The organism is Puia sp. (assembly GCF_035546395.1).
GTDB lineage: Bacteria > Bacteroidota > Bacteroidia > Chitinophagales > Chitinophagaceae > Puia.
Map to the genome: position 1 here is coordinate 57672 of NZ_DASZXR010000010.1, position 91530 is coordinate 149201.

81 protein-coding genes, 1 tRNA gene, 1 other RNA gene and 1 pseudogene (1 of these 84 cut by a window edge) are annotated in these 91530 nt (G+C 53.8%); 34 read left to right on the forward strand and 50 right to left on the reverse strand.

The window, feature by feature from the left end; all coding sequences use genetic code 11:
- From VHE34_RS10210 to rnpB, 3 genes are all read right to left on the reverse strand, one after another.
- Window positions 1-197 carry the 5' portion of an ABC transporter permease gene (locus VHE34_RS10210; protein WP_325587402.1) on the reverse strand. Its footprint begins 340 nt before the window's first position, so the window shows 197 of its 537 coding nt (coding positions 1-197); it begins with the start codon at window positions 195-197; its stop codon lies beyond the left edge, outside the window.
- Window positions 198-262: 65 nt separating this feature from the next.
- Window positions 263-733: an ABC transporter permease gene (locus VHE34_RS10215; RefSeq protein ID WP_325587405.1), complete on the reverse strand. Its 471-nt coding sequence runs from the start codon at window positions 731-733 to the stop codon at window positions 263-265.
- A gap of 16 nt (window positions 734-749) precedes the next feature.
- Window positions 750-1153, reverse strand: an RNA gene (gene rnpB, locus VHE34_RS10220) — RNase P RNA component class A.
- Window positions 1154-1226: 73 nt separating this feature from the next.
- On the opposite strand from rnpB, the gene VHE34_RS10225 reads away from it, so the two are divergent.
- Window positions 1227-2108: a hypothetical protein gene (locus VHE34_RS10225; RefSeq protein WP_325587407.1), complete on the forward strand. Its 882-nt coding sequence runs from the start codon at window positions 1227-1229 to the stop codon at window positions 2106-2108.
- A 72-nt stretch (window positions 2109-2180) separates the two neighbouring features.
- On the opposite strand, the gene VHE34_RS10230 is transcribed toward VHE34_RS10225, so the two are convergent.
- The 4 genes from VHE34_RS10230 to VHE34_RS10245 all read right to left on the reverse strand — a co-directional run bounded on the left by VHE34_RS10230 (window position 2181) and on the right by VHE34_RS10245 (window position 6533).
- Complete coding sequence (locus VHE34_RS10230; RefSeq protein WP_325587409.1) at window positions 2181-3413, reverse strand: hypothetical protein; 1233 nt, start codon at window positions 3411-3413, stop codon at window positions 2181-2183.
- Window positions 3414-4520 (reverse strand): Smr/MutS family protein, encoded by a 1107-nt coding sequence (locus VHE34_RS10235; protein ID WP_325587411.1) that lies wholly within the window; start codon window positions 4518-4520, stop codon window positions 3414-3416.
- 9 nt (window positions 4521-4529) lie between these two features.
- Window positions 4530-6266 (reverse strand): amino acid permease, encoded by a 1737-nt coding sequence (locus tag VHE34_RS10240; protein ID WP_325587413.1) that lies wholly within the window; start codon window positions 6264-6266, stop codon window positions 4530-4532.
- A gap of 105 nt (window positions 6267-6371) precedes the next feature.
- The gene (locus VHE34_RS10245) at window positions 6372-6533 is read right to left on the reverse strand and encodes a hypothetical protein (protein WP_325587415.1); all 162 of its coding nucleotides are present in this window, start codon (window positions 6531-6533) and stop codon (window positions 6372-6374) included.
- Between the two features lie 169 nt (window positions 6534-6702).
- Between VHE34_RS10245 and VHE34_RS10250 the strand changes: the two genes are divergently transcribed.
- Window positions 6703-7815 (forward strand): DUF695 domain-containing protein, encoded by a 1113-nt coding sequence (locus VHE34_RS10250; RefSeq protein WP_325587417.1) that lies wholly within the window; start codon window positions 6703-6705, stop codon window positions 7813-7815.
- Here the strand turns inward: VHE34_RS10250 and VHE34_RS10255 are convergent.
- The 6 genes from VHE34_RS10255 to VHE34_RS10280 are packed head-to-tail and all read right to left on the reverse strand — an operon-like array spanning window position 7812 to window position 13975.
- On the reverse strand, window positions 7812-8777 hold the full coding sequence (locus VHE34_RS10255) for a polyprenyl synthetase family protein (RefSeq protein ID WP_325587419.1): 966 nt from the start codon (window positions 8775-8777) through the stop codon (window positions 7812-7814). The two genes, VHE34_RS10250 and VHE34_RS10255, sit on opposite strands and share 4 nt — an antisense overlap.
- A gap of 4 nt (window positions 8778-8781) precedes the next feature.
- Window positions 8782-10878: a ribonuclease R gene (gene rnr / locus VHE34_RS10260; protein ID WP_325587422.1), complete on the reverse strand. Its 2097-nt coding sequence runs from the start codon at window positions 10876-10878 to the stop codon at window positions 8782-8784.
- Window positions 10875-11942: a tetraacyldisaccharide 4'-kinase gene (lpxK, locus tag VHE34_RS10265; protein WP_325587424.1), complete on the reverse strand. Its 1068-nt coding sequence runs from the start codon at window positions 11940-11942 to the stop codon at window positions 10875-10877. The genes rnr and lpxK overlap by 4 nt, the downstream gene beginning before the upstream one ends.
- Window positions 11942-12580, reverse strand: coding sequence for a dethiobiotin synthase (gene bioD / locus VHE34_RS10270; RefSeq protein ID WP_325587426.1), 639 nt, complete (start codon window positions 12578-12580; stop codon window positions 11942-11944). The genes lpxK and bioD overlap by 1 nt, the downstream gene beginning before the upstream one ends.
- Before the next feature lies 1 nt (window position 12581).
- Complete coding sequence (locus VHE34_RS10275; protein ID WP_325587431.1) at window positions 12582-13130, reverse strand: RsmD family RNA methyltransferase; 549 nt, start codon at window positions 13128-13130, stop codon at window positions 12582-12584.
- Complete coding sequence (locus tag VHE34_RS10280) at window positions 13121-13975, reverse strand: DUF3822 family protein (RefSeq protein WP_325587433.1); 855 nt, start codon at window positions 13973-13975, stop codon at window positions 13121-13123. The genes VHE34_RS10275 and VHE34_RS10280 overlap by 10 nt, the downstream gene beginning before the upstream one ends.
- Before the next feature lie 55 nt (window positions 13976-14030).
- Here VHE34_RS10280 and VHE34_RS10285 point away from each other — a divergent pair, with 55 nt between their 5' ends.
- Window positions 14031-15395, forward strand: coding sequence for an MATE family efflux transporter (locus VHE34_RS10285; protein ID WP_325587435.1), 1365 nt, complete (start codon window positions 14031-14033; stop codon window positions 15393-15395).
- Here the strand turns inward: VHE34_RS10285 and VHE34_RS10290 are convergent.
- The 5 genes from VHE34_RS10290 to VHE34_RS10310 form a co-directional block, all read right to left on the reverse strand.
- Window positions 15388-16140: a hypothetical protein gene (locus VHE34_RS10290; RefSeq protein ID WP_325587438.1), complete on the reverse strand. Its 753-nt coding sequence runs from the start codon at window positions 16138-16140 to the stop codon at window positions 15388-15390. The two genes, VHE34_RS10285 and VHE34_RS10290, sit on opposite strands and share 8 nt — an antisense overlap.
- Window positions 16137-16496, reverse strand: a complete 360-nt coding sequence (locus VHE34_RS10295) for a dihydroneopterin aldolase (protein WP_325587440.1) — start codon at window positions 16494-16496, stop codon at window positions 16137-16139. The genes VHE34_RS10290 and VHE34_RS10295 overlap by 4 nt, the downstream gene beginning before the upstream one ends.
- 6 nt (window positions 16497-16502) lie before the next feature.
- Entirely contained in the window at window positions 16503-17450 is a 948-nt protein-coding gene (trxB, locus tag VHE34_RS10300) for a thioredoxin-disulfide reductase (RefSeq protein ID WP_325587442.1), read from the reverse strand.
- A 166-nt stretch (window positions 17451-17616) separates the two neighbouring features.
- Window positions 17617-18474, reverse strand: coding sequence for a sigma-70 family RNA polymerase sigma factor (locus VHE34_RS10305; RefSeq protein ID WP_188927610.1), 858 nt, complete (start codon window positions 18472-18474; stop codon window positions 17617-17619).
- 345 nt (window positions 18475-18819) lie between these two features.
- Window positions 18820-20016: an AIR synthase related protein gene (locus VHE34_RS10310; protein WP_325587446.1), complete on the reverse strand. Its 1197-nt coding sequence runs from the start codon at window positions 20014-20016 to the stop codon at window positions 18820-18822.
- 42 nt (window positions 20017-20058) lie between these two features.
- Here VHE34_RS10310 and VHE34_RS10315 point away from each other — a divergent pair, with 42 nt between their 5' ends.
- Window positions 20059-21009 (forward strand): bifunctional riboflavin kinase/FAD synthetase, encoded by a 951-nt coding sequence (locus tag VHE34_RS10315; RefSeq protein ID WP_325587572.1) that lies wholly within the window; start codon window positions 20059-20061, stop codon window positions 21007-21009.
- Here the strand turns inward: VHE34_RS10315 and holA are convergent.
- Entirely contained in the window at window positions 20999-21997 is a 999-nt protein-coding gene (gene holA, locus VHE34_RS10320; protein WP_325587449.1) for a DNA polymerase III subunit delta, read from the reverse strand. The genes VHE34_RS10315 and holA overlap by 11 nt on opposite strands.
- Window positions 21998-22159: 162 nt before the next feature.
- Here holA and VHE34_RS10325 point away from each other — a divergent pair, with 162 nt between their 5' ends.
- Entirely contained in the window at window positions 22160-23140 is a 981-nt protein-coding gene (locus tag VHE34_RS10325) for a hypothetical protein (RefSeq protein WP_325587451.1), read from the forward strand.
- 53 nt (window positions 23141-23193) lie between these two features.
- On the opposite strand, the gene VHE34_RS10330 is transcribed toward VHE34_RS10325, so the two are convergent.
- Window positions 23194-27000 (reverse strand): hypothetical protein, encoded by a 3807-nt coding sequence (locus tag VHE34_RS10330; protein ID WP_325587453.1) that lies wholly within the window; start codon window positions 26998-27000, stop codon window positions 23194-23196.
- A gap of 118 nt (window positions 27001-27118) precedes the next feature.
- Between VHE34_RS10330 and VHE34_RS10335 the strand changes: the two genes are divergently transcribed.
- Window positions 27119-27976, forward strand: coding sequence for a hypothetical protein (locus VHE34_RS10335; protein ID WP_325587455.1), 858 nt, complete (start codon window positions 27119-27121; stop codon window positions 27974-27976).
- Between the two features lie 39 nt (window positions 27977-28015).
- Here the strand turns inward: VHE34_RS10335 and VHE34_RS10340 are convergent, their stop codons facing one another.
- The 6 genes from VHE34_RS10340 to VHE34_RS10365 form a co-directional block, all read right to left on the reverse strand.
- Window positions 28016-29668 (reverse strand): ABC-F family ATP-binding cassette domain-containing protein, encoded by a 1653-nt coding sequence (locus VHE34_RS10340; RefSeq protein WP_325587457.1) that lies wholly within the window; start codon window positions 29666-29668, stop codon window positions 28016-28018.
- A gap of 100 nt (window positions 29669-29768) precedes the next feature.
- On the reverse strand, window positions 29769-30533 hold the full coding sequence (locus VHE34_RS10345; protein ID WP_325587459.1) for a succinate dehydrogenase/fumarate reductase iron-sulfur subunit: 765 nt from the start codon (window positions 30531-30533) through the stop codon (window positions 29769-29771).
- Window positions 30534-30544: 11 nt separating this feature from the next.
- The gene (locus VHE34_RS10350) at window positions 30545-30934 is read right to left on the reverse strand and encodes a gamma-glutamylcyclotransferase family protein (RefSeq protein ID WP_325587461.1); all 390 of its coding nucleotides are present in this window, start codon (window positions 30932-30934) and stop codon (window positions 30545-30547) included.
- Window positions 30931-31368, reverse strand: a complete 438-nt coding sequence (locus tag VHE34_RS10355; RefSeq protein WP_325587463.1) for a hypothetical protein — start codon at window positions 31366-31368, stop codon at window positions 30931-30933. Before VHE34_RS10355 ends, VHE34_RS10350 begins: the two co-directional genes overlap by 4 nt.
- Window positions 31369-31378: 10 nt before the next feature.
- Window positions 31379-33352: a fumarate reductase/succinate dehydrogenase flavoprotein subunit gene (locus tag VHE34_RS10360; protein WP_325587465.1), complete on the reverse strand. Its 1974-nt coding sequence runs from the start codon at window positions 33350-33352 to the stop codon at window positions 31379-31381.
- 52 nt (window positions 33353-33404) lie between these two features.
- Window positions 33405-34088 carry a succinate dehydrogenase cytochrome b subunit gene (locus tag VHE34_RS10365; RefSeq protein WP_325587467.1) on the reverse strand — a complete coding sequence of 228 codons (684 nt, stop codon included), beginning with the start codon at window positions 34086-34088 and terminating at the stop codon, window positions 33405-33407.
- 156 nt (window positions 34089-34244) lie between these two features.
- Here VHE34_RS10365 and accD point away from each other — a divergent pair, with 156 nt between their 5' ends.
- From accD to VHE34_RS10380, 3 genes are all read left to right on the forward strand, one after another.
- Window positions 34245-35156, forward strand: a complete 912-nt coding sequence (gene accD, locus VHE34_RS10370) for an acetyl-CoA carboxylase, carboxyltransferase subunit beta (RefSeq protein WP_325587469.1) — start codon at window positions 34245-34247, stop codon at window positions 35154-35156.
- Window positions 35157-35176: 20 nt separating this feature from the next.
- A complete protein-coding gene (gene smpB / locus VHE34_RS10375) occupies window positions 35177-35623 on the forward strand; it encodes an SsrA-binding protein SmpB (protein ID WP_325587471.1) in 447 nt (148 codons plus the stop codon).
- Window positions 35624-35696: 73 nt separating this feature from the next.
- Window positions 35697-36797, forward strand: coding sequence for a hypothetical protein (locus tag VHE34_RS10380; protein WP_325587473.1), 1101 nt, complete (start codon window positions 35697-35699; stop codon window positions 36795-36797).
- Between the two features lies 1 nt (window position 36798).
- On the opposite strand, the gene VHE34_RS10385 is transcribed toward VHE34_RS10380, so the two are convergent.
- From VHE34_RS10385 to VHE34_RS10400, 4 genes are read right to left on the reverse strand one after another with little or no spacing between them, the layout of a single operon-like run.
- Complete coding sequence (locus VHE34_RS10385) at window positions 36799-39321, reverse strand: DNA gyrase/topoisomerase IV subunit A (protein ID WP_325587475.1); 2523 nt, start codon at window positions 39319-39321, stop codon at window positions 36799-36801.
- 2 nt (window positions 39322-39323) lie between these two features.
- The gene (locus VHE34_RS10390; RefSeq protein WP_325587477.1) at window positions 39324-39689 is read right to left on the reverse strand and encodes a DUF4260 domain-containing protein; all 366 of its coding nucleotides are present in this window, start codon (window positions 39687-39689) and stop codon (window positions 39324-39326) included.
- 23 nt (window positions 39690-39712) lie between these two features.
- Complete coding sequence (locus tag VHE34_RS10395) at window positions 39713-40567, reverse strand: DUF1835 domain-containing protein (RefSeq protein WP_325587479.1); 855 nt, start codon at window positions 40565-40567, stop codon at window positions 39713-39715.
- A gap of 3 nt (window positions 40568-40570) precedes the next feature.
- Entirely contained in the window at window positions 40571-42460 is a 1890-nt protein-coding gene (locus VHE34_RS10400) for a DNA topoisomerase IV subunit B (protein ID WP_325587481.1), read from the reverse strand.
- Between the two features lie 303 nt (window positions 42461-42763).
- On the opposite strand from VHE34_RS10400, the gene VHE34_RS10405 reads away from it, so the two are divergent.
- The 3 genes from VHE34_RS10405 to VHE34_RS10415 all read left to right on the forward strand — a co-directional run bounded on the left by VHE34_RS10405 (window position 42764) and on the right by VHE34_RS10415 (window position 45210).
- Window positions 42764-44197 (forward strand): ATP-binding cassette domain-containing protein, encoded by a 1434-nt coding sequence (locus VHE34_RS10405; protein ID WP_325587483.1) that lies wholly within the window; start codon window positions 42764-42766, stop codon window positions 44195-44197.
- A gap of 136 nt (window positions 44198-44333) precedes the next feature.
- Window positions 44334-44651: a carboxypeptidase-like regulatory domain-containing protein gene (locus VHE34_RS10410; RefSeq protein ID WP_325587485.1), complete on the forward strand. Its 318-nt coding sequence runs from the start codon at window positions 44334-44336 to the stop codon at window positions 44649-44651.
- A 289-nt stretch (window positions 44652-44940) separates the two neighbouring features.
- Window positions 44941-45210 carry a hypothetical protein gene (locus VHE34_RS10415; RefSeq protein ID WP_325587487.1) on the forward strand — a complete coding sequence of 90 codons (270 nt, stop codon included), beginning with the start codon at window positions 44941-44943 and terminating at the stop codon, window positions 45208-45210.
- Here the strand turns inward: VHE34_RS10415 and VHE34_RS10420 are convergent.
- On the reverse strand, window positions 45189-45908 hold the full coding sequence (locus VHE34_RS10420) for a hypothetical protein (RefSeq protein ID WP_325587489.1): 720 nt from the start codon (window positions 45906-45908) through the stop codon (window positions 45189-45191). The genes VHE34_RS10415 and VHE34_RS10420 overlap by 22 nt on opposite strands.
- A gap of 133 nt (window positions 45909-46041) precedes the next feature.
- Here VHE34_RS10420 and dnaG point away from each other — a divergent pair, with 133 nt between their 5' ends.
- Entirely contained in the window at window positions 46042-47988 is a 1947-nt protein-coding gene (gene dnaG / locus VHE34_RS10425) for a DNA primase (RefSeq protein ID WP_325587491.1), read from the forward strand.
- Between the two features lie 40 nt (window positions 47989-48028).
- On the opposite strand, the gene VHE34_RS10430 is transcribed toward dnaG, so the two are convergent.
- The 6 genes from VHE34_RS10430 to rpsO all read right to left on the reverse strand — a co-directional run bounded on the left by VHE34_RS10430 (window position 48029) and on the right by rpsO (window position 53660).
- A complete protein-coding gene (locus VHE34_RS10430) occupies window positions 48029-48592 on the reverse strand; it encodes a DinB family protein (protein ID WP_325587493.1) in 564 nt (187 codons plus the stop codon).
- A gap of 169 nt (window positions 48593-48761) precedes the next feature.
- Window positions 48762-49256 (reverse strand): hypothetical protein, encoded by a 495-nt coding sequence (locus tag VHE34_RS10435; protein WP_325587495.1) that lies wholly within the window; start codon window positions 49254-49256, stop codon window positions 48762-48764.
- 117 nt (window positions 49257-49373) lie between these two features.
- On the reverse strand, window positions 49374-50039 hold the full coding sequence (gene plsY, locus VHE34_RS10440) for a glycerol-3-phosphate 1-O-acyltransferase PlsY (protein ID WP_325587497.1): 666 nt from the start codon (window positions 50037-50039) through the stop codon (window positions 49374-49376).
- A 187-nt stretch (window positions 50040-50226) separates the two neighbouring features.
- On the reverse strand, window positions 50227-51039 hold the full coding sequence (gene prmA / locus VHE34_RS10445; protein WP_325587499.1) for a 50S ribosomal protein L11 methyltransferase: 813 nt from the start codon (window positions 51037-51039) through the stop codon (window positions 50227-50229).
- A gap of 52 nt (window positions 51040-51091) precedes the next feature.
- Window positions 51092-53269, reverse strand: a complete 2178-nt coding sequence (pnp, locus tag VHE34_RS10450; protein WP_325587501.1) for a polyribonucleotide nucleotidyltransferase — start codon at window positions 53267-53269, stop codon at window positions 51092-51094.
- Between the two features lie 118 nt (window positions 53270-53387).
- The gene (gene rpsO / locus VHE34_RS10455) at window positions 53388-53660 is read right to left on the reverse strand and encodes a 30S ribosomal protein S15 (RefSeq protein WP_325587503.1); all 273 of its coding nucleotides are present in this window, start codon (window positions 53658-53660) and stop codon (window positions 53388-53390) included.
- 170 nt (window positions 53661-53830) lie between these two features.
- On the opposite strand from rpsO, the gene VHE34_RS10460 reads away from it, so the two are divergent.
- Both VHE34_RS10460 and VHE34_RS10465 read left to right on the forward strand, forming a co-directional pair.
- Window positions 53831-54943: a glycosyltransferase gene (locus tag VHE34_RS10460; RefSeq protein ID WP_325587506.1), complete on the forward strand. Its 1113-nt coding sequence runs from the start codon at window positions 53831-53833 to the stop codon at window positions 54941-54943.
- Between the two features lie 3 nt (window positions 54944-54946).
- Complete coding sequence (locus VHE34_RS10465; protein ID WP_325587508.1) at window positions 54947-56077, forward strand: glycosyltransferase; 1131 nt, start codon at window positions 54947-54949, stop codon at window positions 56075-56077.
- Here the strand turns inward: VHE34_RS10465 and VHE34_RS10470 are convergent.
- The 3 genes from VHE34_RS10470 to VHE34_RS10480 all read right to left on the reverse strand — a co-directional run bounded on the left by VHE34_RS10470 (window position 56064) and on the right by VHE34_RS10480 (window position 58639).
- Window positions 56064-56753: a cell division ATP-binding protein FtsE gene (locus VHE34_RS10470; RefSeq protein WP_325587510.1), complete on the reverse strand. Its 690-nt coding sequence runs from the start codon at window positions 56751-56753 to the stop codon at window positions 56064-56066. The two genes, VHE34_RS10465 and VHE34_RS10470, sit on opposite strands and share 14 nt — an antisense overlap.
- 101 nt (window positions 56754-56854) lie before the next feature.
- Window positions 56855-58186 carry an NAD(P)/FAD-dependent oxidoreductase gene (locus VHE34_RS10475; RefSeq protein WP_325587512.1) on the reverse strand — a complete coding sequence of 444 codons (1332 nt, stop codon included), beginning with the start codon at window positions 58184-58186 and terminating at the stop codon, window positions 56855-56857.
- Window positions 58187-58276: 90 nt separating this feature from the next.
- Window positions 58277-58639 carry a hypothetical protein gene (locus tag VHE34_RS10480; protein ID WP_325587514.1) on the reverse strand — a complete coding sequence of 121 codons (363 nt, stop codon included), beginning with the start codon at window positions 58637-58639 and terminating at the stop codon, window positions 58277-58279.
- A gap of 114 nt (window positions 58640-58753) precedes the next feature.
- On the opposite strand from VHE34_RS10480, the gene VHE34_RS10485 reads away from it, so the two are divergent.
- The 4 genes from VHE34_RS10485 (at window position 58754) to VHE34_RS10500 (ending at window position 61218) form a co-directional block, all read left to right on the forward strand.
- Window positions 58754-59317 (forward strand): cyclic nucleotide-binding domain-containing protein, encoded by a 564-nt coding sequence (locus VHE34_RS10485; RefSeq protein ID WP_325587516.1) that lies wholly within the window; start codon window positions 58754-58756, stop codon window positions 59315-59317.
- Between the two features lie 158 nt (window positions 59318-59475).
- Window positions 59476-59949, forward strand: coding sequence for a DUF4138 domain-containing protein (locus VHE34_RS10490; protein ID WP_325587518.1), 474 nt, complete (start codon window positions 59476-59478; stop codon window positions 59947-59949).
- Between the two features lie 39 nt (window positions 59950-59988).
- A complete protein-coding gene (locus tag VHE34_RS10495) occupies window positions 59989-60657 on the forward strand; it encodes a hypothetical protein (RefSeq protein ID WP_325587520.1) in 669 nt (222 codons plus the stop codon).
- 27 nt (window positions 60658-60684) lie between these two features.
- Window positions 60685-61218 (forward strand): DUF6934 family protein, encoded by a 534-nt coding sequence (locus VHE34_RS10500; protein WP_325587521.1) that lies wholly within the window; start codon window positions 60685-60687, stop codon window positions 61216-61218.
- Between the two features lie 56 nt (window positions 61219-61274).
- Here VHE34_RS10500 and VHE34_RS10505 read toward each other — a convergent pair whose 3' ends face one another.
- The 5 genes from VHE34_RS10505 to VHE34_RS10525 form a co-directional block, all read right to left on the reverse strand.
- Window positions 61275-61871 carry a carboxymuconolactone decarboxylase family protein gene (locus VHE34_RS10505; protein ID WP_325587522.1) on the reverse strand — a complete coding sequence of 199 codons (597 nt, stop codon included), beginning with the start codon at window positions 61869-61871 and terminating at the stop codon, window positions 61275-61277.
- An 80-nt stretch (window positions 61872-61951) separates the two neighbouring features.
- Window positions 61952-62509: a peroxiredoxin gene (locus tag VHE34_RS10510; RefSeq protein WP_414709871.1), complete on the reverse strand. Its 558-nt coding sequence runs from the start codon at window positions 62507-62509 to the stop codon at window positions 61952-61954.
- Between the two features lie 138 nt (window positions 62510-62647).
- Window positions 62648-63856 carry an MFS transporter gene (locus tag VHE34_RS10515; protein WP_325587526.1) on the reverse strand — a complete coding sequence of 403 codons (1209 nt, stop codon included), beginning with the start codon at window positions 63854-63856 and terminating at the stop codon, window positions 62648-62650.
- Window positions 63857-63905: 49 nt separating this feature from the next.
- Complete coding sequence (locus VHE34_RS10520) at window positions 63906-66602, reverse strand: M56 family metallopeptidase (protein WP_325587528.1); 2697 nt, start codon at window positions 66600-66602, stop codon at window positions 63906-63908.
- Complete coding sequence (locus tag VHE34_RS10525) at window positions 66599-66961, reverse strand: BlaI/MecI/CopY family transcriptional regulator (RefSeq protein ID WP_325587531.1); 363 nt, start codon at window positions 66959-66961, stop codon at window positions 66599-66601. The genes VHE34_RS10520 and VHE34_RS10525 overlap by 4 nt, the downstream gene beginning before the upstream one ends.
- 139 nt (window positions 66962-67100) lie before the next feature.
- Between VHE34_RS10525 and VHE34_RS10530 the strand changes: the two genes are divergently transcribed.
- From VHE34_RS10530 to VHE34_RS10550, 5 genes are all read left to right on the forward strand, one after another.
- Window positions 67101-67733 carry an RNA polymerase sigma-70 factor gene (locus tag VHE34_RS10530; RefSeq protein WP_325587533.1) on the forward strand — a complete coding sequence of 211 codons (633 nt, stop codon included), beginning with the start codon at window positions 67101-67103 and terminating at the stop codon, window positions 67731-67733.
- 115 nt (window positions 67734-67848) lie between these two features.
- Window positions 67849-68892 (forward strand): FecR family protein, encoded by a 1044-nt coding sequence (locus VHE34_RS10535; RefSeq protein ID WP_325587535.1) that lies wholly within the window; start codon window positions 67849-67851, stop codon window positions 68890-68892.
- A gap of 201 nt (window positions 68893-69093) precedes the next feature.
- A complete protein-coding gene (locus tag VHE34_RS10540) occupies window positions 69094-72504 on the forward strand; it encodes a TonB-dependent receptor (RefSeq protein ID WP_325587538.1) in 3411 nt (1136 codons plus the stop codon).
- A 26-nt stretch (window positions 72505-72530) separates the two neighbouring features.
- Complete coding sequence (locus VHE34_RS10545; RefSeq protein ID WP_325587540.1) at window positions 72531-74039, forward strand: RagB/SusD family nutrient uptake outer membrane protein; 1509 nt, start codon at window positions 72531-72533, stop codon at window positions 74037-74039.
- A 415-nt stretch (window positions 74040-74454) separates the two neighbouring features.
- Window positions 74455-74527: transfer RNA gene (locus VHE34_RS10550), tRNA-Lys, on the forward strand.
- A gap of 583 nt (window positions 74528-75110) precedes the next feature.
- Here the strand turns inward: VHE34_RS10550 and VHE34_RS31120 are convergent.
- Window positions 75111-76040: pseudogene (locus tag VHE34_RS31120) on the reverse strand (recombinase family protein); the annotation flags it as partial.
- 54 nt (window positions 76041-76094) lie between these two features.
- Between VHE34_RS31120 and VHE34_RS10560 the strand changes: the two are divergent.
- Window positions 76095-76292: a hypothetical protein gene (locus VHE34_RS10560; protein WP_325587544.1), complete on the forward strand. Its 198-nt coding sequence runs from the start codon at window positions 76095-76097 to the stop codon at window positions 76290-76292.
- Window positions 76293-76893: 601 nt separating this feature from the next.
- On the opposite strand, the gene VHE34_RS10565 is transcribed toward VHE34_RS10560, so the two are convergent.
- Window positions 76894-77703, reverse strand: a complete 810-nt coding sequence (locus VHE34_RS10565) for a hypothetical protein (RefSeq protein ID WP_325587546.1) — start codon at window positions 77701-77703, stop codon at window positions 76894-76896.
- Between the two features lie 287 nt (window positions 77704-77990).
- Here VHE34_RS10565 and VHE34_RS10570 point away from each other — a divergent pair, with 287 nt between their 5' ends.
- The 5 genes from VHE34_RS10570 to VHE34_RS10590 all read left to right on the forward strand — a co-directional run bounded on the left by VHE34_RS10570 (window position 77991) and on the right by VHE34_RS10590 (window position 82330).
- Entirely contained in the window at window positions 77991-78323 is a 333-nt protein-coding gene (locus VHE34_RS10570) for a hypothetical protein (RefSeq protein WP_325587548.1), read from the forward strand.
- Window positions 78324-78813: 490 nt separating this feature from the next.
- Window positions 78814-79080: a DUF433 domain-containing protein gene (locus VHE34_RS10575; protein ID WP_325587550.1), complete on the forward strand. Its 267-nt coding sequence runs from the start codon at window positions 78814-78816 to the stop codon at window positions 79078-79080.
- Window positions 79077-79430, forward strand: coding sequence for a DUF5615 family PIN-like protein (locus VHE34_RS10580; protein WP_325587552.1), 354 nt, complete (start codon window positions 79077-79079; stop codon window positions 79428-79430). The genes VHE34_RS10575 and VHE34_RS10580 overlap by 4 nt, the downstream gene beginning before the upstream one ends.
- 65 nt (window positions 79431-79495) lie before the next feature.
- Window positions 79496-80488 (forward strand): DUF4062 domain-containing protein, encoded by a 993-nt coding sequence (locus tag VHE34_RS10585; RefSeq protein WP_325587554.1) that lies wholly within the window; start codon window positions 79496-79498, stop codon window positions 80486-80488.
- 315 nt (window positions 80489-80803) lie between these two features.
- Window positions 80804-82330: a site-specific integrase gene (locus tag VHE34_RS10590; protein WP_325587556.1), complete on the forward strand. Its 1527-nt coding sequence runs from the start codon at window positions 80804-80806 to the stop codon at window positions 82328-82330.
- A gap of 35 nt (window positions 82331-82365) precedes the next feature.
- On the opposite strand, the gene VHE34_RS10595 is transcribed toward VHE34_RS10590, so the two are convergent.
- Both VHE34_RS10595 and VHE34_RS10600 read right to left on the reverse strand, forming a co-directional pair.
- On the reverse strand, window positions 82366-82632 hold the full coding sequence (locus VHE34_RS10595; protein ID WP_325587558.1) for a helix-turn-helix domain-containing protein: 267 nt from the start codon (window positions 82630-82632) through the stop codon (window positions 82366-82368).
- A gap of 458 nt (window positions 82633-83090) precedes the next feature.
- Window positions 83091-83576, reverse strand: a complete 486-nt coding sequence (locus VHE34_RS10600) for an SMI1/KNR4 family protein (protein WP_325587560.1) — start codon at window positions 83574-83576, stop codon at window positions 83091-83093.
- 544 nt (window positions 83577-84120) lie between these two features.
- Between VHE34_RS10600 and VHE34_RS10605 the strand changes: the two genes are divergently transcribed.
- Both VHE34_RS10605 and VHE34_RS10610 read left to right on the forward strand, forming a co-directional pair.
- Window positions 84121-84381 (forward strand): permease prefix domain 2-containing transporter, encoded by a 261-nt coding sequence (locus VHE34_RS10605; protein ID WP_325587562.1) that lies wholly within the window; start codon window positions 84121-84123, stop codon window positions 84379-84381.
- Window positions 84382-84591: 210 nt separating this feature from the next.
- On the forward strand, window positions 84592-85983 hold the full coding sequence (locus tag VHE34_RS10610; protein ID WP_325587564.1) for a hypothetical protein: 1392 nt from the start codon (window positions 84592-84594) through the stop codon (window positions 85981-85983).
- 1111 nt (window positions 85984-87094) lie between these two features.
- On the opposite strand, the gene VHE34_RS10615 is transcribed toward VHE34_RS10610, so the two are convergent.
- Window positions 87095-87562, reverse strand: coding sequence for a hypothetical protein (locus VHE34_RS10615; RefSeq protein ID WP_325587566.1), 468 nt, complete (start codon window positions 87560-87562; stop codon window positions 87095-87097).
- Window positions 87563-87880: 318 nt separating this feature from the next.
- Here VHE34_RS10615 and VHE34_RS10620 point away from each other — a divergent pair, with 318 nt between their 5' ends.
- Both VHE34_RS10620 and VHE34_RS10625 read left to right on the forward strand, forming a co-directional pair.
- Window positions 87881-89731, forward strand: a complete 1851-nt coding sequence (locus VHE34_RS10620) for a hypothetical protein (RefSeq protein ID WP_325587568.1) — start codon at window positions 87881-87883, stop codon at window positions 89729-89731.
- 1304 nt (window positions 89732-91035) lie between these two features.
- Window positions 91036-91530 (forward strand): helix-turn-helix domain-containing protein (locus VHE34_RS10625; RefSeq protein ID WP_325587570.1); only part of this gene is annotated, 495 nt, incomplete at its 3' end.

Sequence of the window (91530 nt, forward strand, 5' to 3'; positions counted from 1 at the left end):
ATGACAATGGCCAATACCGTGGACGCCGACGCGGCCTTCCGTAATCGCAGCTCCCCGGCATACACTTCGCGCAGGCTCTCATCCATAAACCGGAATTCGAAAGGCGCCCCGGGCATCAGCTTCGCCCACTCCTTCCCCAATTGACCCGGGGTGACTCCTGGTTCCAGTTTAAATGAAAGAAACCGGTATATTCCCATGAATTTCACTGGACAAATTACTATAGGCTGTATCGCCGCTCCCATCCCATCGAAATGAAAATCCTTCACCACGCCGCTGATGACGACCGGGTTGTTGCGCGGACATTGCCGGGCTCGCTCAGCGCTGTGGCCGCATCCCCCTGGATCAGGGAGAACCCATACATCGGCAACAAACTGCTGTCACCGATCTGCAAGCCTTCCCGGAAATGCTTCTCGCCGGCCGAGACCACGGCCCAGACGCCATCGAACCGGTAAAAGTTCGCGACGAGCCCGGGGTAGTTCTCCCGCAAGGCCTTCGGCAGCGGCCCCAGGGTCGCCAGCGGATAGCCCATATTGGGGTCCTTCCAATCACTGCTGAGGATATATTGGCGGTCCGCCCGCCGCAACTGCCGGTTCACACGCAATTCGCTCCAGCAAAAGATCCCGATCAGAAGCGCGAAAGCAATCCCCAGGGACAAGCCGGCGATGTTCAGAATAGCATAAATGGGATGACGGGCCAGGCTTCGCAAGGCGGTCTTGAAATAATTCGAAAGCATGGCTAAATGTAAGGAAAAAAGCTACCAACCTGTAAGCCGGATCCTGTTCCGCGTTGCCGCGGCGGCCATCATTTATCTGGCCCCTGCATTACTGCAGGAGTCTAGCTGCCTACCCTCCGGCGCGCACCTCTCGCGAGGCGCATCGGGCGAGCCGCCCTCGATCGCCGGTATACGTGGCATTTCAGCATGCAAGGTTTACCCGCGCCGGCGGTTACCCGCCGGCGCCGTGGGCTCTTACCCCACGTTTTCATCCTCACCCCCTTCCAGCCAACGCAGCGCATCGGCCCGAAGGGGGCAGTTATTTTCTGTGGCACTATCTGTGAACGCTTTCGCGCCCCCCGGCTCTTAACCGGTGCATTGCCCTGTGCTGTCCGGACTTTCCTCCCCCCGCAAGCGGAGAGCGATGACCCGGTTGGTAGCGTTGCAAAGATAACGCAAAAAATTTGCGCGGCCGGACCGAAACTCCCTATCTTGCGTCCACCCATTTCACCATATGAGCTACGACCTGTACTTCTACAAACAAAAAGGCCCCCAGCTTACCGAAGAACAATTTGCCGCCTGGCTTACCGAGCACCTCACGCAACCAAATGAAAGTGAGACTCAATGGTTCTTTGAGAACGAAGACACCGAAGTCTACTTTTCCATGGACAAAAACGAACCGGAAGCCGACCCGGACAGCATAGAATCCTTCGAAAGTTTTGCCGCTTTTGATTATACGCATTTCTCCTTCAACCTGAACTTTTTGCGGCCGGAATTCTTCGGTATTGAAGCATTCCAATTTGTCACGCAGCTCGTCGAGGCTCTGGGCCTGTTCGTGCTCGATCCGCAATCTGCCAATGACAATCCTTTTCGCCCCACCTTCGATGAGCTGTTTGACAATTGGAACAGAACCAATCTCGGCGCCAGCAAAGATCATTTCAAGAAGAAGGAACACACCTATTTCGATCCGCAAAAGTCAAATGACAGCTGGGAATTTAATTTCCACCGGAAGCGATGGCAGGAGGAACTGGGCGAAGGCTACTACGTTCCAAAACTATACTTTTTCCGGACCCGGAAAGATGGCAGGGCATTTACGCTCACCATATGGTCCTCACATATTCCGATGATCATCCCGCCGGCCGATTATTTTCTGCTCACAAAAGAACATCTAAAAAAAGGGAAGACTGTAAAAGAGACCGCTATGGTATCGCGGGACACCGTGCTATCGCGATTTGGAGCCAGCTTCGAGCCCTTTGATCATAAGGATTGTCTCATCATTCACCCGGAAAAAGCCAATTCAGTGCAGGATGCGTTCAACGCAACCGAGTTGGAATATGTTCTTGACGATTTTGCCGACAGAGTGGCCATGGAAATGCTTTTCAACGCCAAACCGTAGCCTAATTTGATGCGCCCTCCGCCTCGGCCAGTTGATCATCTGTCGCCCCATAAAAGGTCCCCATACCACTTATCACAGATTGGATTTCAATCTGCGTTCGGCCTCCCCGAGAGGGTCATCAACAAACTGCACCCTCGCATCCAGAGACCTGGCTTTGAGAAAATGCTCTTTTGCCTCTTCATTCCGATCCTTTTCCAGAGCATAAAGACCGAGATTGCGATATCCGTCCGCCAGAGTATTATCCAGCTCTAGGGCATGGTTTGTGTCCGCTATTCCTTCTTCCCATTGACCAAGCAGCATTCGCGCCCATCCACGGTTACTGTGTAAATGGGCAAAACGGGGAGCCACCGCGAGCCCTTTGTCCAGATACAGTACCGCCTTTTCAGGTTCTCCGGCTGCGACCAGGGCATAACCCATGTTATTCAAGATGAGAAAATGATTGTAATGGAGCTGTAGCAGCTCGGCATGGATTGCTATGGCTTCTCTGAAACGCCCTGCCAGAATTTTATGGCAACCATTATTGATTTTGTCCTCCAGTGAAAAACGATATCTGTCCCGGATATACCCTAACACTATTTCGGCGCGATCATACCTACCCGATTGCAGATGCGCCGCCACCGCAAGACGCAACAGAACCACACCCGGATTGCCTCTGTCAATGGCTTCATCCAGCAACTCCGAAGCCTGCAAATACTCCTTTTCCCTGAACTTGTTCCATGCCTCCCAATATTCCTCGGGAACGTTCCTCATTTTCCATAAGTGCACGATCTGTGCCGCATCGTTCTTCATACCATTACCTGAATAGGTACCATGCAATTTATTCCTCGGAATTGCCGAGCTCAGGACACATAAACCGCCAATTACCATGATTGTTACGAGCACCACGGTCTCACGGCTGTCCGGTCCCATCGTTTTTAGGATAAGCAGACAAATGCCGGTTATCAATAAAGAGACCACGGGTCCCATCGCGATATAAAAGATCATTTTGTTGACCGACATGCGCTCTTCAGGCCTGCACATGCCCTTGAACCATAAAAATGGGTTATATTTCAAGTATACGTTCAGCCGGCCTGCAGGCAATCGGAAAGACCGGTTTGGGTCACCAAATGACCCTATGTAAATAGCTACCTTCTTTTTCGACCAGAACAGCATCGGGATCGCATGACCCAGCTCATGCAGGAATACATTCAAAAAAAAGCCGCCGATCCCGAGGGCAAGGATGATCGCAAGACTCGTTAGGAGTTCAAATAGGGGTATCATAGCCGCAAAATAAAAAAAACCGAACGGCGGAACAACCTTAGACATCTATTTCTTCCCGTAATCGAAGAAGATCTCCGTCGCCCCATAACCAAAACGGGGGTCATACCGGTTGATAAAGGACTTGACATTGCGCTTGGTCCGCAATTCCTCATGGATCTCGTCCCGCAGCTTCCCCGTCCCTACCCCATGGATGACGATCATCGACGGCAGATGATGCGCCACGGCCAGGTCGAAGTATTTCTCAAAGGTCTGTAACTGTAAGGTCAATATCTCGAAGGCATCGAGCGAACCGGGCTTGTCGATCAGCTTCTCGGCATGCAGGTCCAGCTCCGACCGGGCCGGCTCGAGATGCTGGCGCGCCCGCGAAGCCTCATAGACCCGGAAGCCCGAACCCGCCAGCAGACCGCGCGTGTCCACCGACTCTTCCGCAGGGCGGAAAGGATAGCTGTCGAAAAGCTTGAAAGAAAAGGTCGCTTCCCCCTTCTTCCTGATCTCCTCGATCCGGCTAAACACCTGTTTGGCCCTCAGTTTCAACGAGGTCTCATAATGCTCGGCCCGGGTCTTGTCGGCCTTCAGCAGCGTATACTCGCACTCGAAAACGGGGTTGTCGTTCAGGTTGGCGAATGGGATGTCGTGCAGGTAGAAATCTTCCCCGGCCCCGATCTGGTTGTCCAGGTCGAACTCACTCTTGCCGAAATAGTTCAGATGATAAGAAAAACCATACCCGAGGGAGGTATTGTTGACCATATGGATCTTCAGGCTCTCCACCACATCGTCCCCGAACTCATCGGTGTCGAACACCGGCAGAAAGGTGAGCCAGACCCCCTCGGCGAGCTGGGCGATCCGTTCCTTCTTCTTACCCGGCGCGGGCTTTTCCGGCGGCAGCTGATCGATATATTTCTTTGGCTTCTTCTCCGCCGGGAAGAGCTTCTTTTCCGTAAACCGCTTGAAATAAGGGAAATCCAACTGATCGGTGTAGGCCGGGAACCGGACCCCGCGGACATCCACGAGCACCATCTTGTCGTTGATGATCTCCACTACCTCCCCTTCATCATTGGAATGCTGAATAACTACCTTGTCGCCTACTTCGAATTTCATCCGGAGTTGTTTGATTTTCAATGGCCGGATGCAGTCGCCTCCGGCTCGTGCCATTATGCAAATTTAGCACTTTGGCTGATTCTCCGTCGCGGCGGCGATACCCTTATGGGCTCCAGGCGTCAGATGGCTCCGGCGATACCCATACAAGAAGTACACCAGCAGCCCGATCGCCATCCACCCGAAGAACCACTCCCAGGCAATAGCCGGGATCTCGATCAGCAGGTAGGCGCAAAACAGGACCCCCAGTATGGGGATCACCGAATATTTTCTCACAACGGTAGCCACCGTCAGTCCCGTCGCCAGCAGCGTATACACCAGGAACAGCATCTCCTGCAATCCGACCCTGTCCAGGTGCCGCAGGGCCTCACCGATCCGATCCCGGAAGAGAACGATAAACGCGGCATAACAGATCGGAACAATATACCGCCCGCTGACATAGGGCAGCTTGAACCCCCTGCCGCCCGATCCGTTGTTCCGCGGCAACATCAGCACCCCGCCTGAAACCAGGACAAAAGCGAACAGCGTGCCGATGCTGGTAAGCTGCTCCATCAGATCCTTGCGCATAAACAGCGAGGGTACCGCAACGATGATCCCGGTGATGATCGTGGAGAACCACGGCGTGTGGAATTTCGGGTGTATCCATCCGAACGGCCGTGGAAGAAGGCCGTCCCGGCTCATACTCATCCAAATGCGCGGTTGCCCGAGTTGGAACACCAGCAGCACGCTGGTCGTTGCAACCACCGCACTGGCGGATATGAAATAGAATATCCATTTCTGGTTCACCTGGGCGAATACAAAAGCGAGGGGGTCGGCCACATTGAGTTTTGAATAAGGGACCATACCGGTCAGGACGATGGCGACCAGGATATACAGGACCGTGCAGATCAATAGGGAATAGAGCATGCCCTTCGGCAGATCGCGTTGAGCATCCCTGCATTCCTCCGCGGTCGTCGAGATCGCATCGAATCCGATATAGGCATAGAACACGGCCGATACACCCTTCAGCACTCCCGCAAACCCGTTCGGCAGAAAAGGACTCCAGTTGGCCGGTTTGACAAAGAAGAAACCCATCAGGATCACCAGGATCACCACGGCGATCTTGAAGATGACCATCAAATTCGTTGTTTTCTTGCTTTCCCTGATACCGATATAGGTGACCCATGCAATGATACAGACGATGACAAAGGCCGGGATATTCAAGATGATATGGTGACCGGCGATCTGCGGCGCCTCATTCCAGGCGCGGAGCGCGGCCTGGCCTGCGGCGTCGGGCACCGCGCCACTGTTAACGGTCGCCTGCGCCGCAAGGAAAGAATCTTTAGCCGTTCCGGGATCGGTGATCAACCAGCCGGGCAGGTGCAGCCCGAATCCCAACAACAGGTTGTTGAAATACTTGCTCCAGGCAATGGCTACGACGATGTTCCCGATGGCATATTCCAATATCAATGCCCAGCCGATGATCCAGGCAATGACCTCGCCAAAGGCGACATAGGCGTACGTATAGGCGCTCCCTGCGATGGGCACCCGGCTGGCGAACTCCGCGTAACAAAGTGCGGAGAAACCACAGGTCACGGCTGTAAGGACGAACAAAAGGGAGATACCCGGACCTCCGTCAGCGGCGGCCGCCCCGATCGTCGAAAAGATGCCCGCTCCCACTACGGCCGCAATGCCCATAAAAGTGAGGTCGCGAACCGTCAGGACCTTGCTCAGGCCGCCACCCCCATGTCCGTCCGAATGCCCTTCTGCCGAATCCCGTACAATTCTTTCAAGCGATTTCTTTCGGAAAAGCGAGTTGGCCATCTACGATTGGTTTATTTTAAGGGGGTAAATTAGGTAATTTCCGGTAAAACCGGGAAAAGATACCGCGCAATCCCTTTTACCATATCGACCGGCGCTTATTTGCCTTTATCCCGAAATATCACTGTAACATTGCAGGACGGTCGTTACCGGCAAATGCAAAAAGCCTTGCACAACCTGGATCAAAACGGTAAGACAGCAAACGATCTTGAGGATCTGTATCAACAGCCTGACCACTTCCCATAATGACGGGCGCTTTTTATTGTTCATATTATTGATTTTGGGGATTCAACAAGTATGAACAGCAGGACAACAAAAATGGGTGGAAAGCAGAAATAGCCGAAAGAAGCGTTATCGGCCCGACAAATCTAGCCAAAAAAAGCCAATCACCAACCGTTTCACAACTATTTCCCGTAGTTTGCCGCCATTACCTGGCGCTATGAATTTCTTCAAAAGGTTATTGGGCAAAACACCTGCCCCTTCCTCCGTCGACGAATTTTGGAAATGGTTCCTTCCGAATGCATCCGCTTTTTATGAGACCATCAAAAAGAAGGAGGGAGTGCTTATTCACAGCCGTTTCCTGGACAAGATCGTTCCCCGGCTGCAGGCGCTCAACCCCGAATTCTATTGCGAGACCGGCATGATCGACGATGTGACCGCCGAATTGGTGATCAGCGCCGAAGGGGATATCAAGAGCTTTGTCTTTGTTGAAGACCTGATCGCCGCCGCGCCCGCCCTCCCCAATTGGAAGTTCACGGCGCTGAAGCCCTCCACCGGAACAGGAATGAGCATCGAAATGAACGGAACCAGTTTCGACAACGAGAACATCCGGTTTTTCTATGAGGACGAATCCGGATATCCCGATGAGATCAACCTGGTCATGGTCCACCCCGATTATTCGGAGGACAACAGGAAGACCATCACCCAGGGTTGCCTGCTCTACCTGGACGCCTTGCTCGGTGAATTGAACGCCGCCACCCTGATCGACAACGTCGTCGTAAAGGCCCCCGACCCGGCGACCGACCTGCCGCTGATCCCGATGGACAAGCTCAATGAATTCCTTAACTGGAAGGAAAAGGAATTCGTCGAAAAATACGAGGGCACCCGCCACGACACGGCCAGCGACGAATATGCGGCCCTGGAGGGAGAGGACGAAGAAGGGCTTCCCTCTATCGCGGTCGTCAACACCCATCTCCTGAACTGGGACGCCAAGGCATCCCATCCCTGGATGGCGGTGATCACCGTCGATTATTCCAAACAGAAGGAGACGGGCGACAATGGAATGCCGGGTGAATCCCAGTTCGAGGCCCTCAACCACCTGCAGGACGACCTGGACCGGCAATTGACGGATGTCGCAGGCTATCTTCACCTGGGAAGGGAAACCTATAAAGGAGAGAGCAATATCTATTATGCCTGCCGGGAGTTTCGACAGGTCTCGAAGGTCATCGACCAGGCGATCCGGGCGGACTGGAAAGACGGGCTGGTTTGCAGCTATGAAATCTACAAGGACAAATATTGGCGGACCATGGATAAATTCATGGGAGCGTTTTAATGGTCCCGTGTCAGCAGCACATCCACCAGTTGTCGCAACGGCTCTTTCCGTTTGGACAACACGGCGATCTCCTCCAGGCTCCGGTACGCCTCTTTCCGGTAGTGCTCTTTGAGCTCCCGTACCCAGCTGTCGACGCCGCACTGCTGGTACATCCGTAGCATCCCCGCCACTTTCTCCTCCGCCGGCGCGGTTTCCAGTGCCTTCATTTCCCGCCGTTGCGCCTCGCTGGCCACCTCCAGGGTCTTGATCAGCAGAAAGGTCTTCTTACCGGCGACGATATCTCCCCCCACCTGCTTGCCGAATTTCGAAGCATCGCCGTAACAGTCCAGGTAATCGTCCTGGATCTGGAAGGCCAGCCCCAGGTTCTTGCCGAACTGGTAGATCATCTGCTGGTTGCCCAGCCCCGCGCCCCCCAGGATCGACCCGATCTGCAGGCTGGCCGCCAGCAGCACGGAGGTCTTCAACTCGATCATCTGCAGGTATTCATCCATCGTCACCACTTCCCGGCTTTCAAAATCCATGTCCAGTTGCTGCCCTTCGCAAACTTTTACAGCGGTTTGATTATAAAGTTGCAGTATCCGGCGGATATGCGGCGACGAGATCCGGCTGATATAGTCGTACCCTACCACCAGCATGACATCCCCGCTCAGGATGGCCGTGGCCGGCCCGTATTTGGCATGCACCGTCGGCATCCCGCGTCTCAGCGGAGCCCGGTCCATGATATCGTCGTGGATGAGTGTGAAATTGTGAAACAACTCCAGCGCAATGGCCAGCAGCCAGGCATCTTCTTCGATGGGGCCGAACAGCTCGTTGCCCATCAGGCAAAGCACCGGCCGGATCCGCTTTCCCCCCAGCCCGAGAAAATAGACGGAAGGGTCATAAAGGCTGGCGGGATGATCGGGGAAGTGCCGGTCGGTAAACCGTTTCGCAAAGGCAACGGATAATTCTTCAAAACTGTGCATGATATTATTTCTTTTTCTTTCTTCCTGTTTTCGGCGCACTTTGTTTCTTCCCGGCCGGTTTATGCCTGGCGGGCGCCTTCTCCGCGCGACCGCCGGTATCGGCGGCCAGCTCTTCCCGAGTGGCGTTCTTCTCCGCCGCCGTGATCACCCACTCATAGTCCAGCTGCCGCTTGCCGAGATTGGCGGATATCACCTTGATGGTCACCTTATCCCCCATCCGGAACCGCCGCCCGCTGCGGCGGCCCACCAGCGCATAGTCCGATTCAATGTGACGGAAATCATCGAATTCCATCAGGCTATTAAGGCTGACAAGCCCTTCACACTTATGCTCCACCGTCTCCACCCAGAACCCAAACGAGGCCACGCCGCTGATCACCCCCTCGAACTCCTCGCCAAGAAAACCCTGCATGTATTCCACCTGCTTGTATTTGTTGGCCGCCCGCTCGCTCTCCATCGCGGCCCGCTCCCGCTCGCTCGACTGCCGGCACTTGGCCTCCATCTTCTTGTCCGGCTCGATCTTTCCTTCCAATATCTCTTGTAACACTCTGTGAACCATCACATCCGGATAGCGGCGGATCGGCGAGGTAAAGTGACAGTAATGTTCGAAACCCAGTCCATAGTGACCGATATTCTCGGTGCTATAGATGGCCTTCGCCATAGTCCTGATACCCAGGGTCTCGAGCACATGCTGCTCAGGCCGTCCCTTCACATCCAGCAACATCTGGTTAAAGGACTTCGCGATGGCCTGTGGCGTAGACACGTCGAAGACATGCCCGTATTTCTTGGCGAACTCGATAAAGGGCAGCAGCTTCTCCTTGTCGGGGGTATCATGCACCCGGTACGGGAACGGCAGCGGCTTTTGCTTGATCTTGATCTTCCCGACATATTCCGCCACGGCCCGGTTCGCCAGCAGCATGAACTCCTCCACCAACTGATGCGACTCCTTGCTTTCTTTTACCATGATGCCGATCGGCTTGCCCTTTTCATCCAGCTTGAACCGCACTTCCGTGGATGAGAAATTGATCGCCCCCTTGCGGAAACGCTGTTTTCTCAGCTGCTGGGCGATGTCGTTCAGCAGCTCGATCTCCAGCTGATGAAGCCCGGTCTTCTGTTCGATCATCTCCTGCACCTCCTCATAGGTGAACCGATGATCGGAATGGATCACGGTCCTTCCCAGCCAGCTGCTCTTGACCTTCCCATCAGGTGTCATCCGGAAAACGGCCGAAAAGGTCAGCTTGTCCTCATGCGGCCGCAGCGAGCACAGCTCATTGGAGATCCGTTCCGGGAGCATCGGGTTCACCCGGTCCGGCAGGTAGACCGAGGTCGCCCGGGTATAGGCCTCCTTGTCGAGGGCCGTCTCCGGCTCCACATAGTAGCTTACATCTGCAATATGTACGCCGATCTCCAGCTCGCCCTTGTCCACGCGGCGCAATGAAATGGCGTCGTCGAAGTCTTTGGCGTCCACCGGGTCGATAGTAAAGGTCAATATGCTTCGCATATCCTTCCGCTTCGCAATCTCGGCCGCAGGGATCAGGTCCGGCAAACGCTCCGACTCTTCCAGCACGTTCTCGGGGAAGAAGATGGGAAATCCGCTCTCCAGCAGGATATCCTTCATCGCCAGGTCGTTCTCATCGCTCTTGTCCATCACCTGCACGACCTCGCCCTGGGGCTTCTTGTTCTTCTCCCACTGGGTGATCCTGACGATGACCTTGTCATTGTTGACCGCTCCGTTCAGGTTGGTCAGTGGCACATAGATATCGGGCATCGGCTTATCGCTCTCGGCGATAAAGAAGGCAAAGGATGCGCTGATCTCGAGGCGGCCGAGGAATTCCAACTGTTTGCGTTCCACCACGTCCACTACTTCGCCCTGTGCCCGCCCGCTGCGGCCGCCGGTGTTCCCCAACCGGACCCGGACGGTATCGCCGTGCAGCGCCGTATTGAAGTCCGCGGGCCGTACAAGGATATCCTGTTCCCGCCCTTCGACGATGACAAAACCCATCCCGCTGCGGGTGACGTCGAGTCTCCCGGTAAGCAGGCCGGCATCGGGCGCCGAAGCTTTTTTCTTATGTTTATGCTGTTTCTGTTTTTTCTTGTCCTTCATTTGAATTCATTAATAAATTGTGTAATCATGTCGGCAAACCGCTCCTCTTCCCCAAACAGGAACCGGGGAGTGATCGGCAACACGTAAAAAGGCCAGCCTTCCAGCTCCTGCCTGAATTTGATCAACCGCACCGCATCTTTTTCGGTGGTCAGGATCAGCTTTTTCGCGGCAGTGATGCCGGTGAACCGGCGTGTGATCGTCTGCAGGTCATCGATCGTAAAGATATGATGATCGCTGAAGGCGATCTCGAAATAGGTCCGGGAATGGTCATTCAGCCATCGTTTCAGCGGCGCAGGATTGGCGATGCCGGTCACCAGCAGCACCTCCACCTCGTCATCGATCACCCCCTCGTCCAGCCGGGTGATATGATAAGGCGTCCCGTAATCGATCGTCGAAAAGAACAGCTGCTGCCCCGGCCGCGGACCGATCTCGATCGCGATCGCCCGCCGCTGTTCCTCGTCCAACTGGTCCGGGCATTTCGTGACGACGATGGCCTGCGCCCGGCGATAGCTCGATGGCGCATCCCGCAGATCCCCGCTCGGCAACCACCAGTCCCGGGTAAAAAGATTGGAGTAATCCGTCAGCAGGATATTCAGTCCCGCCTTCACCGCCCGGTGCTGGAAGGCGTCGTCCAGCAGGATCGCCCGGGTCTCCGGCCGGTCATGCAACAACTGCGGGATGGCTACGATCCGCTCCTCCCCTACCGCCACGGCCACCTCGGGGAACTTGCTGTGGAACTGCATCGGCTCATCCCCGATGTCCAGCGCCGTCGTCGAGGCATTCGCCAGCGCATACCCCCTCGTCTTACGCTTATACCCCCGGCTCAGCACGGCAATGGGATACCGGTCCTTCAGGGATCGGATCAGCCACTCGACCATCGGCGACTTCCCCGTCCCCCCGGCGGCCAGGTTTCCCACACAGATCACGGGCAGGTTGAACGAGGTCGAAGGAAGGATCTTCTTGTCAAAACACCAGTTCCGGATGGTGACGATGAAAGCGTAGATGAGGGAAAAAGGAAATAAAAGGATTCGTATCGGCCTTAACAATGGGAAGTTAAAATTCATTATTCCGGTTTGCCTTGCATAAAGGTACGTAAATTCGGCCGTATCCCTTCCGCCTGGCGCCGCACAAACTCCCCATCCGCCGGCTTTCCAAAGGGTATAGCCCCCAGCCGGGGATATCCGCTCCACCCAACAATCTCCTCCTCATAATCCAAATATTGGTCGTTGAAGATCCACCCTGCCACCCGTAGCCCCCTCGCCCGGCACACCTCGGCCGTCAGCAGCGAATGATTGATACTCCCCAAATAGTTCCGGCTCACCAGGATCACCGTCGCATCCAGGGCCAACGCCAAATCGGCCATGAATTCCGCATCGTTCAGCGGCACCAGTAATCCGCCTGCTCCTTCGACCACTAACGGGCGTTTGTCCGGTAACCGTGCCGCCAGGTCATGCACTCCGATCCTGATACCCTCTTCCCGCGCGGCGATATGCGGCGAAGCCGGCATATGCAGTTTGTATGCCTCGGACAAGATCCGTCCCGGCCGGCTCAGCCGCTCACCCACCCACTCCGCGTCCGTCCCCTCGTCAAAACCAGCCTGCACCGGCTTCCAGTACCAGCCGCCGATGGCTTCCGTCACAATCGCCGAGACCAGCGTCTTTCCGACACCGGTACCGATACCCGTAATAAAAATAGGTTGCATCTTAGCTCTTCTTATTCACAAAAATGGAGAAGATCGTAGTCCCATAACTCCGCTGCGTCGCGTACAGCGGATACCCTTCGTAGTTATTCCGTGGGGTATGTTCCAGGATGAACCAGCCGTTATCATGAAGGAGTCCGCGGCTCACGATCTGCCTGGGCAACTCGTCGATAGTATCCAGCGCATACGGCGGACCGGCAAAGATCAGGTCGAAACGCCCGGGACACTGCGAAATGAACTTGAACACATCCATCCGCACTACCTTGTAGATGGATTCCAGCCCCAGCTCCCTGGCCGTCTTCTGGATAAAGGCGAACATCGCCGGGTCCTTCTCCACCACCGTCAGGTCTTTGACCCCGCGCGAGGCCAGCTCATAGCTGATACTGCCCGTTCCCCCAAAAAGGTCGAGCGTTCGCAGCTCCGAAAGATCGAGATTATTCTCCAGGATGTTGAAAAGACCTTCCTTGGCAATATCGGTGGTGGGCCGTGTGTGCGGCATTTTTGCGGGTGGATTCACCCGCCTGCCCCCCAGCTCGCCCCCGATTATGCGCATACCGCCATTTTCAAAATAGAAGAAAAATAATGCAAAGGAAGTTCCTTCAATTCGTCCGTCACCTTGATGCTCTCGTCGATCTCCTCGAAGTCGATCCTCAAAAAATATTTATGCAGTTCGGTACTCAGGGAAGACTGTTTGTCTATCAGGCCGCCCACCAGCAGCCGAACCTTCTCCTGTTCCAGTCCCAGCAACTGGCAGCAGCTCAGCAGGTGATAGGCCACATCCTTCGTGTCGTGATACAGGAAGGTCTGCACCAGCTGTACTTTCCCCTCCCGGATCACCAGCGCGACCATCTTATCGGAATAAAAGATCACCTTGATGCAATCGTCCGGGTCCGTCGAATCGAACATTTTAAAGCTCTTCAGCATCAGGCTGTAATAATGCCAGTACTTGCCGGCCGAAAAGCTCTGCTGCAACAGATGATGCAGGTCAACCGAAATGCGGTAGACATTGAACAACTCCCACCAGGGGATCTTCTCGGTCAGGATCAGCCCCTTTTGCAGATTACCATGCAGGGTGTCGATGATCTCCCGGTTAGTGTCCATCGTAAAGACGGCCTCCGGCACGAGGCTGCTTTCCGGGAAGTTGTACACCAGCAGCGTCTCCTTGACGGGTCTGCCCAGCAGGTGATCCCCCTGCATGATCTCCCGCAGCGTCTCCACCAGCGAAACGTCCTTGCTGGGCTCCAGCTGAAAATACTTGACCACCAACGGACTCATGTTGCGCTGGTTGAGCAGCACATAGGTAAAAGCGTTGGGATTCACCTCCACCAGCAGGCGGCACTGTAGCAGCTCCTCATCCGAAATATCCGATACTTCTATCTGGAATGCAGGTTTCATCATATTTTGCGAAAATCGGGAAAAAAACCCGTAAATTGCCGTCCTTTTTTTGTAGAGAATGGACCTTGCGAACAACACCAAAGCGTATAAAGTCGGCATCAGCAACCGGGATATCCTGAAAATGGCGCTCCCGATCAGCCTCGCCATTCTCGTTCCCCAGATCAATTTTGTCACCAACAACATTTTTTTAGGTCATCTCGACGAGGTCGGCAATGCCCTTTCAACTGCCGGCATCACGGGGGTCTATTATCTTTTATTCGCCGTCGTCGGCCAGGGGCTTAACAACGGGCTTCAGGCCCTTATTGCGAGGCGCGCGGGCGAAGGTCGCGTGGAAGAGATCGGCAAACTGTTTTCCCAGGGTATGTTCATCGCCCTCGCACTGGCCTTTATGGGTATTGCGGCGACCTGGCTCTTCGCCCCCGCGGTCCTCTCCTGGTCGCTGCATTCGGCCCCGCTCCGTGAGCAGGCCATCTCCTTCCTGCGCATCCGCATCTGGGGCCTCCCCTGTCTGTACGTCTACCAGATGCGCAACGCTTTGCTGGTGGGCACGAACCAAAGCAAGTTCCTGGTTTACGGAACGCTCGCAGAGACCATCGTCAACATCACTCTCGATTATGGGCTCATCTTCGGTAATCTCGGGCTGCCTGCCCTGGGGTTCAACGGCGCCGCCTGGTCCTCCATAATCGCGGAGGCCTCGGGCATGCTGGTCGTTTTTGCGGTTATCCACGCAAAGGGAATCAGTAAAGAATTGCAGCTGTACAAACACTGGATCATCGACAAGCCAAACGCCCGTCTTATCCTGATCCAATCCTCGCCGCTGGTCTTCCAGTACATCGTCAGCATCGTGGCCTGGGTCTTCTTCTATATCCTGGTGGAGCACCATGGCCGCCAGGCGCTGGCGATCAGCAATGCTATGCGGAATATTTTCGGTCTCTTTGGCGTCTTCACGTGGGCCTTCGCCTCGACGACCAATGCAATGGTGAGCAATATCATCGGCCAGGGAATGGAAAACAGGGTTGTCGAGCTGATCAATAACATCTGCAAACTAAGCCTGATCATCACCTTTGGTATCTTCGCGCTGGTGAATCTGTTCCCTCGCGTTCTGCTTTCCATCTATGGCCAGGACGCCGCCTTTATATCCGCTGGCATCCCGGTCCTCCGCGTTGTCTCCTTCGCGATCATCCTCATGTCCTTCTCCGTCGTCTGGCTCAGTGCGGTCACCGGCACGGGCAATACCCGGATCAACCTCCTCATCGAGGCGGTCACCATCTTCATCTACTGTTTTTATGTGTATTTCACCCTGGAGAAATGGCAGATGTCCATCGTTGTCGGCTGGATCTCGGAATGGGTGTACTGGCTGTCGATCTTCATCCAGGCCTTCTTCTACATCCGCAGCGGCCGCTGGAAAGGCAAGATCATCTGAGCTCCTTCAGCAACTTCGCCCCCTGCATCCTCACCGTCCTGTCGTCGTACATTTCATCGGGCAACTTTTCCATCTGCGTCAGCAACGCGACCGCCCGGTCGTTCTGTCCCTCCCGGTGATACGCCCTGGCCAGCTCGAAATAATTGAGCATAAAATCCGGTCGCAGGGCCTTGCTCTTCTCCAGGTTGTCGATGCACTCCGAAAGCGAAGACTCCGGCATGGAGCCAAAGAACCAACGCGCCAGCGTCCGCTCGAGAAAATTGAGGTTGCTTACCTCGTAGTGCCAACGCCCCAGGATATGATAGGCTTTGAAGTTGCGGGGATCGTTACGGATGGCCTGCTCGGCATATCTCCGGATCTCAGTGGCCGAAACCACCCGTTCCCTGCCGTTCTGATCCAGCGCCAGCCGCGCCAGCGAGAATGCCATCACGACATTGGCGTCGCTATTGGTCGAATCGACCCGGTAAGCGCGCTGAGCGTAGGTATAAGCACTGTGAAAGTAGGCGATCATCTTATCGCGGTCTTTCAACCGGTGCCCCACCCGGCACAGCAGATCGCTGCAATGGATCAGCGCCACGATATTGCGGGGTTGGAGCGCAGCGGCATTCTCATACAAGGGCAACGCCTCTTCTTCCCGGAACGCGGCTTCCAGCTGCGCTCCGCGGTTTAGCAAAAGGTTGACGTCCTGCGCCATCGACCGAAAAGAAAGGGAAAGGAACAAAACAAAAGCGATCCAGCGAGTCATACATCGAATTTTTTACGCAATGTCATGCCCGCCTTCCCCTGGAAATTGCCGATCGGCGCCTGCATTTTGTATATTGAAAGAACGACCTCGGTGATAAAGGGATATTGTTCGCGGATACGGTAAATCATCTCCTCAGCGATCTTCTCCAGCAAGGGCGACGGCTGATGCATCCGTTCCTTAATGATATCGAACAGGATGACATAATTGATGATCGAATCCAGCCCCGTAAAGGGCCGCCCGCTCTCATCATAAGAGACATCCAGGTTGACCTCGAAGGTATTACCCGTGGCCAGCTCTTCCTTGAAGACGCCATGGCGGCCGGAAAAGATCAGATTATGCAGTTGTACCGTGACCATGAAGTCTTAATGTATTCCCTTTGCCGAAAGATAACGCTCGGCGTCCAGCGCCGCCATGCACCCGCTACCCGCAGCCGTCACTGCCTGCCGGTAGATCTTATCCTGTACGTCCCCCGCGGCAAAGACCCCTTCCACATTGGTCTTGCTCGTTCCGGGAATCGTCTTGATGTATCCCGCTTCGTCCATGTCCAGGAAATCCGCAAAGATGGCCGAATTCGGCTGATGACCGATCGCGACGAAAAAACCGCTGATTGGAATTTCCTTCTTCTCGCCACTCTTGTTGTTCCGGACGCGCAATGCTTCGACCTTGCTCTCGCCAAGGATCTCGTCGGTCTCGGAGTTCCAGTACATCTTGATGTTGGGCTGCTGCTGCACCCGCTCCTGCATGACCTTGGAGGCGCGCATCTTATCGCTACGCACGAGCATGTGCACATTCGTCGCCAGCTTGGACAGGTAAAGCGCCTCCTCGGCCGCCGTATCGCCGGCCCCGATGATCGCCACCTCCTTGCCCCGGAAGAAGAACCCGTCACAAACGGCGCAGGCGCTGACACCATAGCCGTTCAGCCGCTGCTCGGATTCCAATCCCAGCCATTTGGCGGAGGCGCCGGTGGCAATGATCACCGCATCGGCTTCGATCAGCTTCTCATCGTCGATCCACACCCTATGAGGATGGCCCGAAAAATCCACTTTGGTCGCCAGCCCATACCGGATGTCGGCGCCCATCCGCTTGGCCTGCTTCTCGAAATGCACCATCATTTCCGGTCCCTGCACTCCGTCGGGATAGCCGGGATAATTCTCTACTTCCGTGGTGATCGTCAGCTGTCCACCCGGCTGGATGCCCTGGTACAACACGGGCCGGAGATTCGCACGCGCAGCATAAACCGCGGCGGTATAGCCCGCCGGCCCTGAACCGATGATCAGACAATGTACTTTTTCACTGGGGGTTTGCTCCATTCTGGGTTTATTTTTAAGCGGTCAAAAATAAGGCGAAAATGGCTATCCCGGTGTCATTTACCGGACATAAAAAAGACCGGGGTCTGATGACCCCGGTTCGTGTATTCATCTTTTGAGTGATATTTGGCGCTAATGTCTGCCCTTCGGACAAATCACCTCCGGCGATTTAGCCAAGGTACGCTTTCAGCGCATTGCTGTAGCGGGCCTTCTGAAGGCGTTTGATCGCCCTTTCCTTGATCTGGCGGATTCGCTCCTTGGTCAGGTCGTACTTCTGGCCGATCTGCTCGATGGTTACCCCATTTTCGCCGTCCAGGCCGAAATACGCGTTTACGATCTCTGCTTCGCGGGGGCTCAGCGATTTGAGTACACGCCGAATTTCCGCACGCAAAGAGTCCTTCATGACGTCATCGTCCGTTTCGTCACCACCTTCCAATAAATCACCCATGGCAACGTCCTCTGCCTCGTGAACCGGGGCATCCAGACTGCTGTGACGGGTATTGCTTTGGAAAATGTTGTTGATCTCCGTCTCACTCATCTCCAGCAACTCGGCCAGCTCTTCCGTACTCGGCTCCCGCTCATGTTCCTGCTCGAAAGCCATGTAGGCCTTATTAGCCTTGTTGTATGTGCCAATTTTGTTTTGAGGCAGGCGGACTAATCTGCCCTGCTCTGCCAACGCCTGTAAAATGGACTGGCGGATCCACCATACCGCGTATGAAATGAACTTGAAACCTTTGGTTTCATCAAAGCGTTGAGCCGCTTTTATTAAGCCGAGGTTGCCCTCGTTGATCAGATCACTCAGCGATAACCCCTGGTGCTGGTACTGCTTGGCTACGGAAACGACAAAGCGAAGATTGGCCTGGACCAGCTTGTCCAACGCCTTCTGATCGCCCATCTTGATCCGCTGCGCGAGGACCGTCTCCTCTTCGGGAGTGATCATCGGGATCTTGGAGATCTCCTGCAAATACTTCTCAACCGCTTGGGAATCACGGTTCGTAATCTGTGTAGCAATCTTAAGTTGCCTCATATCGAAAAATAAAAAAAGATGACAGAATCATTTATCTCGGGATCTCGCCCAAGATAAGCCGCGACAGGCGACTTCTTCAATTGCGGGTACTACTAACAAACAAAAAACGAGCCGGGAGAGTTCACGGAGGGGCAAAAAAGATATAAAAATAAATTAATGTCAATCCGTCCAGAACCGTTTGCGAAAGTAACCATCAAAAACGGAAATTCATAGCCCTGTGGATTAAAATGACAGCTTTTTAATCAATTTTTTGCGAAATGTGGAGAAAGCATCGCTCAATTTGTCGCCTTGCAATTCTCGGATACCCTTTGCAGATATCGAGCCGGAAAGATTTTTAGGATTATCTTAACCCTCGTATACAATTTCTTCACCCCCCGCCTTCAGCACCAGGCTCTTCTTTTCAGCAGCCTCGACGCGCCCAACCACTTTCCCGGTGATCCCAAGCTCCTTGCCTACCCGCAAAAGCGCATCCGCGGACCCTTCGTCCGTGAAAATCTCCAGCCGATGGCCCATGTTGAACACCTGGTACATCTCCCGGTTGTCCGACCCCGAAGCCCTCGCGATCAGCCGGAAGATGGTCGGGGGCTCGAAAAGGTTGTCTTTCACGATCCGGAAGGCTCCCGGCAGGTATTTCAGGCACTTCGTCTGCCCCCCGCCGCTGCAGTGGATCAGCCCATGAATGGCTCCGAACCGTTCGGTCAGCAGCCGTTTCAGCAACGGGGCATAGGTCCGGGTCGGACTCAACAGCAGGTGCCCGATATCGGTCGACACCCCCTCCGCGCCGGCCTCTACTGCAGGAATATCCACCCCGTCGGTCATCTGATGCCCCCCGATATAGACGACGTGCTCGTCCAGGCTGGTATCGTAGGATTCATGAAAACGAGCCCCATAGGTCTTTCCCAGGACGTCATGACGTGCACTCGTCAGCCCGTTGCTGCCGATCCCGCTGTTATAGGCCGATTCGTAGGCCGCCCGGCCAAAACTGGCAAACCCGACGATCACATCCCCCGGCCGGATGCCGTCATTGGTGATCAACCGGTCCTTCGGCCAGCGGGCCGTCATCGTCCCATTGACGGCGATGGTCCGCACCACATCTCCGACATCCGCCGTTTCTCCGCCCAGGTATTGGATACCAACCCCGTAGCCCTTTAACTCGTCGAAGAACTCCTGCGACCCGTTGATGATCGCCGATAGCACCTCCCCGGGGATGTTCCGCTTGTTCCGGTCGATCGTTGAGGAGAACAACAGGTTGTCGTAAATACCCACGCAAAGCAGGTCATCCAGGTTCATCGCAATGGCGTCCCTGGCAATGCCCTTCCAAACGTCCAGGTCCCCGGTCTCCTTCCAGTACAGGTAGGCTAAAATGCTCTTGGTCCCCGCGCCATCGGCATGCATCAGGTTGACCCAACCGGCATCACCCCCCAGGTAGTCGGGATAGATCTTGCAAAAAGCATTCGGGTAGAGGCCCTTATCCAGCCGCTCCACGGCCTGGTGAACTTCTTCCTTCTGGGCGGAGACCCCGCGCTGGGCATACAGTGACATAGGCGGCAAAGGTAACGGATAAATCGTGTAGATTTGCAACGCATGGATATCTATCGTCACCTCGATCAATTACCTCAGTTTCAGCGTTCAGTAGTCACAATCGGCACTTTCGACGGGGTTCATACCGGGCATGCCCGGATTCTTGCCCAGCTGCGGGAAGAGGCCATGCGGATCGACGGGGAGACCGTCATCATTACGTTTTACCCCCACCCCCGCAAAGTCGTCAAAGGCGGCGCCGAAGAGATCCGGCTCATCAATACCCTCGAAGAAAAGATCCAGCTCCTGTCCTGGCAGCACATCGATCACCTCGTCATCGTCCCCTTTACCGAAGCCTTCTCCCAAATGACGGCCGAACAGTACATCACCGACTTCCTGCTCGCGCGCTTCCATCCTCATACCGTGATCATCGGCTATGACCACCGCTTTGGCAAAGGCCGCCAGGGGGATTACCACCTGCTGGAACAGTTCAGCGGCAGCGAAGGGTTCGTCCTGCAGGAGATTCCGGTCCACCTGCTAGACGAGGTGTCCGTCAGCTCCACCCGTATCCGCGAAGCCGTCCGGCGCGCCGACATCGACACCGCCAACCAGCTCCTCGGCTATCCCTTTTTCTTCTCGGGCCGGGTAGTAAAAGGCAACCAGCTGGGGCGCACCCTCGGTTATCCCACCGCCAACCTTGAAATGGAAAATCCGGAAAAGCTGACTCCCGCCAATGGCATTTATGCCGTCGAGGCCCAGCTGCTTCCCACCGCCGGTCTGTTCTCCTCCCCACGGCTGCAGGGGATGATGAGCATCGGCACACGACCCACCATCGATGGCGCCAACCGGACCATCGAGGTCAACCTCTTTGATTTCGATGAGGACATTTATGGCCGGGAATTACGGGTCTTCGTCCGGAAATGGCTCCGGCCCGAACTAAAATTCAACGGTCTCGAAGAGCTCAAGACCGCCATCGCCAAAGACAAGATCGACACGCTTGCGGCGCTCAACCCATGATCTTTACCACCAGCTCCTTCAACAGCGAAGCATCCCCGGCGCCGACGCTGCCCACGCCCACACTCTTGAGGTTGTAGGTGTGCAGCAACAGCAACCCCTGCTCGATGCCCGCATAATCATAATTGCGCAACGCCGCCAGGTAGTCCTTGGCAAAATAGGGATTGACGCCGATGGCCGCTGCAACCCCCTTCTCGTCGCGCGCCGGCTGGCCAAAGATCATATAGACCTTGGAAAAGAAATTATAGATCGACGGAAGGATCAACTGGATCGGTCCCGCCTTGGGGTTGCCTTCAAAATATTGGATGATCCGGATGGCCTTGGCCCGGTCCTTCTTTGCAAACGCGTCCTGCAATTCAAAGACATTGTATTCCTTGCTCACCCCCACATACCGCTCGATATCGTCCTCGTTGATCTCCTTGCGCCCCGCCAGGTTCACCAGCAGCTTCTCCACCTCGTTATTGATCCGGCTCAGGTCATTGCCGATATGGTCGACCAATAACAACAACGCCTTCTGCGTGATGCTGAATCCCTTCTGGCGGATCAGCTCAGCCGTCCACTCGGGAAGCTGGTTGTCATACAACTTTTTGGTAGTATACAGTTCGGCCTTTTCCTTCAGCAGCCTGGCCAGCTTGCTGCGCCCGTCCACCTTCTTCTCTTTATACGCTACGACAAATACCGTCGAGACCAGCGGCTTGTCGATATAAGCTTCCAGCTTCTCGATGTCCCGCATCTGCTGCGCTTCTTTCAGGAGCACCACCTGCCGCTCGGCAAACATCGGGTAACGGCGACAGGCATTGATCACCGCCGTCCAGTCGGCATCCTTACCATAGAACACGGTCAGATTGAACCCCGCCTCGGCCTCCGAAAGGATCTTGTGCTCGGCATAGTTCACCAGCACGTCGATGTGATATTCTTCTTCTCCCTCCAACCAATAAACGGGTTTGAACTTCCCTTTTTTCCAGTCGCCCAGGATCTTCTCTACTGACATTCATCATGTTTTTTGCAAAGCAATATTACATAAATCTTTATAAATCAGGTATAAAAGCCAATAAAAAGGTTTTTGGCACGGTTTTAGAATTGACCCATGTGTTGCCGCAAAAACGGACAACTGGATTTGGAAAACCATTTTATTATAGAAAAACAATAAGCTATGAGTACGACAACCAACTATCCCTCAGCTACACCGCAAAATCAACCTCCGAAAAAGGATTACAAGAACCTGGTGATCGGCCTGCTTGCCGCCGGTTTCCTCGGAACCTGGGGTTATCTGCTCTGGAACAACAACAAACAGGAGCAGGTTCAAACCCAGCAGCAAGCTCAGATCTCCAAAGTAACCGATGAAAAAGGCCAGCTCCAGAAGAACTTCGACGATGCTCTCGTCAGACTGGATAGCCTCACCGGCACCAACAATAAGCTCTCCGCCACCGTTAACGAACGCGACGGCCAGGTAGCCAACCTCAAGAAACAGATCCGCGGCCTGCTTTCCAAGCAGCACCTCACGGAAGCTGAAAAGAAAAAGGCCGAAGACCTGATCAAGGAACTGAACGACAAGGTCAGCAACCTCGAACAGCAGGTGGCCCAGCTCACCCAGGACAACCAGCAGCTGACGGCTGACAAAACCCAGCTGACGGCTGACAAGGAAAAGCTCACCAACGATCTGAGCAGCACGACCACCGCCAAGCAAGACCTCGAAAAGAAAGTGGACATCGCTTCTACGCTCAATGCTTCGAACATCTCTATCACACCGATGCACGAAAAGAGCAATGGTCAGGACAAGGAAACTACCACGGCTAAGCGCGTAAACAAGCTGGTTATCGGCTTCGACGTCGCCAACCGTATCGCTCAGACCGGCCAGACTGATGTATATGTATGCATCACCGGCCCCGACGGCAAGCCCATCTCCGTTCCTGCACTGGGTAGCGGTACCTTCACTACCCGCGATGAAGGCGACAAGGTATACACCGCAAAGGTTCCCGTCGACTTCGAATCCGGCAAGACAAAGGCCGTTCAATTCGCCTGGAAACAAAACAGCCAGTTCTCGAAGGGTAACTACAAGATCGAGATCTACCACAATGGTTTCAAGATCGGCGAAGGCACCCGCGAACTGAAGAAAGGCGGTCTGTTCAGCTAGGAAAAACCTCTGCATAAAAAAATGCCCTCCATCCGGAGGGTATTTTTTTTGCCCTATAGCAACGCGCGAAGCGCCGCCCGCCCTGTGTGAACGATCCCCGTCGTCCCCGCCTTTCGCCCCTCGTATTGCAGCGATAGCTCAAGATTATTCCCGAGCTTCTTGATCAGATCCATACTCCAGAGATAGTTCTTTCCCGGCTGCAACCCTTCAAGAATCGTATAGGCCACCGCTGAGGTCGTACTCGGCGTCTTCCCGCCGGCCGCGGAATAAACGATCGAGCTCATCGTGAACTTCCCCTGGATGGACGTACTCTGGAGGATATTGTACTTCCAATCGGTGTTCCAGGACTCCGCGGTATAAGTCTGCCCCCCCCACTGTTCGGAATTGACCTTCGAGGTCAGCCGGCAGCTGACGCCGACCCGAAGATTGCTCCGCCGCGTAAAGGTCACCCCCGGCTCCGCCGACCATTGTTTCAGGTTATAATTGGCGCTGTCGAAATTCGTGCTCGAGTTGTTATACCGGTTGGTGCCATTCCGGAAGACCCCGGTCAGCGCGATCGACTTGCTCATGTTCAGCCGGGTCCGCAGCGACCATTCATCGGTCTGCCGGGTCTCGTACCCATACGTCAGCAGGGTTTTGCCACCGTTTCGGGTGTTGCTCAGGTCAAAGCCCCAGCGCGGATCGGTGCGGTTGAACGAAAAGGTGTTGACCAGTATCAGCGTCCTCGAGATCAGGGCCGTATCGCTGAACGGGGCCTTGAAGGGGTTGTATTCGATCAGCCCATGGGCCTCTTCCTTCTGGTTCAGCTGCATCGAGGATTGCAACAGCGTCCGGCCGAGGAAATGCAGGAAGCTCCCGCTCTGCGTCGTGACGACCGCCTTGGGGTTTATCGAAACGCTATAGTTGAACGTGTTGTAATTGGCCTTGATATAGTTGTTGGTTGGAGTATAGACCCGGATATACTGGGCCTGGTCGGGGAATTGCGCCAGCACGAACTCGCTCAGCTGCTGGAGACCATCCTTGTTGTAGTCGATCCACGCATATTGCCCGGTTCCTGCCGGCACCTGCAGATAGGTATAGTTCAGCCGTTGCTGTTGACCGCTCCCGATCTCATAAAGGACATTACCCCGCACCAGCCCCTTCCACTCGTTGATCACATACTCCACCCGCCCCAGCAGGGTCTTGTCGCCTCGCTGCGCCAGCGTGCTGCTATCCACGGTGCGCGAAGCCAGCGTGCTGTCCCTGATCCGCATCTCCCGGTAGCTGGCCGTGATATGGAACTGGTGATGGGAGTTCTTCAGGAAGTCGGCGAAAACGCTGTAGGTGTGGCTCTGGTCGCCTACTCCCAGGCTACGGCCCGAAGGATAGGAGTTGGTGCGCGTCACATAGCTCATTCCCCATTTGTTCGGCGCTTTCTCGGGGCTCTTGAGGTAAGCCGTCCAGGTATGAAAGGCATAACTGGTGGCTGTCACCGTATCGGCCCATTTGTCCTTGTTCTCGTTCCGCTCCAGCGAATACCCGCCGCCGATGACATATCCCTTTAAAAAGGGCAGCGTCTTCGAAAGATCGACGGACGGGCGCAGAAAAGTGCCGGAGAACCGGTGGCTGCTGTCGCTGGTGGTAAGGCTCAGCCGGCTGCTGAGGGTCCAGCCCTTCCAGCTCTGTCGCTGGGTGATCATGTTGCGCGTTCCCGTAAACCCATCGCTACGCTCATAGCGGGCGGCATCATATTTTATCGCATTCAGCTTCTTGTCACTCAGCTGGAGCCCCGCGGAATAGATCCGCTCGTCGGCCGGGGTGACATACAAAGAAAGCCCCCAGTCACGCGTGAACTCGGGACTCCTGAGTCGCTCGATCGGCGTGAAATTCCTGTTCACATATTCGAAACCTGCGGTGGAAATCAGACTCAACCCGCGGGCGGCCGATCCAATGGCTTTAACATTCTTAAAGGTGAACTTCATGGCATTGCCGTTATCACTCCCCTTATCAATGGTGGAAAGGGTATTGATATCATAATGGCTATGCGCCAGTTCCGCCGTCATCGTGCTGTGCTTGTCAAGAGCATAGTCCACCCCTACCGTCGCCACCTGCTGGGTCTTGGGCGTAACCAGGAACTGCGCCGCCTCATAAGAACCTTGCATCACGCCGTTCACCGGCGGTACATAGTAGAACACGCTCCCGTTGATGCCGTTCAGATCAGGCACATAGTTGCCATAGCCTGGCCCGACATTCGCAAACGAAAGGCTATAGAGGGTCTGCGTGGCGTCGGTGGAGAAGACATACACCGAGTCGTGCACCAACACCCCGGCTGCGTTCTTGTACGTGGTATCGACCTTCTTGTACAGGATCTTTCCCGCAGCAAACGTATCCACCGTCGCTACGGGATAAAAAGCCCGTTGGATGCTATCCCCCAGTTTGTTCAGGAATTTGTTCTGGTCGGGCGTCAGCGTCTGGTTGATCGGCGAATTCCGGGAATCACTGTTGCTGAACAGGCCCACCTTCAGTTTTAGTTTGTTGTTGATGTTCGCCTCGTCGAACAGGTATAGGTTGACATTGAGATAGTTTCGGTCGGCGTACTCGAATTCCACTTGAATTCTCGCATCCTGTGTGATAAGGCGGTTAGGGGTAAAGGTTACCTCGCCGGTGTTGTAGTTAATGATATAGTCCTGGTCCTCGCCCCGCTGCATGAGTTGTCCGTCGATGAAGACCTTCTCCGTTCCCGCCAGCACGATAAAATACAACTCCCCGTTGGCGCCCTGCAGCTTGTAGGGCCCCTGGTTGCCTTCCTGTCCCTTGAAGATATTCCGGTTGAATTTCCCTTTGGCGATCGCCGCGCTGACCAGGGTCCGGTTGGTCACTCCCGGTCCCAGCTGCTCCGTGCTTTCAAAGGAAGCGCCCTGCAACCGCTTGTAGAAGTTCAGGAAATACAGGTTGTTTTGCCGCAGGTCGATATCTCCCATCGTGAGGGCCCAGTTCTTTTTCTTGAATTGCAGGAGCACCTTGTCGAACTCGTTCAGGTTGGCCGTCGTGCCGTCCGGCTGGATTGGGATATTGTTGTCGGTGATGGCCGCGACAATCTCGATGCTATCGGCCAAAAAGCCGCTTAGCTGGAGGTTGAGGTTGGAGGTGACGACGGCGTCCTGGCTGTTCCCAAAGGTGATGCTCCGGCCAAAGCTGCCGTTGTAGGTGATATTCCCGAAATTGAAGAAATTGTCGGTGCTGCTCCGGCCATCCCTGTCCTTCTCATAGGGACGGAATAGGAAATAGTTCTCGATGCTGTCGAAATTGAGCCGTTTGGCGACGGAGTTCAGCCGGAAGGGGAAAGTCCGGTAGACCACCCATACGCTGTCCGCTCCGGCCGGCGGATGAACCCATACCAGGCTGCCGTTCACCGGGTCCAGCCGGTAGGCGGAGTCGGGGACGTCTTTGACAAAAAAGGCCCCTGGGATAAGGCTGGACGAATCGATCGGGATCCGCCCACCCCGGACGGGGATATATTTCCGGTGGAGATTGGACAGGTCCGCGGGCTTCCGCACGAGTGTCCGTTTGCTGGGGGGCGGCATCGGCGACCCCATATTCACCGGGGGCCTGCCCTGTCCTGCACGGGCAGCCCTCATTTGAGCTTCCAACTTAAGTCTCAGGGAATCAACCGGGTCTGAAGCAGCGCGGTTCATCGAATCGACGTGCCGCAGCATCGCCGCGGCATTGAGTAAAGTATCGGACCTGGCTTTACGGATAGAATCCGCCTTCCGCAGGCTATCGGCCCGAACGGCCGAATCCGCACCCGCCGTCTGACCCCTCGCAGCCAAAACGCCGCCAAACACACACAACAACACCCATATAAGCAGCCTTTTGATCAACAACGAGGTTTTTTGTAAAAATGCAGAAAAAGGGATATTTATTGTATCATCACATTCATATCCTGCAACGCTGGCCCCATGCGCGCTTGTCAAGCCTAAAACCCTTACCACACCACCTATGCAAAAGATGGCCGGCCGACCCCTCGTCTCCCTATCCCTGGCGCTCGCCGCCACCCTCCTACCCGGCTGCGCCTATCAATACTACGCGCAAGCCATCTACGTCAGCCCCTTCAACGGCAACTCCGGTGAATGCCATCCGCTCCCGTTGCTGGCCGACAGCCAGAAGACAGCCTTCTATGCCCAGGCAGCCATCTTCTGGGGCGCCGGAAATGTCAATCGACAGGATGCGCTCGCCGGGGGCGACGCCTCGATCTATTGGGCCCATCAATTCGGCCGGTTTCAATGCTTCTCCGGCCTTGGCCTGTCCCTCGGCAACTACAACGCCCGCGCATGGGATAGCAATACCAACTGGCTCCCCCCGATCAATCAGCCTGCCCACGCCGCCGAGCTGAACGCCTACTGCGGCCGTCACCTCTTCGGTGGAACGGGTTTCAGCGGCGGCATCGACTACGTCATCCCGCTCGGCGGCGGCTGCGAATGGCGCATAGTCGGGGTGGAGACCAATCTCCAGCGCGAATTCGGGGGCTATCGCCGTTTCCGCGCCAAACTACCGGATAGCCTGGCGACCCTGGATATCCGCGACCGCTTCTTCGGCTCCGCAGGCATCAGCACGGAATGGGTGATAAAAGGAAGGAAAGAAATAGTAGGTCTGCGCATCTCACGTGGCTGGATCCTCGGCGCCCCTTACCGCGATCCGAAGGTCTATGACTCGATCCGGCTCGGGCGCCTGCAATATCACTATGCGAATGTAGCAGCAGAGTATACCCGCAGAAGATACACGTTCTATTTCCAGGTGGATGGCGGCACGAAGTTCAATACAGGTCACTTCGGCATCGTCTACCGGTTGACACCGTAAGCATTCCGCGCCCTCCGTTCCCGCCGGCCGCTGAAGGTCCTAAGCCTTCACCAGGTCCTCCCGGGGATACAGCTCCTCGCGCATCTGCTTCACCCGCGCATCCTCCAGGTATTCGTCAAAGGACATCAGCCGGTCGATGATCCCGACCGGCGTCAGCTCGATGACCCGGTTGGCCACCGTCTGCATGAACGTATGGTCATGGGACGTCAGCAGGACGATCCCCTTGAAGTTGCTCATGGATTCGTTGAAGGACTGGATGGACTCCAGGTCGAGATGGTTCGTCGGCTCGTCGAGGATCACTACATTCGGGTCTTGCAACATCATCCGGCTCAACATACACCGTACCTTCTCCCCTCCCGACAACACATGTGTGTTCTTCAGCACCTCATCGCCGCTGAACAGCATCTTCCCGAGAAATCCCCGCAGGAACGGCTCATCGACATCCGTCACGTGTGGCGGAACGAACTGCCGCAGCCAGTCCATCAGGTTGATCTGTTCCCCTTCGAAATATTCGCTGTTATCATTGGGCAGATAGGCCTTGGTCACCGTCGTCCCCCATTCATACTTCCCGCTATCCGCCGCCATCTCTCCATTGATGATCTTGAAGAATGTAGTCAGCGCCAGGTGATCCTTACTGACAAAAGCGATCTTGTCGCCCTTGTTGACACTGAAGTTGACATTGGAGAAAAGATACCGGCCGTTCTCGGCCTTCTTGGCGAGCTTTTCGATATTAAGGATCTGGTTGCCCACTTCCCGCAGCTGTTTGAAGATAATGCCCGGATAACGGCGATTGGACGGTTCGATCTCCTCGATCGTCAGTTTCTCCAACGCCTTTTTCCGCGACGTAGCCTGCTTGGACTTGCTGGCATTGGCGGAGAACCGCGCGATGAACTCCAGCAAAGCAGCGCGTTTGTCTTCATTTTTCTTGTTCCGGTCCGACAATTGCCGCGCCATCAGCTGCGAGGATTCGTACCAGAAGGTATAGTTACCCGTAAAGATCTTTATTTTCGCCCGGTCCACATCCGCGACATGCGTACAGACGGCGTCGAGAAAGTGACGGTCGTGGGAAACGACAATGACGATGTTCTCATAGTCGGCCAGGAAGTTCTCCAGCCAGTTGATCGTCTCGACGTCAAGGTCGTTGGTAGGTTCGTCCAGGATCAGGATGTCCGGGTTGCCGAACAGGGCCTGCGCGAGCAGCACCCGTACTTTCAGGGCGCCGGGCAGCTCCTTCATCAGGCTGCTATGCGCCGACTCCTTCACGCCCAGGTCGCTGAGCAGGGCCGCCGCATCGCTTTCGGCGGTGTAACCGCCCATCTCGCCAAACTCGCCTTCGAGCTCGCCCGCGCGGATCCCGTCCTCTTCGGAAAAATCGGCCTTGGCATAGATCGCGTCACGCTCCTGCATCACGCTCCACATCTTCTGGTGCCCTTTCAGCACGGTATTCAGCACGGTGTCTTCGTCAAAGGCAAAGTGGTTCTGGTTCAGCACGGCCATCCGCTGACCCGGGGCGATCTCCACCGATCCCTTCGAAGGCTCGATGTCGCCGGCCAGGATCTTCAGGAATGTGGACTTCCCGGCCCCGTTGGCGCCGATGACCCCATAGCAATTCCCTTTTGTAAAACTAAGATTGACTTCGTCGAATAGAACCCTTTTCCCAAAGGACAGGGTGACATTGTTCACTCTGATCATGGGCGCAAAGGTACGAAAAAACGAGGCCTTTCCGGGAAAAATAAGGCCTCGTTTTTTCCAATGATGTCCTGGAAAAGGCTCCGCCTTTTCTGGGTTTTAACTATTTATCAGTCGTAAGACCGCTATGCGCATACTCCGCATTCAGCCGCGCAATGTTCTGAATAGAAATCTCTTTCGGACAGACGGCCTCGCAGGCTCCGGTCGCCGTACAGCTCCCAAAACCCTCCTTATCCATCTGCGCGATCATATCGTGCACCCGCGTCTTCCGCTCGGGGCCACCCTGGGGCAGCAAAGCCAGGTGGGACACCTTCGCCGACACAAAAAGCAGGGCCGAGCTGTTCTTACAGGCCGCTACACAGGCGCCGCAGCCGATACAGGCCGCAGCGGCAAAAGCCGTGTCCGCCTTATCCTTTTCGATAGGGATCGCATTGGCATCCACCGCGTTCCCGGTATTTACCGAGATATACCCGCCGGCCTGGATGATCCGGTCGAAGGAGCTCCGGTCGACCACCAGGTCCTTGACGACGGGAAACGCATTGGCCCGCCAGGGCTCCACGACAATGGTGTCTCCGTCCTTAAAAGCCCGCATGTGCAGCTGGCAGGTGGTCGTTCCCTCCCAGGGCCCGTGCGGCCGGCCGTTGATGTACATGGAACACATGCCGCAGATCCCCTCCCGGCAATCGTGGTCGAAAGCAATCGGGTCCTTCCCCTCCACCACCAGACGCTCGTTCAGCACGTCGAACATCTCCAAAAAGGACATCTCCGAAGAAATGCCGCTGACGGAATAGGTCTCAAAGCCGCCTTTGTCTTTCTTGTTCTTCTGCCTCCATACCTTGAGGGTGAGATTCATCGTATAATGTTCCATAACAAAATCGCTTAGTGGATACTTTTATTTTTCAAATAGTTCAAATAGTCTTTATGTCTTATCGGGGTCTTATCAGACACATCGGGATCATACCAGTAGATCCAGGCATTCAGCTCCCCGCCCTTCCTCATCCGCACTTTTCCCTTCCGGCGGACAAACTCCTCTCCTTCGTATTTATCCAGCACCTTGAAAACCGCCCCGGGGTCGTTCACCTGGAACACATCCCCGATCACTTCCCTACCCGACCGGTCCTTCACCGCCCCCGGGTATCGGCCGATATCGTACAGCGTCGCCCCGATCTTCGCCTGACCTACATACTCGAGCTCATTGGCGACCCTGTTCTTCAGCTTCAGATCGAAATTCTTCCGCAAAGTGCCATATACGAATAAAAAGGTTGTCATGCTCTTGCCAAAAGGCCTTTCAGCCGTTCAAAACCATATTTTTCGATCCATTCCCTGCAATCCGCATCGGTACTCATCTTACTCAGATAGTAGTCGAATACATCCCAGACCTGGTCCAGCGGAAGATGCCCCCTCGAATGCAAAACCCCGACGAACTCGAAGAAGTTGAGGAAGTCCGTGAACTTCTCTTCATTTTGCTGCCTGAGCACCGCATCTCCCACCGTCAGCCGTTCGTGCAATACACCGTAATCCAACCAGGACCGCACGTCCTTATAAGTCGAATTTTCAAAGAATTTCTCGAACAGCGATTTCAACCACTCTGCCTGCCGGATCCGCACCTGCTGACGATAGCTGAAGGCCGCTATAAAGAAACCCAATCCCCCCAAACCAGCCAGCAGTTTCGCGCCAAGGTCGACCCAGTCTCTTATGGTCATAGAAAAGGTTTTACTTATAACTCCGCTGCGTGGGATGGGCAACCTCGAAGGTCAGCGCTTCCTTATGAAGTTCCCAGTTGCTTTCGCCTTTGTATTCCCAGGCTGCTACAAAGCTGAAATTCTCATCGTCCCGCTTGGCTTCCCCTTCCTCGGTCTGCATCTCCTCGCGAAAATGACCGCCGCAGCTCTCGCGTCGCTGCAAAGCGTCCAGGCACATCAGCTCACCCAGCTCGATAAAGTCGGCCACGCGGCCCGCCTTATCCAGCTCGGGGTTGAATTCGGCGATATCGCCGGTCACCCGCAGATCCTTCCAGAACTCCGCCTTCAACGCCCGGATCTCTTCGATCGCCTCCTTCAGGCCGGCCTCGTTCCGGGCCATTCCACACTTATCCCACATGATCTTACCCAACCGCTTGTGAAAGCTCTCGGGACTTTGGGTCCCGTTGATATTCTTGAGCCGGCTCAGCCGGTCTGCAACTTCTTTTTCCGCTGCGACGAAAGCCTCGTGCGTGGTGGGGATCGGCTTGGTCCGGATCTCGCCCGCCAGGTAATTTCCGACCGTGTACGGGATGACGAAATATCCATCCGCCAATCCCTGCATCAGCGCCGAGGCGCCCAGCCGGTTGGCGCCGTGATCGCTGAAATTGGCCTCGCCCAGCGCATACAGCCCCGGAACGGAGGTCATCAGCTCATAATCCACCCAAAGGCCGCCCATGGTGTAGTGCACCGCCGGGTAGATGCGCATCGGCGTGCTGTACGGATCTTCCCCGGTGATCTTCGCATACATATCGAAGAGGTTGCCATATTTTTCTTTTACGACCTCTACGCCATGGCGGCGGACATCCTCGGCCGTGGGATTGTCGATCCCGTGCTTTCGGCACTCCGTCTTGCCATACCGCTCGATGGCCGAAGCAAAATCAAGGTACACGGCCTGCCTGGACGTTCCCACTCCGTAGCCCGCATCGCACCGCTCTTTGGCCGCACGCGAGGCCACATCCCGGGGTACCAGGTTGCCAAAGGCCGGGTACCGGCGCTCCAGGTAATAATCCCGTTCCTCATGAGGTATCTCGTTGGCCTTCCGCGGATCGTTCTTTTGTTTCGGCACCCAGATCCGCCCGTCATTACGCAGCGACTCCGACATCAGCGTCAGCTTCGACTGATGATCCCCCGTCACCGGGATACAGGTCGGGTGAATCTGCGTAAAGCAGGGATTGCCGAAATACGCGCCTTTCTTATGCGCCTTCCAGGCCGCCGTGACATTGCTGCCCATGGCGTTGGTCGAGAGATAAAAGACATTGCCATAGCCACCACTGGCCAACAGCACCGCATGACCGAAATGCCGCTCCAGCTCGCCTGTAATAAGATTGCGGGCGATGATCCCCCGGGTCTTGCCGTCAATCACCACGATGTCCAGCATCTCGTGCCGGGTGTACATCTCCACGTTCCCGAGCGCCACCTGGCGCTCCAGGGCCTGGTAGGCGCCGATCAGCAATTGCTGTCCCGTCTGCCCGGCCGCATAGAAGGTCCGCTGAACCTGCACCCCGCCGAACGAGCGGTTGCTCAGCAACCCACCATATTCCCGCGCAAAGGGCACCCCCTGCGCGACGCACTGGTCGATGATATTGGCGCTTACCTCCGCCAGCCGGTATACATTGGCCTCGCGCGAACGGTAGTCGCCCCCTTTGATGGTGTCGTAAAAAAGCCGGAACGTGCTGTCCCCGTCATTCTGATAGTTCTTGGCGGCGTTGATCCCCCCCTGCGCAGCGATGCTATGCGCCCGGCGCGGCGAATCCTGGAAGCAAAACGCCTTGACCTTATAACCCATTTCCCCCAGCGAAGCCGCGGCGGACGCCCCGGCCAGCCCTGTTCCGATGATGATGATCTCGATACTGCGTTTATTGGCCGGGTTCACCAGCTTCACATGACCTTTATAATCTTCCCATTTCTTATCCAAAGAACCTTCGGGGACATTTGATTGGAACATGACGAATCGTATGATTTGATGAGAAAACGAACCAGTTTAAAATTCAGGCGATCTATACCCAGTTAAAATACATGGAGATCGGCATCATGGCAAAGGCCAGCGGCACAATGATCGCAAAGCCGACCCCGACGCCGTTGATCAGCTTCAGATATCGGCTATTGGACACACCCAGCGACCGGAACGCACTTTGGAAGCCATGCATCAGGTGATAGGCCAGGGCCAAACAACCGATCAGGTAGATAACCACCAGCCAGATATTGGTGAAGGTATCCTTCATCAGGCTGAACAGATCGTGAACCTCTACTCCGGGCGGATAGCTCACCTCGGGCATCTCCAGGAATCGGGAAGGGATCCAGAAATTCTTGATATGGATCACCAGGAACAGCAGGACAAAAGTACCCAGCCAGCCCATATACCTCGAATACCATTTGCTCCCTTTGTTGCCCATCGGCACCTGGTAGCCGACGCTCCGCTTCTTCCGGTTCTGCTGCTCCAGGACATACGCCTGTACGATATGCAGGATAAAACCCGCAAAGAGCCCGATCTCCAGGGTCCGCATAACCACGGTCGTGCCGAGGAAATGCGCCGCCAGATTGAACATCTGCCCCCCATCCATCGCCCAGATACAGGCGTTCACACAGACATGCACGATAAGAAAAAGGATCAGGAATATTCCCGTAAGGCCCATAACGAATTTCTTGCCCACGGAAGAAGTAAAGAGTTCAGACCATTTCATACTTAAAGCTTTTAAGCCAACCGCGCAAATTTAGCACAGGAACCGTTCAAAAATACCTTTCATTTACTTTTTTTGTCGCCGGAAAGACAGTAAGACGGGAAATGCCGGTTGTTTAGTATCTTAGCCGCCAATTTCTACGTCGCAAAATAACCACAAATGAAGAACGAAGAAGATTTTGAAGCGAACCTGGCGGGGGACGAAGGACAGAGCGAGGAGACCAAGAGCGGTTGGTTCAGGCGCATCAAAAAGGGTATTCTGACCACCACGGCAGAAAAGAAGGAGACGCCCGAAGGTCTCTGGACAAAATGTCCCAACTGCAATTTCATCTGTACCGTTACGGAATTGCGGGAAAACCTGTTTGTCTGCCCCAAATGCGGCCATCATCACCGCATCGGCAGCACCGAATATTTCGAGATCCTTTTCAACGATAATCAATACGAAGTACTCTTCGAGAATATCCGCGCCAAGGACTTCCTCCATTTTACCGATCTGAAATCCTACCAGCGGCGGCTGGACGAGACCTGGGCAAAGACCGAGATCACCGACTCCATCCGCGTCGCTGCCGGCGATCTGAAGGACCATCATATCGTTGTCGGTTGCATGGACTTCGAATTCATCGGCGGCTCACTCGGCAGTGTCATGGGCGAACGCATCTCCAGGGCGGTGGACTACTGCCTGGCCCATCGGGCGCCCCTGCTGATCATCTGCAAATCCGGCGGCGCCCGCATGATGGAAAGCGCCTTCTCCCTGATGCAGATGGCCAAAGTCACCGGTAAATTGTCACAGCTCACCGATGCAAAGCTGCCTTACATCTCCCTGCTGACCGACCCCTCTTTTGGCGGCATCTCGGCCTCCTTCGGGATGCTCGGCGACCTCAACATCGCCGAACCCGGCGCCCTCATCGGCTTCGCCGGCCCCCGCGTCATCAAGGAGACGATCAAAAAAGAGTTGCCCGAAGGCTTCCAACGCAGCGAATTCCTGCTCGAACACGGTTTCCTCGACTTTATCGTCAACCGGAAAGAGCTGAAAGATCGCCTCGCTACCCTGTTTACCCTGTTCAAGGGATAGCAGCCCGAACATAGAAACGTATGAGCACGGAGATAAAGAACAGATCGGCCTATCATGATTATTTCATCGAGGACAAATACGATGCAGGTATGGTATTGGCCGGAACGGAAGTCAAATCCATCCGCGACGGCAAGGTCAACTTCGTCGACAGCTTTTGCATCTTCTTCCAGGGCGAACTCTGGGTCCGCAACATGCACATTGCCGAATACCGCTTCGGCACCACCAACAACCACATAGCGGTACACGACCGCAAGCTCCTCCTTACCAAAAGAGAGCTCCGCAAGCTCGGGAACAAGATAAAGGAGAAAGGCTACACCATCGTCCCCCTCCGCATCTATTTCAACGAAAAGGGCTACGCAAAGCTGGAGATCGGCCTCGGTAAAGGCAAGAAGCAGTATGACAAACGGGAGACCATCAAGCAGCGCGACACCCAAAAAGAGATAAAACGATATCTCAACCGGCAATAAAACGGTCCTTCAAAACAATAATGGCACGAAAATTTCTGTTTTACCCCCGTAAGGGGTAAAACCCCGCCACCCGATGCAAAAAGTATTACTGATAGGTGCCCTCCTCGCCACGCACAGCGTCCTGTCCGCCCAAACCGTATCCGGATCCTGGTATGGCCATGCCGACGTCGACATGGCGGGCGTCCATAACAACTACCTCACCGAGCTCGTCATAAAGCAAAAAGGCAACCGCGTCGAGGGAATCTTCGGCTACTACTTCCGCGATAAATACCAAAGCTTCTTCATCCACGGACGCTATGACCCCAAGACCCGGGAGATCACGATCAAGGACGTCCCGGTCACCTTCTACGGGTCCACGTCCACGCTCAACAGCGTGGATTGCAACACCCAGTTCGTTGGCCTCCTGATCCACTCCCGCGCCGGCAGCACTGTCAAAGGCGCCCTTTACGCCGATCCAAAATACAAATACACCTGCCCGAGCATAAAAGTCAACTATATCTTGGACAAGTCTGATAATCAGACGGATAGCACCATCGAGGCCGGCGTCGCCAGCGCCCGCATCTGGAAGCCGCAGCCCGACGACGTCGTCGTCAATGCCATTACTGCGAACACGCCGGCGGCTACCACCCCGGTCACGGCGCCCGCTGTATCCGAGCCGGCTCCGGTTGCGCCACCACCCGCCCCCGACAGCGCCAGGGCTGCGACCCAGCCCGTCGCCGCACAAGCCAATGCCGGCCCGGTAGCCACACCGGCCCCACCCCCCGTCGATCCCGTAAAAGAAGAGAAAAAGAAGATAGAAGAGTCCTTTGCCAAACGCAAACCCGTCGTCAACCGCGTCCTCGAGGTCGAATCCGATTCCCTTCGCCTGAGCTTCTATGATAATGGAGAGATCGACGGCGACAGTATCTCCGTCTTCGTCAACAAGCAGATCGCGCTTTCCCACCAGGGACTCGACGCAAGGGCTTTCAACCTCTTCCTCCACCTCGACAGCACCCGCGACATCAACGAGATCAGCATGTTCGCCGAGAACCTCGGCCGCATTCCCCCCAACACCGCTCTGATGGTGCTCACCGACGGCAGGAACCGCTACGAGGTATTTATGAGCAGCAGTCTCACCGAGAACGCCACCATCCAGATCAAGCGCAAGAAGGCGAAGGCTATTGCGCAGCAATAGTCTAGAACAGCTCCTGCTGCGGCGGCGTCTCCTTCGCTTCTTCCTTATGCCCCCATTCAAACTCCACGCTCTTGCTGAAGTCGAATAACTTGCTGCCTACAGCCTTCCATCCCATCACCTCGACAAAACCCGCGATCTTGATCTTCTGGGTCTTGGCCTGCGCCCCCCTGCCCGACTTGATCACCACGACCGGCTCCGGATGCAGCGTCACCAGGTCCAACCGGTTCCCGTCCCCTTCCTTAATGAAGAGGAATTTGCTCCGTAACGTCGTCGTCTCGATCTTGAACCGTTTTACATTGTACTGCAGCTTCTCGTTATCGAGGTAGATCGCCGTAATGATCCTTTCCGGATCGAACTTGCGCATCTCGATGATCTTATCGGCATCGAAACGCTGGGTTAGCTCGGTATCGGTGAGTTCATAATTCCCGTCGCTATAGATCACCAGCAGCCGTTCGTCCCCTTCGAACATCCCGAGATATTCGCCCTTGCCCTCTTCGTTCAACCGTCCAAAGGTCGGATCGAACCAAAGCTTCCTTCCGCTCAGCGTCGACTTACCCGCCTCCTTGAACTTCACGCTCCGGATCGGGTACTTCGTCACCTGGTTGCCCAACGAGCTCCGGTTCTTGATCTCCAGCTCCTCGAAATAAAAGTCGAATTCCTTGTTTCGCGCCGTGGACGATGGACTCAGCACCACTTTCACCACCTCTGCCTCGCCATTCGGGTTGGCCGAGAGGTAATGCACCTTGCTCTTCGGATCGTCCTTGGCAATATCGTATTCCTTGTCACGGGTCACCCCCGTGACGTTGAACCGCTTCGCATAGCTGACCCCGCTCTTGCCGTCGACATAGATCATATTGTAGGTGGTCCGCTCGTCATTCTTCCGGAAGACCGCCACATGAAGGATGTCTTTCCCGATAAAGGTCTTGTCGGCCACCTTCACCACTTTCATCTTGCCCCCCTTGGTAAAGGCGATGATATCGTCGAGATCGGAACAATCCGTTACGAATTCATCCTTCTTCAACCCCGTGCCGATAAAGCCCTCGGCCCGGTTCACATACAGCTTCGCGTTGGCGATGGCCACCTGCTGGGCCTGGATCGCCTCGAAGGGCCGCATCTCCGTCTTCCGCTCGCGGCCCTTGCCGTATTTCTTCAGCAAATTTTCGTAATACGCTACCGCAAAGTCGACGAGGTTGTTGAGATCGTGCTTCACCTGCCTGATCTCGGCCTCCAGGCCCTTGATCTGGGCATTCAGCTCTTCGATATCCAGCCGGTAGATGCGCCTGACCGGCTTTTCGGTCAGCTTCACGATGTCTTCGCGGGTGATATCGCGCTTCAGCTGCTTGCGGAACGGCTCGAAAGCCTTGGCGATCGCCAGCAGCACCTTCTCCCAGGTCTCGTGTCTCTTCTCCAGCTCCTTATAGATCTTTTCCTCGAAGAAGATCTTTTCGAGCGAGGTATAATGCCATTTCTCCTGCAGCTCGCTTAGCTTGATCTCCAGTTCGCGCTTCAGCAGGTCCTTGGTATGATCCACCGACGCACTCAGCAATTCCCGGGCGCCAAGGAACGTGGGTTTCTTATCGATGATGACACAGGCGTTGGGCGAGATGCTCACCTCGCAATCCGTAAAGGCATACAACGCATCGATCGTTATATCCGGCGAAATACCCGGCGCCAGATCGATCTGTATCTCCACTTCGGCGGCGGTGTTGTCCGTCACCTTCTTCACCTTGATCTTGCCCTGTTCGTTGGCCTTGAGGATCGAGTCGATCAGCTGCGTCGTCGTCACGCCATAGGGAACGTCCTTTACGAGCAGCGTCTTTTTATCCAGCTCCTCGATATGCGTCCGGACGCGCACCTTACCTCCCCGCTTCCCATCATTGTAGTTGGAAGTGTCGATCATTCCGCCCGTCAGGAAATCCGGGTAGAGCTCGAATTTTTTGCCTTTCAGGTATTTCATCGCGGCCTCACACAGCTCGCAGAAATTATGCGGAAGGATCTTGGTCGCCAGACCTACGGCGATGCCCTCCGCCCCCTGCGCCAGCAGGAGCGGGAATTTCATCGGCAGCGTGACGGGCTCGTTCTTCCGGCCATCATAGCTTAACTGCCACTCCGTGGTCTTGGCGTTAAAGGCCACTTCCAGCGCAAATTTGCTCAGGCGCGCCTCGATATACCGCGACGCCGCGGCGTCATCCCCCGTCCGGACATCACCCCAGTTGCCCTGGGTGTCGATCAACAGGTCTTTCTGACCCATGTTCACCAGCGCCTCACCGATACTTGCGTCGCCGTGGGGATGGTATTGCATGCTTTGTCCGATGATATTAGCCACCTTGTTGAACCGGCCGTCATCCATCTCCTTCATCGCATGCAGGATCCGACGTTGCACCGGCTTCAGCCCGTCCTCGACGGCCGGCACGGCCCGCTCGAGGATCACGTAGGAGGCGTAATCCAGGAACCAGTTCTTATACTGACCGGTCACCCCCGAGTCATTGTTGTGAAAATCATCCGATATTTTGCTCTTCGCCATAATTATTTGTTGTTTCTGTCCTTTCCGATCTTCCCCAAATGCGTGTCGGAAAACCCGCTGAAATATTTCAACCCGTATCCCATTGCGCGATCCATGCAACTGTGACCCAACAGGATCATCCCGGCCCCCTCGACCATCCGGTCTGCCCAATACCATCCCAAGAGGTAAACGCCGATCGCAACGCCCTTATGATGGACCAGGTTGTAGCCGATCGCCCCGATGCGGTTGCCGCCCAGGTAGGCCAGCATCGACAGGTCGGGCGCCAGTATCCATACCAGCCACCAGTACCAGGCAAAATGCAACTGCGACCAAAGAAGAATGCTCAGCAGCAGCATCGCCGCTTCTTCCGCTTTTATGAGTTTGTTCATGATGTCCATCCGTGCGCCACCCGTCAGCCGGCCGCCTCTTCAACCGTCGGCGGCATCGCCGCTGCCGCGGCCTTCGACCGCACCTCAAAATCCTTCATCCCTTTCAACTCGCCTTGCACATCCAGCTCCCCGGCCGCCGCCAGCTGCTTGATCCGCCACAACAGGTACATATCGCCCGTGGTCTGCTTCGCCTTGCCCAGGAACTGACCGATCAGCTTACTCGCCTTGATCCAGTCCCCGGTAATCAACTTCCGCAGCTCCTCATCATAATAGGTGTAATCCTGCATCGACAGTTTCTTGCCCCCTTCCAGCAACCGCACTCCCCTCCCCTCCTGGCATTGCTTGTTCCATTCGTCAGGATCGATCTCGAACTCGCTCAGCGTGATCGGCCTGGCCAGCCTCCGCGCCTTCAGGAACTCCCGCGGCGGAATGGACGACAGGTGCTCCGGGTAGAAAATCTGCCCCTTCTCATTGATAAAAGGCAGATTGTTCAGGTATAGGATGAAGATCCGTCCCTGGAACTCCTTCAGCTGGCTCATCAGCCAGTAATAGCCGCTCACGTCGTGCTTGTTCTGCGCGGCCCAGATCCAGACGATCTCCTTTGGCTCTTCGATCAGCCGCTGTTTCAGCGCCGCAACCTTGGCCAGGTCGTCCCCCACGCTCCCGTTATCCACCTTGCCGTCGCCGTCTCCGCCGGCCAGCACTTCCCGCCACCATTGCTTTCTTGCCTCCCAGCCTTCCGCGGTATAGATATCCACCAGCGGACCCACGGCAAAATCGTCCTGGATCTCCAGCACCTCGCCGGAAAACGAAGGCTCCAGCTCAAAGGCCTTCTTCAGCACCTCGATGTCATTGAATTGAAAAACGATGTGGATCATAACTTAGGCTTTTTCCTCCTCCACCAGGTCGAGCTCCACCTTTAGGTTCTTGATAATAAAATCCTGGCGCTCAGGAGTATTCTTACCCATATAATATTCCAATATCTGCTGAATGTGGGTATCCTGCATCACCATCACCGGCTGCTTGCGCATATCGGGACCGATAAACCGCGCAAACTCATCCGGCGAGATCTCACCCAACCCCTTGAACCGGGTGATCTCCGGCTTGCCTCCCAGCTTCTTCACAGCCGCCTGCTTCTCGGTCTCGTCATAACAATAATGCGTCTCCTGCTTGTTCCGCACCCGGAACAACGGCGTCTCGAGGATATAGACGTGGCCGTTCTTGACCAGGTCGGGGAAGAATTGCAGGAAGAAGGTCATCAGCAACAGACGGATATGCATGCCGTCGACATCGGCATCGGTGGCGATCACGATATTGTTGTATCGCAGGCCCTCGATCCCTTCTTCAATATTCAACGCGTGTTGCAAAAGATTGAATTCCTCGTTCTCGTAAACCACCTTCTTCGTCAACCCGAAACAGTTCAGCGGTTTGCCCCGCAGGCTGAAAACGGCCTGGGTCTCCACTTCACGCGCCTTGGTGATGCTGCCGCTCGCCGAATCCCCTTCGGTAATGAAGATCGTGCTCTCCTTCTGCTTCTCGAGCATGGCTTCCTTATCCTTCCCGGTCGCCTCATCATTATAATGGAAGCGGCAATCCCGCAGCTTCTTATTATGCAGGTTAGCCTTCTTCGCCCGCTCGTTGGCCAGCTTCTTGATCCCCGCCAGCTCCTTCCGTTCGCGCTCGCTCTGCTCGATCCGCTTCTTCAGCGAGTCGGCCGTAGTGGGATTTTTATGGAGATAGTTATCGAGCTCTTTGGTCAGGAAGTCGTTGATAAAGTTCTTCATCGTGACCCCCTCGGAAACATTCAGACTCCCCAGCTTGGTCTTCGTCTGCGACTCGAACACGGGCTCGACCACACGGACGCTGATCGCCGCTGCAATACTTTGCCGGATGTCGGCGGCATCATAGTCCTTCTTGTAAAAATCCCGGATCACCTTGACAAAGGCCTCCCGGAAAGCCTGCTGGTGCGTACCGCCCTGGGTCGTGTACTGGCCGTTGACGAAGCTGAAGATCTCCTCCCCGTAGTCATTGTTGTGGGTGATGGCTACCTCGATATCCTCCCCCTTCAGGTGGATAATGGGGTACCGCAACTCGTCCTCATTCGTCCGCCGCTGCAACAGGTCCAGCAACCCATTCTTCGAGATGTACTTCTTCCCATTGAAATTTATCGCCAGTCCCGCATTGAGATAGCAATAATTCCACAGCTGGTTATCGACATATTCATTGAGGAAGTGAAAATTCTTAAAGACGCTGTCATCGGGGATGAAGCTCACCAGGGTACCGTTGGATTCGCTGGTCTTCGTCTCTTTGAACTCTTTGGTCAATTCCCCCTTCGAGAACTCCGCGGTTTTCTCCTTCCCGTCCCGGAAGGCGGAGACCTTGAAATACTTACTCAGCGCGTTGACGGCCTTGGTACCGACCCCGTTCAATCCCACCGATTTCTGGAAGGCCTTACTGTCGTATTTCGCGCCGGTGTTGATCTTGCTGACGACATCCACCACCTTTCCAAGCGGAATGCCACGCCCGTAGTCACGGATCGTCACGGTCTTATTCTCAATGGCGATATCCACCTGCTTGCCATAGCCCATGGTGTACTCGTCGATACAGTTGTCGATCACTTCCTTCAGCAGCACGTAGATGCCGTCATCGGCACTGCTCCCATCCCCCAGCTTCCCGATATACATCCCGGGCCGGAGCCGGATATGCTCCTTCCAATCCAAAGTCCTGACACTGTCATCGTTGTACTCGAACAAATTATTTTTTTCTGCCATAATACGATCAATTGGGCGTCCAGCCCGATACGCGGCGGAAAATGGTCAACCCGAAAATATGCCCATTTTCCGCCACGCAGTCTAATGATGGGCCTTCGGCTTGCGGGCGTCCAGCCCGCAAGGGCGCAATATAATCAAACGATCTCAACCCCCATTTATTTGAATGTCTACACTTGTGGATATTTCGCGCCCAAGGGCCCTCTTCGAAAAAATGGGCCCGGCGCGAAATTATCTTATAGTGGGCCCGTGGCCCATTCTGTCCTGAACAGCTCAGTTTTGGCGCAGTCGTCTTACATTCGCAACATGGCATCTAGTTTCCTGACCCTCAAAGGCGTTTCCGTACACCTGGGCGGTTCCCGCCTGCTAGACGAGCTCGATTGGACGATCCACCGCGGCGAACAATGGGCCCTCACCGGCCCTTCCGGCAGCGGCAAGACCGTATTGGCGCACACCCTGCTCGGCACCCACTTCTATACCGGCACCATCACAACGGCCACCCGCCGCATCGGCATCGTGGAACAGCAACACCGGTTCCGCAACCGGCCAGGATCAACCGAGCTCTATTACCAGCAACGGTTCAACGCCTCCGATGCCGACCAGACCATCACCGTGGCCCAGGAACTCGCCGATGCCGGCTGGGACGGCGCCGATGCCCCCTGGCTCGATACCCTGCATGTCCGCCCGCTGCTCGACAAGCCGCTGATCCAGCTCTCCAACGGCGAGAACAAGCGCACGCAGCTGGCGATCGCGATGCTGCAGGAACCCGAGCTCCTCATCCTCGACAACCCCTTCCTCGGACTCGATGCCGAGGGCCGGGCCACGCTCCATAACATCATCAACGATCTCGTCGCCCGAAAGATCCAGTTTCTGCTGATCACCAGCGTTCATGAGATCCCCGACTCTATCACCCACATCGCACAGCTCGATGCCGGGAAATGGGTATTCCAGGGCGCCAAAGCCGGTTTCCGACCTTCGCAGGACATCGCCACGACCACCCTCGACCCTGCGATCCTCGGCCGGCTTAGGCAGGAAGCCCTCGACAATGCCGGCCCGGATTTCCAGCTGGCCGTCAAAATGGTCAATACGACCATTCGCTATGGCAACGCAACCATTCTCGACAATATCAATTGGGAAGTAAGGAAGGGACAATGCTGGAACGTCTCCGGTCCCAACGGCGCCGGCAAATCCACGCTGCTCAGTCTGATCACCGCCGACAATCCCCAGGCCTATGCCAACGAGATCTGGCTGTTCGATCGCCGGCGTGGCACCGGCGAATCCATCTGGGATATCAAAAAACGCATCGGTTTCGTCTCCCCCGAGCTGCACCTTTATTTCGACTCCGGCGCCACCACCCACGACGTCGTCGCCTCCGGCCTCTTCGACACGGTGGGGCTTTTCCGCGTTTTGAACGAAGAGCAGGAAACCCTGGTCCAAAGCTGGATGCGGCTCCTCTCTCTCTGGGACCTTCGCAGCCGCCGCCTCATCCAGCTTTCCACCGGCCAGCAACGCATGGTCCTGCTGGCCCGGGCGCTGATCAAGAACCCGCCCATGCTCATCCTCGATGAACCGGGCCAGGGCCTCGACGACGAACAAATGGCCCGCTTCCGCAGTCTCATCACCACCCTCGTCGAAGCCTTCGCCACCACGCTCATCTACGTCAGCCACTACCGCCATGAATTGCCGGGATGTATCGACCATTTCCTCCGGCTGGAGAAGGGTGCTATCGTTGATGGATAGACGAAGTGAAACCCATGTAGAACATTTTCCCCAATAAAGCCTTGTTAACAAATCGTTTATGGCACAGTCCTTGTAAAATAAAAACAGTAACCCGTCCCCGGAGCGTAGAACAACGATCATTTTTAAATCTACGTTTATGGAATTCACCCTTTTCAGGCTTATCGCCACGACCGTTGTTGTTGCAGGGTTGTTCGCCTTCACCCATTTTAAGGCAGGATCGATACGGGGTACGGTCACACCGGCTGAAGGCGGCGTACGCGCCTGGGCTGAATCCGCCACCGACACGGTGCGGGCGCCCATCGTCAACGGTTCCTACGAGATCGCCGATGTAAAACCCGGCGCCTACAAGATCGTCATCGAAGCCAAGCCCCCCTATCGCAATATCGCCAAGGACGGGATCATAGTCAGTGACGGCCAGACCGCCGACGTCGGGGAGATCAAACTGGACAAATAGTCCAACAAGAGGCTGTAGGATAAGTGGTCAAGAGCAGGGCCATCCCAAAAGGGATGGCCTTTGCATTGATAATCAATTAATTGCAATTAATTTATTAGGAACACCCCCGAGGGGCAGGAAAGAAAGCCGCCAGAAAAGCCAAAATTCGTACCTTTGTATGGTACTGCTGCGGGCAATTACTAATCCAACCTCAGCCTCTACCATCCGATAAGATCGGGCCCACTTACTTCCCATTAGTTCTGTTCACAATCAAAAATCGTGTATTGTCTTATCTAAAAAAAGGTGATGTATGTATTCGTATGCGCTGTTGGAAAAGGGATGTTATTATCTGATCCAGGAAAAAGAGGAAGGACCCGTCGGCCTGATCAAGGTGAACATGGAAACCGATCTGTGTATGTATGTTTCTAAATACGCCGATTCGACCCAAACGATCTGGAAGAAAAAGACCGATCCCATCTTCGACATCCTGGAACTGCTCGGAGACGACAAGGTAAAGACCTGGGAATCTATCTACAACGATAGCCAGGACACCTACAATTACGAGGAAGATGAAGAGTAAGAGGAAACGAGGGGTCTGCGGACGCGTTTTTTCCGGAGCCCATAGCTCCCCAGCCCTGTACAAGTTACGCAAGCAGACAGCAGAAGGCTGATATAATACAGCAGGAAGCTGTCTGCTTCATTATAGGTCACCGCCGCCGGGCCCGTCCGGAAATGCGCAAAGATATAAATGATCAAAAAGCTCCCGTATCCAAAAAGCAACGCCGCATAGACAAACACCATCGAATCCTCAAAGCGGCTATGTTCCATTTTCTTTAAGTATTGCCAAAGGCCCGTCACGCTATACCCCAGCACCAACACCAGGCCTGCCCCCGTGATCCATGCGCGGGAGTTCATCGTATATCCCCGCCATGCCAATAGAGCCGATTCCGCGGCGACAAAGGCCAGCATCACCCAGATCATCTGCTTCCTCCACCGGCCCGAACTGGCAAAGGCAAAGGCCAGCAACACCATCGGCGTTTCCGTGAATGTATAGAAATTGTTTATCCGTTGCAGGATCGCCCGACCCGCCTCGGAAGTGACGAACCCAGCCGTCGGCAGGTTGACAAGCCCGTTGAAAAGCCAGTAGATACCGATCACCCAGTAGGTATTCACCTGCCGCATTTTCTTCAGACCGAGGAACAGAAAGGGAACAAAACAAAGGACAATCGCCAGGCTGGAGACTACTTCGAAGAGTAAGGAATTGACTCCGTTTTTCAAAGGATGTACGTTTACGTTTTGATTTGGGCATTGCCCAATCTAAAACACAAAATAAGAATAATTTAGTATAGGTAAAACCACTCTATTTTATACATAATTTACGGTATTTTTACGGTTTACTTTCGGGCCCGGAATGATCTCCCAACAAACCATACAACAGATACTCAGCCGTATCGATATTATCGAGATCGTCGGCGCCTTCGTCAAACTCAAGAAACGAGGCACCAACTATCTTGGCCTTTGCCCTTTCCACAACGAGAAGACACCCTCCTTCACCGTCTCTCCTGCAAAGGAGATCTATAAATGCTTTGGCTGTGGCCGTAGCGGCAATACCATCTCCTTTCTCATGGAGCACGAGAAATACTCCTATGTGGAGGCCCTCCGCTGGCTGGCGGCCCGTTACAATGTAGAGATCGAAGAGAAAGAGCTCAGCCCCGAAGCCCGCCAGCAGCAACAGGTGGCCGACAGCCTTTATATCATCAATACCTTTGCTCAGAAGTTCTTCGCCGATTCACTCTTCAATACCGAGGAAGGCCGCGATATCGGTCTCAGCTACCTGAAAGAACGCGGCTTCAACGAGGAGATCATGCGCAAATTCCAGTTGGGTTACTGCCCTGACCAGCGCGATACCTTCGCCCGCGCCGCGCTTGCCGCACAATATAATCCGGAGTACCTTATCCGAACCGGCCTCGTTGTCCAACGCGAAGAGAAGCTGATCGATAACTACCGGGGCCGCGTCATTTTTCCCGTACACAATCACACCGGGAAGATCATCGGCTTCGGCGCCCGGATCATTCGCAGCAATGACCGCGCACCCAAATACATCAACACGCCGGAGAACGAGATCTATGTCAAAAGCAAGATCCTCTACGGCTCCTACCAGGCAAGACAGGCCATCGATAAGGCCGACGAGTGCCTTCTCGTGGAAGGCTATACGGATGTGATATCCCTGCACCAGGCGGGAATCGAGAATGTGGTCGCCAGTGGCGGAACGAGTCTGACGATGGACCAACTCAGACTCATCCGCAAGTATACCCACCATCTCACCATCATCTACGACGGCGATAGCGCCGGCGTAAAAGCCGCGATGCGTGGGCTCGATATGGCGCTCGAAGAAGGCCTCGACGTCAAGCTCGTCCTCATTCCCGACAAGGAAGACCCCGACAGCTATGTCCGCCGCATCGGCGCATCCGCCTTCCGGGAATTCATCGCCGCCAATAAAAAGGACGTGATCCTCTTCCAACTGGAGGTCGCCCTCAAGGACGCGGGCGGCGACAGCAACAAAAAGGCGGCCGTGGTCAACCAGGTCGCCGAGACCATCGCCCGCATCAACAAGGCCGAGGACTTTACCCGCCAGCAGGACTATATCCGCCAATCAGCCGAGATCCTCCGGATCGAGGAGACAGGGCTTTACACCCTGGTCAACAAATTCATCCGCGAACGCATTGCCAAACAGGAGGCAAAGACCGCCGGCGCCGCAGACCGGCCGGTCTCCGAGCCGGTCGATCCCTCGGCAATGGCGGTCCCTACGGACGAAGACTCTCTCAACCTGCTCTTCCGTCATGAGCAGAACGAACGCGGCATGATCCGCGTCCTGCTCGAATATGGTCTGCGTGCTTGGGACGAGCAAACACTGGTGGCCGACTATGTGCTGGGAGAATTCGCCGAGCTCGCCGACCTGATCGATAACAAGCGGCTGCTGACTATCCTCGATCTGTTCAAGGACTGGTACCGTCAGGGCCTCGAACCTACCTCCAGGAATTTTCTTTATCACGAGGACCAGGAGCTCAGCACGCTCGCGGTGTCCGTGATGGACGTACACCTGGAACTCAGTCCCAACTGGAAAGAACATTACGAAGGGAAGATCGCCACCCCGGATGAGTTGTACAAGGAAGATGTGCTGTCTACCATGCGCTATCTCAAGTTGCGAAAGGTATACCGCCTGATGGAAGAGAACCAGGCCGACCTGGGTAAGCCACACTCGGAAGAAGAGCTGATGATGCTCCTCCAGACACATATGCACCTCAAAGAAATGGAAAGAAGCCTTCTGCAGGACCTGGGCACCGTCATCTTCAAATAACGGAGGCGCCGTCGAAATGCCGGGCCGAGGGGCCGGCCTGTCAGGTTGTTGGTACAACCAGGCGCTGTGCTTGCAGCAGATGCCGCTCCCCATGCGCGACCAGGAATCGCAGCATATCCCCAAGCCGCAGCGAAATAAGCCCGTTTAAATAGAAAGGGATCCGGATCCGCCGCAGATCCTTCGTCCGCACGTGCCGCAGGATATCATCCAGCGAATCGCAATGGCGCTGAAACGCTTCCAGCGCTTCCCGGGCATCCGGTTCCCTCCCCTCGGGGGAATGCGCCGCGATCGCCTTCAACTTGAAGAGTGTGCCATCCGGCCGGGGCATGATCCGCCCGTATAGCCAATCCCCCAGCCAGCTGCTGCGATATTCATCAGGGTGATGATCCGGCGCCAGCGTGATGCGCGTCAGGATTTTCCGCACCGTTTGGTCCATGGAAAGATTGAGGTGGGTGTAGATCTCGGCAATACTCCACTTGCCCGGCGCGGGCCTGTGCAGCAGCTGATCATCCGTAAGACGAAGAAAGGGTTGGACACTGGCTTTCAGCAGCTCCGTCCTGTCCAGCAACTCGGCGATCAGGCTCTGTCTGCTAAAAATAGCCATGAGATTAGGGATAAAGGGTAAAGCATATCGATTAGGTATACTAAGATACGCGAAGCCCCTTACGCTAGTGAATTTCAACGGCCAATATACCCAAAAACAGGAAGCGCGCATCAGGGCGGCGACAGTTCACGGCCGTCATTGCGCAGGTAATGGCGATGATCCGGGTAATTTAGGCGCTGGCGACCCGGCGGCGGCTCGTCGTCTTCCTGCCGCCTTCCCGTTCCACACCGGACTGCTCCAATACACTCTCCCGCAATGGAGCGCGGAAATGAAGAGGGGGCGCCGCTTTTTTAAAGCGCACTGCCGTCCACACGTGGTCAATGGCCACGTCCCGGACGATCTCATACCCCGCGCCCGTAATACAGTCCCAGCTGCATTCGCGGGTCAGCGTGGTCGCGATCTTAGAACCCGGCTTGGGATAGGCAACCCAGAACTTGCCGTCCGCCCGCAACGCAGGCAACACCTCCTGCACGATCCCCCGCAGCTGCTGCTCATTGATCGCGAAAACAAGGGCGAAATCGATCTTCCTGCTTTTCAGCAAGGGGGTCAGACATTTCGCAAAGGCTAATTTCATGAATTGCTTCTCGATGGAAGAAGGCAGACCCTGAATCAACAGGTTTCTTTCATCGGTGAGTTGTAGTTTCTCCAGTAAAGTTTGAGACATTTCTGGACCCGTTTAGTTTTCTATTATGTGATAGAGAGACCGCGCTAGGCTCGCGGGATGGCGAAATTACGCATTATCTTGTCGGGAACGACGATTTTGTTGTACCGCTAAGCGATTTTATTCCTTCTCCCTGTCCACACTCCTCCGGTGCCGCCGTCTGTCCCGGTATTTTAGGATGGGTACTTTGTTCTCACTCCCCCTGAGCAGGCGGGTGATGTTCTTCTGATGGGTAAGGACGACAAGAAGGGCTACGGCAATGGCAAAACCCCGATAGAGGGTCTCCTTTGCGTCGAAGATGTATAAGATTAATACGGCGAACGCCACAGATGCCAGAATACTGCTGAGCGAGACAAAACGGGTGAGATACAGTACGAGCAGGAACACGGCCACACAGCAAACGGCCGCCAGAGGCTGAATGGCGATGATCATTCCAAACAACGTCGCAACCCCCTTGCCACCGCGAAACTCGGCCCAGATTGGAAAAATATGACCCACAACGGCTGCCAGACCCAGTCCGACCATGAAATTGGTCCGGTCCGTTTCATCATGTAAATAGTAAGGAACAAGAATGTAAAGACTCGTCGCGATCACGCCCTTCAGGACGTCCACCCCCATCACAAAACAACCCCAACGCGAGCCCAGAACCCGGAAGGTGTTCGTGGCCCCGGCGTTCCCGCTGCCATATTCACGGATATCGATCCCAAAAAACGACCGGCTGACCCAAATGGCGGTAGGAATTGAACCTATCAGATACGCCGATAGAATGAGTAGAACCTCCTTCATTCGAATGGTTGAAGTTTGAGCACCGGGGCTGGTTGTTCCCCAAAGTACCCATCCCCGGTGCACGGCTTATGATGGGCCTTCGGCGGTGGACCCGTGGTCCACTCAGGTTAAGTTGGATAACAAATATACTGAAAAAACAACCGCATTCCGTTCGCTCTCAGCCCGATAATTTCATCTATTTTTAACTTTACGGCTTGCTTTTTTCCAATTTCAAGCAAATCCATGCTCCCTTTGTCATCCGTACGGATATTGAAAAATTTATTTTAACGGCCTCATTTTCAATGTCTTTATAGTCATCTTCAAGAAGACCGCTCAATAATATAACGCCCCCCTCCACCAAATGTTGCCCCATCGCGCCCATCTCGGCCAGAATTACATGTTTATTGATGTTGGCCAACAACACATCGAAGGTTCCGTTGACCTCAGACAAGCTATTCATCTTGCTCACTTTCACCTGTTTGCAGCCATTAGCTTCAATATTTTCTTCAGCGTTCGCGATGCTCCAGTCATCATTGTCGATCGCCAGCACGGACCTCGCCCCCAGCCTTTCCGCCAGGATGGCCAGCACCCCCGTTCCCGTTCCGAAATCCAGCACCCGCTTTCCCCGGATGTCCAGCTCTGCCATCGCCCGGATCATCATAAAGGTCGTCGCATGATGCCCCGTCCCAAAGCTCATCTTCGGGGTGATCACCAATTCATGCTTCACACCGGTGACCGGCTTATGGAAATGCGCCCGGATCGCACAGAAGTTATCCACCACTACCGGCTCGAAATTCTTCTCCCATTCCTCGTTCCAGTTCCGCTCCGGCAGGCGCTGTTCCGCATAGCCGACCTCAAACGACCCAAGAACGCTTTCCAGCGCAAGCCGGTCAAATCGCTCTTCGGCCACATATGCCCGCAAAATCTCTTCTTCCTGCTGAAATCCGTCATACCCGAGCTCTGCCAGCAACGCGATCAGCACCTCCTGCCATTCTTCTGTTTTTATCGCAATCTCAATCATAAAAAAAGTCTGCGGCGCAAACCGCAGACCATATCTTGTTGAACAATGATGATTATTGTTGTTCGGGACGACCGCCGGCAGGAGCCTTGGGCGGCGGAGCGCCGGCGCCTGCACCCTCGGGCTTCGGCATCAGCACCTTGCGGCTCAGCTTGAACTTCCCGGTCTTCTGATCCAGGCCGATCAGCTTCACCTTCACCATATCGCCCTCTTTCAGCACCCCTTCCATCGTCTCCAGCCGTTTGTGCGAGATCTCGCTGATATGCAGCAGACCCTGCTTTCCGGGGAGGAACTCGACGAAAGCGCCATACGGCATCACCGACTTGACCTTGGCCTCGTAGACCGAGCCGACTTCCGGCTGCGCTACAATGCTCTTGATCCAGTTGACAGCCTTGTCCAGCCCTTCTTTCGCCGGGCTGAAAATGCTCACCTCGCCAAAATTGCCGACCTCCTCCAGGTTGATCGTCGTACCCGTCTCGCGTTGGATCTCCTGGATGATCTTACCCTGCGGCCCGATAACGGCGCCGATGAATTCCTTGTCGATAAAGATCTTCACCATCCGCGGCGCATGCGGCTTCACTTCCGGCCGGGATTCCGGCATCGTGGCATACATCGCTTCGAGAATGTGCAGCCGGCCTTTCCGTGCCTGTTCCAGCGCCTCACGCATCGTGCTCATGGCTAGTCCGTCCACTTTAATATCCATCTGCACACCGCAGATGCCATCACGGGTGCCCGTGACCTTGAAGTCCATATCGCCGAGATGATCCTCGTCACCGAGGATATCCGTCAGGATCGCATATTTCCCATCCGCCCGGGTGATCAGGCCCATCGCCACACCGCTGACATGCTTCCGGAAAGGAACACCCGCATCCATCAGCGCCAGGCTGCCCGCACAGACGGTAGCCATCGAAGACGAACCATTGGACTCGAGTATATCGCTCACCACGCGAACCGTGTAAGGATAATCCGTCCCCGGCATCATCTGCTTCAGGCTGCGCATGGCCAGGTTGCCATGCCCTACTTCCCGGCGGCTCTGCCCACGCATCATCTTCACCTCCCCGGTGCTGAACGGCGGGAAATTATAGTGTAAGAAGAATTTCGAATCGTACGACTTGGCGGCGCTCTCGATCAGCAGCTCATCCAGCGGCGTACCCAGGGTCACCGTGGTCAGCGACTGCGTCTCCCCACGGGTGAACAGCGCCGAACCATGCGGCGTCGGTAAGGGATCCACTTCCATCGCCAGCGGACGGACCTGGTCCAGGCTCCGGCCGTCGAGACGTATCCGCTCGTCCAGGATCATGTCGCGGACCAGTTCCCATTGCAGATCGGCGTAGTATTTTTTGGCGAATTTCTTATCGATATCCTCGGCATCCTCACCCAGGCTCTCGATCAGTTCGTCCTTCAGCTTATCGAATGCATCGCTGCGCTCGTGTTTGCTGCTGCCCGCCCTGGCGATCTGCATGATCCTTTCCTTCGTAAAGGCGATCACCTTTTGCTGCAATTCTTCTTTATGCTCGGGTTTCTTGTAGTCCCTTTTACCGGTTACCCCGGCCTTCGCGCGCAATTCTTCCTGCGCCTTGATCTGGATGCGGATCGCGTCATGTGCCAGTTCGAGGGCCTTCACGAGGTCCTCCTCGCTGCATTCCTTCGCTTCCCCTTCGACCATCATCAGGTTCTTCTCCGTGGCGGCGATCATGAACTCCAGGTCGGACTTCTCCAGCTCGCTGCGGCTCGGGTTTACGATGAACTGGCCATCCACACGACCGATCCGGACCTCGCTGATGATCTCCTTGATCGGAATATCGGAAACAGCCAAAGCGGCCGAAGCAGCGAGACAGGCCAGTGAGTCGGGCATCACCTCGGCATCACTGGAAACAAGGCTCAGCAATACCTGCACCTCGCAAAAGTAATCCTCGGGGAACAGGGGCCGCAGGGCGCGGTCGATCAGGCGGCTCGTCAGAATCTCATAATCGTTCAACCGGGCCTCCCGTTTGAAAAAGGAACCCGGGATACGGCCCGCTGAAGCGAACTTCTCCTGGTAATCGACGGACAACGGGAAAAAGTCCTGTCCTTCTTTTGGTTCTTTGTTGGCAACAACGGTGGCCAGGATAATACTATTTCCCTGGCGCACGGTAACGGCGCCGTCTGCCTGGCGCGCGAGCTTACCGGTCTCGATGGTGACCATCCGGCCTCCACCAATATCAAACGTTACACTAATGGGTTGTGAAAGCATGTGCTTGTCTTCTTAAAAGATGATTGTAAAAATGCGATTGCGACCAAATTCCTTAGATATAAAAAAACGATTCCCAACCGTCAATTCAGTTGGGAATGGTTTATATATCCATAAAGAATTATTTTCTAAGTCCGAGTTTTTCGATCAACTGGCGGTAACCCGTGAGGTTGGTCTTGCTCAGGTAGGTCAGCAGGCGCTTCCTTTTCCCTACCAGCTGCATCAGGCCACGGTGAGTGGAGAAGTCTTTCTTATTGGCCTGCAGGTGTTCAGAAATACGGTTGATCCGCTCTGTCAGCAATGCGATCTGGCCCTCGATAGAACCGGTGTTGGCGGCTTTCCCACCAAATTCTGTAAAGAAGCTCGCTTTTTTCTCTTTTGTCAAATAAGGCATCTCAAATTGATTTTCGGCTGCAGACCCATATGGCCCGCATTTATTATCTGATTATATTAGGGTGCAAAATTAAGGGAATATTTCTAAAATATTAAAAATAAGCGCTAAAAACCGCATAATAATCATGCGTATATCCTCTTAATTGGCTAATATTGGCGCATTTAGGCACTATGGCCCATGGAAAAAGGCTCTTCTTCACCGTCACAAACGATCTTGTCTTCGATCAGCGGATGACCCGAATCTGCACCTCCCTGGCCGGGGCAGGCTACACCGTCACCCTCGTTGGCCGCCGTCACCGTGACTCCCCCGCCCTCACTGAACAACCCTATCGCCAGCGCCGCCTGAACACCTGGTTCCGCCGGGGCAGGAGCTTCTATATAGAATACAATCTCCGCCTGCTCTTTTTCCTCCTTTTCCAGCCCATGGACGGCCTCTGCGCCATCGACCTCGACACCATCCTGCCCGTCTATCTCATTTCCCGCCTCCGCCGCAAAACCCGCTTGTATGACGCGCACGAGCTCTTTTGCGAGATGCAGGAGGTCGTCACCCGGCCGAATGTGTATAAGCTGTGGAAAAAAATCGAACGATTCGCCGTACCCCGCTTCCGCCACGGTTACACCGTCAACGGGCATATCGCAGCGGAATTCAAAAAAATGTATGGCGTCAACTATGCCGTTATCCGCAATATGCCCCTGCTGAACGAGGACCCCGTCCCTCCACCGGCAAGACCGCTCCCGCCAGCCCCCTTCTTCCTCTACCAGGGCGCCGTCAATGAAGGCCGCTGCTTCGAAACGCTCATACCCGCCATGCAGCACGTCCCCGCCCCTCTCATTATTTGCGGTGATGGGAACTTTATGGCGCAGGCCAGAGCCCTGGTACGGCAATATCGTCTCGAAGAAAAGGTCATCTTCCTTGGCATGATCCCTCCGGGCGAGCTTCCTGCCATCACCCGTGCGGCCCGGGCCGGCATCACCCTGTTCGACCGCCGCGGTATCAGCAACTACTATTCGCTGGCCAACCGCTTCTTTGATTATATGCATGCAGGTATCCCGCAACTGGCTGTGAATTACCCCGCTTACCGGGAAATAAACAATTCCTGCCCCGTTGCTGTTTGTATTGACGAGCCTGGGATCGGGGAAATAGCGGGAGCGTTGAACCAGCTACTGGATAATACCGGGCTACATCGAACCTTAGCAGACAACTGCAAACAAGCCCGGCTTCGCTACAACTGGCAGGAAGAACAACAGCTGCTGATCCGCCTTTATCAGGAAATTTTCAACTAGAACGTGGAGAATCATCTACATATCGTGTGCCTGGACGTGCCTTACCCGGTGGATTACGGGGGAGTCTTCGACCTGTTCCATAAGATCCGGTCGCTCTTTGACGCCGGCGTAAAGATCCATCTGCACTGCTTTGAATACGGCCGCGGCCCGCAGCCTGTATTGGAAGAATACTGCGTCGAGGTCAACTATTACGCCCGCCACGAAGGCCATAAGGGATTCTCGCACCGGCTGCCCTATATCGTCTGCTCGCGCTCCAACGGTGAACTGCTCGACCGGTTGCTGAAGGACGATCACCCCATCCTCCTCGAAGGCATCCATTGTACCTACCTGCTCAACGACGATCGCTTCCACGACCGGAAGGTCGTTTTGCGGTTGCACAACGTCGAATATCAATACTACCGTCAGCTCTACCTCGCGGAACGCTCCCTGCTGAAAAAGATATATTACCTCCACGAAAGTAACCTGCTCCGCGGGTACGAACAGCGCATCGCACCAAAAGTGAAGATCCTCGCCGTTTCCTCGAAAGACAAAGAACATTACCAGCAGGAGTTCGGCGCCACCGATATCGAGACCCTTCCCGTATTCCTTCCCTTCCGGGACATCGAGAGCAAGGAAGGCACCGGCTGCTTTTGCCTTTATCATGGCAACCTCTCCGTCACCGAGAACGAACAGGTGGTCGTATGGTTGCTAAAAAAGGTGTTCAGTCAGATGGAGATGCCCTTTATCGTCTCGGGCAAGAACCCGTCGGCCCGCCTGCAACGCCTGACCGAACAATATCCGCACGTCTGTCTCATCCCAAATCCTTCCGAGGAGGAGATGCACGATCTGATCACGAAGGCGCAGGTGAATATCCTTCCTTCGTTCAACTGCACGGGAGTAAAGCTCAAGCTCCTCAACGCCCTGTACAACGGCCGCCATTGCATCGTCAACAAAGACGCCGTGGAAGGCACCGGCCTGGAAGGCATCTGCCATATCGCGTCCGGCGCCGATGATGTCCGTTGTTACATTTCCGAGCTGTTCGCCCGGCCGTTCCGGCGGGACGACATCGAAGCCCGCAAAAAAGTGCTGGGGGATATCTACGATCCGAAGGAAAACCTGGAAAAATTAATGAACGCCTGTTTTACTCAACCGTAAGGCTCGCGTTGTCGGTCACCTGCCCGCGTTCGGTCCGGACCATCCTGGCCGGGAATTTATGGATCACCCGGTAGTCATGCGTGGCCATGACGATCGACGTCCCATAATCGCGCGAGATCTGGAACAGCAGTTGCATGATCTCATCGGAGGTCTCCGGGTCGAGGTTACCCGTTGGCTCATCGGCCAGGATCAGCTTTGGCGAATTGAGCAGGGCCCGGGCGATATCAACGCGTTGCTGCTCCCCGCCGCTCATCTCGAAGGGCATCTTGAAACCTTTCGCCTTCAGACCCACTTTGTCGAGTACGTCGGCGACCTTCTCATCCATCAGCCGCGTGTCCTTCCAGCCTGTCGCTTTCAGCACGAACTTCAGGTTATCATTGACATTCCGGTCCGTCAGCAATTGAAAATCCTGGAATACCACGCCGAGGGTCCTGCGCAGATAGGGCACCTTCTTCCAGTCCATCTCCCGCAGATCAAAGCCGGCCACCTGCCCGTCGCCTTCCTTCAGCAGCAGGTCTCCGTATAACGTCTTCAACAGGCTGGACTTACCTGTGCCCGTTTTTCCGACAAGGTACACGAACTGGCCTTTTTCAACGGTGAAATTGACGTCCGAAAGGATAAGATTGGAGCCTTGATAGATGTTAGCATGCTTTAATTCCACGATGATTTCGGCCATAGCGATTGGTGCATGGGGACATTTGGTCCGCCTGGTAACAAAAATAGGGAAAAATGTTGTCGCGCTGGCCCATATCCAAAATTAGGGCCGTTGACAACTGCTTATCCTTTCACCATGGGCCGGCCGACGGTATCCACCGGCTTTTCCAGCGGCGGCAGGGGAGCCCCCTCGCCCCGGTCGGCCTTCAGCATCAGCCGGAGCGTCGAGTCATTGGTCAGATAGCTCATCATCCAGTTCAAAAAGACGATCAGCCGGTTCTTCACATTCAACAACAGCATCAGGTGCACGAACATCCAGGTCAGCCAGGCCAAGGGCCCCTGGAAGGAGATCCCCGGCAGGTCGACCACCGCCTTTCGCTTCCCCACCGTGGCCATGGTCCCCTTGTTATGATATTCGAACTCGATCTTCGGTTTCCCCTTCAACTCCCGCTTGAAGTTTTTGGCGATATGCGCCGACATGGCGTTGGCCGCGTTGGCCAGCTGCGGATGACCGTTAGGATACTTCGGCGTGGGCATATAGGCGATATCCCCGACGGCGTAGACCCCGTCCAGCCCTTCCACTTCCCCGAACCGGTTCGTCCTGAGCCGGTTCCCCCGCACCATCACGGAGGCCGGGATACCATCGATGACATTCCCCGTGACGCCCGCCGCCCAGATGAGATTCCTGGCGGTCAGCGTCTCCCCGCCTTTGAGCCTGACGGTGTTGCCGTCATAGTCTTCCACGGTGGTGCCCGTCCGCACGATGACGCCCAGCCGCTCCAGGTACTGGCGGGATTTCCTCTTCGATGCGTCGCTCATCGAATTGAGCGTATTGGGGCTGCCTTCGATCAGGTAGATCTGCAGCCTTGAAAAATCCACCTCGGGATAATCCTTCGGCAGGATATTCTTCTTCATTTCGGCCATGGCGCCGGCCAGTTCCACTCCCGTCGGCCCTCCACCCACGATCACGAAGTTCAGCAGCGATTGCAGCTCCGCCGGTCCTGCCTCGATCGTGTCTTCGAAGGTCTGCAGGATACGGTTTCGCAACGCCATCGCATTGGGGACCGACTTCATGGGGAAGGAATTGGCCCGGACGCGCTCGTTATTAAAATAATTCGTTGTGCAGCCGATACAAAGCACCAACCGGTCGTAGGCGATATCGCCTACTGTCGTGCTCAATATCTTCTTATCCACGTCCACATGCTCGACTTCGGCGATCCGGATGGTCACATTGTGCGTATGCTGAAAGACCTTTCGCAATGGAAAAGAGATGCTGGATGGCTCGAGCCGCGCCGTGGCGACCTGGTACATCAAAGGTTGGAACTGGTGATAGTTGTGGCGATCGATCAAAAAGACGTCGTAGTCAGTATTATTGAGGCTCCTGGCGAAAGTCAACCCTGCAAATCCGGCTCCCACGATAACCACTCTCTGCCTCTTGCTGTTTGTTGTTGCCATAATGGTAGGTTTATCCATGCAAAGTTAGGAAACTGCCGACATTCACCGTCCTGTGGCGTGATGGCCTGGATCACCCAATCGTTGTACATTTCATTCCCGTTGACCGGTTTCCAACCGCATCAGGACCCCATAATTCCCGCATCCGGGATCATGCAGATAATCAGCGATCAGTGCCAGCGGCCGGAAGCCGATCCTTCGCTGGGCCGTCAGGGTCGGATCGCTGCGGTCTCCTTCTACCCATTGCCGGTAATACTCCTCCCCGCTCATCTGTGCGGCGACGGCGCCGTAGCCATTCATCATCCCAACCGTCAGCTGCCCCATCAGCCCGAGCCGGGTGACCAACTCCTGCCGGGCCCGGTACAACAGCCGCGAAAGCCCCCGCCCCCGGTCGCCGGGGTGGATGCCCATATCCAGCCCGTAGAGCCATTCGCCGGCCGGCCGGTGCCGGGTCACGATCCGCCGTTGTGGAGGTTACGATGATCATGATCGTAAATTTACCAATTTGCGATCAATGCATAATGACTTCAGGGAACCTCCTTTTATTTGCCCTATACCAGCCCGTTACTCATGGAATATCCCTTGTCCCAACTGCGACGCTATCATTCACTGACACCGGAATTCATCCGCGATCTCGAAAGCAGGATACGCAGGATCGAAGCCGCAAAGAACAATACCCTCCTGCTAAAAGGCGATATTTGCCGCGATCTCTACCTCATTGAGAAGGGAACGCTCGGCTGCTACGACAGCGAGGAGCGGAAACGCTACTATACATGGATCTTCCATGAGGGGGATTTTGTCACAGCCGTCGACAGCTTCAACAACCAGACCGTCTCCAGCGAGACCATTGTCGCCCTTTCCTTCTGCGTGCTCTGGGCCATCACCAAAAAGGACCTGGATGAGCTCACCGCAAAATTCCCCGAATTCGGCATCATCCGCCAGATACTCACCGACAAATACCATATCCAGAGCCGTGTCATGGATGCGAAACGAAAGCGTCCGCCCGAACAGTTCTATGAGTATCTTCTCTCTACCTATCCTTACCTGCAGCACGTCCCTGCCACGGCCCTGGCGTCGCTGATGGGGATCACCCGCACCACGCTCTATGAGATCATCCAGCGGAAAAAGAGGTAATGTTCGATTCCTTACAACAGAATTGTTCAATTTCTGACAGCATTCCTGTTAGGAAGTTTACACATTGATGTTCAGTATATTACACACCCTTTTTGTCCTTTTTTTGCTTCGATTTCCGAAGTTTGTCATGTCCTTTTTTCAATCAAAAAACAAGAACAATGACAAAGCTTATCATCCTGCTGACGGGATACCTCCTGTTCGGCCAGCCAACCTACTCGGTTGCGCAAAAAGACGTACAGCTCCAAAGCTGTTGCGAGAAGATCATGCGAATCGGTCCCTGTCTCCTCTACCCGGCCAATCACAACGGAAAGATGCGTTTCCGCCTGCTGGGAATCTATAGTCACGGCCCTACCCTCTTCTTCCTGCTTCGGCTCAACAATCGCTCGCCCCTCGATTACGACGTCGATAGCATCCGCTTCTGCGTCGCGGAAAACACGATGAAACCAATTTATATCTATGACAGCACGGTCATGGTGCCCGGTTACCGGCGCGCGACGACCATTTATGCCCTCCCTCGGTTCACCCTGTCCCCGGGCAGGCGCCTGCTGATCATCGTCCGCGAAAAGAACGGCGGCCGTCACCTGCGCATCCGGGCGGGCAACAGCACCCTGGAAAGGGCGCGGCGAGTCTGACATCCGACCCTGCATTATTCACCATTAAAAACAAAATGTATGACAACGAACAATCTCGAATTTCTGAACAACGACCTCAAATTCCTGGGGTTTGGCGAAAGATCACTGCTCAACCAGCACCTCGAAGCACAGTTGCAACGTGAACAGCCTTCCTTCGAGCTCTTTACCGAAGCGTTCTACGACGCCGATACCAAGCTGGAGGCAAAGCTTTACTTCTCCCGCTCGGCAAAGGAGAATTTCTATTACTTCAATAAGTACGACGCCCTGTTGCGCTATGCAGGCGATCCGGACAAGGACCGCGGGCAGACCTTCTATATCAGCAAAGGTCATGGCGTCACCTTGAAGGAAGCCTTCAACCTCCTGCAGGGCAGAGCCGTCTTTAAGCTCCTCACCAGCCGCTCGGGTATCCAGTACTCGGCCTGGATCCAGCTCAACTTCGCAGAGAAGGACCGGCACGACAACTATGTGTATACCTATTACCGCGGCGGCCGCTTCGACCTGGAAAAAGCCCTCCGGCAATACCCGATCCGGGAATTGGAATTCGATGAGATGCGGGCCAACCTCTGCCGCGCCCTGCAACGCGGCAATCTTCAGCCGGTCAACTTCGACGGCGCCGAAAAGAAAGGCAAGTTCCTGGTCGAAGCCAATCCCTCACTGAACACGATCAATATCTATCCCGCGGCAACAAGGGTCGCGGGTGTTGCCTAGTCACAATTATCGTCAAAATTCACAGCCATGTTAACGCATCCATTCACTTTCCTGCACGCCCGTCCCGATCTCAGCCTGTTCCAATTCCGAACCGGACAGGGGGGCGCCATCCTTATCCAGCTCCGGTTCATCCTCCTGCGATCGGGCATCTATGATCTCTACGTCGAACAACGCCAGTGCACCGACGTCTTCCATCCGTACCTGTTCACCGAAGAAGACGCCCGGGGCCTGCTGGGCGATGTGATCCGGGTCATCGAGCTCTATACCGAACGATACCCCGGAAGGATCATTCGGATGAAAGGCAACACCCTGTTACAGACTGCGCTCTTTCGGGTCATCCTGCGGGTTCACCACGACCTCCTCTGCCCGCTGTTCCTGATCGACAAAGAAGGCCAAAAACGGTTCTTCCCTTTCCGCCGGGATACAGGTGATAGCGTGTTCCTGCTCAAAAGAAGGGCGGACTGCACCTTACCTGTCCATCCGGTCATGGAAAGTGTCCGAACCCGCAGCCGCCTATTCGGCAACTGGGTGCATGTGCAGCTTCACAAAGAGATCGGCTAAATACAAAGCGGCCCCTGTTCCACAAACAGGGGCCGCTTAAAAAAATAGTCGGGTGCTTAGGCAAGAACAGTGATCAATCCCTTGATGACCGCTCCCAGCTTGACTCCCTCGAATATCCTCGATTCCGTACTGCCATGCTGCAGCACCGATCTCTCGTGTGACCCAACACAAAGTTCACATCCGTTCACGGAAGAGATCACCAGGCTCACCAGCTCGAAGAACTCCTTGCCCATTACAGGATTGGCCATAATGCTCATCTTGATGCCGGCAGGCTGGGTCTCATAAAAGTCCTTCTTGACAAAATGCCGGAAACGATAGAAAATATTATTCGTGTTCATCAGCGAAGTACAGGCGATGATCTCCGCGATCTCCGCATCACTCGCGCCCGCTTCCCGTGCCAGCCCGCTGAATGACTCCTGCAACAGCCCGAACCGTTCGTTGACGGCAACGGCCAGGGCCAGCAGCAGGGCCTCCTTGCGGTTCAGGTACTGCGTATTGTTCAACACGTTCCCGACATTGATCTTCAGATCCTTGATAAACCTTGACTCCGCTACGGCAAGCGCCTGCAGGTTCGCCGAAGGCTCATATCCCGAAAGATTGAGGTCGTTCAGCAGATTCTGCAACGTCTCACTCGATACAATAGTAGTGCTCATTTTTTGTGGTTAGTTTGTAAGGTTTAAAAGGTAGGCCGGCTCATTCCTGGGCGGGCCTTTCTTTTACCGCCAACAGCGGATCAATTCATACTCAGCTGGGTGGTCAGCGTCTCCTCCCCTTTCTTCCAGTTGCAGGGACAAAGCTCATCGGTCTGCAACGCATCCAGCACCCGCAACACTTCCTGCACACTACGCCCCACATTCAGATCATACACACTCACCCAACGGACGATCCCCTGCGGATCGATGATGAACGTAGCCCGGTACGCGATCTTCTCTTCGTTATCCAGGATACCCAGCTCCTCGGCCAGCGACTTGGACGTATCGGCGAGCATCGGGAACTTCAGATCTCGCAGATCGCTGTGATCCCTTCTCCACGCGGCATGCACGAACTCGGAATCCGTAGACGCCCCGATCACCACCGTATCCCGGTCGGAGAACTCGCCGTTCTTCTTGTTAAACTCCGCGATCTCCGTCGGACATACAAATGTAAAATCCTTGGGCCACCAGAACATCACCGTCCACTTGCCCTCCGCACTTCCATACTCCTGGGTGATCTCCGTAAACTCCTTTCCTTTCTCGATAGATACGACTGCCTTTTTCCTGAACGCCGGGAACTTCTCGCCAATTGACAAAATTCTGTTAGACATATTGTGACTTGATTTTAAGACGGAAAAATGGGAACGTACCGTTCCTGTGGCAGGCAATCATTGAAAAAATCCGGTGGCAAAAATAAACGATCCGATGATAGAGCATCATCGCATTTTTCTATACTCTCATAGAGAATATCTATCCGCTTCGCGGCCCTGTTCTTCGACCTCGGCTTCCTCCTTCGCCCCCAGCGGTCGTTCGTCCTTCACCGTCAGCCGCACCAGCACCGAGATCAACAGCCCAAAGACGATCATCATCCCAAACGCCGCTTTCAGACCCGCCGCCTGCGCCACCGACCCCACCAGCGGCGGAATCACCAGGAAGCCCAGGTAGCCCACCGTCGATACCGATGCGATGGCCGATCCGCTGCTCATCCCCGCCGACCGCCCCGCCATCGCAAATACCATTGGGATCACACAGGACACGCCAAATCCCGTCAGGATGAACCCAACGATCGCCGTAGGCACAAAGGGCAGGGAAATGGCCAGCAGCAACCCACCGGCGACAAGCACGCCGCTATACGTCAACATGGTCCGGATGCCAAAACGGTTCGCCAGCCGGTCGCCCGTCAACCGGCCAAGCGTTATGGCAATGACATATATGGCAAAGGCTCCGGAAGCCTGGGGTGGCGTAGTATGTAACACCTTGCGAAAATAGATTGCGGTCCAGTCGATCAGCGTCCCTTCACAGGCCATTGACGCAAAAGAGATCAACCCGTATTTGACCAGCGTCTTGTTCGGTAACGCAAACCAGGGCCTGCGTTCCTTTGGCGAAGGCTGCTGCCGCAAGCTATCGGGATAGGCATACACACAGATCGACGTCAGCAGCACGCCGACGATGGCAAAATGCCAATTCGTCGCAATGGAGAACCGGATCATCAAGGCGCCCACCCCCGCGCCCGCAAAACCCGCCAGGCTCCAGATGGCATGGAACCGGGCAATAATGCTCTTGTCATACAAGGCCTGCACCCCGATAGATTGGGCGTTGGCGGAGATATTCATCAGGTTCCGGCTGCATCCGAAGCAAACCAGCGCGATCACCAGCTGCCATACTTCCGTGGCAAACCCGATACAACACAACATCGCGTTAAAAAATACCGCCCCGATCATCATGATCCGCCGGCTGTCAAAACGACTCAGCAGCACATTCGTCACCGGCAAGGTCGCCATCAAGCCCACCGGCAGCGCAAACAGGACGGCGCCCAGCCCCGCCTCATTCAGGTGCATCTTCTGCTGGATCGTGGGGATTCGGGACGCCCAGGTGTAAAATCCGAAGCCTGATACAAAGAAGAAAAGGGTCACCATAAGGCGTACCCTGCGGGGAGAAGGGATCATCCCCAAAAATAGCAAAAAAGGAAAGGCCCCGCATCGCAGGGCCTTATTCTTAATAGAAGTCGTTTTTTAACCGGACATACTTGCCCAGGTCCTTCGACACAAACCCCTTTTCCTTCATCTTCGTCACATACTCCGCGTTGACGCCGGTGGACTTCAGCGTCATCAACAGGTTCATGGGAATCTGATCGAACCCGATCTTGTTGAATTCCCGGACAAAATCAGGCGTGATCCGCATGCTGTTCAGGCTGATCACCTGGTGGGCGCCGATATCCGTATATCCCAGGTCCCGCCAGGCCTTGATATCCGCCGGACCGATATGCTGGTCCTTCAATTGCCGCAACTGGCGGATATCGATATCCGTATAACCGATGTCGATAAATCCCTTTACATACCCGGGAGTGATGCCCGTCACCTTCAGATTGACCAGGTCCCGGGGCGACAGGTTCTTATAGCCGATATCCTGGAAGCCCTTGATAAATTCGGCATTGACCTTTTGATTGTACATCGAGGCCAGCTGATTGCGTTCGACGTCCCCGTATCCTACTTTTCGCAGCGAAGCGATGTACGTGCTGTCGATATGCATCGCTTTGTAGCCGACGAGCTCCCGCACGGGGATCACCGCATTGTCCTTACCCCCGCCGAGCGACCGGATATAGGCCCCGTCGATATGCTGGGACTTCATTTGCATCAGCTCCCTGGGCTCCAGGTGATCGTAGCCCGCGGCCTTCAGCTCGTCGACATACGCCCGATCGATATGCATCGACTTGAGCTGCACCAGCGTCCGCGGATTGTCTATCTCAGCCAATCCCGCCCCCTGCCAGTATTTGATATAGTCGGCGTCGATATGATTTCCGGCACAGGCAAACAGCTCATGCGCGCTCAGGTGGGGGAAATAATGCTGGAGCATCGCCACATAGTCCTTCCGGATATTCATGGTAAAGAAAGCCATCCGCCGGCCATCCACCTCCAGCCCCATTTGCTTCAGATCGTTGAAATACGCCTCGTTGGCCGTGTAACGAAAATGCCCAAACCCTTCCTGTCCGTCAAACTGTCCCTTGAAAATGATGGCGCCCGCGTCCCGGACCAGCTTGAACTCGACATTGCCCTGCCCCGGGAAGGGATTGAATTCACTCTTATTCACCGAAAAGGAACTGTTCCAGTTGCCATTCTCGCTCTCCCTTTTCAGCTCGAACTGGATCCGGTCATCCGACGAGAAGGACGTGGCGAACCAGGCACCCTCCATCATCTCTGAGTCACCCGGCATATGGATATCGCCAATATTGACATCGGCATTGGCCAGGACGCTTGCCCTCGCCATATCCAGGTTGGCCTTTGCCGCCGCCGCCTCTGCAGCCATCGCCTGCAGATCCACCAAAACCTTGGTCTGCTGCGTGGCCTGCACCCTGTTTTCCATGTCCAGCTGCGCCAGGACCATTTGCTGGTTCATCCTTTCGTTCAGGTTTACCAGCGTATCCCCGTTGGCGTGCGCCTCGGCGAGACGAAAATCCTGCAGGGCCCGGTCCATGGCCATTTTTTCTTCGGCGGAACGATCGCTCCAATCCGGGTTCCTTAAAGAGTCCATGGTCAGCACGGGTCGCTGGGAGCCTATGGAATTTTCGTGAGCCGGCCAGCTGCTGTCTTTCCGCGGCTTCCGGCTCGTATCCGTTGTGGCGGCTGCGAGGGAGGTCCGGGAATTTTCCACCCGGCTCCGGTTGTTGCCGCCGGAAAGGGGACCGTTATCCTTCCGGTCGGCGCCAAGCGCCGCCGGTTTGTTCAGGGCACAGACAAGCCCCGTCAAAAGCGGGATCAGGAAAAAATATTTCCACACCGTATGGATAGAACTTCGTTTGCTGTTCATCATAACGATACGTCGTTTAAGGAGTGATTGATTGTAGTTGTTCGTAATGCTGAAGGGCAAATGCGGCGCCGATACGCGGAGCAGGCTGAGCTGATAGGCCGATCGTTCCACCTGTTCCAGCACGCTGGCGTCGGTCAGGAACTCCAGGTTGTTCTCCACCTCGCGGCGGTAAAGCCAGGCAAAGGGATTGAACCATTGAAGAACGACGGCTATCTCCGCCAGCAGGATGTCCAGCGTATGACGGCCACTGATATGCACCTTCTCGTGGATAAGGATCTGGTTGTAGGTCTCCCAGTCATAGTTGGCCGGGTTGATGAAAATGGTATTGCCGAAAGAGCAGGGCGCCCGGTTCCCGCTCACCTCCACGATTCGGAACCGGCCGTCCCGGATCACCGGCCGGCCGTAGGATTGGTACAGCAATACCGCCATCTGTAAAAGGAAATTTCCGCCGAAGAGAACGAGGCCGAACCCGTAAAGATAAAAGAGCCATTGCAGCACGACGACGGCCGGGCTCACCGCTGGCCGGGATACCGGGACCGGCTGGTCCGCCGATGCTGCTGTTTCCTGCATCTCCATATCCGGCTCCTTCATGGTCAAGTCCGGCAGTTGTCGCACCGGCTTCGCCTTCACCACCACCGGCGGCGCCAAAGACTTCACCGGATTGACGGGGGTAACCAGCCTCAACGGCGTTTCCGGCTTCGCCGCCAAACTCTCCCGCCAGCTCCAATCCCGGGGAACCGGCAGCAGCGGAAGGGTAAAGGATACGGCAAGACATCCCATCAGGGTCCACCGGTTCAACCGATAGAACGTCTCCTTCTGCAGCAGGAGCTTGTAGAACAGGAAGCAAACCGTCGTGATGACCGTGACATGCAGGATATAAGGCATCATTTCTTTTGGGATTGTATGAGTTCCAAAATTTCGTTCAATTCTTCCCGGGAGATCTTCTGTTCCTTCGCGAAGTACGCCAGCATCCGCGGGTAGGAATTATTGAAATACTTCCGGACGATATCGTCAAACGCCTGATTCTGGTACTCTTCCTTGGACACCACGGGGAAATACTGAAATGTGTTGCCAAACGTCTCATGGTTCAGAAACCCTTTCTCCTCCAGGATACGCACCATCGTCGCCACACTATTATAATGAGGTTTGGGATCCGGCAGCTCGGCAATGATCTCTTTGATGAACGCCCTTCCCAATTTCCAGCAGGCTTGCATGATCTCTTCTTCGCGTTTGGCTAGTTTCTGCATGATCGCAATTTTCACCTAAGCTACTACTAATCGATTAGTTTTCCAACTAATTCATTAGTTTTTTTAAAAATTTTACACTTATAGCGAATTGCTAAATTTTAATTGGGATAATTTTGAGGGTGCATCAACTAACGCAGCAATGTTTGCCACCCGCCAAAATATTGCAGTAAAGACCTTACCACTGACGAATGAGAACGAGTTGCTGGCCCGTGTAGCAGAAGGAGACGAACGAGCCTTCGGCGTCCTCTTCCACCATTATCGGAGTAAGATCTATTCCTATGCTTTCCATCTGTCCGGCGACACCGCCCAGGCAGACGAGTTGGTACAGGAAGTATTTCTCAAGGTCTGGCTCAACCGCGACAAGATCCCGCACGTTCTGCGGTTTGAATATTATCTCTTTACCATCGCCCGCAACCAGGTCTTCGACATGCTCAAGAAGATGGCCCGCGAATCGGAGTTCCGCCGGCAGATGGCCGGCCTTCTCGATGCCGACGCCAACCCCGTGGAAGACCGGCTGCTGACCCGCGAGAACGAACTGCGGCTGCGGCAGGCCCTCGATCGGTTGCCGCCCCGCCAACGCCTCATCTTCACGCTCAGCCGGAGCCAGGGAATGAAACATGAAGAGATCGCCGATCATCTCCACATCTCCCGTCATACCGTTAAGACCCACCTCGTACAGGCGCTAAAAACATTGCGCAGCCTTTTGCGTTTCCCGGCCGACGGGTGGCTGCCTACCCTCCTCGTATTGCTGACGCAGCTATTCCGCAGTTGAAATGGGTACTGCCGAAAAAAATTTGCAACCTGACTACTCCTATCGCTCCATTTTGCAGTCTTTACGTTGACCGCCGGCGCGAAGGCCGCTGTTAACCTTATTATATGTAACGAATATGGAAACGCCACAACGATTAGCTTACCTGTTCCGCCGGTACATGGAAAAGAACTGTACCCCCCGGGAAAAGGACGAATTATTCGCCCTGATCCTGCAAGCGGAACACGACGATACCCTCCGCCGGCTCATCGCCGAAACCTGGAATGAAGCCCATCCCTCCTACCCCCAGGACAAAAGCCGCGCCGATACTATCCTCCGCGAGATCATCAGCAAAAATGCCGCCGAGCCTCCCCCTGAAACCCCAACGAACCGACACTCCCTTCCCACCGTTCGTTTCACCAGCCTGCATACCATTCTTTTCAATCGTTGGGCTGCTTGTTTTCTTTTATTTATCGGTATCTTTACCCTGACGCGGTTTCTTCTACACCGCCCCCACCACCCTGCCGCACTTCTTTCACCCCCACCTGCCGTAACCGCGCAAGTCCAGCCGGCCGACCGTTGCCTCACGCTGCCCGATGGCAGCAAGATCCTCCTGCACAAAACAGCGAAGCTCGATTTTCAATCCGGCTTCACCGCTTCCCGGCGCGAAGTAACCCTCCACGGGGAAGCCTATTTCGACATCCACAAGGACACCCGGCCGTTTATCGTTCACACCGGCGCCATTCGCACCACCGTGCTGGGCACTGCCTTTGACATCGATGCCAACAACGAGCACGACATCGTCATCACCGTCACAAAAGGCAAAGTAAAAGTGGAGAACGACAAAGGCGAGTTCAGCATCCTGCATCGCAACGAACGGCTTTCGGTTGACTCTTCACGGCTGCAAAAGATGGCCGTAAATGCCGGCGAGACCCTGGTATGGAAAAAGTCCTGGCTGCTGTTCAACGACGTAACAATGCAGGAGGCAATGGACACGCTCGCCAGGCGATACCATCTGGTCGTCGCCTACAGCAACCCGGCCGCGCAAAGCTGCCCGGTAACCGCCACGTTCAGCGGCGGCGAGACCCTGGGAGAAATGATCAACGTGCTGACAAAGATCAACAACATGAACTTTAGCATCGACCGCGATCATGTCCTGATCACGGGGGATGGCTGCAAATAATTGAAGAGCCCGTTCGCTCTTCAATAAGACAAAACTGCCCCGGCTGGAACCCGGAGCAGTGGCTCGTTTTAAACAATGTTTGCGTCATTTAAAACAATCAAAACTATGACATTTTTACGATTGTCAGGGTTCGCGTGCCCTTGCCTGGAACCAGGGTCCCGCCGGCTACCCTTCAAGATCCAAAAACGACTGCTCTACTGTATGCGCATCAGCTTTATCTTCCTCCTCCTGTTCTTTTGTTCCGTTCAGCTGCTGAGCGCCCGTGACGCCGCCGGACAGGACATCAACAAGGTTGTTATCTCTCTGGAACTCAAAGACGAATCTCTCCTTTCCGCCCTTGACAAGATCCAGCGGCTGACACCGTTTACCTTCGCTTACAACAAGCGGGAGGTCAAACGCATCCAGAATCTTACCCTGCCCGGGTCCAACCGCACCGTCAATAAGACCCTGGCCATCCTCCTGGCTAATACCGATCTCCGGTACGAACAGGTCGGCAACACCATCGTCATCTCGCCCGCCAGGCCGGACCCGGCAGCGCCCCAGGACCTATCCGATGCCGCGGGGAAAGACGATCACCCCGCTTCCGAAGCCGCCGACGAGCCGAAAAGCAAGCCGGTCACCGGCACGGTCGTCAACGAGCGGGGCGAACCTATCGCCGGCGTTTCCGTCACCGTCCGCGGTACGACCACCGGCACCACAACCGACGCTGCCGGGAAATTCAAGCTGACCGTTCCGGATGAAGGCGCCACGCTCGACTTCTCCTCGGTCGGCTACCAGAAACAATCCATCACAACCGGTTCGCAGACCGTCTTCAACATCACGATGGTCGAGAGCGTAAAGGGACTAAACGATGTCGTGGTGATCGGTTACGGTACCGTAAAGAAATCCGATGTCACCGGCGCCGTCGTCAGCTTGAAAGGCGACCAGCTGGTCGACCGGCCGGTGCCCAACGTCACCCAGGCCCTTGAGGGCAAAGTGGCCGGCGTCGATGTCAGCATCAATAGCAACGCACCGGGGCAACCTGCCAAGGTGCGGGTCCGGGGTATCGGCTCCATCAACTCCAGCCTCGATCCCCTCTATGTCGTAGACGGGGTCAGCGGCGTAGATATCAATACGATCAACCCCCACGAGATCGCGTCGATCGAAGTACTGAAGGACGCCAGCTCCACCGCCATCTATGGCGCCCGGGGCGCCAACGGTGTTATTATGGTCACCACCAAACGCGGGGTTCGCGGGAACACAAAGGTCACCTACGACGGGAATGTCAACCGGTCCGAGCTCTACCGCCATCTGAAGACGCTCAATTCGGAACAATTTATCCAGGTGTACAACCAATCCTTTATCAATGCCACCAACTTCGATCCGTTGGGAGGCACCTGGGCGCCCCCGGTTGCGCTTAACCATGCCTCGCTGCCGAAATTGTTCGATGCCAATGATAAACCGCTGTACAACACCAACTGGGAAAAGGAAACCTACAAGCCCTCCTATTCCTATGATAATTTCGTCAATATCCAGGGCGGCAATGACAAAACCCTCTTCAGCGCGAGCCTTGGCTACCTGGATCAGCAGGGCCTGATGGTGCAGTCCTGGTTCAAGCGGTATTCCGGTAAATTCACACTCGAGAACGACGTCAACAACTGGCTGAAATTCGGCGGCAACCTCTCCGTCATTCAGAGCACCCAACGCCTCGTGTCCGACGCCAATGGCGCCCTCAACGTGCCCCGGGCGGTGACCGAAGAAGTTCCGCTGCTCCCCGTCAAATATCCGGACGGCACCTGGGCCGACAACTACGATATTCCCGGCCTGGAAGGCGCCCCGAACCCGGTCCACACCGCTACGAATCGCTACACGCTCAACAACACGCTGCAGGCCCTCGGCGATGCCTATTTCGTCATTCATTTCACAAAGGAGCTCGATTTCAAGAGCGATTTCGGCGTGTTCCTGAACCAGCAGAAGAACAACTTCTACTCCTCTACGGACCTCCAGCACCTTTCGGCCGACCAGGGTGGCCAGGCCGATGTCAGCGCCAATACGAACAATTACTGGCAGACGGAGAACTATCTCACCTGGAACAAGCGGATCGGCGACCGGCAGCATCTCACTGCCCTGCTCGGCGCATCGTGGCTGAAATACAAGTCGGAATCCGTTCTCGCGGAAACCCAGAACTATATCAACGACTTCTTCCAATGGGATTATCTCGCGGCCGGGTCGGTTCGCAGCAATGCCACCTCCTCGGACTATACCTGGAGCATGAACTCCTACTATGCCCGGATCAACTATGACTTCGACGGCAAATACCTGCTCACCGCCACGGGTCGCTACGATGGCTCCTCCAAGTTCGGTAAGAATAACAAGTATGCCTTCTTTCCTTCCGTCGGCGCGGCCTGGCGGATATCCGAAGAGGATTTCATGAAGAGCAGCCGGATCATCAACTATATGAAGGTCCGCGGCAGCTATGGATTCTCCGGTAACCAGGAGATCGGTCAGTACCAGTCGATCCCGCAGATCCAGCCCAACCTGACGGTCATGAACAATGCCAACGTATCCACCCTGCTGCCGCAATACATCGGCAACCCCAACCTGAAATGGGAAAAATCCCAGCAGTTGGATGCAGGTCTCGAATTCGGGTTGTTCGAGTCGCGCATCCAGGGAAATATCGACTTCTACCGCCGCACGACAAAGGACCTCCTCCTGCAGGCGCCCATTCCCTGGTCGGCGGGGATGAACAACGCCAGTGTCTACCAGAATGTCGGCAGCGTTCGCAATACCGGTCTCGAGGTGAACCTGAATACTGTCAACATCAAGACGCAGGACTTTACGTGGACGACGAACTTCATCTTTGCGACCAACCGCAACCGCATCCTCAAGCTCAACGATGGCAACGCCGATATCTTCCCGGGGCCGAACTTCCTTGGGCAAACCAACGTCCTTCGCGTCGGCGAGCCCATCGGTTCCTTCTACGGCATGCACCGGATCGGCACCTATGGCACCGGTGAAGCCGCCGAAGCCGCTTCCCACGGCCTGCATGTAGGCGATCGCAAATACATTTATAATAAGGATGGCAGCCCCTATTACAGCATTATCGGGCGGGCCTATCCCAAATGGACGGGAACCTTCAGCAGCACGTTCAACTACAAGGGATGGGATCTCAGCTTCGACATCCGGTTCGTACAGGGCGTGAACACCGCTGCGACCTTTAAACACTCCAGCGAAGATCGCCAGACCATTGCCAACAGCCTCGCTACCGTGCTGGACGGCTGGACGCCGACACATCAGAACACCATGATCTCTCAGGTCCGCAGCTACAAATTTGCCCAGGACTCCCATTTCGATACCTGGTGGGTCGAAGACGGTTCTTTCATCCGCGGTCAGAATTTCGTGTTGGGTTATTCGATCCCCGAGCGAACCGTTCATAGCTGGAAACTCACTAAGCTGCGCATCTATGCCAGCGTGCAGAACCTGTTCATCCATACCAAGTACACCGGTTATGATCCTGAAGTGGATACCTATTTCTCCAGCTACGGCAGCAACAGCGGTTTCTCCCAGAACCTCGACTTCTTCTCCTACCCGCGTCCGCGCATATGGACCCTGGGTGCAACCGTCGGCTTTTAATTTGCAAACACAAAAAATTCATTCTGATGCAACGTCTTAAAATAATATTGTTCTCCTCCCTGGTCCTGCTGGGGGCATCCTGTAAAAAATTCCTGGAAGAGCATCCGACCAGTTTTTTGCAACCCACCAGCGACTTCGGTACCGTAAAGGCCGCCCGGGCGATGGCCAACGCGGCTTATGCGCAGATGCAGGGTTTGCTGGCCGGCCAGCCCTCTTCCTACGGTGGCAACACGTGGAATCTGATGGAGTTTATGACCGGCAAGTCCAATAGCGATCTCGGTCAGACCGGTTTCGTCAACTATCAGACCCTCAGCTACAATTCCACCTCGTTCTATTTCGACACCTGGTGGCAGCGCATGTACCTGGGCATCGGCGACGCGAACCTCGCGATCCAGACCATCCCCACGATCAACGCCGCCGGTCTTACCGACAGCGCCAAGACCAATATGGTGGCCGAAGCCCGCACGCTCCGCGCCCTCTATTATTTCTTCCTGGTCCGGATGTATGGCGCCGTCCCGATGGTCACGAAGGTGCCCACCAATCTCGACCTGAAATTGAAGCGCACCGATGCCAAGGTCATTTATGACAGCATTATCATCCCCGATCTTCAGTTCGCGGCAAGTTCCAGCCTGCCCTGGCAGGACAACACCGGGTTGGTCTCCAAGGGAGCCGTAAACGCCATTCTCGCCGATGTGTATCTTACGTACGCCGGCCAGCCGATCAACGGTGGCGCCAACTATTATTCCCTGTCGGCCGCGGCCAGCAAGGCCGTCATCGACAATGGCGGTTATTCCCTCTTTCCCAACTACACTGATATGAACCAGCCCGCGAACAAGAACAAGGGCGAATTCATCCTCCAGGTGCAGTATTCCGCGGCAGCCAACTCCAGCAATCCGTTGACGGCGCTGACGATCCCCAACTACTCCAAGGTCTCCGTTTATTCGGACGAGTACGGCTCCGTCTTCCCCACCGACCAGTTCTTCAATTCCTACCCCGCCGGTGACAAACGCGTGGCCGAGCGGCAGTTCTATTACAGCAGCTACCCCAAGATCGACAACAGCGGCGCCGTCGTCTTCCCGCATCATTACATCTATAAGTGGTTCGATTCCGTCGCCGTCCGCAGTACGGCCAAATCCGATCTCAACTATACGGTCTATCGGCTGGCCGACGTCTACCTGATGTATGCCGAAGCCTCGAACCGCGCCGAGGGCGGCCCCAACGCCGATGCCATTAAGTATGTCAATGCCATCCGCGCCCGCGCGAATCTCGCACCCATCGGCGTCCTGTCTCAAACCGACTTCGAGCACGAGGTTTGGCTCGAGCGCTACTGGGAGTTGGCCTTCGAGAACAAGATGTGGTTCGACATGCTGCGTACCCGCAAGGTGCACAATGATGTCACCGGCAACTGGGACGACTTCGTTGGCCACAAGACCGTCTGGGGCGCCACCTTCACGACCAACCAATTATTATTCCCTGTGCCGAAGCAGGAGACGGATGTAAATCCCAACCTCCTTCCCAATAACCCGGGTTTTTAGCATTTCCCGGTGGTAAGGCCGCCCACGCGCGTCCCGGGTTTCTACCCCGCGCCAATCCGGCGGTTAGTTGATGCATCCATCTAAGGTGGGGGAATGGTGGCCCCCGGCGTCCGCGCCGGTCTGTGCCGTCATTCCCCCTTTTCTTCCTCCGCGGCCCGCTCGCGCTGCACCTGCCCCCGCAGCCTTCGCCGCCCACCCAAGATTCCCAGTTCCCGCCGCTCCGCCCTCGACCCCGCCACATCCCCGCCGCCAACCCCAAAATTTCATCACTCCCAACTCCCGTCCCACGCCCGCCGCGAAAATGTTGATAACCACACCTTCCCGTGGAAAAATAATCGCCATTTTTTTTGCCACCATTCCTTTTTACCCTATTTTTGCACTCCCAAAAACACGGCGCGCCCCGTGTTCCGGGTCCGATTCCGTAGCTCAGTTGGTAGAGCAATACACTTTTAATGTATGGGTCCTGGGTTCGAGTCCCAGCGGGATCACCTGATGGGACAAGCTTGAAAAAATCTCGCTTGTCCCATTTTTATTTTCCCGGAAAGCCGCGTCCAGCCTGTATATCAGCCCCACCGCCTCGTTGACCCGGGTGGTTCGAAAATTTTCGCCGTCAAAAATCAATTTTTCAGGAAAGATCGAACCAACGATTTGCCGCTTCTTGATCGTCGTTGCTTCGATCCACACAGAATCCAGCTTCGACAAGTTCTCAATGGCCTTGTCCAGGATCGGCGCCATGTCACCCGTTTCCTCTGACATCGAACCGAGCTTCGCCTCCAGAACTGCGATTTGCCTTTCGCAATCCGCCTTGATCGATTTGAAATCCACGCCATCGATATCGCCTGACAACAGCAGCGCCATACCCCTCCCGATCCGATCATTTAGTTCCGCAACTTTGACGATCAGGTCCTTCTTTTGCCCGCGCCGATCCTTTGCCTGAGCTGTCATCGCCTCGAGGATCACTTGCTTATACAATTCCGTAGTGGCGGGATGAGGCATGTACTTCTTTAGCTCCCGGATAAACTCCAGGTTTGTCGAATCTGCTCGGAACCTCAACCCGCAAGCAGAGCTGCAGTGATAGTAGTAGTATCGATGTTTCCGGCCTTTCGAACCGCTTCCTGTGAGCACTCGACCGCATCGGGGACATATCAGGAACCCTCGCAGCGGAATACGGTCGTCGACCGTGATCTTGGTCCGTTGCTTCTTTTTCTTGCCGTCCAGCACGTCCTGGGCTTCATAGAACAGCGCTTCGGAGATCAATGCCTCGTGTTGACCAGCCACGAACCGGCTCCCTTCCTCCTTAAACTTCTCGACGAAGATCTTCCCGCAATACACCGGGTTGCGGATCGCTACCCAAAAATTGTTCTTGCTGCATTTCAGACCCTTTTTGCGCGCCTCCTTCCATATCTGTTCGGTGGTAAGGGTGCCTTCGGCGATGGTAGCAAACACCCATTGCATAATATTCGATTCTGGGGCCTTTGGAGCAATGAATTTTCGACCATCTTCCCGAACGCGGTTGATATACCCAACCGGTGCGCCACCCATCCAGCGGCCTTCCTTTTTGGCCCTGCGCATTCCATGGAACACATTCAAGGCCCGCCGGTCGTTCTCCACCTCTGGTGCAGCCAGGTAGAAAGCCAGCATCATCTTGTTCTCGGGAATGGTCAGGTCCAGCGGTTGCTCTATGGCCTGCGGCTCGATGCCAAGCTTTCGGAGGATATTGATCATCTGGTAGGCGTCAGCCGCATTCCGGCTGAAACGATCCCATTTCGTGAACAGCACCAGGTCGGTTTCCCCTTTCTGTCGATGCAGGCCCTTCAGAAAAGACGCCCATGCCGGCCGGTTAAAGGTCTTGGCCGAATGGTCCTCCAATACAATTTTTCGAACCGTTATGGAATTGATCTCACAATACCCGCGCAGCACCTCCTCCTGGTTGCGCTGACTATACCCCTTTTCTGCTTGTTCGTCTGTCGACACCCGGATGTACAAATCTGCGACTTTCATAAATAGTCTTCTTTGAATTTGCGTTTAAGAATCAACTGTATTTACTTAGCTGTCATGAAAGCAAAACATGCCATCAGCCTGCTGGTCTTCGGGTATTGCCTGGATTTCATCGGAGGGCTCTTTAAAATTCTTCATACTGCCCAGGCGGATATAACCCTGACAATAGCCGCTATTTTGAAAGTTGTGGGAGCCTTGCTGTTTTTGTACAAGCTTACCAACTATCCCAAGATCAAGGATTTTCTCGAGCGATAGCAGCTGGCGGCATGCCCAGCCTTTTAGACCTCCCTACCGTGGTTGGAATTCGCAATGGAGGCGAGCCGCCTCAAAAAGGTAAGGATAGATTCAGCCTGTTCCAGGGTGACCTCCATCCCATGTTCTTGCAAAATTGACCGGGCTCGTTCCGGTGTAATTTTTTGCGTAGGATTCTCCGTACCGGAAGATCCCGCTTCATTGTAACCCACTCCCACTTGTCCCATACTCACGCTTCTGATCCCAAATCTACGCAGGATATGAATAGGGTACCTATACAGTATACGGTGTAGTCTAACTCGTCCAGTCTTTACTATCGGCCTTGTCTGTGCGCCGAACCCTTGCTAACGCTACCCTCGGGCGACTGCAAGATGGTTCAATGTGTCACGTCTTACGATGGGCCGCGAAACGGAGAGGTCCAATTAAGCCGCATCAAAAATAAGGAAATCGAACCAACCTGCCGCCGTGCAACTTGCGCTCCGACAAACACGGCTAGATGTACTGTTGTAACACATAGCCAAAAATTTTTAACGATCGCAGCTGTTCACTTCGACCATAAGAATAGCAGAAAAATAGGTCTCACTTCGGCGCCCGTCGGCAACAACTACGCCAGGCCGGTGCAGATCTCGCAAGCGAGATTTGCACCGCCGGAGGCCGCTGGCGCGGGCCTGTCATAGTTCTTGCGCTCCGGCCGCCTCCGTTCGGGCAGCTCCCATGTCTGCGGCTTCGCCGCATCCACCCGCTGCCACATTTCGTCCGCCACCTGCCTGTGCCCGGCAGCTGTCGCTAATGATTTGGCCTCCGCCGGGGCTCCGGCCCAACGACCAGGGCCGACCGCGGGTTGCTGCGCGCCGCCCTCCTGCGTCGGGCTACCCCGCGCAGCACTGCCGGGCACGTGGCGGCGGTGGCGGTCCTGTCTCGTCCGCTCGTCGTTCCTTCTCGCTCCCGTCCCAGGCTCGCCTCTACCCTTCGGCCGATGATCGTAACGGATACCTATGCTGCCGCCGGCGATCGACGGTAGGCCTTTTCCCAACGATCGTTCGCCGTTGCCACCCCCGCGGGGACAGGATGCAAGTGGCTTTGTAGGGCATCCTGTCCCCACCGGGGGCCTGGTTATCGGAGAGAGGCGCAGGAGAGCTACCGCAGTCCCCTCGCACTCTCGCTCCCCTCCCTGCCTGCGCAGCCTTCGCCCACTCAGGCTGCTACGGCGCGGGGTCGGTCCGCTGGTGCGGGGCCCGCAGCAGCCCTCCTCCGCGCCTCTTGCATTTGTGAAGGCCACCCGTGCAATCCTCGACCCCGTACCCGCACATTGACTCCGCTGCGCTCCGCCAATGTTCCTCGCTCCGCTCGTGCGGGCACAGGGCCGACCATTGCACCACCCACGCGGCAATCCCAGCCTTTGCTTCGACGCCATTCCTGGACGGCGAAAGGACTGAAATCCTAGACTGTAATTTCTGTGACTTCGAACCAATTGGCCTTGATTGAAAATTAAACCGCAAAGTTCGGCTCCTGGCCGGCCTCGCCAAACAACTTCGGCATAAAACGGTGCAATGCAAATCCTCGTCATCGGAGTCCGCTTCAGCAGCAACAATCGGTCATCCGCATCACCCGCAGCATTTATTCCGATCCTATTTGGCATTCGTCCGCCCATCCGCCGGGTCCCTCCGGTTTAAATTTTCAATCACCTTAAATCAAAAAAGTATGAGAAATAGGATGTTCCTGAAAGAGCAAAGAGAATTGGTCAACAACCTTTGCGTAAAGACCTATTTGGAGATTTTAGGGTATTACGGCATCACCGTTGCCCCCCGCGGCCTGGCGATCTTTGCCTCGCCCTTCGATGAGGTAGGCCGACTGTACGTAGATAAGCATATCAACCGGTTTCGGCTTAGTCACGGCAAGCTCACTGGGGGCACCTTGGACTTGGCCTGCGCATTGTTCAAAGAGACCCCGAACCATATCGTGAGGAACATTACCCTCTACCGCATCGACTTGTTGTGGAGCAAATGTGGTTCCCGGTCGGGCGCAATTTGGTAGAACGGTCCCTCCTTCGTACTCATAGAAATTAGGTAATTAGCACTCTTTGGGAGTGCTTTCATATCTTAGGCAGCAATGCCAATACGAATATATTTAGGCCAATTTCCCAAAATAATTACCCAGTTACTAATAATATAATCATTTGATTTACAATATCATTGAGTTGATTGTTAATAACTTGTGACTATGTATATCATTTTTTTATAAAGAAAATAGTAGTTTCCGCGTAGTCATGCTATAAAATCTTCAATTATGAGTACAGGTTCAACATGTCAAGTCTCAGGACTTTACAAGTGCTCAAAGCACCCACATCATGAAATCACCATGGTTAAGGGAAAAGAGTTCCCGCCTTGTTCAAAAGACGGTGGCCATTCGACTACTTGGATTTTGGTCCAGGCTACCCCCCATTGATTTCGAGATGCTTTCATGACAATGCCTGGAATCCGATCTGGGCATTGTCATTTCCTATTCACAATTCAAACAATAATTTATGAGCTTTTCATATCTTTATCCGACAATTGACCAAATGAATGCCGGGCACTATATCGAAATCAACCCCAAAATAATGATGGGCAAACCTATCATCAAGGGAACCCGCATCACTGTAGAGCAGATACTCGAGAACCTTGCAGAAAGCAACTCTATCGATGATGTTCTCATAGCTCATCCTCACCTTACAAAAGATCAAATTCACGCAGCTCTAGCCTTTGCCGCTCAGTCGCTTAGGGGTGACGAGATTTATCCCATTGCTATATGAATTTCCTGGCCGACGAGGGAGTTGATAAGCCAATAGTGGATCTATTGCGCTCCTCCGGCTTTGACGTTCACTACATTCTTGAAACTCATCCAGGAAGTTTTGATGAGGAAGTCCTGCGCATTGCCAACGAAGAAAATAGGATACTACTCACCCAGGATAAAGATTTCGGGGAATTGGTGTACCGCCTGATGCAAGTTCACCAAGGTGTAGTTTTGATCCGGCTGGGGACTACCCCGGCTCCTGAAAAGGCCCGGATAGTCAATTACGTACTTTTGGAATTTGGAAACAAACTCGCGAGGGCGTTTACCGTTATCCAAGCAACGGCAGTTCGAATTAGGCATCAAGAATAAGATCGGGAGCATGTCAATAATTTAAGTAGATATAATAGAATAACGCAGTTATACAACCGTTGTCCATGGAAAAGAAATACCAAATTTTCGTGTCCTCAACTTATGAGGATCTTAAAGAAGAAAGAGATTTAGTGATTAAAGCCATCTTAGAAATGGGACATATTCCCGTTGGTATGGAAATGTTCAGTGCAGGTGATGAGGAACAATGGAAATTAATACAAAAGCAAATCATTGATTCGGACTATTACGTTGTAATTGTTGCGTTTAGATACGGTTCAATGGATGGGGATATTGGCTATACAGAAAAGGAATACGACTATGCGTCATCGAATGGAATTCCAACCATCGGGTTTCTCATTAATGACGGGGTTCAATGGTCGTCGTCAAAGATCGATAAGGAACAGGACAAAGTATTGAAACTAAACGATTTCAAGAATAAGATAAAGAAAAAATTAATTAGCTTTTGGGACAGCAAGTCAGATTTGTATGGCAAGGTCTCAATTGCTTTGATGAAACAGTTCAATACAAATCCAAGGACAGGGTGGGTTCGATCAAACGAATTTGCTGGGCCTGAAATCTTAAATGAAATAGCTAGGCTGAGCAAAGAAAACGCAGAATTGAGAAAAAGTCTTGAAGCGATAAATAAGAAGAGCAAAAGCGAGGAAATTGAGGAAATACGTGGTGTTCTAAAAACTTTAAGGAATAATAAGAGACCGATAAGTCTTTACTATAAAAATGGTACGGGGTGGGAAGTGGGCCCAGAAGCCACCTTGCTCGGTTTGTTTAAGTTGTTAGCTCCTGAGTTAATGGTTGAAAAGTCGGTCAAGGATGCTTCTAGTTATATTGGCCTTAATATCAATCCATCTCCCGATAAAACATTGAGATCGGATTGGCCGATTCCGTCTAATTCCGTCAATGAAATCTTTGCTGACCTAGCCTTGCTAGATTTGGTGGAACCATCAAAGAGAAGACATAAAATAGACGATAAAAATCACTATTGGCATTTAACAGAGTGGGGATCCCAAGTTTTCAAAACGTTCCGAAAGGAGCATCTGTAAGATACCGTTTCCCCCCTCAAAGCCGTGTTCATCTGCACTACTGCAATTTCTTTAAATCATTGAAAATTTGGTTCGGATTAAGTACCACCTCGTTCACGATAAGCACACTACGGTGTGCTTTTTGTTTTTAAGTATCTCTCAGATTCAACGACTTGTGTTAAATCTCGTTTCAATTGGATACAAAATAACGCAACGCATGCCTGTACCTATTCCTGTACCCAATGCCTAAGTTACCTTTACAGGTACAGGAATCGTCGGAAAGCCTCGTCTGATAAGGGTTTGCAAAGATGATTTTTCATCAAAAAAAGCATTGAAATGAGCAAATCCATCTCGATCCTGGCGTATTTGAAACGCCAAAAGAAAGACGCCAAAGGTTTCGTTCCCCTTTACATCCGGGTAACCATCGATGGCGACGTCGACGAATTCTCTTTATCCCGGAAGATCCTTCCGGAGGAATGGAGCCAGCCAAAACAGAAATGTATCGCCAAATCCCAGGCGGCATTGCTGATCAACGCCAGGATCACCAAGATCAAAGGCGACTTGACAGCGCTATTCGACCGGATCCCAATTAGCGAACCCGTGAAGACCAAACAGCTCATAAAGCTTTATCATGGTTCCGATTCCGAAAAGGAACAGCAGCTGAAGAAAGATCGTCATTACCACAAGCAAGTTCTCACCCTAATCGACCAATACCTGGGCCTAAAGAACAAAGAAAAAAAGGCCCACAAAATGACGGTCGCAGCCCCACTCTCTAATCGAATGGCGGAGGAATTTGACGGCCTCATCCAATCGATCGAAGACTTTCTCCAGCAGTCTCGGGTCTGGATGGACGACCCGGTTGTCGACAAGACCCTGATGGACGCACAGTATACCTTCCTGTTGAAATTCCTTTATAAGGTGCTGAAGGGAACGGCCTCCCATGAGACGTTCCGCAAATGGGTCAGCACCAAGAACACTTTCCAGGGCTTCCTGCAATACCGGTACAAGGTCGACGACCAACCACTGAAAGGCATACCCCTCAAATTCGCCGTCGATTTGCAGGAATACCTGACTCTGACCAATTCCATCGGCAACAATGCCGCCATGAAGTATATTAAGAATTTAAAGCAGGTGATCGACGACGCCGTAGTGCAAGGCTGGCTTGCGCAAAATCCGTTGGAATCGTTTAAATGCACCTACATCGATCCCGAACGCCAGGCATTGACCTTAGACGAGGTTGTCCGGGTTATCGGGCACGAATTTAAGAACGCTAGATTAAGTGAAGTCCGGGATGTATTTATATTCTGCTGCTTTACCGGCTTCGCCTACCAGGAAGTCTACAATCTCCGGCCAAAGGATCTGACTATCGGGATCGACAAGAAAAACTGGATCAACACCAACCGCAACAAGACCAAAAATCCGGAATTCCTACCCCTCCTGCCCATTGCGGAAGACTTGATCCTAAAATACCGCTCACACCCTTATTGTGTCAAATATAAAAAATTGCTGCCAGTGAACAGTAACCAACGGTTCAACGAATATTTGGAGGAAACAGGCGCCAGTTGTAAGATCGACCTCGATCTGACCACACACACGGCCAGGCATACCTTTGCGACAACCATTGCCATCGAGCACGACATCCCACTCAAGATCGTCAGCGTCATGTTAGGTCACCGTACCCAACGTACTACCGAGATTTACGCCCGCGCCAGCAAGCCCGCCATCAGTCGTCACATGAGCGCCCTACAAGAAAAGCTTTTTGGTAAAGGCCGGCAGCTCCAGGTAAATGAACAAGGATATAGCATCGATCTCAATCTGCCTGACAGAAACAAAACTAAGAAAGTCCGCGTAGCCACTAAGTAGTACACAAAAAATGGGCCTCCATCGGGCCCATTTCTTTATCTCTTTTCAACGTTCATCTCCACCAGCTTTTGGACGTCCTCATATTTGTAAAGGAATGTGCCCCCAACCCTCGAAAAAGGCAAGATGCCCTTTGCCCGCAGGCGGTGTAGTGTTCCGGCCGAAATCTTCAGCAACTTCCGTACTTCATAACTCTTCAACCAAGGTTGCGGCGGATCTGGCCGCTTTAACATTCTCGCCAAATCGTTCAGCAATACGAGCCGAAACTCGCTCAAATCTTCCTTCGTCACAAAATCTACCCTCATGTGCTCAAATTATAAAAGTCATCTTTCTAGAACAATAGAGGCATAAATGCCTTTATCAATTTCCTTTGATGAACTTTTAGAAGTCCGAAATAATAATAGATTTGGCAAACAATTTTAGTGAAAAAGGGTATCTTTTCGTATGATTTCTGATGACGATTGGCGGCTGACCGGCCAGGAGGCCTATCTTACGAACGCTATATTATATTTCCAGCGATGGGCGACACTTGACCCCACATGGGATCACGATCATTGTGAATTCTGCTTTGCGGAATTTTCTGATCGCTATCCGAATTGCTTAACGGAGGGATATACGACATCCAATTTGTACCGATGGATATGTGCAGAGTGTTTTGCCGATTTTAAAGAACAATTTGGGTGGACTCTTGGGCAGAGGTAGCTAAGGGCAAAGCCGTAAATTGACCTCGACTACCAATTACTTAAACGTTACGCATCCAAAATCACGCCCTGGCTTTACCAAAGAATTCGGACAGCGAATTCGCTATTTTGACCATTCCCATTGCTTCAATCTCTGTTCCGATATCACTAACATCATGGTAAACCTGATAGACAGAAGGGTTATCTCCTTCTGCCACTTTCATGAAATATGAATCTCCGCCACCGGTGGGATCAATCGCCAGGAATGCATAGCCTAGTTCCGTTATAGCCAGCCCTGGGTAGCACTCCACCGACTCAGAGTAAATATCCTTTACTGTAGCTATTTTAATGCGACAATAACCATCGTCATCCCCTTTTGCCTCATACAACGGATAGTTCAGAGACAAACCAGCTAAGGGGTATGCAGACATTATCTCGACGTACCACTCCGGCAAAGGAACTGTCAACTTTGACTGTAGTTCATTAATATCGGCAGAACTTACTGTTTTGCCTGTGTGGTTGGCGTTTGCCAAGCAATCTTCAATGGCGTGTCTAACGGATGGGTGCATTATGTATGATATAGGAATTGCAAAATATGGAACAGGACTTGTTCGAAAAATTAATTGTTAGCGAAAATATTCGTCTACTCTCTTGCAAAGCCGGAATACGACGGATACAAGTTTCGAACTGCTCATCTAAACGAGGTCATCGCCACTATATTCAGTCTGAACGCGGCTTTCCGAAAAGAAAAGAGCGAACAAAATGGAGCTTTTTTCATCTTGTCCGCTAAGGCGAGCCTCGGCATACAATTTTCGAACTATTTCATGTTGGACCTCAAACGATTAGCAAGTCTTTAGAAAATCCCTCATTATCTCTCCGTTGAAATGATGTATTTTACATACATTTAGTGAATTAATGGCATTGTTTGTGAAAGGAACGCACCTGGACTATCGCCTACCCGCGTGGGTAAGCACAAGCGCCCTTATACCCTCACCACAGCCGGAAGGGCATCGCTGTTACGGACAAAATAACTCCGCGATACGCTGCTGCAAAAGATCCCGAATCTCGCCTTAAGCCGCATCTGACGAACGAAAAAGTGCCATATCCGCCAAAATGGCCGCCCTATTTCTCGCCTGGTACTGCCGTCCCGAACTACTGGAAGACTTGCAGGATGATCCCAACGAGCACTTCCTCCGTAACCTCATGAAACGGGGAGCATCCGCCGCCCGGCTGATCTATATCATCGGCGTCATGAAATTTATCCGGTCATATATCATTCGAAAACCTTCTTTTAGCAATTCCTTCTTAAACGGAAATGTCTCCATGAAGAAACAGCTGCTTTTGCCCTGCGTCGTCTGGGTCGGCATAAGTTGACGACAGGCCTCAGCCTCCTCGGCCCTAACTTCGGTATCCTCGCCCGTCAGCACAAGCAATCTCATTTCTCTCCAGCTACCACCTGATGGATACTGGGCACCGATATCTACTTACCTGGATTCTCAGGCAAAGTATACTACTGGATTTCTACTGGGTCGATTACACTCAATTCATTAACTTAGCCCAACCCTAAAAATGTCTCCTATCCTTATGCCATTCCGCAAACTATCCGATTTCGAGCAAGACCCCCGTGGCAACCCTGTCCCTCCATTGGACAACAAAAGCGGAACTTCCCCGGGCTTCGCCGTAGCCGACAAGACTTTCAGCTTCGCCACGGCGACGACAGCTATCCTGACCAGTGGGATAGTCCTCCTACCCCTTGTCCTTCGAATTCCGCTTGATCTAAAGCTTAGCGATGCCGATTTGCAGGGTTTAAGCCAGATCACCTCCTCCCTCGGAGCCTTCATGATCGCCATCCCTCTCTTCCTCAAAGACCTCCACCGGGGATCCAACTTCTGGCGACAGTTCTTTCTCATCGCCACGACCTACGTTCTTGCAACAGGTGCTGGGGTATTTGCCTTTCTCCGGAATGCCCAGCCAGAAGAAAACATTACCGGCTCCGCCTTGCTCGCCTTTATCTTTGTCGCCTCCATTGCTCTCAATGCTGCCGGAACCTACACGACTTACAAGTCCAATCGCCCGATCCGCTTGTTCCTTTCTATGGAACTTAGCTTCGCCACCTCTCTTATCCTCCTAATTGTTTCCTCGTGGCTCGCCAGAGGCGACCGGTTCACGATCGTCTTCCTGTTGCTTTCCCTCTATGGCTTCTATTTGACCCTCGTCCTTATCACTACACTTCTCATTCAAATATTTCGCAACAGCCTGACCGTGCAAGACGCCGTACAGCCGCCCTTAAGCTCTGAAGACCGATTGCGTACCGCCATCGCTGAACTTGCCAACGAAAATATCGATCACGCCCTCCTTGAACCCCAACTTCTCAGACTCCTTAAGACGACGAAGTTCCCGGATAACCCGTCCATCGTCAGCGATACGATGGTCAGTCTTCTCGTATCCCGTATGGACGCGGACACCGATCCAAATCACCCCCTCATCACTATCTTCAGTTCCGATAAGATCATTCCCCGCTGGAAAAATGAAATGGAATCGGCCGTCAACAACAGCGGACCTACCCTTATCGCCCTCCCTTATCACAGCAACGTCGACATTGTCGAATACCGTTTCAAGTATCTGATCGATGATTACGAAGACACCACTAAGCATTATCAAAAGCAAATAATTACCATCATTTCTGAATCTACCGGTTTCTCAATGGAGTTGCTCTCGCACAACATATCGTGGGCGGACAAATACTTCCTCGCCAAGTTTATGCATGTTGAAACTAACAATTCTTATCGGCGGGAAGCAAATATTATACTCTTCCTCGATCAACGTTCGGCCGAGTGGTTCACGACAACCTTTCACCGACGTCCGGATAACCACGAATTTTCCATGCCTGAATGGCGCACCCTACTCAGGTATATTCCTCCCAGCAAAATATTCATTGCTGAGGATCTGCGCGATTTCCTACCCCTCAACCGATAAAGTCCTCGTCGCCAATCCCATAAAAACCGTAACTTACCCTTACCACCGTCTTAAACCGCATCCGAAAATAACGAGATCACGACCATGCAAACCCTTTTGCATCGAAAGACTGCAGCCGGTCCTCCCCTGCTTTAGCCGGGAACAATGTGATGTCTTCTCGCAATACTGCATTGTAGCCCTGGAAAACAATGGCCACACCTCAGGCTGCCAACCGTACTTGCTGTATCATCCTGTCTCTTACTCGCACCCTATTCCCTTTCATCCGATCATTCTCCGGCTTATACCGGACATAGCCAAACCGGTCCAGTTCCTTCATCGCCGATGCCCCATCCCTGCCCAACCTTCGCGACAGGCATAAGCGTCCACGCGCAAACCAGCACTACATCCTCGACACGCTCCCTCGCCAACAACAACACCGCCAGATAAAGACTCACGTGGACCGGCCCCTTCGCTAACGCTCAAGCGCCATCGGTGATCTGCCGTCTTGGGGGCTTAAGCCAAAGCGAAACCGACCGGCCGTCCTCCGGTCTATTTTCTTTTCCCGCTCCGGAAGCTGCGAGCAAGTTCGCCTTCCTCTACGGTAAAAAGAATACCGCCGAAAGGCGGTTTTCTTTTGGCTAAGGAGGCCCCTAACATACAATTTTCGAACTATTTCATGTTAGATCTCAAACGATTGGCAAGCCTGACAAAGACTGCATCACCGAAAATCACCCCCTCGGAATAGCAATACCGGCTCGGATAGATTGTTTCCAGGGTCCTTCTGAAAATCGTGAAGTCTTCCCGCAGTGCTGTAGGGGAGTATTGTTTTGGACAAACAATCATCAGGACAAAGCCTGATCGCAAGAATCAGTGGATCAGAGTGATAGAACGGCGGTTGTTTTTGCCTTCACGGAGGCTAAGGATGACCCGCGCGACACGGCAAAGTACTGACAAGCAATGTCATCCCAGATCTCGCGCGTAATGAGTTGGTAATGAAAGAAAGGCGGGTGCTTTTTATTGAAAAAGAAAGAAGGAACCGCGCGGTTCCCCTTCAGGTGGAGGTGAGGGGGATTCAATCGAACTCTTCAGGCCTCTTTTAGCACTGATTCAGAATCTAATACATTAAATTTTCTCAGATTGCTGTCAGGTCAAAGGATATCCCACCTCTCGCTTCAAGGTCAAAAGACTGTGCGCTTGAATATACAGGCTTCCTTCTAACGAATAGGCTAAAGTCGACCGAGGTGAACGAAATAGTACCCTGTTGGGTATCCATAAACCAATCAAACTCCATCTGCTTCTCTATATATTCAGCGTTGCTGGGCTTTTTAGGATTTTTGCGGGTGAGGCAATCAATCTCGAGCCCTGGAGTCGACATATCCAGATCAAAATTTACATCGTAACAATTCTCGAAAATCAACGTACATGGCGCGATCCAAAACTTATATTTTTTTCCGACCAATACCCACTCAAATATATAGTCGATATCAAATAACAATTTAAAGTCACTTTTAAATGAAATCGCGTGAATAACGCAATCATGCCAAGCCATTTCTTCAAAATCATCCGCTGTCCATATTTCCCTGGGTAATTGATAGTTCATGGCCGAAAATTAGCCCATTTTTGTGAAGAGGCTATAAGACTTCTGATTTAGCATCGTTGTTTCGGCGGTTGGACGCCGGTAATCAACGGCCACTACAACCGCGTTGTATTAGATCCATCTATTTTACCCATCGTTCCGTATACAAAGCCTATCGCAGGTTTTGGAAACGGTCTGCTACCCATAATACCAATTTATTTAGTACTTCAAGTTCGAGAAGCCGTTCAAAAAAAGGTGTTTTTACCCTACCAGCATGCCCATAAAACGTTTAAATTCGCCGTAACTCAGTACTTTGCCTTCATCAGTTAACCCTTATCATCCGTGATTCCGTCGAACATCATCCAGGCCGATATTTTAAAAGCCATAGAGAAAATTCTACAAGACGATTATCCCGACAATCGGGAGGCAGACGACTACGAAATGGTGTATGATCGTCGTGCCTATCCACCAAAAGTGGTCGTATCATATTCAAATCTGTTCGCGAACGGCAGTGAACTGGCCGCGAGCGAATTCAACGCCAGAGAGGCCCGACGGTTTCTGATGGCAAAGGGATTCCCCATCCGCTCGACGCTCGAAAAAAACCCGGATCATTTCTTCACCGAGGAAGAGTTGGATTTTTTCCAACAATTCGCCGATCAGCCTTACGATGCTAGCGACCCTGTTATGCGGAATGCAGGAAACTTTATTAGAAGCATACATGACAAGACCAAGCGGTGGGCAAATTTGATTGCCAATCGTCTATCATATGCTGTTTCAGGAAGAGCGCAATGGAATGATAGAGGTAAAAGAGGTCATTCGAATCAGCGTATCCGACACTATACCTGGTATAAATTACACGACCCATCGAACTCTCAGGAATTGGTCTACTATACTGTAGGCATCTCAGGAGGTGATAAAACCATGTTGATCAAAATTGACTGTCAACGAAGCGGCACCAATGCGCTACAGCCCCAGCAAGTCGAACTTTGCGACACTTTTTTGAAGGAGCGAAAGATCAAACCATTCCCCTTTATCGCCAGCGAACTTTCATCCATGAATTGGGAAACATTGGTAGAAAGGTCAACGAAGTATATTAGCCAAACGTTGTCTGCATTCCAAACGCTAGTTGCAATCATTGCTACTACCCCTAAGGAAATGTGTGCCCGGATCTGTTGGAATACGGAAGGCTGGGTAAAACCATCTGGACGAGCAGGAAAATCGCGGACATCAAAGCAAAGTGCTGAACACATTCAGGAACGCGACAATGGCTTTGGACCGGAAGAGTGGCTATTCGATCTGGATAAGCTAATTCACGGCTATCACTACGCCAGAATCGAGCCGTTGAATAGTGCTCATCATATCGGAAAGCCTTATAATATAACGCTTTTCAGCAATAATTCGATTGAGTCGAATTGGTATTGGATAGGGAAGATAGTGGATGTACAAGTCATCACGAAAGAAGAATCGCAAGCAACTAGCGACGCATACAGGAAGAATGGATGGTTGCAAGAGCAACTGGATCAACTCAGTGCCTTAGACGGCGTCAACGCCGCCTCCTACGAGAAACTGGCCGACGACCAGCGGTTTAACCTTAAGTTCCGACCTGAAAATGTGACCTTATTTGAAATTCTTCCTTTTCAGACAGGTGAAAAGGTTCCATCGACACACTACAACCTAGCCAATAAAGTCAAAAACCCTCAATTATTCGAGCCCGCCATAATGCGCGGTATCATGCTGAACCCAAGGAAAGGTCGTAAATCAAAGAGCATTCTTATAAAAAGGCACTCAGAAAATTATAAAGAATTAAGGAACATCCATGGCGACATTCAGGATAATCTTGCCGTAGCTCTGCGGGATAATTTTCCCAATATAGAATTCTTCCCTGAAGCTATCAAAGTCGGTGTAAATTCGAGAGTGGATATGGTTGGGCAAAAGCCGGACGGTTCCTTTATCTTTTTCGAAGTCAAATCCTATCCTGCCGTCCTTCAGTCAATTCGGGTAGCTGTCGGACAGTTGCTCGAATATTCCCTGTATCCTGATCAGCACCTAGCCTCCGAATTTTATATTGTAACCCATCTACCGGCGACGTCACTGGACCTTTCGTTTCTGCATCACTTGAGTAGCTGTATCCGGATGAAATTCGGGTATATCCATTTCAACCTGGATACGAAATATTGTACGCTTAGCGAATAAGCCCTGCCAGATTGCTAGAAGAATAATGAGCCTGAGGGACTCTTGTAGCCGTATTATTGCTTGTATGCTTTTTATCAAATAGATTGATCAATCAATGGCAATATTGCCGGCATCAAGTTTTGAGATTTAAAAAGTATTCTTAAGTCGACCGAGTGCACATGGGGCGTTTCCTAAATAGACACACGATATCGTTTGCTGATGCTTAAATTGCAATCGATATGAGTCGATAATTTTCGCTTTCTTAGGGACTTCCGCGAGAATTGAATTTGCCGCTAAAAAGATGATAGATTTATCTCAGCTAGGAAATCACACAAAAAAACCTTATATTAAGAAAAATGGTGTTTGAAAAATATACCTAACTTGAATTTCCAGCCCTGGATAGGTTCCAAGTATGAGATTACGGGTTTGAGCTTATTCGGAGAGTCCCATTATGTCGGACCAAATTTCCGATGTGGCAAAGGGTCCGACTCTGACAGTCAGAACTTTACCCGCGACATTGTTGGCCAGGACTATTTAGACGACAATTCGTTAAAGAGCCCCTTCTACAGAAACATTGGGTACTTATTCAACGAGAAGGACCCATACCAGATATGGCACAGTGTGGCGTTTGCCAATCTGATTCAGCATGGTCTTTTGAATGCCACCAGTCAGCCAAGGCCAGAGGATATAGCCACCGTAGCTCCAGCATTCAAAAGCCTATTGGACGGGCTCAAGCCCAAAAAAGTGATTGTCTTCTCAATGAGGATGTGGTACAAATGGATTCCCGAGGACAATGCCCGTCATGTTCACCCTCTCGAACGAAACGGAAAGAAAGCGAATGTATGGCAGTATGAGTATAGTGGAGGAAACTGCTTGGCTATAGGAGTAAGGCATCCATCCCGCATGTATGGCTATTCATCACCGCAATGGTGGCCGCTCGTTGAAACTTTTCTTTCCCTCTAATAATAAATAAAAGATTTCCTCAGTACCTAGGTTGTACGTACCGGATGAATGTTACCCCGTCATTCCGGAGCAACCTTTCCCCCCTGTTCCGGACCATGCTTTCCCCCTTGTTATAGGGCAACAGTGAGCCGTTGATGCCGATTTTCGATTTGGATATCGAGTCATTCCGGCACATGTTTACCCCCCTCTTTGGCCAGGGCGATGTCATTCCGGCGTATGCTTACCCCTCCCCGGTAGCTGCCGGAAGACTGCCATTCCGGCGCATGGTTACCCCCTCACGGTCTGCATAGAGCGAGATAGTTGCTGCTTTTTCGTGTCATTTGCCCCTTCAATTATGGGATATGGCAGCAAAAGCAACAGCAATGGAACCAGTAAAACAGATCTTACGTCTTCATCAGGATGGCTTCTCCATCAAGGCCATCGTCCGGCTGACAGGTATCAGCCGGCCTACCGTAAAAAAATACCTGCGGCGCATCCACCAGGCGGGTCAGGAGAACCTGGCGCCCACTACCGGCAATGAACCTTCCTTATCAGCAACCGTCTACAATGTAGACACAGTGCCGTCTGCATCCCCTCGCCACCAGGCGCTGCTGGATCATTTTAGCTATGCAGAAACCGAACTCACCAAACCGGGAGCCACCAAACAGTTGTTGTGGCTGGAATACAAGGATCTGCACCCGGATGGTTATGGCTACAGTCAGTACTGCTATCACTTCAGCCAGTGGCTGCGGCATAAAGAGGTCGTTATGCATCTCGAACACAAGGCGGCAGAGACGATCATGATCGACTTTGCCGGCAAGAAGCTGCGTTATACGGACCTTGCCAGTGGAGAGGTGGTGGAATGCCAGGTCTTTATC

What these genes read in the sequence shown, in the direction of transcription:
- VHE34_RS10325 (WP_325587451.1), top strand. Translation starts at nt 22,160, where the DNA reads ATGAGTACGACAACCAACTATCCCTCAGCTACACCGCAAAATCAACCT.
- VHE34_RS10225 (WP_325587407.1), top strand. Translation starts at nt 1,227, where the DNA reads ATGAGCTACGACCTGTACTTCTACAAACAAAAAGGCCCCCAGCTTACC.
- VHE34_RS10240 (WP_325587413.1), bottom strand. Translation starts at nt 6,266, where the DNA reads ATGGCCAACTCGCTTTTCCGAAAGAAATCGCTTGAAAGAATTGTACGG.
- VHE34_RS10380 (WP_325587473.1), top strand. Translation starts at nt 35,697, where the DNA reads ATGCAAAAAGTATTACTGATAGGTGCCCTCCTCGCCACGCACAGCGTC.
- rpsO (WP_325587503.1), bottom strand. Translation starts at nt 53,660, where the DNA reads ATGCCTTATTTGACAAAAGAGAAAAAAGCGAGCTTCTTTACAGAATTT.
- VHE34_RS10490 (WP_325587518.1), top strand. Translation starts at nt 59,476, where the DNA reads ATGACAAAGCTTATCATCCTGCTGACGGGATACCTCCTGTTCGGCCAG.
- VHE34_RS10605 (WP_325587562.1), top strand. Translation starts at nt 84,121, where the DNA reads ATGGCCGCCCTATTTCTCGCCTGGTACTGCCGTCCCGAACTACTGGAA.
- VHE34_RS10355 (WP_325587463.1), bottom strand. Translation starts at nt 31,368, where the DNA reads ATGACCATAAGAGACTGGGTCGACCTTGGCGCGAAACTGCTGGCTGGT.
- VHE34_RS10590 (WP_325587556.1), top strand. Translation starts at nt 80,804, where the DNA reads ATGAGCAAATCCATCTCGATCCTGGCGTATTTGAAACGCCAAAAGAAA.
- VHE34_RS10360 (WP_325587465.1), bottom strand. Translation starts at nt 33,352, where the DNA reads ATGTTCCAATCAAATGTCCCCGAAGGTTCTTTGGATAAGAAATGGGAA.
- VHE34_RS10285 (WP_325587435.1), top strand. Translation starts at nt 14,031, where the DNA reads ATGGACCTTGCGAACAACACCAAAGCGTATAAAGTCGGCATCAGCAAC.
- VHE34_RS10215 (WP_325587405.1), bottom strand. Translation starts at nt 733, where the DNA reads ATGCTTTCGAATTATTTCAAGACCGCCTTGCGAAGCCTGGCCCGTCAT.
- VHE34_RS10335 (WP_325587455.1), top strand. Translation starts at nt 27,119, where the DNA reads ATGCAAAAGATGGCCGGCCGACCCCTCGTCTCCCTATCCCTGGCGCTC.
- VHE34_RS10235 (WP_325587411.1), bottom strand. Translation starts at nt 4,520, where the DNA reads ATGGCACGAGCCGGAGGCGACTGCATCCGGCCATTGAAAATCAAACAA.
- VHE34_RS10475 (WP_325587512.1), bottom strand. Translation starts at nt 58,186, where the DNA reads ATGGCAACAACAAACAGCAAGAGGCAGAGAGTGGTTATCGTGGGAGCC.
- plsY (WP_325587497.1), bottom strand. Translation starts at nt 50,039, where the DNA reads ATGAAGGAGGTTCTACTCATTCTATCGGCGTATCTGATAGGTTCAATT.
- VHE34_RS10495 (WP_325587520.1), top strand. Translation starts at nt 59,989, where the DNA reads ATGACAACGAACAATCTCGAATTTCTGAACAACGACCTCAAATTCCTG.
- VHE34_RS10340 (WP_325587457.1), bottom strand. Translation starts at nt 29,668, where the DNA reads ATGATCAGAGTGAACAATGTCACCCTGTCCTTTGGGAAAAGGGTTCTA.
- holA (WP_325587449.1), bottom strand. Translation starts at nt 21,997, where the DNA reads ATGTCAGTAGAGAAGATCCTGGGCGACTGGAAAAAAGGGAAGTTCAAA.
- VHE34_RS10345 (WP_325587459.1), bottom strand. Translation starts at nt 30,533, where the DNA reads ATGGAACATTATACGATGAATCTCACCCTCAAGGTATGGAGGCAGAAG.
- bioD (WP_325587426.1), bottom strand. Translation starts at nt 12,580, where the DNA reads ATGCAACCTATTTTTATTACGGGTATCGGTACCGGTGTCGGAAAGACG.
- VHE34_RS10505 (WP_325587522.1), bottom strand. Translation starts at nt 61,871, where the DNA reads ATGAGCACTACTATTGTATCGAGTGAGACGTTGCAGAATCTGCTGAAC.
- prmA (WP_325587499.1), bottom strand. Translation starts at nt 51,039, where the DNA reads ATGATTGAGATTGCGATAAAAACAGAAGAATGGCAGGAGGTGCTGATC.
- VHE34_RS10415 (WP_325587487.1), top strand. Translation starts at nt 44,941, where the DNA reads ATGTATTCGTATGCGCTGTTGGAAAAGGGATGTTATTATCTGATCCAG.
- pnp (WP_325587501.1), bottom strand. Translation starts at nt 53,269, where the DNA reads ATGCTTTCACAACCCATTAGTGTAACGTTTGATATTGGTGGAGGCCGG.
- VHE34_RS10390 (WP_325587477.1), bottom strand. Translation starts at nt 39,689, where the DNA reads ATGAACAAACTCATAAAAGCGGAAGAAGCGGCGATGCTGCTGCTGAGC.
- VHE34_RS10255 (WP_325587419.1), bottom strand. Translation starts at nt 8,777, where the DNA reads ATGCACAGTTTTGAAGAATTATCCGTTGCCTTTGCGAAACGGTTTACC.
- VHE34_RS10500 (WP_325587521.1), top strand. Translation starts at nt 60,685, where the DNA reads ATGTTAACGCATCCATTCACTTTCCTGCACGCCCGTCCCGATCTCAGC.
- VHE34_RS10245 (WP_325587415.1), bottom strand. Translation starts at nt 6,533, where the DNA reads ATGAACAATAAAAAGCGCCCGTCATTATGGGAAGTGGTCAGGCTGTTG.
- VHE34_RS10540 (WP_325587538.1), top strand. Translation starts at nt 69,094, where the DNA reads ATGCGCATCAGCTTTATCTTCCTCCTCCTGTTCTTTTGTTCCGTTCAG.
- VHE34_RS10610 (WP_325587564.1), top strand. Translation starts at nt 84,592, where the DNA reads ATGCCATTCCGCAAACTATCCGATTTCGAGCAAGACCCCCGTGGCAAC.
- trxB (WP_325587442.1), bottom strand. Translation starts at nt 17,450, where the DNA reads ATGGAGCAAACCCCCAGTGAAAAAGTACATTGTCTGATCATCGGTTCA.
- VHE34_RS10350 (WP_325587461.1), bottom strand. Translation starts at nt 30,934, where the DNA reads ATGACAACCTTTTTATTCGTATATGGCACTTTGCGGAAGAATTTCGAT.
- VHE34_RS10525 (WP_325587531.1), bottom strand. Translation starts at nt 66,961, where the DNA reads ATGCAGAAACTAGCCAAACGCGAAGAAGAGATCATGCAAGCCTGCTGG.
- VHE34_RS10615 (WP_325587566.1), bottom strand. Translation starts at nt 87,562, where the DNA reads ATGAACTATCAATTACCCAGGGAAATATGGACAGCGGATGATTTTGAA.
- VHE34_RS10430 (WP_325587493.1), bottom strand. Translation starts at nt 48,592, where the DNA reads ATGGCTATTTTTAGCAGACAGAGCCTGATCGCCGAGTTGCTGGACAGG.
- VHE34_RS10565 (WP_325587546.1), bottom strand. Translation starts at nt 77,703, where the DNA reads ATGGCGTCGAAGCAAAGGCTGGGATTGCCGCGTGGGTGGTGCAATGGT.
- VHE34_RS10600 (WP_325587560.1), bottom strand. Translation starts at nt 83,576, where the DNA reads ATGCACCCATCCGTTAGACACGCCATTGAAGATTGCTTGGCAAACGCC.
- VHE34_RS10575 (WP_325587550.1), top strand. Translation starts at nt 78,814, where the DNA reads ATGAGCTTTTCATATCTTTATCCGACAATTGACCAAATGAATGCCGGG.
- VHE34_RS10310 (WP_325587446.1), bottom strand. Translation starts at nt 20,016, where the DNA reads ATGTCACTGTATGCCCAGCGCGGGGTCTCCGCCCAGAAGGAAGAAGTT.
- VHE34_RS10570 (WP_325587548.1), top strand. Translation starts at nt 77,991, where the DNA reads ATGAGAAATAGGATGTTCCTGAAAGAGCAAAGAGAATTGGTCAACAAC.
- VHE34_RS10280 (WP_325587433.1), bottom strand. Translation starts at nt 13,975, where the DNA reads ATGATGAAACCTGCATTCCAGATAGAAGTATCGGATATTTCGGATGAG.
- VHE34_RS10385 (WP_325587475.1), bottom strand. Translation starts at nt 39,321, where the DNA reads ATGGCGAAGAGCAAAATATCGGATGATTTTCACAACAATGACTCGGGG.
- VHE34_RS10530 (WP_325587533.1), top strand. Translation starts at nt 67,101, where the DNA reads ATGTTTGCCACCCGCCAAAATATTGCAGTAAAGACCTTACCACTGACG.
- VHE34_RS10305 (WP_188927610.1), bottom strand. Translation starts at nt 18,474, where the DNA reads ATGAGGCAACTTAAGATTGCTACACAGATTACGAACCGTGATTCCCAA.
- VHE34_RS10400 (WP_325587481.1), bottom strand. Translation starts at nt 42,460, where the DNA reads ATGGCAGAAAAAAATAATTTGTTCGAGTACAACGATGACAGTGTCAGG.
- VHE34_RS10295 (WP_325587440.1), bottom strand. Translation starts at nt 16,496, where the DNA reads ATGGTCACGGTACAACTGCATAATCTGATCTTTTCCGGCCGCCATGGC.
- VHE34_RS10560 (WP_325587544.1), top strand. Translation starts at nt 76,095, where the DNA reads ATGAAAGCAAAACATGCCATCAGCCTGCTGGTCTTCGGGTATTGCCTG.
- lpxK (WP_325587424.1), bottom strand. Translation starts at nt 11,942, where the DNA reads ATGAATTTTAACTTCCCATTGTTAAGGCCGATACGAATCCTTTTATTT.
- VHE34_RS10395 (WP_325587479.1), bottom strand. Translation starts at nt 40,567, where the DNA reads ATGATCCACATCGTTTTTCAATTCAATGACATCGAGGTGCTGAAGAAG.
- VHE34_RS10365 (WP_325587467.1), bottom strand. Translation starts at nt 34,088, where the DNA reads ATGAAATGGTCTGAACTCTTTACTTCTTCCGTGGGCAAGAAATTCGTT.
- smpB (WP_325587471.1), top strand. Translation starts at nt 35,177, where the DNA reads ATGAGCACGGAGATAAAGAACAGATCGGCCTATCATGATTATTTCATC.
- dnaG (WP_325587491.1), top strand. Translation starts at nt 46,042, where the DNA reads ATGATCTCCCAACAAACCATACAACAGATACTCAGCCGTATCGATATT.
- VHE34_RS10580 (WP_325587552.1), top strand. Translation starts at nt 79,077, where the DNA reads ATGAATTTCCTGGCCGACGAGGGAGTTGATAAGCCAATAGTGGATCTA.
- VHE34_RS10290 (WP_325587438.1), bottom strand. Translation starts at nt 16,140, where the DNA reads ATGACTCGCTGGATCGCTTTTGTTTTGTTCCTTTCCCTTTCTTTTCGG.
- VHE34_RS10535 (WP_325587535.1), top strand. Translation starts at nt 67,849, where the DNA reads ATGGAAACGCCACAACGATTAGCTTACCTGTTCCGCCGGTACATGGAA.
- VHE34_RS10275 (WP_325587431.1), bottom strand. Translation starts at nt 13,130, where the DNA reads ATGCGCATAATCGGGGGCGAGCTGGGGGGCAGGCGGGTGAATCCACCC.
- VHE34_RS10485 (WP_325587516.1), top strand. Translation starts at nt 58,754, where the DNA reads ATGGAATATCCCTTGTCCCAACTGCGACGCTATCATTCACTGACACCG.
- VHE34_RS10470 (WP_325587510.1), bottom strand. Translation starts at nt 56,753, where the DNA reads ATGGCCGAAATCATCGTGGAATTAAAGCATGCTAACATCTATCAAGGC.
- rnr (WP_325587422.1), bottom strand. Translation starts at nt 10,878, where the DNA reads ATGAAGGACAAGAAAAAACAGAAACAGCATAAACATAAGAAAAAAGCT.
- VHE34_RS10545 (WP_325587540.1), top strand. Translation starts at nt 72,531, where the DNA reads ATGCAACGTCTTAAAATAATATTGTTCTCCTCCCTGGTCCTGCTGGGG.
- VHE34_RS10435 (WP_325587495.1), bottom strand. Translation starts at nt 49,256, where the DNA reads ATGTCTCAAACTTTACTGGAGAAACTACAACTCACCGATGAAAGAAAC.
- VHE34_RS10515 (WP_325587526.1), bottom strand. Translation starts at nt 63,856, where the DNA reads ATGATCCCTTCTCCCCGCAGGGTACGCCTTATGGTGACCCTTTTCTTC.
- VHE34_RS10585 (WP_325587554.1), top strand. Translation starts at nt 79,496, where the DNA reads ATGGAAAAGAAATACCAAATTTTCGTGTCCTCAACTTATGAGGATCTT.
- VHE34_RS10410 (WP_325587485.1), top strand. Translation starts at nt 44,334, where the DNA reads ATGGAATTCACCCTTTTCAGGCTTATCGCCACGACCGTTGTTGTTGCA.
- VHE34_RS10250 (WP_325587417.1), top strand. Translation starts at nt 6,703, where the DNA reads ATGAATTTCTTCAAAAGGTTATTGGGCAAAACACCTGCCCCTTCCTCC.
- VHE34_RS10315 (WP_325587572.1), top strand. Translation starts at nt 20,059, where the DNA reads ATGGATATCTATCGTCACCTCGATCAATTACCTCAGTTTCAGCGTTCA.
- VHE34_RS10595 (WP_325587558.1), bottom strand. Translation starts at nt 82,632, where the DNA reads ATGAGGGTAGATTTTGTGACGAAGGAAGATTTGAGCGAGTTTCGGCTC.
- accD (WP_325587469.1), top strand. Translation starts at nt 34,245, where the DNA reads ATGAAGAACGAAGAAGATTTTGAAGCGAACCTGGCGGGGGACGAAGGA.
- VHE34_RS10405 (WP_325587483.1), top strand. Translation starts at nt 42,764, where the DNA reads ATGGCATCTAGTTTCCTGACCCTCAAAGGCGTTTCCGTACACCTGGGC.
- VHE34_RS10230 (WP_325587409.1), bottom strand. Translation starts at nt 3,413, where the DNA reads ATGTCTAAGGTTGTTCCGCCGTTCGGTTTTTTTTATTTTGCGGCTATG.
- VHE34_RS10460 (WP_325587506.1), top strand. Translation starts at nt 53,831, where the DNA reads ATGGCCCATGGAAAAAGGCTCTTCTTCACCGTCACAAACGATCTTGTC.
- VHE34_RS10520 (WP_325587528.1), bottom strand. Translation starts at nt 66,602, where the DNA reads ATGATGCCTTATATCCTGCATGTCACGGTCATCACGACGGTTTGCTTC.